At 38.6% G+C, this 115343-nt stretch carries 108 protein-coding genes (1 of these 108 running past the window's edge); 81 read left to right on the forward strand and 27 right to left on the reverse strand.

What is annotated here, in order from left to right; translation table 11 throughout:
* Positions 1-421: 421 nt before the first annotated feature.
* The 7 genes from G7Y57_RS07990 (at position 422) to G7Y57_RS08020 (ending at position 7924) form a co-directional block, all read left to right on the forward strand.
* Positions 422-913, forward strand: a complete 492-nt coding sequence (locus G7Y57_RS07990; protein ID WP_165022034.1) for a BfmA/BtgA family mobilization protein — start codon at positions 422-424, stop codon at positions 911-913.
* Positions 910-1683, forward strand: coding sequence for a DUF5712 family protein (locus G7Y57_RS07995; protein ID WP_165022037.1), 774 nt, complete (start codon positions 910-912; stop codon positions 1681-1683). The genes G7Y57_RS07990 and G7Y57_RS07995 overlap by 4 nt, the downstream gene beginning before the upstream one ends.
* Positions 1684-1832: 149 nt before the next feature.
* Positions 1833-3278, forward strand: a complete 1446-nt coding sequence (locus G7Y57_RS08000) for a type IV secretory system conjugative DNA transfer family protein (protein WP_255491384.1) — start codon at positions 1833-1835, stop codon at positions 3276-3278.
* A gap of 6 nt (positions 3279-3284) precedes the next feature.
* Complete coding sequence (locus G7Y57_RS08005; protein ID WP_165022043.1) at positions 3285-3533, forward strand: hypothetical protein; 249 nt, start codon at positions 3285-3287, stop codon at positions 3531-3533.
* Positions 3530-3847 carry a hypothetical protein gene (locus tag G7Y57_RS08010; protein WP_165022046.1) on the forward strand — a complete coding sequence of 106 codons (318 nt, stop codon included), beginning with the start codon at positions 3530-3532 and terminating at the stop codon, positions 3845-3847. The genes G7Y57_RS08005 and G7Y57_RS08010 overlap by 4 nt, the downstream gene beginning before the upstream one ends.
* Before the next feature lie 173 nt (positions 3848-4020).
* Complete coding sequence (locus tag G7Y57_RS08015; protein WP_165022049.1) at positions 4021-5148, forward strand: Fic family protein; 1128 nt, start codon at positions 4021-4023, stop codon at positions 5146-5148.
* A 175-nt stretch (positions 5149-5323) separates the two neighbouring features.
* A complete protein-coding gene (locus G7Y57_RS08020; protein WP_165022053.1) occupies positions 5324-7924 on the forward strand; it encodes a P-loop NTPase fold protein in 2601 nt (866 codons plus the stop codon).
* 276 nt (positions 7925-8200) lie between these two features.
* Here G7Y57_RS08020 and G7Y57_RS08025 read toward each other — a convergent pair whose 3' ends face one another.
* A complete protein-coding gene (locus tag G7Y57_RS08025) occupies positions 8201-8629 on the reverse strand; it encodes a hypothetical protein (protein WP_165022055.1) in 429 nt (142 codons plus the stop codon).
* Positions 8630-8666: 37 nt separating this feature from the next.
* A complete protein-coding gene (locus tag G7Y57_RS08030) occupies positions 8667-9083 on the reverse strand; it encodes a hypothetical protein (protein ID WP_221412117.1) in 417 nt (138 codons plus the stop codon).
* Between the two features lie 404 nt (positions 9084-9487).
* On the opposite strand from G7Y57_RS08030, the gene G7Y57_RS08035 reads away from it, so the two are divergent.
* The 3 genes from G7Y57_RS08035 (at position 9488) to G7Y57_RS08045 (ending at position 11803) form a co-directional block, all read left to right on the forward strand.
* A complete protein-coding gene (locus G7Y57_RS08035) occupies positions 9488-10084 on the forward strand; it encodes a LemA family protein (RefSeq protein WP_165022060.1) in 597 nt (198 codons plus the stop codon).
* A gap of 8 nt (positions 10085-10092) precedes the next feature.
* Entirely contained in the window at positions 10093-10863 is a 771-nt protein-coding gene (locus tag G7Y57_RS08040) for a TPM domain-containing protein (protein ID WP_165022063.1), read from the forward strand.
* A gap of 535 nt (positions 10864-11398) precedes the next feature.
* Positions 11399-11803, forward strand: a complete 405-nt coding sequence (locus G7Y57_RS08045) for a GNAT family N-acetyltransferase (protein WP_165022066.1) — start codon at positions 11399-11401, stop codon at positions 11801-11803.
* A 13-nt stretch (positions 11804-11816) separates the two neighbouring features.
* On the opposite strand, the gene G7Y57_RS08050 is transcribed toward G7Y57_RS08045, so the two are convergent.
* Entirely contained in the window at positions 11817-12602 is a 786-nt protein-coding gene (locus tag G7Y57_RS08050) for a PhzF family phenazine biosynthesis protein (RefSeq protein ID WP_165022069.1), read from the reverse strand.
* 312 nt (positions 12603-12914) lie between these two features.
* On the opposite strand from G7Y57_RS08050, the gene G7Y57_RS08055 reads away from it, so the two are divergent.
* The 3 genes from G7Y57_RS08055 to G7Y57_RS08065 all read left to right on the forward strand — a co-directional run bounded on the left by G7Y57_RS08055 (position 12915) and on the right by G7Y57_RS08065 (position 15025).
* Positions 12915-13241 (forward strand): Bor family protein, encoded by a 327-nt coding sequence (locus G7Y57_RS08055; protein ID WP_165022072.1) that lies wholly within the window; start codon positions 12915-12917, stop codon positions 13239-13241.
* 515 nt (positions 13242-13756) lie between these two features.
* Positions 13757-14113 (forward strand): hypothetical protein, encoded by a 357-nt coding sequence (locus G7Y57_RS08060; protein ID WP_165022075.1) that lies wholly within the window; start codon positions 13757-13759, stop codon positions 14111-14113.
* A gap of 450 nt (positions 14114-14563) precedes the next feature.
* Complete coding sequence (locus tag G7Y57_RS08065) at positions 14564-15025, forward strand: hypothetical protein (protein WP_165022079.1); 462 nt, start codon at positions 14564-14566, stop codon at positions 15023-15025.
* Between the two features lie 37 nt (positions 15026-15062).
* Here G7Y57_RS08065 and G7Y57_RS08070 read toward each other — a convergent pair whose 3' ends face one another.
* The 3 genes from G7Y57_RS08070 to G7Y57_RS08080 form a co-directional block, all read right to left on the reverse strand.
* Positions 15063-17786 (reverse strand): hypothetical protein, encoded by a 2724-nt coding sequence (locus G7Y57_RS08070; protein ID WP_165022082.1) that lies wholly within the window; start codon positions 17784-17786, stop codon positions 15063-15065.
* Between the two features lie 234 nt (positions 17787-18020).
* Entirely contained in the window at positions 18021-19208 is a 1188-nt protein-coding gene (locus G7Y57_RS08075; protein ID WP_165022085.1) for a DUF5009 domain-containing protein, read from the reverse strand.
* A gap of 482 nt (positions 19209-19690) precedes the next feature.
* Positions 19691-20860 (reverse strand): PBSX family phage terminase large subunit, encoded by a 1170-nt coding sequence (locus G7Y57_RS08080; RefSeq protein ID WP_165022088.1) that lies wholly within the window; start codon positions 20858-20860, stop codon positions 19691-19693.
* A 171-nt stretch (positions 20861-21031) separates the two neighbouring features.
* Here G7Y57_RS08080 and G7Y57_RS08085 point away from each other — a divergent pair, with 171 nt between their 5' ends.
* Together G7Y57_RS08085 and G7Y57_RS08090 are read left to right on the forward strand one after the other, a co-directional pair.
* Positions 21032-21805: a LytR/AlgR family response regulator transcription factor gene (locus G7Y57_RS08085; RefSeq protein ID WP_165022091.1), complete on the forward strand. Its 774-nt coding sequence runs from the start codon at positions 21032-21034 to the stop codon at positions 21803-21805.
* A 9-nt stretch (positions 21806-21814) separates the two neighbouring features.
* Entirely contained in the window at positions 21815-22816 is a 1002-nt protein-coding gene (locus G7Y57_RS08090; protein ID WP_165022094.1) for a sensor histidine kinase, read from the forward strand.
* Positions 22817-22989: 173 nt separating this feature from the next.
* On the opposite strand, the gene G7Y57_RS08095 is transcribed toward G7Y57_RS08090, so the two are convergent.
* Positions 22990-23703 (reverse strand): LuxR C-terminal-related transcriptional regulator, encoded by a 714-nt coding sequence (locus tag G7Y57_RS08095; protein WP_165022097.1) that lies wholly within the window; start codon positions 23701-23703, stop codon positions 22990-22992.
* A gap of 114 nt (positions 23704-23817) precedes the next feature.
* Here G7Y57_RS08095 and G7Y57_RS08100 point away from each other — a divergent pair, with 114 nt between their 5' ends.
* Positions 23818-26169, forward strand: a complete 2352-nt coding sequence (locus tag G7Y57_RS08100; protein WP_165022100.1) for a TonB-dependent receptor — start codon at positions 23818-23820, stop codon at positions 26167-26169.
* Between the two features lie 294 nt (positions 26170-26463).
* Positions 26464-27162: an outer membrane beta-barrel protein gene (locus tag G7Y57_RS08105; RefSeq protein ID WP_165022103.1), complete on the forward strand. Its 699-nt coding sequence runs from the start codon at positions 26464-26466 to the stop codon at positions 27160-27162.
* Between the two features lie 260 nt (positions 27163-27422).
* Here the strand turns inward: G7Y57_RS08105 and G7Y57_RS08110 are convergent, their stop codons facing one another.
* The 4 genes from G7Y57_RS08110 to G7Y57_RS08125 form a co-directional block, all read right to left on the reverse strand.
* Entirely contained in the window at positions 27423-28610 is a 1188-nt protein-coding gene (locus G7Y57_RS08110) for a DUF418 domain-containing protein (RefSeq protein ID WP_165022106.1), read from the reverse strand.
* A 529-nt stretch (positions 28611-29139) separates the two neighbouring features.
* The gene (locus G7Y57_RS08115) at positions 29140-30786 is read right to left on the reverse strand and encodes a hypothetical protein (RefSeq protein WP_165022109.1); all 1647 of its coding nucleotides are present in this window, start codon (positions 30784-30786) and stop codon (positions 29140-29142) included.
* An 86-nt stretch (positions 30787-30872) separates the two neighbouring features.
* Positions 30873-31328 (reverse strand): hypothetical protein, encoded by a 456-nt coding sequence (locus tag G7Y57_RS08120; RefSeq protein WP_255491377.1) that lies wholly within the window; start codon positions 31326-31328, stop codon positions 30873-30875.
* The gene (locus G7Y57_RS08125) at positions 31325-31873 is read right to left on the reverse strand and encodes a hypothetical protein (protein ID WP_165022112.1); all 549 of its coding nucleotides are present in this window, start codon (positions 31871-31873) and stop codon (positions 31325-31327) included. Before G7Y57_RS08125 ends, G7Y57_RS08120 begins: the two co-directional genes overlap by 4 nt.
* A gap of 852 nt (positions 31874-32725) precedes the next feature.
* On the opposite strand from G7Y57_RS08125, the gene G7Y57_RS08130 reads away from it, so the two are divergent.
* The 4 genes from G7Y57_RS08130 to G7Y57_RS08145 all read left to right on the forward strand — a co-directional run bounded on the left by G7Y57_RS08130 (position 32726) and on the right by G7Y57_RS08145 (position 36642).
* Positions 32726-33385, forward strand: coding sequence for a hypothetical protein (locus G7Y57_RS08130; protein ID WP_165022115.1), 660 nt, complete (start codon positions 32726-32728; stop codon positions 33383-33385).
* Between the two features lie 179 nt (positions 33386-33564).
* A complete protein-coding gene (locus tag G7Y57_RS08135; protein WP_165022118.1) occupies positions 33565-34032 on the forward strand; it encodes a BON domain-containing protein in 468 nt (155 codons plus the stop codon).
* Between the two features lie 555 nt (positions 34033-34587).
* On the forward strand, positions 34588-36045 hold the full coding sequence (locus tag G7Y57_RS08140; protein WP_165022122.1) for a hypothetical protein: 1458 nt from the start codon (positions 34588-34590) through the stop codon (positions 36043-36045).
* Between the two features lie 120 nt (positions 36046-36165).
* Positions 36166-36642 carry an energy transducer TonB gene (locus G7Y57_RS08145; protein ID WP_165022126.1) on the forward strand — a complete coding sequence of 159 codons (477 nt, stop codon included), beginning with the start codon at positions 36166-36168 and terminating at the stop codon, positions 36640-36642.
* Between the two features lie 402 nt (positions 36643-37044).
* Here the strand turns inward: G7Y57_RS08145 and G7Y57_RS08150 are convergent, their stop codons facing one another.
* The gene (locus G7Y57_RS08150; RefSeq protein WP_165022129.1) at positions 37045-37737 is read right to left on the reverse strand and encodes a hypothetical protein; all 693 of its coding nucleotides are present in this window, start codon (positions 37735-37737) and stop codon (positions 37045-37047) included.
* A 292-nt stretch (positions 37738-38029) separates the two neighbouring features.
* Between G7Y57_RS08150 and G7Y57_RS08155 the strand changes: the two genes are divergently transcribed.
* From G7Y57_RS08155 to G7Y57_RS08170, 4 genes are all read left to right on the forward strand, one after another.
* Positions 38030-39934: a hypothetical protein gene (locus G7Y57_RS08155; RefSeq protein ID WP_165022132.1), complete on the forward strand. Its 1905-nt coding sequence runs from the start codon at positions 38030-38032 to the stop codon at positions 39932-39934.
* 275 nt (positions 39935-40209) lie between these two features.
* Positions 40210-40860: a hypothetical protein gene (locus G7Y57_RS08160; protein ID WP_165022134.1), complete on the forward strand. Its 651-nt coding sequence runs from the start codon at positions 40210-40212 to the stop codon at positions 40858-40860.
* A 630-nt stretch (positions 40861-41490) separates the two neighbouring features.
* Complete coding sequence (locus tag G7Y57_RS08165; protein ID WP_165022137.1) at positions 41491-42594, forward strand: hypothetical protein; 1104 nt, start codon at positions 41491-41493, stop codon at positions 42592-42594.
* 453 nt (positions 42595-43047) lie between these two features.
* Entirely contained in the window at positions 43048-43569 is a 522-nt protein-coding gene (locus G7Y57_RS08170) for a DUF6712 family protein (protein ID WP_165022140.1), read from the forward strand.
* 162 nt (positions 43570-43731) lie between these two features.
* Here G7Y57_RS08170 and G7Y57_RS08175 read toward each other — a convergent pair whose 3' ends face one another.
* Positions 43732-44442 carry a hypothetical protein gene (locus tag G7Y57_RS08175; protein ID WP_165022143.1) on the reverse strand — a complete coding sequence of 237 codons (711 nt, stop codon included), beginning with the start codon at positions 44440-44442 and terminating at the stop codon, positions 43732-43734.
* Positions 44443-44679: 237 nt separating this feature from the next.
* On the opposite strand from G7Y57_RS08175, the gene G7Y57_RS08180 reads away from it, so the two are divergent.
* The 10 genes from G7Y57_RS08180 to G7Y57_RS08225 all read left to right on the forward strand — a co-directional run bounded on the left by G7Y57_RS08180 (position 44680) and on the right by G7Y57_RS08225 (position 60664).
* Entirely contained in the window at positions 44680-45462 is a 783-nt protein-coding gene (locus G7Y57_RS08180; RefSeq protein ID WP_165022146.1) for a glycoside hydrolase family 16 protein, read from the forward strand.
* A 144-nt stretch (positions 45463-45606) separates the two neighbouring features.
* Positions 45607-46593 (forward strand): hypothetical protein, encoded by a 987-nt coding sequence (locus G7Y57_RS08185; RefSeq protein ID WP_165022148.1) that lies wholly within the window; start codon positions 45607-45609, stop codon positions 46591-46593.
* A 115-nt stretch (positions 46594-46708) separates the two neighbouring features.
* Entirely contained in the window at positions 46709-48904 is a 2196-nt protein-coding gene (locus G7Y57_RS08190; protein ID WP_165022151.1) for a hypothetical protein, read from the forward strand.
* 564 nt (positions 48905-49468) lie between these two features.
* On the forward strand, positions 49469-51745 hold the full coding sequence (locus G7Y57_RS08195; RefSeq protein ID WP_165022154.1) for a tetratricopeptide repeat protein: 2277 nt from the start codon (positions 49469-49471) through the stop codon (positions 51743-51745).
* Between the two features lie 1059 nt (positions 51746-52804).
* Complete coding sequence (locus G7Y57_RS08200; protein WP_165022156.1) at positions 52805-53974, forward strand: FISUMP domain-containing protein; 1170 nt, start codon at positions 52805-52807, stop codon at positions 53972-53974.
* Between the two features lie 207 nt (positions 53975-54181).
* Positions 54182-55387, forward strand: a complete 1206-nt coding sequence (locus G7Y57_RS08205) for a fibrobacter succinogenes major paralogous domain-containing protein (protein ID WP_221412118.1) — start codon at positions 54182-54184, stop codon at positions 55385-55387.
* Positions 55388-55569: 182 nt separating this feature from the next.
* Positions 55570-56766, forward strand: a complete 1197-nt coding sequence (locus G7Y57_RS08210; RefSeq protein ID WP_165022160.1) for an FISUMP domain-containing protein — start codon at positions 55570-55572, stop codon at positions 56764-56766.
* A 246-nt stretch (positions 56767-57012) separates the two neighbouring features.
* Positions 57013-58218, forward strand: a complete 1206-nt coding sequence (locus tag G7Y57_RS08215; protein WP_165022162.1) for an FISUMP domain-containing protein — start codon at positions 57013-57015, stop codon at positions 58216-58218.
* A gap of 479 nt (positions 58219-58697) precedes the next feature.
* Positions 58698-59429, forward strand: a complete 732-nt coding sequence (locus G7Y57_RS08220; RefSeq protein WP_165022164.1) for a lysophospholipid acyltransferase family protein — start codon at positions 58698-58700, stop codon at positions 59427-59429.
* A 314-nt stretch (positions 59430-59743) separates the two neighbouring features.
* A complete protein-coding gene (locus G7Y57_RS08225) occupies positions 59744-60664 on the forward strand; it encodes a hypothetical protein (protein ID WP_165022165.1) in 921 nt (306 codons plus the stop codon).
* Positions 60665-61059: 395 nt separating this feature from the next.
* On the opposite strand, the gene G7Y57_RS08230 is transcribed toward G7Y57_RS08225, so the two are convergent.
* Both G7Y57_RS08230 and G7Y57_RS08235 read right to left on the reverse strand, forming a co-directional pair.
* On the reverse strand, positions 61060-61599 hold the full coding sequence (locus tag G7Y57_RS08230) for a hypothetical protein (protein ID WP_165022167.1): 540 nt from the start codon (positions 61597-61599) through the stop codon (positions 61060-61062).
* Positions 61596-62180, reverse strand: a complete 585-nt coding sequence (locus tag G7Y57_RS08235) for a hypothetical protein (protein WP_165022169.1) — start codon at positions 62178-62180, stop codon at positions 61596-61598. Before G7Y57_RS08235 ends, G7Y57_RS08230 begins: the two co-directional genes overlap by 4 nt.
* 203 nt (positions 62181-62383) lie before the next feature.
* Here G7Y57_RS08235 and G7Y57_RS08240 point away from each other — a divergent pair, with 203 nt between their 5' ends.
* From G7Y57_RS08240 to G7Y57_RS08305, 14 genes are all read left to right on the forward strand, one after another.
* Positions 62384-63688 carry an AAA family ATPase gene (locus G7Y57_RS08240; protein ID WP_165022171.1) on the forward strand — a complete coding sequence of 435 codons (1305 nt, stop codon included), beginning with the start codon at positions 62384-62386 and terminating at the stop codon, positions 63686-63688.
* Between the two features lie 5 nt (positions 63689-63693).
* Complete coding sequence (locus tag G7Y57_RS08245) at positions 63694-64299, forward strand: hypothetical protein (RefSeq protein ID WP_165022175.1); 606 nt, start codon at positions 63694-63696, stop codon at positions 64297-64299.
* Positions 64300-64454: 155 nt separating this feature from the next.
* Complete coding sequence (locus G7Y57_RS08250) at positions 64455-65630, forward strand: XkdF-like putative serine protease domain-containing protein (RefSeq protein WP_165022178.1); 1176 nt, start codon at positions 64455-64457, stop codon at positions 65628-65630.
* Between the two features lie 157 nt (positions 65631-65787).
* The gene (locus G7Y57_RS08255; RefSeq protein WP_165022181.1) at positions 65788-66735 is read left to right on the forward strand and encodes a hypothetical protein; all 948 of its coding nucleotides are present in this window, start codon (positions 65788-65790) and stop codon (positions 66733-66735) included.
* A 122-nt stretch (positions 66736-66857) separates the two neighbouring features.
* Positions 66858-67844: a hypothetical protein gene (locus G7Y57_RS08260; RefSeq protein ID WP_165022184.1), complete on the forward strand. Its 987-nt coding sequence runs from the start codon at positions 66858-66860 to the stop codon at positions 67842-67844.
* Between the two features lie 47 nt (positions 67845-67891).
* Positions 67892-68431 (forward strand): hypothetical protein, encoded by a 540-nt coding sequence (locus G7Y57_RS08265; protein ID WP_165022187.1) that lies wholly within the window; start codon positions 67892-67894, stop codon positions 68429-68431.
* Between the two features lie 91 nt (positions 68432-68522).
* Positions 68523-69095: a hypothetical protein gene (locus G7Y57_RS08270; RefSeq protein ID WP_165022190.1), complete on the forward strand. Its 573-nt coding sequence runs from the start codon at positions 68523-68525 to the stop codon at positions 69093-69095.
* Between the two features lie 177 nt (positions 69096-69272).
* The gene (locus tag G7Y57_RS08275; protein ID WP_165022192.1) at positions 69273-69653 is read left to right on the forward strand and encodes a hypothetical protein; all 381 of its coding nucleotides are present in this window, start codon (positions 69273-69275) and stop codon (positions 69651-69653) included.
* Positions 69650-69877, forward strand: a complete 228-nt coding sequence (locus G7Y57_RS08280) for a hypothetical protein (protein ID WP_165022197.1) — start codon at positions 69650-69652, stop codon at positions 69875-69877. Before G7Y57_RS08275 ends, G7Y57_RS08280 begins: the two co-directional genes overlap by 4 nt.
* Positions 69867-71600: a hypothetical protein gene (locus tag G7Y57_RS08285; RefSeq protein WP_165022200.1), complete on the forward strand. Its 1734-nt coding sequence runs from the start codon at positions 69867-69869 to the stop codon at positions 71598-71600. The genes G7Y57_RS08280 and G7Y57_RS08285 overlap by 11 nt, the downstream gene beginning before the upstream one ends.
* A gap of 8 nt (positions 71601-71608) precedes the next feature.
* Positions 71609-71974 (forward strand): hypothetical protein, encoded by a 366-nt coding sequence (locus tag G7Y57_RS08290; protein ID WP_165022203.1) that lies wholly within the window; start codon positions 71609-71611, stop codon positions 71972-71974.
* Positions 71975-72005: 31 nt separating this feature from the next.
* Positions 72006-72512: a phage holin family protein gene (locus tag G7Y57_RS08295; RefSeq protein WP_165022206.1), complete on the forward strand. Its 507-nt coding sequence runs from the start codon at positions 72006-72008 to the stop codon at positions 72510-72512.
* On the forward strand, positions 72493-72894 hold the full coding sequence (locus tag G7Y57_RS08300; protein WP_255491379.1) for an N-acetylmuramoyl-L-alanine amidase: 402 nt from the start codon (positions 72493-72495) through the stop codon (positions 72892-72894). The genes G7Y57_RS08295 and G7Y57_RS08300 overlap by 20 nt, the downstream gene beginning before the upstream one ends.
* 232 nt (positions 72895-73126) lie before the next feature.
* Positions 73127-73498, forward strand: coding sequence for a hypothetical protein (locus G7Y57_RS08305; protein WP_165022209.1), 372 nt, complete (start codon positions 73127-73129; stop codon positions 73496-73498).
* 74 nt (positions 73499-73572) lie between these two features.
* On the opposite strand, the gene G7Y57_RS08310 is transcribed toward G7Y57_RS08305, so the two are convergent.
* From G7Y57_RS08310 to G7Y57_RS08320, 3 genes are all read right to left on the reverse strand, one after another.
* Entirely contained in the window at positions 73573-74319 is a 747-nt protein-coding gene (locus G7Y57_RS08310) for an SGNH/GDSL hydrolase family protein (RefSeq protein ID WP_165022213.1), read from the reverse strand.
* A gap of 114 nt (positions 74320-74433) precedes the next feature.
* On the reverse strand, positions 74434-75468 hold the full coding sequence (locus tag G7Y57_RS08315; RefSeq protein ID WP_165022216.1) for a threonine aldolase family protein: 1035 nt from the start codon (positions 75466-75468) through the stop codon (positions 74434-74436).
* A gap of 73 nt (positions 75469-75541) precedes the next feature.
* Positions 75542-76780, reverse strand: coding sequence for a hypothetical protein (locus G7Y57_RS08320; RefSeq protein ID WP_165022219.1), 1239 nt, complete (start codon positions 76778-76780; stop codon positions 75542-75544).
* Positions 76781-77673: 893 nt separating this feature from the next.
* Between G7Y57_RS08320 and G7Y57_RS08325 the strand changes: the two genes are divergently transcribed.
* From G7Y57_RS08325 to G7Y57_RS08370, 11 genes are all read left to right on the forward strand, one after another.
* Entirely contained in the window at positions 77674-78021 is a 348-nt protein-coding gene (locus G7Y57_RS08325) for a hypothetical protein (RefSeq protein ID WP_165022222.1), read from the forward strand.
* A 19-nt stretch (positions 78022-78040) separates the two neighbouring features.
* Positions 78041-78355: a hypothetical protein gene (locus G7Y57_RS08330; RefSeq protein WP_165022225.1), complete on the forward strand. Its 315-nt coding sequence runs from the start codon at positions 78041-78043 to the stop codon at positions 78353-78355.
* Positions 78356-78384: 29 nt separating this feature from the next.
* Positions 78385-78945 carry a hypothetical protein gene (locus G7Y57_RS08335; RefSeq protein WP_165022228.1) on the forward strand — a complete coding sequence of 187 codons (561 nt, stop codon included), beginning with the start codon at positions 78385-78387 and terminating at the stop codon, positions 78943-78945.
* Positions 78932-79519 (forward strand): hypothetical protein, encoded by a 588-nt coding sequence (locus G7Y57_RS08340; RefSeq protein ID WP_165022231.1) that lies wholly within the window; start codon positions 78932-78934, stop codon positions 79517-79519. The genes G7Y57_RS08335 and G7Y57_RS08340 overlap by 14 nt, the downstream gene beginning before the upstream one ends.
* A gap of 281 nt (positions 79520-79800) precedes the next feature.
* A complete protein-coding gene (locus G7Y57_RS08345; protein ID WP_165022234.1) occupies positions 79801-80418 on the forward strand; it encodes a hypothetical protein in 618 nt (205 codons plus the stop codon).
* A 282-nt stretch (positions 80419-80700) separates the two neighbouring features.
* A complete protein-coding gene (locus G7Y57_RS17890; RefSeq protein WP_221412119.1) occupies positions 80701-80850 on the forward strand; it encodes a hypothetical protein in 150 nt (49 codons plus the stop codon).
* Positions 80851-81154: 304 nt separating this feature from the next.
* A complete protein-coding gene (locus G7Y57_RS08350; protein WP_221412120.1) occupies positions 81155-82312 on the forward strand; it encodes a T9SS type A sorting domain-containing protein in 1158 nt (385 codons plus the stop codon).
* A gap of 148 nt (positions 82313-82460) precedes the next feature.
* On the forward strand, positions 82461-84122 hold the full coding sequence (locus tag G7Y57_RS08355; protein ID WP_165022239.1) for a mechanosensitive ion channel family protein: 1662 nt from the start codon (positions 82461-82463) through the stop codon (positions 84120-84122).
* Positions 84123-84411: 289 nt separating this feature from the next.
* Positions 84412-84690, forward strand: coding sequence for a hypothetical protein (locus G7Y57_RS08360; RefSeq protein ID WP_165022242.1), 279 nt, complete (start codon positions 84412-84414; stop codon positions 84688-84690).
* Positions 84687-84947, forward strand: coding sequence for a hypothetical protein (locus G7Y57_RS08365; protein WP_165022245.1), 261 nt, complete (start codon positions 84687-84689; stop codon positions 84945-84947). Before G7Y57_RS08360 ends, G7Y57_RS08365 begins: the two co-directional genes overlap by 4 nt.
* A gap of 5 nt (positions 84948-84952) precedes the next feature.
* Positions 84953-85447, forward strand: coding sequence for a terminase small subunit (locus tag G7Y57_RS08370; RefSeq protein ID WP_165022248.1), 495 nt, complete (start codon positions 84953-84955; stop codon positions 85445-85447).
* A gap of 86 nt (positions 85448-85533) precedes the next feature.
* Here the strand turns inward: G7Y57_RS08370 and G7Y57_RS08375 are convergent, their stop codons facing one another.
* The 3 genes from G7Y57_RS08375 to G7Y57_RS08385 all read right to left on the reverse strand — a co-directional run bounded on the left by G7Y57_RS08375 (position 85534) and on the right by G7Y57_RS08385 (position 89211).
* Complete coding sequence (locus G7Y57_RS08375) at positions 85534-86835, reverse strand: retropepsin-like aspartic protease (RefSeq protein ID WP_165022252.1); 1302 nt, start codon at positions 86833-86835, stop codon at positions 85534-85536.
* 305 nt (positions 86836-87140) lie between these two features.
* The gene (locus G7Y57_RS08380) at positions 87141-87515 is read right to left on the reverse strand and encodes a hypothetical protein (protein ID WP_165022255.1); all 375 of its coding nucleotides are present in this window, start codon (positions 87513-87515) and stop codon (positions 87141-87143) included.
* Positions 87516-87720: 205 nt separating this feature from the next.
* On the reverse strand, positions 87721-89211 hold the full coding sequence (locus tag G7Y57_RS08385) for a hypothetical protein (RefSeq protein ID WP_165022259.1): 1491 nt from the start codon (positions 89209-89211) through the stop codon (positions 87721-87723).
* Between the two features lie 411 nt (positions 89212-89622).
* Here G7Y57_RS08385 and G7Y57_RS08390 point away from each other — a divergent pair, with 411 nt between their 5' ends.
* A complete protein-coding gene (locus G7Y57_RS08390) occupies positions 89623-90633 on the forward strand; it encodes an LLM class flavin-dependent oxidoreductase (RefSeq protein WP_165022261.1) in 1011 nt (336 codons plus the stop codon).
* Between the two features lie 19 nt (positions 90634-90652).
* Positions 90653-91081 carry an energy transducer TonB gene (locus G7Y57_RS08395; protein ID WP_165022264.1) on the forward strand — a complete coding sequence of 143 codons (429 nt, stop codon included), beginning with the start codon at positions 90653-90655 and terminating at the stop codon, positions 91079-91081.
* A 26-nt stretch (positions 91082-91107) separates the two neighbouring features.
* Here G7Y57_RS08395 and lipB read toward each other — a convergent pair whose 3' ends face one another.
* From lipB to G7Y57_RS08410, 3 genes are read right to left on the reverse strand one after another with little or no spacing between them, the layout of a single operon-like run.
* Positions 91108-91770, reverse strand: a complete 663-nt coding sequence (gene lipB / locus G7Y57_RS08400) for a lipoyl(octanoyl) transferase LipB (protein ID WP_165022267.1) — start codon at positions 91768-91770, stop codon at positions 91108-91110.
* A 12-nt stretch (positions 91771-91782) separates the two neighbouring features.
* Positions 91783-92346 (reverse strand): crossover junction endodeoxyribonuclease RuvC, encoded by a 564-nt coding sequence (gene ruvC, locus G7Y57_RS08405; RefSeq protein ID WP_165022270.1) that lies wholly within the window; start codon positions 92344-92346, stop codon positions 91783-91785.
* Between the two features lie 4 nt (positions 92347-92350).
* Entirely contained in the window at positions 92351-92659 is a 309-nt protein-coding gene (locus G7Y57_RS08410; RefSeq protein ID WP_165022273.1) for a DUF4286 family protein, read from the reverse strand.
* Positions 92660-93307: 648 nt separating this feature from the next.
* Here G7Y57_RS08410 and G7Y57_RS08415 point away from each other — a divergent pair.
* Entirely contained in the window at positions 93308-93898 is a 591-nt protein-coding gene (locus tag G7Y57_RS08415; protein WP_165022276.1) for a TMEM175 family protein, read from the forward strand.
* A gap of 85 nt (positions 93899-93983) precedes the next feature.
* On the opposite strand, the gene G7Y57_RS08420 is transcribed toward G7Y57_RS08415, so the two are convergent.
* From G7Y57_RS08420 to G7Y57_RS08430, 3 genes are all read right to left on the reverse strand, one after another.
* On the reverse strand, positions 93984-95039 hold the full coding sequence (locus G7Y57_RS08420; RefSeq protein WP_165022278.1) for an MAC/perforin domain-containing protein: 1056 nt from the start codon (positions 95037-95039) through the stop codon (positions 93984-93986).
* Positions 95040-95220: 181 nt separating this feature from the next.
* Positions 95221-96180 (reverse strand): hypothetical protein, encoded by a 960-nt coding sequence (locus G7Y57_RS08425; RefSeq protein ID WP_165022281.1) that lies wholly within the window; start codon positions 96178-96180, stop codon positions 95221-95223.
* A gap of 176 nt (positions 96181-96356) precedes the next feature.
* On the reverse strand, positions 96357-97619 hold the full coding sequence (locus G7Y57_RS08430) for a phosphoglycerate kinase (RefSeq protein ID WP_165022284.1): 1263 nt from the start codon (positions 97617-97619) through the stop codon (positions 96357-96359).
* 366 nt (positions 97620-97985) lie between these two features.
* Here G7Y57_RS08430 and G7Y57_RS08435 point away from each other — a divergent pair, with 366 nt between their 5' ends.
* The 18 genes from G7Y57_RS08435 to tssD form a co-directional block, all read left to right on the forward strand.
* Positions 97986-98750, forward strand: coding sequence for a hypothetical protein (locus G7Y57_RS08435; protein WP_165022287.1), 765 nt, complete (start codon positions 97986-97988; stop codon positions 98748-98750).
* 10 nt (positions 98751-98760) lie between these two features.
* Entirely contained in the window at positions 98761-99258 is a 498-nt protein-coding gene (locus G7Y57_RS08440) for a hypothetical protein (RefSeq protein WP_165022290.1), read from the forward strand.
* 132 nt (positions 99259-99390) lie between these two features.
* Positions 99391-100383 carry an AAA family ATPase gene (locus G7Y57_RS08445; RefSeq protein ID WP_165022292.1) on the forward strand — a complete coding sequence of 331 codons (993 nt, stop codon included), beginning with the start codon at positions 99391-99393 and terminating at the stop codon, positions 100381-100383.
* A 135-nt stretch (positions 100384-100518) separates the two neighbouring features.
* Positions 100519-101388 carry a DUF58 domain-containing protein gene (locus G7Y57_RS08450; RefSeq protein WP_165022295.1) on the forward strand — a complete coding sequence of 290 codons (870 nt, stop codon included), beginning with the start codon at positions 100519-100521 and terminating at the stop codon, positions 101386-101388.
* 66 nt (positions 101389-101454) lie between these two features.
* Entirely contained in the window at positions 101455-102513 is a 1059-nt protein-coding gene (locus G7Y57_RS08455; protein WP_255491381.1) for a hypothetical protein, read from the forward strand.
* An 11-nt stretch (positions 102514-102524) separates the two neighbouring features.
* Entirely contained in the window at positions 102525-103502 is a 978-nt protein-coding gene (locus G7Y57_RS08460) for a vWA domain-containing protein (protein WP_165022298.1), read from the forward strand.
* 215 nt (positions 103503-103717) lie between these two features.
* Positions 103718-104740, forward strand: coding sequence for a vWA domain-containing protein (locus tag G7Y57_RS08465; protein WP_185153930.1), 1023 nt, complete (start codon positions 103718-103720; stop codon positions 104738-104740).
* Between the two features lie 14 nt (positions 104741-104754).
* Positions 104755-105573, forward strand: coding sequence for a tetratricopeptide repeat protein (locus G7Y57_RS08470; RefSeq protein ID WP_165022304.1), 819 nt, complete (start codon positions 104755-104757; stop codon positions 105571-105573).
* Positions 105574-106113: a BatD family protein gene (locus G7Y57_RS08475; RefSeq protein WP_165022307.1), complete on the forward strand. Its 540-nt coding sequence runs from the start codon at positions 105574-105576 to the stop codon at positions 106111-106113.
* Positions 106114-106348: 235 nt separating this feature from the next.
* The gene (locus tag G7Y57_RS08480; RefSeq protein ID WP_165022310.1) at positions 106349-108178 is read left to right on the forward strand and encodes a BatD family protein; all 1830 of its coding nucleotides are present in this window, start codon (positions 106349-106351) and stop codon (positions 108176-108178) included.
* 87 nt (positions 108179-108265) lie between these two features.
* Entirely contained in the window at positions 108266-109027 is a 762-nt protein-coding gene (locus G7Y57_RS08485) for a tetratricopeptide repeat protein (RefSeq protein WP_165022313.1), read from the forward strand.
* A gap of 27 nt (positions 109028-109054) precedes the next feature.
* Positions 109055-109744, forward strand: coding sequence for a phosphatase PAP2 family protein (locus tag G7Y57_RS08490; protein ID WP_165022316.1), 690 nt, complete (start codon positions 109055-109057; stop codon positions 109742-109744).
* Between the two features lie 682 nt (positions 109745-110426).
* Complete coding sequence (locus G7Y57_RS08495; protein WP_165022319.1) at positions 110427-111062, forward strand: PASTA domain-containing protein; 636 nt, start codon at positions 110427-110429, stop codon at positions 111060-111062.
* On the forward strand, positions 111062-112141 hold the full coding sequence (locus G7Y57_RS08500) for an RluA family pseudouridine synthase (RefSeq protein WP_165022322.1): 1080 nt from the start codon (positions 111062-111064) through the stop codon (positions 112139-112141). The genes G7Y57_RS08495 and G7Y57_RS08500 overlap by 1 nt, the downstream gene beginning before the upstream one ends.
* Before the next feature lie 29 nt (positions 112142-112170).
* Positions 112171-113148: a D-alanine--D-alanine ligase gene (locus tag G7Y57_RS08505; protein WP_165022325.1), complete on the forward strand. Its 978-nt coding sequence runs from the start codon at positions 112171-112173 to the stop codon at positions 113146-113148.
* 18 nt (positions 113149-113166) lie between these two features.
* On the forward strand, positions 113167-114312 hold the full coding sequence (locus G7Y57_RS08510) for a hypothetical protein (RefSeq protein ID WP_165022328.1): 1146 nt from the start codon (positions 113167-113169) through the stop codon (positions 114310-114312).
* A gap of 95 nt (positions 114313-114407) precedes the next feature.
* Entirely contained in the window at positions 114408-114983 is a 576-nt protein-coding gene (locus tag G7Y57_RS08515) for a DUF4468 domain-containing protein (protein ID WP_165022331.1), read from the forward strand.
* Positions 114984-115137: 154 nt separating this feature from the next.
* Positions 115138-115343: the 5' end (the start) of a type VI secretion system tube protein TssD gene (tssD, locus tag G7Y57_RS08520; protein ID WP_165022335.1), read on the forward strand. Its footprint extends 220 nt past the window's final position; 206 of the gene's 426 nt are visible here — the first part of the coding sequence; the start codon lies at positions 115138-115140; its stop codon lies beyond the right edge, outside the window.

Here is a 115343-nt window from a genome sequence, read left to right on the forward strand (position 1 = left end):
AATGAGTTCTCAGAAATCAGATTTATATTCTTTTCCTAAAGTTATTATTGATAGAAAGGAGCTTGTTATACCAGATAAGGTTGGTCTAAAAACAAATCGTTTCCAAGGATTATTAACTGTGGGATATCGCTTTTGAGAGTAATTCTATCGCTACACTTTCATCAAAACGAACCTCCTTATTGTCTCATTTTATTCGACAGTCGGTACGCTTTTATGATCGTTAGGCGATAGGCAAGAGGGGGCCGGATTCCACTGCGTTTCACCCTGCCTCCCCTCTTGACCTGCGGTGCTTATCACTGTTTTACAGTGATTTAAAGAATTGCATAATTACGTTACAACTATAACTTAGTTATAACTAAAAAGCTAAACCTTCTGCTAATGAAAGTATTATGCTAAAAAATATTATAACATTTGGTATAACATGAATGAAAAAAGAACTATTTCAATAGATGTAAAACATGATACAATTTTGAACAAATTAGCAAAAGCTAATTCGGTTTCTAAGAAAAAGTTCATTTGTGAATCTATTGCCTATTTTGAGAAATATGGTATCTCTCCAATTACACATGAAAGTCCCAGTCAGGAAATGCAAAAACTTATTAAAAGAGTAGACCAGGTCATTGGATTTATCCGCCAAAATGAGAAGGATATTTTGCGCCCGACATGTGAAGCTCTCTTCTCAACCAATGAAAGAATAAAATTGCAACTTGACAGTCTTGTTACAAAGCAGGATATAAAACCTATTTCAGAAAGATTCCAATTTCTGATATCGGGACAGAAAGATTGTCAAAGCCTTCTCTCACAAACTAAGGTAGCACAAGAGCAAGGATTCAAATTATTGGCTCGACTCATAGATGCAAAAGAAAAGACAGGTGTATTTCTTGATATCACTAAAGCATACAATCAAAAATGAATGTAAAAATAAAATCAGGTGGTTCAGGATCATCAGAACATTTAGCCAATTACCTCGAACATGAAGACCTCAATAGAGCCGTTGAAAATAAGGAGATTGAATGCTTCTTTAATAAGGAAGAAGATCGAGTGCCGAAAAAAGAGGTAGTAAGGGATATAGACAATAATAAAGCAAGGTTATCAAAGTCTGAAACCAAACATTTTCATTTGATTCTTTCTCCCTCTAAATCTGAGATTAAAGCAATGGGAAATACACCTCAAGAACAAAGTGCTAATTTCAAAAAACATATCCGTCAAGATGTTATGCAGAAGTATGCGGAGGGATTTAACAAGGGCTTAGAAAGCTCTGATATAAAATTCTATGGGAAGATACATTTTGATCGTAAAAAGTCCGATAATGAACTAAATATGCACTGTCATATCATTATCAGTAGGAAAGACCAATCGAACAAAATGAAAATAAGTCCTCAAACTAATCATACAGGAGATAAGAAAACAGGCACAGCTAAAGGCGGTTTTAACAGAAATGAATTCTACACGAATGTAGAAAAAGACTTTGATAAAAGATTCGATTATAAGCGAAGTAAAGAAGAAACATTTGAATATTGTAATACAATGAAAAAAGGAAAAATACTTGAAATTGAAAAAATGGCAGAAAAGAATGTACGCCAAGAGTTGGATAAAAAACTTGATAAATCACAAGGTAAAGAGCTTGATAAGATGTTACATAGAGAATTAAACAAATCAAAAGGGAAAGGGCTTGGATTATGAATACTCTAATATATCTAATATTTAAACTAGTATTATGGGTTTTCAAAATGTCAGTTTATTTAGCAGTTTATTGGCTAATTATCTTTGGTCCTTTCTACCTGGTGTATTATTTCGTTCCTCCACCAATCAAATCACCTCTAGCCATCTGTATGCCTGTATTTGGTATTGGTGCGATTATCTATTATTACATCAGGAAAAAAAGAAAACGCAAACCAAAGGCTCCTAAGTTTAAATCACTGCCTCATGCTGTACAATTGGAAACAAAAACAGGACCTATCATTTTGAATAATTGTTTTCGAGGTATATTCGTACTCGGAGCCGCAGGAAGTGGCAAATCTGAATCAATTGCAATTTCATTACTTAATCAGTTTATTATTAAAGAATTTGCAGGCGTTGTATATGATTTTAAATTTCCAACTTTAGCCAATGACGTTCAAAGCTTCATTGAACTAAATAGAAGTAATGTGAGGCACTTTTATTTAAACTTCAACAATCCACTTCAGTCACATAGGGTAAATGCTATTCATCCCAAGTATTTGCCTAATACAAGCTATGCGCGTGAGTATGCTCAGGCAATAATAAGTAATCTCATGAAAGAGAGTATCCGTAAGCCTGACTACTGGAGCCGATCAGCAACTGATTTATTGACAGCATGTATTTGGTATCTAAAAGAGGAACACCCCGAAATATGTGACTTACCGCATGTCTTAGCAATGATAACGAGTAATGACGAAAAGCTATTAGAAATATTGCAGAAGAATACGACTACTGCTCAAATGACAATTAGTATCTACAATGCCATGCAAAGAGGTGCTGATAATCAGGTGTCAGGAGTTATCGGCACGTTGCAAGGTGTAGTAGCACAAATCAATACACCAGAACTAATGTATATTTTTGGTGCTGATGATTTTTCTCTAGATGTGAATGATCCTCACAATCCAATAGTTTTAACGGTAGGGAGCTATCCGACACTTGCAACTACATTAGCCCCTCTTTGCTCTCTTGTTATTACTGTTACAACTAAGCTAATGAATCAGCCAAATAAAAAAGAATCATTTGTATTGCTTGATGAAGCACCAACTGTGTATATTCCAAATATCGAAGTTTTGCCCAATACAGGGCGCAGTAATAAAATTGCAACCGTCATTATGTGTCAGGATCTCTCACAGCTTCGTGATGGCTACGGTAAGGAAAAAGCCGATGTTCTATTTTCAGCATGTAATAATCATTTCTATGGAAGGGTAGCCAGTAGCTACACAAGCGAAGTGTTAAGTAAGCAGTTTGGCAAAGAGGACAAAACATTTATTTCAACCTCTAAAGGCTCATCGCAAGGTGCTTCGTTTAGCAAATCAAGCTCTCAAAGTGAAAGTGTACAGGAGCGGGACGCTATAAAGCCAGCAGAGTTTCTTAACCTTGAAGTAGGTCAATTTGCCGGTATAGCAGTGGAGAGCAATGTCAATATGTTTATGAAAAGGTTTCTCCCTATAAATCGTAAGAGCGTATCTTCTTTGCCGTTTTTGAATAATGGTCATCAGGATGACATTTATACTTATTACCGGAACGTTAGGGCAGATATAGATCATCTATTGATGTGATGTATTATGAATGGAATAACACTAAAATGTGAATGCGGTAGCCGGAATATAACAATTGTTCATGGCTACTTTAGCTATTATTTGTGTGAGGATTGTAGTAAATGCTATGAAGAACATACAATGAAGCGATTGACAGAAGTTAAAGCTACTTTCAATATACAAGGAAATGAATATACTCAGGTCTTTACTATTGATGAAATAAGGAGTATCAGAGAATATAAAGATTTGGAAAAGATTATAAAAAGTAAACTATGAAAGAGATAAAAATTATTATTAAAGAGAAGAAAAACAAGGATGGAGACATTATTTATATTGCTTCACTAGCACTTTATCCTGACATTAAATCAGAAGCTTATGATTTAGCAGATGCTAGAATGTGGCTTGAGGAATCGGTATCTATGAGAATCGGATTTAAAACGATTGAATTAGATTCTTTTCCGGATTATATTCCTGATAAATTGGAAAAAGAGTTTGACTTAGTAAATGAAAGTGAGTTGAAAGATGGAGATTTATTTAGGTTTGTAGTTGAAGGAGTTCGATGTGAAATAATTAAAAATCTGATTTTATAAATAAAACCCCGATCTATAGGGGAATTTGGGACGTAAATGGTTAATGAGATATTTTGCTTAAAATGCTATCGTTTAATAACAAATAGTTAATTTTGAAAACAAATAGAAAATAAGCTAAATCAATAAATGAATTGAATCTTGAGTTTTGAAAATGAAATTAATATAATTGAGGAATGGGTTACATTATTACTAAATTACCACTTGATATTGATATTGAGACAAAGGTGGTCTTAAAACAATTAAATGCAGCTAACAGAAAATTAGCAGAATTAAAAGGTGTTGCCCTTACAATTCCAAATGAGAATATTCTCATTAATACACTTTCGCTTCAGGAAGCAAAAGATAGCTCGGCCGTAGAAAATATTGTTACAACTAATGATGAGCTTTTTAAGGGTGAATTAGATATCGAAATGAAAGCTTATATGGTCTCAGGCGCAACCAAAGAAGTATTAAATTATGCACATGCCTTAAAATCGGGATTTAATCTGGTTCGGAGGAACCGTTTATTAACAAATTCTTATATCAAACAAATACAGGAATTACTGGAAGAAAACAAAGCTGGCTTTCGTGCAGCACCTGGAACCACTCTTAAAAATCAATTTAAAGAAATAATATATACACCTCCGCAAGATAAGAACCAAATTGAGGAGTATATGGCTAATTTGGAAGCATATATTAATGATGATAGACTATCGGACGTAGACCCTCTTATCAAAATGGCAATCATACATCATCAGTTTGAAAGTATTCATCCATTTTATGATGGGAATGGACGTACGGGGCGTATTATTAATATATTGTATTTAGTAATCAAAGGTTTATTAGACTTGCCTATACTCTACCTGAGTCGCTATTTTATTCGTAACAAAACGGAGTATTATACTTTATTGCAAAAAGTTAGAGATAATAATCAATGGGAAGAATGGATACTTTATGTTCTTAAAGGTGTTGAGCAAACAGCTACACAAACGATAGAATTAGTAAAAGGTATTTCTTTACTAATGAATCAATATAAACAAGATATGAGACCATTGTTAGGAAAAGCCTATAACCATGAGCTTTTAAATAACCTGTTTAATCATCCCTATACTAAAATTGAATTTGTAGTCAGAGATTTAAATGTTACTCGGATTACAGCAACAGGATATTTAGACAAGCTGGTAAAAGCGAGATTGCTGACTAAAGTAAAACAAGGAAAATACAATTACTATCTAAACATGCCATTGATAGATTTATTAATGAGTGTTAGCGGAGAAATATCAGTCAAACAATCAGAACAAATAGAATCAGTCAATGATTGAATATTTCTATACATGTTATCATTGATATGTATAGAAATGTGCAAAAAACTATACATGTTATTTTGATATGTATAAAAAATAGCTGAATCCTTTACATATCTCTAAATAATATCACATTGCAGCATTTAGGGCTGGGCTATTGAGCTGGTTAGTGAATAATATAAGAACACTATTTATGGAGAACACAAGTAAAATTCCCAATTTTAAGGAGAGAATAAAGCAAAATAAGAATCATATTGCTGCTACTATAATAAGTATATCTGCCATATTCTTCTTCTTAGAGTTTTGCAAAAATCAGATTTTGAAATATATTATTCCTTTTACTGAAAGTTTTAATTATGAATCTGATTCTGTAAAGGTATTTGTAGTAATTCTTGTTGTCTTATTTGTTTACTATTTATATAGATATAGGCTGTATTTGATTCATCCCAATTTTTTCAAATCTGTTTTAATCATAACTATCGTTTATTCTATTTATCGGATTGGTATTATCAACCATCCCGAATGGGATTTTATACCTTTTTATGGCGTTTTTGTATACCTTGATATTATATATATGGTTTCTTTAACTTACCTATTAGTATGGCTATACTTGAAGGTCGATGATAAACTCCATGATACACATGGTTTGCTTGAAGATTCCCAAACAAAAAAGGAGGACACCTTTAAGTACAATGACGGTTACCCAATAAATGAATCAGGTGAGGAAAAATTTCAACGGGGTCCTTTCGCGAAACGAATTGCTCAAACAATTTATAATTATAATAATGATAAATCTTTAGTTATAGGCTTATATGGAGAATGGGGGACTGGTAAATCATCGGTATTAAATCTTATCCAGTCACGCATAAACGAGATTGATACCAATAAAGATGTGATTATTATAAAATTCAATCCGTGGCGTTTTTCGGATGATAAAAGTTTACTTTTATCTTTTTTTGATACTCTAGCGAAAACAATTGATATAGAAATTAAGAATAAAAGTGAAAAGATTGGTGAAGTTATAGTAAAATATGCGGGGTTATTGGCTCCTCTTTCGGGAGCCGACGATATGGCAAAGACTATTGGTCTTAGTTTATCCCAAGGGGAGAGTATAGAAGTACTGAAACAACGCTTAGATAATGCAATCAGAGAGACAAAGAAAAAGATTTTAATAGTTATTGATGATATTGATAGACTCGATAAAGAGGAAATATACACACTTCTTCGCCTTGTTAAACTAAATGCCGATTTTCCCAATAGCATCTATCTATTATCTTTCGATGAAGAGATGGTTGCGGGAGCTATAGGAGAACGTTTTGGTGAAAAAGGTAAAAAATCTGGTCGTAATTTCTTGGAGAAAATTGTTCAGGTTCCTTTATATTTACCTAAACTTATACAAGCAGATTTGATTACCTACAGCTTTGAGAAAATCACAAATACGATTAATTCTTTAAATTTAAAAATATCAACGAAGGACTTAGAACCTTTTCCTTTTTATTTTGAGGATTGTATAATACCAAGAATAACTACCCCTAGATTAATTATCGAATATATTAACTTGATAGGCTTTTCTTTACCATTATTGAACAAAGAAGTCAATATTTCCGACTTACTGTTAATTGAATCTGTGAAGATTTTCTATCCTAATTATTATCAGTTTATAAAGGGAAATGTATCTTATTTTTTGAAACTATATAATCCACAGAACGGTCACCATGGAGAAGATAAAAAGTTTTTGAAAAATAAACTTGAAGAACTTGCTGCTGAATTATCCATCGAAGAGAAAAAAGCAATACTTACTCTCTTAAAATATCTTTTTCCATATTTAGAAAGCCTATATGCAAATAATGATAACTCTTCAATGTATAGGGATTGGGTTAAAAATAAACGTATTTGTACAGGTGAATACCATGAAAGATATTTTGTTTATACTGTGCTGAAAGGGGATTTGTCCGATGCCGAATTTCATAATTATATAGATGGAATTCTAGATATGGAAGAAAGTATATGTAATAAAGAAACATATCGTTTAATTGAAAACAGTTCCAAGTCAGCCTTTTTAAATAGACTTAACGTTCATTTCGAGGATTTTTCAGATATAACAGTTAATAAAATATGTACTGCAATTTGTTCTTTTGGAAGTAAGTTATCTCCTAATGATCATATCCTTTCATCTTTCCTCTCATCGCAACGTCAATATGCAAGAACTATAGTAGGCTTGGCTTCAAGAGATAAGGATAAAACATTTGAATGCTTAAAGGAACTGTTAAGTAAAACCGATTCTATAGTTTTTATGCAAGTAATATGGGATATTTTAGAAGCTCAAAATAAAGAACTTTTTTTAACCAAAGGCGAGAGGGATGAATTGGCTTGGATATTAATTAATAGAGCTAAACACGAATCTAAACTTAAGCCAATGTTTGAAATCGGGCAAATCAATACATCTGTAATATTTAAACTTTGGTATGGCTTAGATAAAGAAGGTTTTACGAAATATATTCGCGACTCTTTAGAAAAGAAGCCTAGTCGGGTTCTTTCTATTTTAAAAGACAGCGCGGATCGAATTTCACAATTGGGGCAGGATCACTATGTTAATGTATCTTTGAATAAGAACAATTATGAACATATGCGATCTATTTATGATTTAGATTATTTATATGATTGTATTGCAAAATGTTTTCCTTCAGAAGTCGGTAAAGGCGTTATTTGGATGGAGGAGATGGAAGAAGTTAAGGCAGACAATATATACATAGGACAATTTTTACATTTTTATAAGGAAGATAAAATTAAATAGTTAATCGGAAATAGTATCGTTTTATTATGAGTGTAAAAATGAGTGTTTTAATTTTTTTAATATCATAATATATTGATATACATGTATTTGTTTATTTGTGTGTGACTTCGCCAGAGTCACGAAAAATACGCTGAACAGTCAATCCTTAAAAGGATATCCTTTTAAAGCAGTAATTGACGAGTTTGTATGATACAAGAAAAGGGGTTGTCTTTATGATAACACCTTTTGATATTTTAGCTTGTATGTTGTGAAAGTGAAAACTAGCCTCTCTTTTTCTTATTTTCTCTTATCCTCATTAATTAATTTACCTAATACGAAGTAAAATTTACGATCACTTTTATAAACATAGATTGTATCTGTATTGGCTTTCTTCGATATTGAGTCACCGACTTCCAATAGAGATTCCATACTCGGTTCATCATACAGAAAGTTCCAAGGGCCTCCAAATAAATTCAGCTTGATACCACTTGATAGGTCAACATAACATGAACCTCTGTCGAACATCCCTATAGATGCCTCTTTCTTAGAAACGATTCCTTCTATTGGTAAATTTATATATTCTCTTATTAACGTATAGTTCTCCTCTCTTTCTATCGCATCTTTCTTATTATACCATATAAACAATATGATCAGCGTAAATAATATGAAATAAGCAAGCACCATAAGGTACTTACGACTAAAAAAGAAATTAATAATGTCGTTCATGTACTGCTCTTTTCGTTATTTTCTCCATGTTTAGCTATCACCTGCCCATAATAGAATCTATCCGCTCTTTACTGGCATAATCAAAAGAATATTTTTCTCCATGCTTAATAACGAATAGCGAATCTTTTCCGGCAGGTTTATAAATAGAATCTCCTGTTTGTAAGAAATTAATTAAGGCGTAATGATTTATATTATCGGGATTAATAACTACCTCTTTGGGATAAGCATTGACTGTCGCTGTAAACTTCTTTCCGTCGGCAAGAGATATAAGGAGTGCTCCCCTAGGATTACTATTAGTATATGCATAATAGTGACTAACAATACCCATTATAGCAGAATCTTTTGCTAATGCGGGGTATTCTTCATCTATAGCATCCAACTTCTGTTGCTCTCCTTCTTGGATTAATAAGAAGAGCATAATGCTTATGCATAAGCCGATTAGCAACACAATCATAGTTGCCTTTTTATTGTTTTTCACTAAGGTTATTAAGATTACAATTTATTTCTAATAAGGAGTAAATTTATTATTGTGTAAAGATATTATAAAAATAAAAGAGCCAATGAAAATCATTAACTCTTTTTTAATTGTCATCATTGTCATGTTTCATGTTTCTTCTTCCTACTGTATATCTTGATGATAGTCCTCACAATAAAAATATATAATGTGATGGCTAGAAATAAAATCTGGACAATTCCGACCGCAAAAAGAAATAATAGAACATCTTTCTACCCGCTGTTTCGATTGCTGGAAAAATGACATTCTGCGACTTATGTCAAAAGATAAACTTTTCCATATCATATATTGTTTTATATATCTATACAGAAGTAAATAGAGTATAATACAAAAATTAGATATCAATGAAATCGAAAAGTACTTTAGTCACAGTAGCCGTAATTATCGGTATAATCGTTATCGGACTACTTATAGGAAGTTCCAGCTATAACGGAATGGTGCAAAAAGAAGAAAGTGTCACATCGCAATGGGCACAAGTAGAAAATGCCTATCAGCGTCGCGCTGACCTCATCCCCAATCTTGTATCGACAGTAAAAGGATATGCAGCACACGAACAAGGAACATTGGAGGCTGTAGTCGAAGCCCGTGCAAAAGCGACCCAATTGCAGATAAATGCCGATCAGCTTACCGAAGAGAATCTGAAAAAATATCAGGAAGCACAAGGACAACTAGGTTCGGCATTGGGTAGATTATTAGCCGTGCAGGAAAATTATCCTGACCTGAAAGCAAACACGAATTTCCTAGCATTGCAAGATGAACTCGCAGGAACTGAAAACCGTATTTCTACAGAACGAAAAAGATTTAATGATACGGTACAGGAATATAACCAATCGATCCGTAAATTTCCTCGTAATATTATTGCATCTATACTAGGTTTCGAGAAGAAGGCATACTTTGCGGCAGATGCAGCAAGTCAGTCAGCACCTAAAGTTGAGTTTTAATATTAAAAATGAAACTGAAAAATAAAATAGTATTTCTGCTGTTCCTTATAATCTTTCCGTTATATGGGCAGAACATACCCGACCCGATGTCGCCGCCTCGCTTAGTCAACGACTTTGCAGGCATATTCGATAGTGCGCAACAATCCGAGTTGGAGAGCATGTTACATGCCTACAACGATACTACCTCTACCCAGATTTATGTAGTAACAGTCAACGATCTGCAAGGCTACGCCCCTTCCGATTACGCTACTACGCTGGGGCAAAAGTGGGGTGTCGGTCAGAAAGGTAAAGACAATGGTCTCGTAATTCTTATTAAACCACGTATCGGTAACGAGCGTGGTCAGGTTCAGATTGCCACCGGCTATGGAGTAGAACACATTCTGAATGATGCCCGCTGCGGAAGGATTATCGACATCTATATGCTCCCATATTTTCAGCGTGGAGACTATTACACCGGTACTAAAGATGCTGTAAATGCAATAATGAAATACCTCTCAGGCGAGTTTAATGCCGAGGAACTGGATGATTCCATTCCTGCGGGTGTTATAATTTCGCTCGTGGTGATGATCGGATTCCTTATATATGCCTACTACCTTTCGCATAAGAATAAAGGCAATAACGGAGGTCGTAATTCGTCCGGTGGAACCGGTGGCGGTATGTTCTTTCCTCCACTATTCGGTGGCGGCGGAAGAGGTCGTTCCGGTGGCTGGGGTGGAGGAGGCTTCGGCGGTGGTGGCGGCGGAGGCTTTGGCGGCGGCGGAGCCGGTCGGGGTTTCTGATGTCAGATAGAAATTATTAAGAAAACATATATTAAAGCACAAGGTCTATAGCTTGTGCTTTTTTCGTTTAATATAGAATGTGGTTTTTAAATCTTCGATGAGTCTATATCCTTATTTAAAAATCAATAGCTATTTTTGTTTTGAAGCCGGATATCACTTTCTGTTATCCTTATGCATACTTGTCATTCCCAACTGAGAGCCCCTCCTCACCTCCCCAAAGGGGAGGAATACACAGAGGGTTTGGAATAATTATGAGTTATGAATGATAAGTTATGATATGAGTTAATCACACTTTGTCATCCCGATACGCAGTGGGGGATCTGTTCAGCCTCCCCAACCCCTCCCAAGGAGGGGTTCTTGTATACTCTCTTTGTATTCCTCCCCTTTGGGGAGGTGAGGAGGGGCTTTCAGTTGGGGATGACAGAGACGGATAATAAAGTCCCCCTTGGAGGATTAAAGAACTATTGAGGATGAGGATGCAAAAGAATATTATAAAAATAAAAGTATAGACAGCTGCATAAATAATAAATATACTATGAATATTGAATACAAAGCGCAAAAAGAATTTACAGAAAAAGAGTTGCAAGACCTGTTTCTCTCTGTTGAGTGGTATCTTGGGCAGTATCCCGATAAACTAGTGATTGCAATGCAAAATTCGTCTGCTGTATTTACGGCATGGGACGGAGATAAGCTCGTCGGACTGATAAGTGCCATCGCCGATGGAGCAACTACGGCTTATCTGCCTAATCTGCTTGTAGATCCTCGCTATCAGCATCTGGGTATCGGACAGAAATTGCTGAACATGATGATCGATCAATACAAAGAATATCTCGGTATTGTACTTATTGCCGACAAGGGTAAAGCCTCATTTTATGAGTGTTGCGGATTTGAAGTTGAAAAAACTCAGGTTCCGATATTCAGAATATCACGTTGGGGCTGATAGGATTTATCTCCTAAACGAATATTTCTCCAATCAGGTATAATCTGCCTTGTCCGCTGATTTCGACTCTGTCGTTGAGGTATTTACATTGTAAATAACCCTTTCGTTCAGATAGCTGAATCGCTGTCATATCATCTTTGCCTAGTACTTTTGCCCAATAGGGAGTCAGCGTGGTATGCGCAGAACCAGTTACAGGGTCTTCGTCAATCCCTACTTGTGGAGCGAAAAAGCGGGAAACAAAATCGACCTCATCTCCCTTAGCTGTTACAATAACACCTCTGGCATCCAGCTTAGCAAGGGTTGCAAGATTGGGATTCATATTTCGTATATCTTCCTCCTTCTCAAAAACAAGCATATAATCTGTTTTTCCTTTATAAGCGTGCTTAGCCTTAGCTTCGAATGGAGCAGTTATATCTTCGGTTAAATCTATTTCGTTGAATACATCAGTCGGGAAATTCAGTGTAAGCAGATCACCTTTTTTTGTTATAGTCAGTTTCCCGCTTCTTGGCGAATAGAAATTAATTGTATCCCCGTTATGATTTTCTAGATTAAACAGAACATAAGCCGCTGCAAGGGTTGCATGTCCGCACAGATCGACCTCTGTTTTTGGTGTGAACCATCGTAGCTCGTAGCCATCGCCTTGTTTCACATAGAATGCTGTCTCAGCAAGGTTATTTTCCATCGCTATTTTCTGCATCAGATCATCTTCGGGCCATTCAGTGAGTGGGCAAACAGCCGCAGGATTCCCCGAAAAAACTTTATCTGCAAACGCATCTATCTGGTATATTTTCTGTCTCATATTTTTTTATTTTAATACACTTCAAATTTACAATATTTTTATGTGTTTTGTAATATCTTGTAAAAAAGTAAATAGAATATTCATTATATTTCTGACTGTGATGGTTGTTTATCTTAATGCTTATTAAATGGCTAAAAATAGAAGTAAAAGGAAAGGATTTGGAAGATGAAGTGTGTAAATGAGAGTAAATGTATTATTATTACACAATTGTGATTAAATTAAATACAAAAGATAGCATAATTAATATTTATATATATAGATTTGCAGCTGATTTAATTAACTCAAAATTTAAACTACTATTAAACATCATTTATGAAATTAAAAAACATTCAACTTTGCTTAATTGCAATGGCATGTATGCTAATGACATCATGTTACACAGCTAAAGTGGCTAACGGTAATATTGGTATAACTGAACCTACTGTAAAAGTAAATTCTAAAAAGAATCATTTCTTACTATGGGGATTAGTTCCACTAGGCGAAACTCAAGTAGCTAAAGATTATGTAGGAGACAGAACAGACTATACGACCGAAAATACTTGGACTTTCGTTGACGGATTGCTTAATTGCGTAACATTCGGTATTTACTCACCGACTACTACATCATATTATGTACCACTAGGTGACGTGAAGAAATAATATAGCTGTAAAAAAAGACTAGGGGCTGTTCGAGAAATCGGGCAGCCTTTTTTTATTGGATGGTATTATTTTTTTGATGAATCTCTCCATGCAGCCCCTCACTCCTCATTAGGAGGACTTTAGTAGAAGCCTCCCCAACCCCTCCCAAGGAGGGGCTCTTGTATACCCTCTTTGTATTCCTCCCCTAAGGGGAGGTTAGGAGGGGCTTCCAGTTCGGGATGACAGAGAGTGATTAACTCATATCATAACTTGTCATTCATAACTCATAATTATTCCAAACCCTCTTTGTATTCCTCCCCTTGGGGGAGGTTAGGACGGGCCACCAGTTCGGAATGACAGAGAGTGGTTTTTCTTTAATCGTTAAAATTAAATTATTATTTATATCTATATCATTTGTATATTATTTATTTATATCTAATAATTATTAAAAACATTTACATATATTGCTAATGTCTGTTTTTGGGAAATATTTATTTCTGATAATTAAGTTTTTTAACCTTTAAATATTATTTTATATGAAAAAGATTGCATTATTATCTCTTCTATTTTGTTTTTCAGTGATTATGTCTTTCGGTCAAAGTAATTGGATAAGGATAGACAAGCATATACCTTACCCAACTTCGAGTCAGATAACATTTACAGTAACAATCGATGAAGGCTATACTATCGATACGATAGGTGGCGAAGCAGAGTTATTTTGGACATGGTCGGGAAATAAAGTTACATGTACTACAACGGCTGAGGGTTTTAAGAAATTTGTACAGCGACAAGGTGGTGCAGTTCCTCGCTTTGGGTTCACTGCTGATGGAAAGGGTTCTTATCGTACCTATGTTATTTACTTCACATACGATCCTTGGTTTGCGAGTAAATAGATTGATCTGAAAGGGTATGTAAGGCCTCTTGTTTAATTAAAAGCAGTAGACATGTCAGTGTTTATATATCTTGAAGGGTTGTTGATCAGAGGGATCAGCAGCCCTTTTTTTTTAGAACTTTTGCTTTCATGAAAATTTGTATAGCTAAAAAATATCTATGAGTGCTAATTCTGGCTGTTTTAAGCAGGGATTAACCGACTACATATTTAAAAATAGTTAAAGTTGCTAGATGGGCAAAAAAAAATACATCTCGATTAAACATTTTCAGATGCGACGTGTTTATAGTATGTAGTTTTGTAAAGTTTGTGTTAAGGTTTGGATAGTCTACGATGTGATATTGTGGACTTTCTTTTTTTTATACCCTTCCTATATTAGTATAACAATCAACTCTTTCATTTGTTAAGTATTTCCTAATATATTATCTTTACGCATTCTTATAAACAGAAAAAGATGAAGAAAATATTTTACTTTACACTACTATTCACACTATGTCTTGGCTTTACTGCTTGTGGCGATGATAAAGAGGATGAACCTATCATCGAGCCTGAAAAACCTTTCGTATGGAACGGAGATTGGAACGATCCGAATGACCCTAATTATAAAAAAGATGGTTATAATCCGATAGTAGGGGATTGGCACTCACAGGATGATTTGGAAATAAGACTCATTTTCACAGAAGATTTTGTAATTAATTGGGCTATTTATGATAAAATTTATAAGAAATGGGATATCAGTCAGTTTTCAACTGATAAATATTTAATCAATAATGATGGTATCCGATATATCAGAAATGTCTCTCAACATACAAGAGAGTATAAAATTATAATTGAAAATGGGGAAGAGGTATTGCTAATGCGTTATCAATTTCCTGCTGATAAAGAATGGAAGATATATAAACGCTATAAAGGATAATAAATAATAAAGACCGAGTTTTTCTCGGTCTTTATTGTTATACAGATTTTCGGATTAGTTTGAGGCTTGCTTTTTTTCTATTCATTGGGTCGTACCCATCTATTTCTGCGACATAGTACAGATCGTTGTTGAATTGTACCCAGCTATTATCAACACGACTATATTCTTTGGGTGTCAGATAGCATTCTACTGTTGTGTATTGATTGTCGGCATCCGCCATTAGTGCAAAATAATTATCCAGAATCGAATGTTCCTCATTCTTATAATGAAGTTTTATCGGATTGCTTCCGTTATATTCGTTCGATACTAATCCTGCTTCAATTTTCACACCACCATCTATTGACGTTGGGTAGATCTCGTTGTCTTTCTTATACCAGAAACGTTGTGCTAGATTTGAATATTTCTTGTTTAACATATCCGCATAATCCCCACTATTTGTCCGTTCCCAAGGTTCTTTTTCCGAGATAATGGGTAGATTGTAGTTTTCTTCTGTACTATTATCTTTTATCGTTTTAAACCAGTTGTACGAGAAGTTGGATGCCTGATTGACCCTTTTGTTTTCCGGGCTACCTGTTTCGTACAATCCACCGCCAGTATCACCGTTTTCAGTGTCTCCACTTTTGCTTTTTATAAACCCCTCCTCATTTGTATTGATGCTAAATCCTAGTTCGTATGAAGCGGGTAAGCCTAAAGAGGTATTGCGGCGGTTGCTATTGACATCGGTTTTATTGTCGAGGTTAATAATTGAAGATGTGTTTAATATCCGTTTTTGTTTGGTATTCAACTCGAATGTATCTCCTGTGGTTTGTATCAAATCTAGATTGAACGCCTTACAAAAGTTATCGATCCAATCGTTTATTTTTACATTCGATGGCAGGAAGCGTATCAGATTTAGTTTGTTAACTATCGTATCGTTGCTTTCGCTGTAGTCCATCACTGTACCCTCTATGCTTTTGCCTTCGTTGTCTATTTTGAGCCAATCGTCGTTGTACTGAAAAGCCTCTATGTACAAATTATAATCGATGGAGTGGTGAAGCCATCCATGATTGTATGCTTCGGGTTTGCTTCTGCCATCCCATCTGTAATGAACACCTTCGTCGGAATTGCTGATTACAGTTATTTTCTCCCCTTTTTCCAGTTTCACGACTTGCATTACTTCTCCCCAGCTCCATGTTTTAGGTTTCATCATCCATTCCATAGTTACAACTTCATTGCGGCTATTAATCATGTTTACATAAAACATATCTTTATGAGTTGTATATTCCCACTTATTGTTTACATATTTAGCTTCCATATAAGGAGGACTGGCCACAGCAGAGTATGAGCGCACTTTAGTATCACTCCATGATTGACCTCCTGATGTAGCCATTATATTACAGTATCTGCCGTTTTCCTCAGTAGGATTATAATTTTCGTAATTGCTGCCAAACGAAAAACCGCACAACAGGTTTGCATTTTGGGCGGGATCTATAAAGTTTACAGACTGTGGTCCGGGTTGAGGAAAATACTGTATTTTGCTTGCCTCCCACTTGTCTTGCTCTAGATTGTTTCTGTAAAATACATTATCGTACTGTACTTTTTCAAGATTGAATGCATCATCGTCAAATCTGTCTCTCATCACTTTTATTTCGAAGCGCCTTTCTTCAAGATTCTCATAATGGTAAATCGTTTCATTATTCTTTTGATAGTTCGAACCGATATCAATGATTCTTGGATTTTCATTTAAGACTCCATTTATTGCCTGATGATGAAGTGTAAACGATGAGGTAAAATGAATCTTATACAATCCTGTGTAAGGTATCGTAATTGTCGTTTTCCCATTCTCAGTCGTTATATTGTTCCCCGTATTTGCATATATCTGAGGAGTCGTATTTGTAGAATTGAGCATGTCGACGGCATAAAGAGCATGTCCGTCTTCGGGTTCATTCCTTTTGAATTTTCGTTCGACAAATGTACCTAGCAAAGGCGATGGTCGTTTCACATAATTACTCCAATCGCCCCTTATACCCATTTGCCCCAGTGTTCCATAGTTCCATGGCATTTCATATTCGGTCGGGTTCTTATACGACATATAGAGATTGGTCAGCCTTTCGTCGTTGAATGCCGATCCACCCAGATTTAACCCTTCGTTTTTAAATATTGTCTCCAACATTTTCAGGCAGTTGACCGATGGAGGGAAATTATCCCGCTTAAAATCTACGTACTCGTCCAGTAGTTCTTTGTCTGTGTATATGCCTTTTTCAGCATCTAGTGGCTTCTTGGGGAGTAGTCCGTAGAGTACCAATGGGAATATGCATGGTGAAATATCGCCGTATTTATTTTTGTCGTATTCGCCCGTATTATATTTTGTTATCCATGTCTGATCCTCAAAGTCGATTTCCCAGTTTCCTGCTTCGTTCATCATTTTCTCAGCAAATATATCCTTCACAGTTTTCTGTGCCGGTATACCTAAGTTTCCTTTGTAATAAGTCTTGGCTATCTCGCTCAATTTGAATTTGCCATCGAATATTTTCACACCACCGACTAATAAATGGGCATCGTACAACCGGGCGAATTTGCCCCGTACCTCTTCTGTATTGATATACCCGAAAATAGCGTTGTTAGTAGCCGAAGCAGGCAACGTAATGTCGTACGAACGTTGTGCATCTTTTGTGCTCAACTCCGAAGGATTGAGTAACTGACGTTTGAGATATACAGAGAATTCTTTCGGATTTTCGATGTCGCACAACTGCTGATTGATGTAGAGTTCTATTCCTGTCATAACCGTTTTATCTTATAGATAAAGATATGAGGAAATGGTGAAAAGGAGTCTTTTCACAGCCTCCCTAACTCCTCTTAAGGAGGGGCGTAATGCTCCTCTCTGTCATCCCGAAACGCAGTGAGGGATCTACTTCTTTTATGACAAGACAATAACAATAGATCCCTCACTGCGTTTCGGGATGACAGAGACGGGAAAAAGGGATAACATTCGGGTGGCAATGAAAAAGATATAGGTTTATATTTTCAGTTTCACACCCGCCTTACCCAATAAGGCAGTGATACCTATTGTCACAAATGAAAAGATTACGCATTTGACCAGTCCCATAGGTGAAGTCAGAATCTCGGCAGGCAGACTGAAAGCTGTCAGCGTGAAAATAGAATAAAGCAGATAAGGTACCAGATAACAAGTCAGTGTGGCAGTACCAGCAGGTTTGATTATATTGAACCAATTGGCTTTACCTTGCATGTCGGTCAGCCAGTAGATAAATATGTAGAATAATATAGAGATACCCGAACATAGAAACAGCCATGTAGGAGTAGCTTGTAGTTTCGAAATAATCCACCACGAATGTGATAACCAGCCTAAAAGGAGTATTGCTACACCTGCTCCGAATGCAATCAAGAGCTTTTTGCGTAAGGGAATTTCAGTCTCGGACTTATTGAATAAAAGAGTGAGCAGCACACCGCTCATCGTGAAAGCATGAAAGCAACCATCGCCCGGGATGATACCACTAAATCCGCCCAGCCAACCGTTAGCACCGGCTATGCAAAGCACAACGAAGGCGATACATGAAAGCATAAGGTAAATCCAGTTGCGACGGAGAAAAAGATAAATAATCGCACATAGCAGATATGTCCACCCGATAAGACCTAATATACCCCACCAATGTTTTTGAAACGGTTCGCCGCTTGCATCCCTGAATATAATCAGTAAAAAAAGGAGAACGGCAACACCTGCAATTTTTAGTCCGTTATAAACATATTTTGCAGTCTTATTTTCTGTTCGTGGGTACACATTCCATATCAGAAAGAATCCGAGCAACATGAGAAGGATAAAGACAGATCGGCTCATCCCTGTGTCGGGCGAAACACCCGATTCGGTATTCACCGTAAAAAGTCCCATTACCAAGAGGGCAATAGCACGTATAACAATGTGCTTAATTATCTCGAACTTAGAATCTTTCTTCTGCAATCGTTTTTCGATAGCCAAAGGGATAGACATGCCCAGTATGAAGAGGAAAGATGGAAATACAATATCCGAGAAACCCAACATATCCTCATTGCCTGCAGCATGTTCTAACCAATGAGGAACGTTAGTGATAGACCATAGATCATTTACAAAAATCATAAAGAACATTGTGATCGCCCTGAAAATGTCTATGGACGCGATTCGCGGTGTTGAAATGCTATGGGAAAGAGTCATGGCTTGATCATTTGGTTCTTTAATGCTGCAAGTATAACAAGAGATAAACGATTAGCCAAATGTTTTTAAAAATATTTACTTCGAGGGGTTTAACCTTAACATTTTGTCTGAAATTAACAATTGAGGGTTCAGTTTCTGTCATTTTTTGTATCTCATCCCTCTTTCTTCTCTGTCATCCCGATACGAAAGCCCTACCTAACCTCCCCCAAGGGGAGGAATGCAAAGAAGGTGTTTGGAATAATTATGAGTTATGAATGATAAGTTATGAGTTAATCACACTTTGTCATCCCGAACTGAGAGCCCCTCCTAACCTCCCCCAAGGGGAGGAATGCAGAGAGGGTATACAAGAGCCCCTCCTTGGGAGGGGTTGGGGAGGCTAAGATCCCTCACTGCGTATCGGGATGACAGAGACGGATACTAAAGTCCCCCTTGGGGGGATTAGGGGGCTACTCTTGGGAGGGGTTGGGGAGACTGCTGGGTGTCTACTTTCCCCTTATCACCGAGTAACTTAATGATGTGTTTCGCTCCAGTAATTTATTCAGGCAAACATAACGCTGCGCATCTATCGAGTGGTTATAGCGGTCGATAGGTATATTCCTTGCATTGCCGAATTCGTCGGTCTGCCAGCGATAATTCCGATATTCATTTATAATATTTGTGCTGCGACCTGTTATATGCTTCGTGTATCGGTTGAGAATCGATATACCTGTATTTATACTATCCTTTCCTTTTTGTGCAGGCTCTATACGCCAGCCTCTCGACGCTATTTCACGTATCGATTTAGGTTCGGCACTATCGGCTATAATAGGAGTGTCGCGGGGGATATTCTGCCGATTCAGAAAGTCGGCTATCATCATATTATCATATCCACGTTCGTAAAGCAGTTCATCTATCCATAGCTCACCATCCGAAAGGCGAATGTCTACTATTGCCGTCGGGTCGTTGGTAAACCCGAAGTCGATACCCAGCCAGCGTTTCTTATAAGTCGAAGGCAAGGCAGAGACGATATCCCAATTGTGGATAACTGCTCCACGCAGCGAACCTGTTAGCCCTTCGCCATAAACCTGCCACCAGTCTCGGTCGTTGCGGTTCGATTCTATTTCCTTTATTTGTGCATCGGTCAGAAACTGATTGTCACGATACGTAGAATGGATAAGGGTCGAGGTGTCTTGTGTCAGTACCTTCTCGTCGAGCCAGAACTCGAAGTAGGGGTTACAGTCCAGAAAGATTGTTTCGGTAGTACGGATAGCCAATTGGCGATAGGTTTCGAAGTCGATATTGATACACTCGTTTACATAAAGAATGTTTCGTGACGGGCCATGCACCTTACTCGGATTGTCAGCCGAAAAGAATTCTATGATGGAATTTCTCATCTTGTAAATCTTGTCGGTAGCATTCCAATCGTTTTCGTTCCAGTAACCTTTAGCCGAAAGTATTTCCTTAAAATCTCTTATGCACCCTTTCTTGAGATGGGGCATCGATTCGGAAACAATAGAAATAACAAGAGGCTTTGCCGAATAGTCGGCTATAAAGACCAACAATTGCAGAACGCTGTAAGTTTTGGACGAACGGGTCGATCCCTTATTTACAATATACCTGACACGGGCATTGTAGGCTTCGATATTTTTTTGGAATACGGAAGTAAGATTCATAGTCTTTTTAGGTATAGATAAAAATGGGGAGAAGGGATGAATATTGAATCGGCAAAGAGGCTATACACTCCATACCTCAAATTCTAAGGTTGGTCAGAAAAATAGCTGTTCATACAAAAACAAAGTTGATAATACCATATCTTTGAATCTGAACTGAATCATTAGTAGAGTATGTCCCAAATCAATCGAAATATAAAATACCTGATCGTAGAAGACGAGCAATTGGCGTATAAAGAATTAAAGCGGATGATAAGCCTCTTACGACCCGAATACGTACTATCGGGGCAGACCAAGACGGTTGAAGAAACGATCTTATTCCTTCGGAACAATACCGTAGATCTTATCATGCTGGATATACATCTGGCTGATGGAGACTCGTTCGAGATATTCAACCAGATAAGGGTCGCTACACCCATTATTTTCACGACGGCATACGACGAACATGCGATAAAAGCCTTTAAGCTGAACAGCATCGATTATCTGATGAAGCCGATAGAGGAGGCCGATTTGGCAGCAGCCCTGACCAAGTACGAAGAACTATATCAATCGCAGCAAGCCGCTTTCGATTATAAGCAGTTGGAGAACTTAATGCCCCAAAAGGTAAAAAACAGATTTCTCATTCAGAAAGGTGATTCATTCCTTTATATCGAAGTGAGTAACATTGCCTTTTTCTATAGCGAAGACAAAGTGTGTTTTCTGCATACATCCGACAACAAGCGGTATATAATAGACTACACGCTCGATCAGTTGGAGAAACATCTTGATAAGACTGTTTTCTTCAGAGTCTCACGCAATTGTATCACGAATATAAAGGCGATAAGAAATATTTCCAAGTACTTCAATAGCCGCCTTAAGCTGTCTTTTCAGCCCGAATGCCCTCACAAGGTGCTGGTTAGCCGTGTGCGTGTCAACGATTTTTTGAAGTGGGTGGATGGTATTATCTAAAACAGAAGAATGAGTATGGAAGATCGTAAGAGTCCTTTAATTATTTTTACAGTCATTATTTTTGTAATGTCATTCCTGTTTCAATGGATATACAATGTTATGACAGACTACAAAGAAGGCGATTTTTTAATACAACTTCTTGTGGATTTGCCTTTCGTTATCATTATGGCATTTGTGAGTTTTTCGATGGTACACACTACCAATAAATATTTTAAATATAAAGACAATATATATATACGTGTTGCTTTCGAATTATTTTTGGCAGTTATTTTTGCATCAGTATACTCGCTATCAGTTAACTACTTGCTTGGGGTAGTTATTATAGGCGAGAAAAATCCTACTTACCTCGAGTCTGCCATTGTGCTGGTGATGGGTAATGTCTTTATGGTCATGTTACTCGAATTGTTTTTCTACAACAGGCGTCAATTGAAATCGGAAAAACTTATTGCAGTTATAGAGAAAGAAAAAATAGAATACCTATACTCCACCTTAAAAGCACAGGTACATCCACATTTCTTATTCAACAGCCTGAATGTATTATCATCGTTAATATACGAAGACCCGCAGCGGGCAAATATTTACACCAAAAAACTATCGAATATATACCGCTACTTCTTATCGACCAATACACAGAAAAGCGTAATGGTAAAAGACGAAATATCTTTTCTCGAATCTTATATCTATTTACTTCTGATACGTTTCGAAAATGCTTTAAAAATCAATATAAACGGAGATACCGATATACCAAAACAGGTGATTCCCGTTAGCATTCAGTTATTGATAGAAAATGCAATAAAGCATAACGTTGTATCTGCCGGCAACCCACTTATCGTAGATGTAAATATAACCGCCGAATATATAGAAGTGGTCAACAACCTGCAACCACGGCTAAATGTGGAAGAAAGCGGTCATGGATTAAACAACCTTCAAACACAGTATGCGCTGTATGATAAGACCGTTGAGGTCGTTAAAACCAACGATCGTTTTATCGTTCGTGTTTCCTACCTGTGAAATCTTATCCTTTTAATTAGTCAGTTTGTCGGGTTAATTATGCGGTTCGTCATTTATGGCTTTTCGCTTTTCATCATTTGTCATTCTTTTGTAGAAAAACAGAAGAATAATGAAAATACTGTTTACATTAAAATCAGTCAGAGACATTTTTATCGATTCGGGATAAAGATACATCAGCTCATTAATCCGAGCTTGCGGGCATAATTCACAGCCTCGAAAGCATTGGCGACTTCCATTTTCTGTAATATATTTTGACGATGAACATTTACTGTATGAATACTTATCGATAACTTATCCGAAATCTCTTTACTAAGCATGCCATTATTCACCAGCTTTAGTATTTCGATTTCACGCTTAGTTATATTTTTCGGTGAGTTTTCGACAATCGGAAATGGGACTACCTCTCCCGTCTTAATGTTCATCAGCCTGAATCGCACATCTTCGAAGTCTGATTGGTTTGGCGAATAATCTACGATACCTAACATGATAAGAGGATCTTTCCTTTCGCCGATTTCCAATATCTGATGCTGGCTGATAACACGGATGTACTGCTGCTCTTTGTTCAGTGCTCTGAATTCAAAAATATGCTTGTAGTCGGTTCGTTGCTCAAGAGGTAGACCGAAAATAAAATCGATCAGCCTTTTCTGGATATTGCCGAGAACCAGCAGATCATCGGGATGAATACGTGTTTCCAAATAATCCGCTCCTGACTCTTCCGGTGCTTCTAATTTAGAAGAATCGTATCCGAAGAATTCTTTAAAATTTGGAGAAAGAAATAAATACCTGACACCGTATTCGGCAACGAGCACACAACTATTATGTACCTGTGCTAATAGCTCTATATAGGGCTTGTGCTTCTCCCAGTTGTGGGGTTCCCGATCACTCATGTTCTATAAAATACTGGTTACAAATGCAGTTGAAATTAGTGATAATTCACTATTGTGTCCACTTTGCCATTCGTCTACTTTTGTCTCAAAGATAAAACAAAAACAAATTACTAAATGAAAACATTACTATTATTCTTAACTACACTTTTTCTAAGCACATCTATTGCAGCTCAGACAGGAAAACCAATAAGAGGCGTTGTCGTAGACAATGCTTCGGGAGAGTCTTTAGTCTCGGTAACCGTACAGGTACTCAACAGCAGTTTGCCCAAAGGAGCATTGAGCGATGCCGACGGAAATTTCAGTATCGATGGACTGCCCGTAGGGCGCTACGATATACAGGCATCTTTTATCGGATACGAACCTATGGTGTTTCGCGAAATTGTAGTTTCGTCGGGAAAAGAAGCCTTTATAACAATCTCGCTTAAAGAAAATATCAACGAACTGAAAGAGGTTGTTATAGAACCTCAGGTCAATAAACAATTACCGCAGAATATTACAGCTACTACAAGCGCACGAATGCTTAGTGTAGAAGAAGCGAGCCGCTATGCAGGAGGTATGGACGACCCCGCACGTCTGGTTTCAGCTTTTGCCGGAGTGGCAGGAAGCATGAACAGCAACGGTATTGCCATACGTGGAAATTCACCCCAATTCTTACAATGGCGATTAGAAGGTGCAGAAATACCGAATCCTACCCACTTTTCGGATATTACAGGAGTGGGTGGAGGTATCTTTACCGCCCTTAGTTCGCAGGTGTTAGGCAATTCGGACTTCTTCACGGGAGCTTTTCCTGCCGAATATGGCAATGCCCTTTCGGGAGTATTCGATATGCAGTTGCGCAATGGTAACCGATGGGACTATGAGCATACCGTGCAAGTAGGTACACTGGGTGTGGATGTAAGTTCCGAAGGGCCTTTCAAAAAAGGAGGGCAATCTTCTTATCTGTTCAACTACCGTTATGCAACAATGGCTCTGGCAGACGATCTGTTTCCCGGCTTATTGGGCGATGCAGCAGGTATGCGCTATCAGGACTTATCATTCAAACTAAACTTTCCGACCAAAAGCGCAGGTACATTCTCGGTGTGGGGAATAGGTCTTATAGACCGTTTCTCGCAAAACGCCGAATCGGATACTACCAAATGGGAGAGTGTGACGGATAACAGCAAAGCCGATTTCAGACAGACTATGGCATCGGGTGGGATAGGCCACAAATATTTCTTCAACAACAGCACTTTTATCAAAACGGCATTAGTAGGCACATACACCAAAAATCATCTTTTGCTCGATGTACTCGACACGCAAAAGAACGCGACACGGGTAAACGATATGAAAGGTACTAACTGGGATATGTCGATCAACTCGTATATCAACAAGAAATTCAGTTCCAAGCACACCAGCCGTACAGGGTTTAATATAACCCGATTGAGTTACGATCTGGATTATAATATCAGTCCAAGCTTTCCCAATCCGTTTTTACCGATGGAGAACTTTGCCAAAAGCGATGGCAGCACCATGTTATTCTCGGCATTCAGCAATTCGACAATACGATTGAATAATGAGATTACGGCCAATATAGGTATAAACAGCCAGTACTTCGTTCTGAATGAGAAATGGACGCTCGAACCACGTGTCGGTATTAAATGGCAGATGCAGCCTAAACATTCCATCGGGTTGGCTTATGGATTGCATAGCCGACACGAGAAACTCGATTACTATTTTGTAAGAACACCCGAAACAGGGAACGAGATGGTAAATAAAAAACTCGATTTTGCTAAAGCCCATCATATCGTCTTCTCTTACGATTGGTCGTTGTCCGAAAATACGCATCTGAAAATAGAGCCTTATTTCCAATACCTATATGATATTCCTGTGGCAAGAGACAGTTCGTTTTCGATAATCAACCAACAGGATTGGTATCTGAATACAGCCCTTGTCAGCGAAGGAAAAGGTATCAACTATGGTATAGATGTTACATTAGAACGTTATCTGGCCGATGGTTATTACTATTTGCTTACAGGATCTATATTCCAGTCACGATACACAGGTGGCGACGGTGTTTGGCGAAACACACGATTGAACCGTAATTATGTATTCAATGCACTTGGCGGTAAAGAATGGAAAATGGGTAGACAAAAACAGAATATATTCAATGTCAATCTTCGTGCTTCGTTTCAGGGTGGCGACCGTTTTTCTCCGATCGACACAGAGGCTTCACTACTGGCACAAGATGCTGTTTACGATACGTCGAGAGCCTACGAAAAGCAATTCGATCCGGCATTGATAACGAGCTTTACAGTAAGTTATAAAATGAATAAGAAGAAATTAGCACACGAGTTTGCCGTGAAAATTATAAATGCTAATGGTTATCAGGAGCCAAGCGGTCATTTTTATAACTATCGCAGGAGCGAAGTCGAGTTGTATAAATCGGCAGTCGTGATTCCTAATATCAGTTATAAGGTCGAATTCTAAATAGATGCAGACTACTCTGTCTAGCCTCCCCAACCCCTCCCAAGGAGGGGCTCTTGTATACCCTCTTTGTATTCCTCCCCTTAGGGGAGGTTAGGAGGGGCTCTCAGTTCGGGATGACAGAGAGGAATATAATACTCCTCTGGCAGATCCCTCCTATCGGGAAGGCTATCAGAAGCTTAGGTACAGGTTTGCAGCCTGTGCCTATTTTTTATATCATCGCATTAAACTTTCATCATCCAATAACGTCTCATATTTAACACTATTTCTAATCTTAGACTTTAATACAATACTATTATGAAAACTGCAAACATCTTTAAAACAATTTTCCTTATTATATTAATATCGCCTTTTACCTTGAATGCTTATAGCCAACAATCAGGGTCGAGCGTAGAGTATATTGCTTACGGATTGCGTTTTGGTATTGGAGCTTCCAAATTCAAGGGCTTGGAGGATTATCGTTATTTGGGTCGATTACCCGGAACTGATATTCCGGCACAAGACTATTCATCAACATTTCGTTTGGCGTTCGATGCTGGGGTAAGTGCACAAATCATGTTTTATAATAAGCTGCTGATTCAGGGCGATTTGTATTTTTCGTATGCAGGGGCAGGACTCAAAGGGGCTAATGCAATTACGTACGACGATAGGAGGAATACTCGTATAAGTGCTTATTACACCGTACTATCGATTCATGTAGGGAGAAAGATGCCTGTAAATGATAAATTCAGATTTATTGTCGGTGCAGGTCCTTATGGCGGTCTGGAATCTACCTCTTGGCTGTACGATGAGGATGCCCATACTCCCGAAGAAGATTTGTCGATAGGGTATGGTGATTTTAAAAAGTATGATTTCGGTCTGTCGCTTATGGGTGGAGTGGAAGTTGGTAATGTACAATTTACGATCGATTATAATCATGGTCTGGTGAATATTGTGAACGATGACTATCCTCTGTATAATAGAGTAATTAAGTTGAGTACGATTTATTTCTTTTAGTCTTAGTCTGTCATTCCGAAACGCAGTGAGGAATCTGTCTCGCTTCCCCAACCCCTCCCAAGGAGGGGCTCTGTATACCCTCTTTGCATTCCTCCCCTTGGGGGAGGTTAGGAGGGGCTATCAGTTCGGAATCACAAATTCGGATGAAGTATTTATTACTCCTTCCCTTATATCGAACTCACGCTAAACATATAAATTTATTCGTTCACTCGGTTGTTTGAATGAAAATAGTCGTCTGCAATGTAAAATGAATCAGTAGGTTACCCTTTTCCTGTTTTAATCCAAGTTGCTTTTTTCCATAACCATTCTAATGGCCCTTGACGATGCGAACGAAGCCACCAGCGACTAAAGAATAACTGAATAAGAAACATTCCGATACCCATCAGGAAACATACCGTAATGCCTGTATGCAGGTAAAGCCCCAGCCCCCAGTTGTAGAACAAGAATCCCCCGATCAAAGACTGCGACAGGTAGTTTGTAAGACTCATACGTCCGTAAGGAGCTAATTGATGAAGAACACGTCCAAGCCTTGTCAGGTAATAAACAAGTATTACCCCTGCAAACAGTATTCCTGTAAATGCAAGATTTGCAAGCGATTTAAGTAGAAGAGTAGAAGGTACAAGTAGTGCCTCTCTGCTTATAAAGTCGGGAAGCAGAGCTACCAAGCCATAAATCGGGAAAAAGGATATAGTGACTATGATGAACACTTTAACCCAAAGTTTTATATTTTTCTCTGAATAGGGTAATACATTGCTGCGCCCTATTATCATACCTAGCATAAACAGTCCTGCGGTTTGAGTAACCCTTCCATGTAATAGCATCCAGCCCATATTAGCAACATTGCCCGTCCAGATGGTAGTTTTGCACAGTTCGAGGAAAGAACCTTCTTTCTGAGCTGTATTGACTATTTCCCAGTATGGAGCATCGAAGTCAGCAATAGGAACGTATTCGGGGTTGATGAGTGCATAAATTATTTGTCCCCATTCGAGAGGCTGTAATAAAAGAATAACTGCTATAATAGCGATTGTGCGGGTCGAAAAACGACAAACTGCAATCATTACATAACCAAGCAATGCATAGAGTATCAGTATTTCGCCGGGAAACAAAGTCGAATTGACGCATGCTATTACAAAAAGTAACACCAATCGCCAGGCAAACCGTCCACTAAAATCTTTTCCTTTTTCTTTTTGTGAGTTGTCCTGAATGAAGAAACTGAATCCGAAAAGCAATGCGAAAATGCAGTAGGCTTTACCGGAAAAGGTGAAAAATATACTGTCCCAGATTACCCTGTCCGTAAATAACAGAAAGTTGCTGGTTTCTTCGGGGAAGCTGTTGAGGCTGAACCGTTCGATAAAATGAATAAGGGTAATTCCCATTACAGCAAAACCACGTAATACATCCGCTATTTCTATGCGATTATTACTGGTCAGCGTAGTTGATGAGTGCATGTCTTCTTAGAATTTAAAAGGTTAACATATTTATTTGAGGTGTAAATTTATTATAAACCTTTTATGATTCCTAAAAATACTGTTCAATAAATAATAAAATGTGGCTGATACAATTGATTAGCAAAGTAAACAGCAAGAATATGAACAACTTAAAAAACTTATATTGCCCAAAAGCATCACGGATTCTTTTAATAATATTCGGGGTAGTATAAACAAAAAAAGTACAGACATCACTATCCGTACTTCTCTCTATTTATAGAGACTATCCTTTTTCTTCGCAAACGTTATACTCGCATGGAGTATACGCAGCGCGATAATCTGGCTACTATGTTTTGTGAAATAAAAGAAAGTGAGTTGAGTTTTGGTGTAATCTTGTAGCCTTTGTATTAAACTTGGAAGTCTAATTTCGAGTTTACAATAGTTAAGTATAAAGATATACAAAAGAATCTAAATGGCGTCTATATAACGCCTCAAAATCTGTTTTTTAACTATTTGTTGTTCAGTCTTTTCCTGTTCATCGGCGTTTTATTTATCCTTTCACGCTCCCATTATACGAATCGGAGTAATGATATTTCATCTGTAACGTGAAAAGGTCGTCTTTGCTGTTTGGCTTTATATTCAGTTCGTCCACAATTACGTATCGCTTGGTCGACAGTTCATATACGGCAGGCGAAGCACTCAACTCTTTGAGCCACTCGGCTATATGTGCTTTTATTGGCATGGTTTGTACAATAAATTGTTCGCTTACCTCTTTCGTGTAAACCGATTCTATATCGCTGCTGATAGAATAAGCAGGTGTCTGTGTCTTGTACAGCGTGTTGGTACTTGTTCTGAAATCGGTTTCCTCTGTTCCCGAAAAATTGAACGAGCTCCATCCGCCCATCGAATTGAGGAATGCAAAGTCATTTACCTTATACAGCGATTCGGGTAATATATTGAATGTAAGCGGTTCGCTGCTCTTATTGCCGTCTTTAGATAAATAGACTTCTACAATGCCTATCTTCTCGCGTTGGGCATGCGTTTCCAGTAGATTGTCTATATCGAGTCTGATGGTATTCACTATACTAAACTTCTTTCTGTTCTGCATATTCGATACAAGATATCCCAGATTGCTGCCCGATTGGGTTTTCAGTTCGTAGCGAATACCCATATTGTATTCATTCGTAATATTGTTGCGATCGGGGTCGGACAGTACGAAGTTGAAATACTGGCTTTGCCCTTTCACATGGGGCAGAATCGGCTGACGGGTAAGTGACTTTACGTTGTTTTTCTTTGTTGTATCATATACATAATCGGTTAAATCGGCATTGTCGAGGTTTCTGTTGTATCCCGATAGGGTATAAAGCACATCCGATATGTAAAAGGATTCTCGGTTTTTGCCATCGCTACGCTTTGCTACGAACCTATAATCGGTAGCTGTGCCTGCATCGCACCAAGTGTCGGTATGAAGAAATGAATTGCTGTATTTTTGCTGATTCCCCCAGATGCTATTGATATCAAACCAGATAGGATTGTTAAAATAGGCTTTTGCCAAACTGACCACAGGCGTGCCCAATGTAGTTTTGTCGGCTACACCCAAAAATACATTCGTATCCTGATAGATATCGATTTCTATTTCGCAATTGCTCGGATCGTCCAAACTACCGCTAATGCTATCGTTGGCAGGAGGTGTGGTAGAATTGTCGGTAAAGCGAATAAAAAGGTTATTCAAATCAGTTAACCTTATGCCTGATGTTGAGCCGATTCGTTTCGATACGATTCGTATTGTAGAGCCGTTTATAACATTTGAACCCGCAGCAATAGGCGGAACTGTAATATCGAAATTGCCATTGAAAAATGAATCTTTCATCAGGCAGTATCTTATGTTTTCGGCTGTGGTGGAAGCAGAACTATCGAGAAAAAATGTATTGTTATTTACTTCGTTCCTGTTTCTGGTCGCTTTTATCGAGTGATCTGTCTCTGTCGCTTCTTCTGTGATCGGTATAAAACATTTATCCGCATCCAGCGATGTAGACAGAATAGTCAGGCTAATATCGATCAGCTTATTTTTATTTCCAATCGGAAGATTCGATACTTCGCCCGTACTTTCGAATTGTACGTAATTCGGATTATTAGCCAATGAAACTTTAGTCGGCGATTTGCTTTCTTTCGCTATATTTTGTGTGAAAATACCCATGTCTTTTATTTATTAAAATATTAATTGAGTAGAAGAACGTATTTAATGTTACATCTTAAAGTTATAACTATCGATAATTGTTATACTCAGACGGACAATAAAAAGGTCTGTGACCTCAGCTCTTCGATTGTTGCCTCAAATAGTTGATCGAACCATTCATCTTCAAATTTCTTGTTCAGTTCTTCTTCGAGCGTGGCAAGGATGGGGCGTCCTTCGTAACCATCGCGCCATATTGCCCTGCTGATGAGGAATAGGGTGCTGTTGTCGGTGGGTATTCCTCGCGACAAAGCCCAGTTGTGCAACTCGTCTGTCGGAGGCTGCTTGCCTTGGTGCGGACGTCGCCCCTGCTCCAGATAGCCGATGTAGTTTGCAAAGAGGGCTTCAATTACTACCGGCTCACCCATACTTTTTATCTCCACTTTTATACTTTCGCTCAAAGAACTGTCTTTTAAGTCAATCGTATTATCTTCGAGAACAAGTCGAGCGAGGTTCACTATTTCGCCGGCAATAGCTTCTATTACTTTTACTATTTCGTTGTTCATTTCTTAGACGTTCTGATATTAAATTCGGGGAATTTATTGGCGAATACCTCGCAGTTGTCGGGCAACTTCATACTTGAATTATTAAGAGCCGCTTCCTTTTCAATACCTTTATTCTCATCAAACTGATCTTCAATCAGACAAAGGTTTTGCATATTTACCTGTACAAAATTCACCGAGAAACGACATCCGCAAGCATTGTCGTCGTAATAGTTGCGCAGGGTGGTATATGTCCAGTCGGGCTTGATGCCGATTGCAGATGTTTCGTCTTGTTTTATGCGTTCGATAATATTCAGCCCTGTCGAAAATGCCAGATTCTGAAGTTCTGTGATCGTTCTCTCTTGGTCGGGAATAAAAAGTACAGCGAAATTGACCGAATTGGTAAAAGTGTTATTCTGGTTACGACCACCGATAGGATCTTCGAGCCAGAAAAGCGGATGCTGTTCTTTTCCGCTGCCTAATTCGTAATTCCGATTGTAATAAAAAGCCTTGATGCTACGATGCTGACTAGCCTGTTTGCGAAAAATGTCTACGATATTGTTTATCATATCTTTTTGATTATAAGTTTTATTAGATAGATAAATAAGTGGAAAAGGCATTGTAAATTCGGGATGCCTCATCTATTATAAGGTGCTGGAATGGGGTGAATATCTTATTATACTTATACATTTATATACTCCCAACAACCTCTCTTTTCCCTCCCTGTCATTCCGAACTGAAAGCCCCTCCTAACCTCCCCCAAGGGGAGGAATACAAAGAGAGTTTGGAATAATTATAAATTATGAATGATATGTTATGAGTTAATCACTCTCTGTCATCCCGAAACGTAGTGAGGGATCTACTGTCTCTTGATGTTAAGCCAGTAGCTATTAGCTTATTTCAGAACAGATCCCTCACTGCGTATCGGGATGACAGCAGCGAGCATTTAGTCCCCCTAGGGGGATTAGGGGGCTGCCTTGGGAGGGGTTGGGGAGGCTGAGCAGATTCCTCACTACGTTTCGGGATGACAGAGAGAAAAATAGGGATGATAGAGCGAATCAATATGTCATAAAGCCTTTTCTTGTTTCAAGCTTATGTTAGGTTAGAAGCTAAATCGAATAAATCAAGATTGAGTAGTACAAATATTTTTAACAAAAATATCAAAAAATTAAGTATAATGCCACTGATATTATATATCTTAGAGAGGAATTCATTTGGATTTTTGAAGTTTTGAATGAACAACCAGAAGGCTTTAAATTTATGCTAGACATCAAACAAAAGGAATATGTTTCATACCACGCTTGTACGATGAAATAATGAAGGGAATAAAGGTTTGCCAAGCGGAAAATAATATCCTTAATTTGTTCCTTGTGATTAACCTTTTTTATATTTGTAGAATTAATTTAAAATATTTTAATACTATGAAGGTTTTTTTTATAATTCTATTTTTTGTGTTGTGCACAATTAGCTCTTATGCGCAGTGGAATGCTACAGGGAATAACAGTACTACGGGTGATTTAAGTGTAGGAGGCGATATAAATGTGAGTGGACACAAATTAATAGGAGCGGCTCCTAGTCATTATTTTACATACGATAATCAGAAAATGGGACACTACGCTCTAAGATGGGGCGAAGATTCATGGAGTAATGTTGGTAGTGGGTACACATTTTGGTTAAGTTCCTATAGAGGTATGAAGTTCTTCACAGCAGGTAAACCCCAATTTGTTATCCTTAATGATGGAAATATAGGAATGGGAACAGAGAAACCTACTTCAAAACTGGAGGTGAACGGCACTATTCGGGCAAAAGAAATTAAAATAGAAGCCACAGGATGGCCGGATTTTGTGTTTGATAGAGAATACAAATTACCTAGTTTGAGAGAAGTTGAGAACCATATAAACGAGCATAAACATCTTTCCGGTGTTCCATCCGAAAAAGAAGTAATAGAAAACGGAATCAGTGTAGGAGAGATGCAAGCAAAACTTTTACAAAAAATAGAAGAACTGACTTTGTATACCATCCAATTGGAAAAAAAATATGATGAATTGAGAGAAGAACTAAAGGAATTGAAAAAAGAGTGATTCAAAGAAGATAGTTAATCAAATAAAACTTATTTCTAAACACGTCCAATTTTCTTGGAAGTATATTAATGACAACGAATTACGAGAAATTGTTTTATTGTTTTAAAACATGTAAACAAATACTAATCACTATATGTTATACAACTAGACGATAAAGTCTTACCTAAATTTCAGAAGCTATGAAGAAGTTCTTATTTATTTGTGCAGTTTTAATGTTTACAGGTCTTACATTTAACTCTTGTAGTCCCGACGATGCGGTGACACAAGGTCAAGTAAGAAATGCGTTGTTGTCCCGTTACCCAGGTGTTTCATGCTCGGTTCGTAACAGTATTGTAGCCCTATCGGGTACTGTAGACTCGGAAGAAGCAAGAGTTGGCGCCGAAGAATTGGCAAAAGGAGTGAAAAATGTGAAATCGGTGGTTAACGAGATCGAGGTAGTAGAGCCTGTGGCAGCAGTGAGTCCCGACGAGTCGCTTAAAACAGCTATTTCAGTAGCACTTGGCGATGCCGGATTTAAAGATGTGTGGGTGGAGGTGAAAGACGAAGAAGTAACCCTTTCGGGAAAAGTTTCGAAAGCCGATCAGAAAAAAGTTTTGGACGTAGTAAAAGGTATCAAAACTAAGAAAGTAATAAACGATATGAAGTAGACTGTCCAACTTTGTACACATTCTTTTATTATATGTATGTAAAAGCGAATCTAAGGGTTCGCTTTTCTTGTTTTTAATCAGTTTGCTTTCAGATATATAGTGTGTGTTGCACGCAAAGCAATTTATAGTGAATCATGCTGAATCACTTATTGTTATAAGCTTACGTTGTATTTTAAATAAATCATATAGTATTGAAAAAAAACTTAAATTATTTTATATTTTTATTATTAATGCATAGATTATGCTCTGTTAATGAAAATAATTTAAAATGTTCATCTTGAAATCCATATGACATATGCATTCTAGTTCGCACATAGTAAATTTAATCGCCAACTCATCGGGCGAGAATTTGGATGTTGACCCTCCTTTTTATTAGAAGAATAGGCTGAATATATTTTATTATATACAGGAATGATTTTATAGAGATAAAAGATCATTACGTATTAATATATACAAATGCTGTATATATAACCCTCCTTTTTCAAGACGGAATGTCTTGGAACTAGTATTTAATTGCCACATTTTCACATGTTAACTATTCAATGAATTGTAATTATGAATATAAATTATCTAACCAAACTATTAACGAATATCCTCTTTTTCCATGCAATCGGGCTTAGTGCTCAGGTAACAATCGGTTCTGCCATTGCGCCTGTCGAAGGTGCTTTACTGGAACTCAAACAAGATGGAGAAACCACCAAAGGCTTGGGGTTGCCACGAGTGAATCTGGTCGCCGTCGATGATCTTGCCCCTTGTGTAACAAATGCCTCGCCAATAGCTAAAGAAGCACATGCTGGTCTGGTTGTGTACAATCAGACCGAAGATAATGGACTGTCTAAAGGTATATATGTATGGGATGGCGCTATATGGGAACGGTTGCTATTTACAGAGTCGTCGACCAATCCCGTGACAACACCATCGGATGCCAATTCGAATGCATTTATACTACCATTGGGAAAAAGCCTTGAAATTCCGGTAACTAAAGCATACGACATGTGGGAAAAATATAGCATGTTGGGTAATCAGACTTTGACAGGGCAGGTAACAGCCGAAGTCTATTGGTCTGATGCTTCGGGCTTAGTAGATATATCCCTTCCGAATGGCGATAATGGGCGCACTTCGGTAATCAGAATTACTCATAACAAGACGAACGACCAATTGGGCGGTAATGCAGTTGTTGCTGTACGCGTCGGAGGTATTGTCCGTTGGAGCTGGCATATCTGGGTTACAGGCTACGATCCCGATAATGAAGGTCAGGTATATACTTACAGCAATGGAACGGATACAAATATATTTATGGATCGCAATCTGGGAGCTTTGAGCAACAATCCTGCCGATGGCTTTTTAACCTTGGGTAACACTTACGAGTGGGGGAGGAAAGACCCTTTTCCCCGTTCGTCGGGATTAGACAATCCGTCGACTTCCACCTCTGCGCCCGAAACTATTTTATATGGAGTGAAAACCGATATTACTCGTACCACGACAAACGAAAATCCTGACGAAAACTTACAGAACTCGATTACCGACCCTTTGCAATATATAGGATATAACAGTTGGTTTATCGGAAATAATTATCTCTACAACAATGAGGATGCCGATTTCTGGGGGCAAATGTCGCAAAGTAAAGGCGATTTCGATCCATGCCCTGCGGGGTGGCGTATTCCTTTTGTTTCGGCCGACGGTCGAAGCCCTTGGGAAGGTTTGCAAGAATCGGATGTTACATTAGTGGTAGTCGAAGGTAAGGCGGGAAGTGCTTTCGACTTTTCCGACAAGCTGGGCTTGTATCCTCTGTCGGGAGGGCGTTCTAATGATGCAAATCTCGTCGGCAGACAATTTGATGGGACGGTACCTATTGGCGAGAAGGGTTTTTATTGGACAGCCTCTCACTCATACAAAGATGCGTCTTGCTATTTTGGTATAGTTAATCACGGTACTTACCTTCAGATTATTAATACAGGAATAGATGTTAACAGGAAAGCACTTGGATCGAGTGTGAGATGCGTTAAAGCATAGATTGTTTATAAAAAGGCATAAAGGCGCAACTGTACAAGTTTCGCCTTTTTGTTTTGTCATACTTGCCCAATCTTATCTTAATACTTACTTTTGGAGTCTTAATACATAATAATTAACCGAATGAGAATATTCAAAACTACACTGTTGATCCTACTTACAACACTCGCTATTAATCTGAATGCACAAAATGAAATAATAATAAATAAAGCGCTAGAAATACAGTGCGAAGAAGATAGTAACGAAGAAAGTAAGGAAGAAAAACCTTTTGTATTTGTAGAGCAAATGCCCTCCTTCGTGGGTGCAGAAATGGCTATGGTAGAATTTATTCACACGAATCTCGTTTATCCCGAAGAAGCATTAAAGGAAGGTGTGCAAGGTCGTATAGTAATACGTTTTGTTGTAACCAGAGATGGAGATCTGACAGATATTACGGTGCTTAGAGGTATTGGCCACGGTTGCGACGAAGAGGCTGTTCGCATTGTAGAATCGATGCCTCGGTGGACACCCGGCTCGCAAAACGGAGTGGCGGTTCCTGTGTATTATACGCTCATAGTTCCTTTTCGTCTTCCTGCAAAAGACACCGGTGTCGCTGACTGAAAACACGGTTATATAGATAAGCTAAATGAGGGTGTGACATAAGCGATTTTTCGTGTCATTCTGTCATCCTGAACGAAGTGAAGAATCTCCAAATCAAGAGTTTGGATTCTTCACTTCGTTCAGAATGACAAAGAGACTAACCAGTTGACGGTATTATTTTACTTACGACACCGCCTCTTTTTTCACTCAATGTATCAATATCAGAATTGTGATATGTGTGTTAGTAGTGTTTAGATATATAGTGTGTTTAATACTCATAAAGATAATACTTAGTTCTCAATAAAAAAAACTTAGCAAGACCTAGTTCTGCTACACTTTTATAAGTAATTGATAACAAGTGATAAATTTATCTTCTTATTTGTTTTTCAAATTTGTATTGATCATCTTCGGCACGAGCTTTGTCTATCCGATAGAGTAAAAATCCGAAAACTTCGACAACTGTTTTTCGAGTGATTTCGTCAAATAAGTATATCTTATCCTCTGCCAGATCGGCAATCGTTTTATACCATCCCCATTTTGAACAAAAGTTCTGGAATCCTTTAGAAACTGGTCTGCTTGAGCCAGAACCATTGAATAATGGTTCGAAATCGCTTCTGATTCTTGCTTTTTGCGCAAAAAAAAAGCGATCAGTGGCAGAACTTTTTCGCAGGTCAGATTTCTGAACAACTCCTTTCTCCGATCTATTGTCTGAGCATCATAGCTTTCGCCGGCAGGTCGGCACACAATAGCCAGTATCTCCGATATTTTGGTCATGCTGTCACTCTCCAGCGTGCTTTCTATATCTACCCATTCGGCTAAGGTAAGTTTGTCTGAAAGCGTAACGAAATAATTTGTTCCGTTTATAATTGTTTTACCCGATGGGTTTACGTCGGTATCGAATACAAAGTCTATGGTGTTAGCTACCATATCGAAAAGCTGAGTTGGCGAATGCAGTAACAGCTCTTTGTCTATCTTGCAAATGTCGCTTACAAACTGAATATACTCCATTTTATTTTCCGGCTTACTATTGAACCATTGCTCATAGTCTGCCAGTTTAATATCACTCCATGCATTTGGAATATGCATTGTTATATCACCCAATTCGAACTTTACCATATTTTCTTTGTTTTATTAATATAGATAAAGAAGTATTTATTTCGTTAAAATAGAGTTAATGTGTGAATCATACTCTTTAATAGAGGAATTTTCTATACATTTACTCGCTGAAACAGTGGATATTTGCCTGTGTATGAAGCGGAAAGTTAATTGTATTCTTTATTTTGGCCGCCCGATTAAATAGACTTGACATAAATAAAAGTGTACAAACATGTGTGGAATCTCAACTAGATCATTCTTTAAACAGCTAATCTGTTTACTAATTTTTACAATAATCATTTCGACAGTTAGTATGTATGGGCAAGTAACTATCGGCTCACCTCTTAAACCAAGAGCAGGTGCCTTGCTCGAACTGAAAGAAAATGATAATCTTCAGGCTAATTCTACAAAAGGTCTTAATTTACCCAGAGTCTCATTAGAAAATGCAAGTATGCTTAAACCGATGTTGACCGATTCGGAGTCGGCAGATGTCGATATGCGTAAAAGCCATATCGGACTTATGGTTTTTAATGTAAATGAGAATAATGGGTTTTGCAAAGGACCTTATGTTTGGAGTGGTGAAGTCTGGTTGTCTCTCAAGAACTGTCTGGAGTTGACTGTCGATGCAAACACTATTCAATTTCCGAGCAATGCTGCGTCGGGTGTAGCACCGTCGCGTGTACTAAATATAAACTGGAAGCCTCTATCGGCATCGCCCGTAATGACTTTATCCAGCGTTGCCGGATATAGTCCGGTGCAGGGTTATACACCTACTGCATCGCCTACGGGAGGCAGTCTGGCCGAAAATATACAGATAACGGCTATGTCGCAAGCCGAGGTAGCAGTGAATCCATTTTTAGAAAAAGCATCCCGCCTCGATATTTCGTTGACCGGAAGTAATAAAACCGTTACCGAAAGCGTTTTGCTTCGTCAGATTAATTATGCCCTGACTTATACCAAAGAGCCATACTATCTTATGGATGGCAGTACTTATTCGTTCAAAGTGAAATCGAATGCCAAGTGGAAAGCCGAATTGACTGATACCGGCGGAGGCGTGGTTACTAGCTTGTTGACTACCGCAGGCGGAACAGGTGAGGGCGCAGTGGAAACCAATGTCAGCTTTACGGTTCCGAATGACATGACCAATCCCACTAAATTTTTGGGTACGGCAAAAATAAGATTTTATAGCGAAGAAAGTCAATTTGCCGATGTGGTGGTCGATCTGCTTTGTGCTTCGGGCAGCATTGTCGGTAAAGCCAATGCATATATAGTGAAACCATCTACGGCTATTTTGATTCCTGTTAGTCAAGCAAATGCCGATGGAACTACACGTATTACCGCTGCCGAAACTTATACAGCCGGTTTGGTCTGGACAGATAATGTGAATCGTGTAGCAGCTAATTCTAATATCAGGATGATACTTCCGGCAGGTACCGGCTCGGCAGGCTATTTGTTTGTTGCCGCAGGTACAGCAGAGGGTAACGCTATGGTATCTGCCGTCAAAACTGGTGGTGCGATAGCTTGGAGCTGGCATATATGGATACTCAATGAAGACCCAACAGCTAATACGATTACAAATAACGGACTCGTGTTTATGGATCGCAACTTGGGTGCAACAACAGCAGTCGGAGCTAATGTAAACTCCTTCGGGTTGTATTATCAATGGGGACGAAAAGATCCGCTCCCGGGAACAGCCAACATTGCATCTCTCAATCCGGCGCAGAGAGCCATTTATAATTCTGTCGGATCTACAACAATGGCTCGAAATAGTACTGCCAGTGGTAGTCTGAACATCAGCACACTTGTGGCTAACCCGCTGACTTTTTATATGAATCTTCATATGGATGATACTTCTTGGGGATATGGCACAACTAAAAGTGCTTACGACCCATGTCCCGAAAACTGGCGTGTTGCTACTTTCGTCGGCACTACATCGCCATGGAATGGATTAACAGCACTTAATACGACATGGAACGAAACCAATAAAGGACGCACTATAAATGGTAATTTCTGGCCTGCGGGTGGACGCATGCAACTCTTGACAGCTGGCGATATATTTTATTATGTAGCTCAGTATGGTGGTTACTGGACAGACCGACCATATTTATCCAATACTATTTATAGTTATAGTCTGAATTTTTATTCGGCAGCTTTTGATCCTGCTCAGGCTTACGACAAGGCTCACGGTTTGTCTGTGCGTTGTGTTCGCATACCGTAATAGTAAAAAAGATCAAAGATAAAAGCAGAGCAGGGGCGTCAGCGTCCTTGCTCCTTTTAACTAAAATAGAATATTGTTAATGTTAAATAAATGAAAATGAATTAAATGGCAGACTAATGTAATGAAAAATTGTTTTTTTTTACGAACTTTGTATTTAACAAAACTTTCACTTCTAATATTACATCATAGTAGAACTTTATAAACGTATGAGACTAATAAATTATATATTAATACTGTTTTTTATCTCAACTTTAAGTGTAGTTTCACAAACAACAATGGCTAGTAGTGTAGCAATAATTACGGATGAAAATACATCTATCGCAGACACAGATATTATTTCACATTCGGAATTTTATAACAAAGGTTTATTTACGACCGGTATACAATTGAGTCATCAGATGTTTGGTAACAGTGCACCCGGAGGTGTTCAGCTTTATGGAGGCTGGGAGCGTAGTTGGATAAAATCGGGGAGCCTATATTTAGGTTTGGAGCCACGTATCAAAATCGGATATACAAATGCCAGTGTCGATGATTATTCGATAGGTGATGCTATAATAAAAGAGATCAATTATAATGCTTTTTCGTGGGGAGCTTTGGCGCTCGGTCGTGTAGGTTATTTGTTGAGAGACCGTACTACGGCTCTGTTCTTAGAGGGTCAGATGGGTTTGGTCAATTTTCATTCCAAAGCTGATATACGACAAACAGATGTTGCAAAATGGCACGTGACCCAAGATAGCTATGCTAATCTATATGTAGGTGGTCATGTGGGTATTACAGGCAAGTTGCCGACAAATACACGTGCTTCTCTTTGGGTTGGTATATCGACCGTCAATACAAATATGTTTATGGACAAAATGGGACTCAATGAGAGCGATATTGTCAATAAAAAGATAAATGGCGAATTGGGGGTTGCTTTCTTCTTCTAAAAGAATAAGTTATACGGCGAAAAGCAGCTGATTTCACCATATCTTTCGAAATACAGACATCAGGCGCACTATGATACACATCGTAGTGCGCTTTTTTGTACAGTCTCTAATGCACACTTCTATACCATATATATAATATACTATATCTAGTATATTAATATAATTTATTCTAGTATTTATATTTAATAATATATACTAAGTAATAATATAAATAATACATAATACAAAAAGAAAACCTACAAAGAAAAAACAATAAGATCTTTCTTTCATTTTCTGTTATGCTACGTTCTCTGTCATTCCGAACTGAGGGCCCCTCCTAACCTCCCCCAAGGGGAGGAATACAAAGAGAGTATACGAGAGCCCCTCCTTGGGAGGGGTTGGGGAGGCTGGGCAGATCCCTCTTTGCAGTTCGGAATGACAAAGAGTGATTACACATAACTCATAATCATTCGAAACACTCTCTCTACATTCCTCCCCTTGGGAGAGGTTAGGAGGGGCTTTCGTTTCGAAATGACAAAACAACGAAATAATTAATTCTGCCTTTATCTCGGCCACAGTAAATTTAAATGTTAAAAAACTCCATGAGAAAATATCGGATTTATCTATCAGTAAAAATCCAATCATAAGCACATGGAAAAAGCAGTCAATTACTCAGTTATCAAACTATCGGAAACCATAAAAAGTTATCCAACCTTCACCAAAAACACGAAAGGCTGGATCAGCTACGATCGCGACAATCTTCTGCCGCAACGTATTATCGAACTCAACAACGAGTCGGCTATCAACAAGGCTGTGATAGAAAATAAAGTAACTTATATCTGTGGAAGAGGAGTCAAAGATTCTGCGTATTACGGACAACCCAATCCATCGGACGACTGGGATGCGTTAATAGAAAAAACAGCAAAAGATTATGTCACCTTTGGTGGATTTTGTTTTCAGGTAATCCTCAACGAGAATGGTAAAACGGTAAGCATTTATCATACCGATTTCAGTAAAATACGGGTCGGACAAGTCAACGAATATGGAGCGAGCCTGAGTTTCTTCTTGTCTAACGACTGGCGAAAGACCACAGGCAAGTATGCTCCCGTCGAAATAAGAGCATACGGTGCAGAAGAGATGGGCAAGGGTGTTCCTTATCTCTATTACTACAAAGACTATGAGCCGAGTCTCGATTATTATCCCATTCCACAATACTATTCGGCATTGAGCTATATAGAAGCAGATGGGTTGCTGGGCAAATTCTATCGTAACTCTATCAATAATGGTTTTGTACCCTCAACTATTATTACCATGCCGAGTAATCCGGCTGATAGCGAAAAAGAACAGTTTCAGCACGATATAGAAAGTTCGTATGCCGGAACTAACGGGGCAAGCAGCATCGTTGTCTTATGGGGCGAAAGTCAGGAGATAAAACCTGTTGTGACATCGTATGCAGCAAGTAATAATGCCGATCTGTATAATAATGTAGATGAAATTATCTTCCAGAAAATTATATCGGCTCATCGCCTCACTTCGCCTACATTGGCAGGTCTGTCGGGATCGGGCAATCTGAGCGGGAATGCCAGCGAAATTGTCAATGCTTATATGTTATATAACAGTACTGTGATTCATAAACTACGACGTAAGATACTCGATACACTAAGCCAGTTCGTTATCAACAACGGATATGCGAAGTTAGAGATAGACGATCTGGATATAGTCGCTTCCCCAACTGCTCCCAAGGCAGCTCCCTAATCTCCCAAAGGGGGGACTTAATTCCTCTCTCTGTCATTCCGACCAGTTAGCCCCACCTAACCTCCCCCAAGGGGAGGAATGCAAAGAGGGTGTTTAGAATAATTATGAGTTGCAGCTACCTGCCGTCGCCCCTGTCATCCCGATCTGAAAGCCCCTCCTAACCTCCCCTAAGGGGAGGAATACACAGAGGGTATACAAGAGCCCCTCCTAGGGAGGGGTTGGGGAGGCTAAGATCCCTCACTACGTATCGGGATGACAGAGACAAAGAATAAAGTCCCCCCTTTGGGGGATTAGGGGGCTCCTTGGGAGAGGGTGGCGAGGCTCCTGTGTTTCGGAATGACAATGAGAACGACAGATAGTGCAAAATTCAGAACTTATCTTTCATGATTAATCCATAATACTCTCTCTGATTCCTCCCTTGGGGGAGGTAAGGAGGGGCTCAAATTCAACAATATGAATACACCATTAATAAATGAAACGCTTTTCAAGCAACATTCTCCGGTGACGTACAATACCGATATCACCGAATTTGTACCATATATCAGCATCGCACAAGAGCTACATATCGAACATGTGTTGGGCGAACCGCTGATGAATGAACTTCAAGCACAGATTACGGGCAACATACTCACGCCTCACAACAGCGACCTTATCTTGAAAATAGCTCCTGCACTATCGTTCTATGCCGTCTATCAGGCATTGCCCTTTCATTGGGCGGCAATAGTAAACAAAGGGGTGACCGTTCGCGAGAGCGAAAATAGCAAGAGTGTAGATATTACCGATATAGCACAGCTTCGCCGATGGATAAAAGACGATGCCGATGTGCTTAAAAACCAATTGATCGATTTCCTTTCGCGCAACAGTAGCGATTACCCATTGTGGCGACCAATAGACAGTGCTTGTGATACCTCGGCCAACAGCGGTTCGGCTAAAAAAGGTTTCGATAGTGGGTTTTATTTCGGAAAGAGGACTTGATCTCTTGTATTAGTTAAACGATTTCTTATTTTGAAAAAACACAAGCCGTGATGGTTTGTGTTTTTTTGTTATAGTAGCCACTCCTCACGACCTACTAGAAATAAGAAAGACACAGACTATCATAGCCTGTGTCTTTTATACCTAGCAATCTAACCTAATATCTTATTTGTTTTGCAATGTAGTAAGTACGGTATAGTTGATCAGATTGTTTTTGTTGTCACGAGTTTCCGAACGTACTATTCCTGCACCATCGGCAAACCATTCAGCACCACTGTAAGTTGTAGTCTTCTTATCTTTATAGACATCGAATGTGAATGTTATTTTGGATGCATCGAAAGTTCCTGCCGGAGTTGTTATCTTTTCGTTTTTCTCATATTGGCGATTATAAACCGTTACTTTCATAAACTCACTTTTGTCTGTTTTTGAACGAACAGTAAATTCACCACCATCCATAGCAAAATTTCCATCGAAAGGCGAATCGGGATTAATGTTAGGATAATCCAAAAAATCACCGACCAGTTCGGTGTCTTCACCTAAAAGATCCATCACATCGGGTGTCATATTTCTGTTTACCATACTCAAAAAGAAACTTTCACCATTACAGCGTGCTTCCAGATTTCCCAAGTCGATAACATTGTCTTTTGCATCAGTCATTACGAAGCCGATTTGCAGATCTTCTCCTGCAATGTATTCATGAGACGATTTAAGAATTCGATAAGTCATAGTGCTTAGCAGATTGTCTTTTGCATCATAACTTTTGCTGATAAGAATAGCTCCTTTGTTGGTAGGAAAGAACGACATACAATCATTTTGTGCTTTCACTAGAGCAGTAAATGCGAATACAGAGATAAAAAATAATAATAACTTCTTCATTATATTAAACTAATTTAATTAAACCTGTTATTATAACAAAATATTATAGTAAATGTTTCGGTGCATTTCTTTGATATGTTGTATATAACTCTTTTTATATTAATTGTTTATGTGTTATTTTCCTCAACTGCTTTTCACTCTATAAGGAAGAATAGGAATGAGCCTATGTTTCTTTTTGTTTCTTAAATACCTTATCTTTGTTTATATCCTTAAATATTTTCATTAAAATCGATACCTATGAAAAAGTCATTACAGATTGTACTTCCATTGATTTGTGTGTTAATTACCTCATCCTTTAGCCCTGTTTCTAAAAAAGACAAATGGCAACTGGTTTGGGAAGAAGATTTTGATGGTGCTAATCTCGATACTTCCCGATGGAGCAGAATACCGAGAGGTACGGCAGACTGGCAAAACTATATGTCTTTTTCCGATTCGTGTTACGAAATGAGGGATGGCAATTTAGTTCTGAAAGGGATTGTTAACCCCGACCGACAATCGGATACAGTTCCTTACCTTACAGGTGGTGTGTGGACAAAAGACAAAGTAGGGTTTCGTTATGGGAGAATAGAGATCAAGGCTAAACTCGATGAGGCGACAGGTGCATGGCCCGCTATCTGGCTGTTGTCGCAAAATGTGCCATGGCCCAAAGGTGGAGAGATAGATGTTATGGAACATCTTAATTTCGACAGTATTGCTTATCAGACAGTGCATACGCATTTTACCTATACCCTTGGTATAAAAGATCCTGTAAACGGTGGCACTAACAAACTGAATAGGAATGATTATAATGTATATGCCCTCGAAATGCACCCTGACAGCCTTGTGTTTTTTGTGAACGATAACCGCACGTTTGCTTATCCGCGTATCGAAACCGAGAAGGAAGGGCAGTTTCCTTTCGACGACGAATTTTATTTGCTCATCGATATGCAATTGGGTGGAAGTTGGGTAGGAAAGGTAGACCCGAATCATTTGCCTGTAGAGATGAAAATAGATTGGGTAAAGTATTATGCGAAGGAGTGATTTGATTTCGAGTTATATGTCTATAAGACAGTGTGTTGAATATCGGGTGCGTCAGAGATGAGTTAAAAGATTACTATTAACATTGTTATCAAATAAAAATCGCTTGTTTTGTATATATTTGCAGAAATAACCTAAAACTAAGAAATGGCAACAAAACTATGTCCTTATTGTAGAGAAACTATACAGGAAACGGCTCTTAAATGTCGTTTTTGTCACGAGTGGTTGAGCGAAAACACCTTACCAGCTCAGCCAATTATAGAACCTGTTATACAAAATTTAGAACCTACTGTGCAGGAGTTGGAACCTGTTACGGAGGATATCAAACCTATTGTACAAGAAGCAGAGCCTGCTGTGCAAGATGTAGAACCTACTGTGCAGAATATCGAAACTGTTGCGCAGGATGCAGAGCCTGCTGTACGGAATGTGGAGCCTGAGCCTGTAATAGAAGGAGCGCCCGTGGCCGAAAAAATCATTACTGTTCCCCCGCCAATAGCATCTCAGGTTGAAGAAGCTGTATCAAGAAAGCGTATGCCTGTGTTTGTTGAAGAAGAGCATCTTCCTTTAGTAGTAAGACAGAATTATAAATTAGCAAAATTGGTATCACTATCGATTCCTTTTGCTATGTTATTAATTACAATTGGAGTTTACTCGTTGGATGCAGATAATTATTCCACGTTTGAAGGCTGGTCTATGTTATTCTTGGTTAGTCTTACTGTCGGTCTTACCGTTTGGTTGTTATACATGCTGAATAAACACTTGTTGAATTTTGATTTATACAATAATATAAGAGGTAATATATCGTGTTTAATATATGGTATGCCAACCTGTTTTCTGATATTTATGTTTATACTCGGTGAGTTAGTGAGTATAGATTCTACAATTCTGATCATAATTGTGCTCATTTTATATGCCGTACTATTAGTTACTCATGTTTTAACAGGATGGCGACTAGCACGGTTCGAGGGTGATTATGTAGGCGGAATTTCGGCCTTCGGCTACGCCCTGTTCTTATTGATGATTTTGTCTCCATTTTTTATTCCATTTGTAGTTCCGTTTTTTGCTTACAACATTTTTAAGAAAGCAGAAATATATGCCGAAACTTATGGGTATGAGGAAGGGGAAGATTATTAATTAGTTGCCTTTGAATATAATTATATAAGATAAAGAAGATCAATTAGCGCCGGGCGAAAGTCTGGTGCTTTTTTTATTGAAAACAGAATAGTTTATCTGTACAATAAAAAGGTGTATGAAGAAGTTTGAACTTAAAATCGATGGAGTGCTTAAAGCGAATAGCGAAACTGCAATACTTAAAGACACTATAAAGGAGCTGGATAATAATACAAAGAATACAATAGCTAATCAGAAAATATTGTTTCTTTCGGCCAGAGAATTAGAGACTACGATGGGGAAGATGGCTAGTGGAATAGAGAAAACATCTGTTAATACCGATAAAGTAAATAAGTTATTTAGTTCTAGCGCCAATATTATGGAGTCCTTTGGACTTAAAACCCGATTCTCGCAAAAACAACTTGGCGAGTTGGGGGTGATGATGGGTAACATTAACACTTTACACAAGGATAACAATAAAATTACAGAAAAGGCAATAAAAACTCAATCAGATTTATGGTCATTGCAATCAGATCAAAGTAAAGAGAGACGGAAAGGAGAGGCCGAAACTAATTTGTGGTATGATGTTTTCAAAAACAGAGTAATTGCAGCAGTAAAATCGATAGATGTAGTAAATCTTGCTATAGAAACGTATAAAGATTTTACACTTGTTTCGAAAGCGGCATTTAAAGAAGTAGATGAGTATGTTTCGCAATTTGATAAAACAATTCATTATTCGGTAGAAGCTATGAATGCTCATAACAAAGAGTATATAAAACTTAAAGAGCGTGAGATTCTGACAGCAGAAAAAAATAAATCAAAGTTGATGCAGATAATGTTGGACGAATCTATTGCATTAGACATAATTTATAAAGAAAGATTAAAATCCTTAGCTCAAAATAAACTAATTAATGATGAAACAATTTTTACTAGCCCTGTAATAAAAGATAATAAATTAAGAGAAGAAAATGCGCAGACAAATAAAAATTCTGATCAGCAAATTGCTAGGATTAAAGAACAAACTCGTGAAAAAATAGCAGCTGTGGGCGGAGTGGCTTCATCAGATATAGACGATACCACTTATGTTGCTAAAGGCAATGATGTAATAGTGGAAGGTTATGGCAGACGAGTTGCTATAACTAAGAAATATCAGGAGGCAAATAAAAAGCTGACTAAGCAACAGCAGGAGGATATGAAAAATAGTATCAGGCAGTCCGTTGCTGATGAGGTAGATAGTGAAAATGCTAAGTCGGAAGAATTAGCGCAACTACGAGTAAAAGACGTTGAGTCGGTCAAAGCCGTTGCAGAAGAGAAGATCGAGATTGTTGCAGATGTAGTGGAAGCTACATCTGCCGGTAATGCTGCGATGGTTGAAAATACCAAGCAGAGTACTGAAAAACAAATTGACTCGTGGAAAGAGTTTCAAGCTAAAATGCAAGAGTACGTCAATAATATAATGACGGGAGTAAATGCGATATTTTCCGCAACAAATGCAATACTCGGCGATCAGTTGAATGAAGCGAAAGAGAAATATAACCAAATATCTGTACAATATAGTAAGGTTGTAGATGAGCGAAAGCAGAGTGACGAGAAAATTAAAGAACTGGAAGGGAATGCTCAAAATGCACGTGGCGAACAGAGTCTTGTTTTTCAAGAGCAAATCAATCAGGAGATGGCCAAAAATCAGCAATTGGCTCAACAAGAGAACGATTTAAGTAAAGCAAAAGAGAAGCAAGAGAAAGAGATCGCAAAGAAAGAAAAGCAAAAGAAAAAAACCGAATTATCTCAAAATATTATTCAGGGTGTTGCGAACACAGCATTAGGAGTAACAAAAGCATGGGGGCTAGGGCCAATTCTAGGTCCGATTCTCGCAGCGATAGTGGGGGCTGCGGGTGCAGTACAAATAGGTATTATGACCAAGCAGCTTGCCAAGCTTGAAGATGGTGGTCTTCTACGAGGTAAGCGTCATTCGCAAGGCGGAATGCGTATAGAAGGTACAAATATCGAAGTAGAAGGTGGCGAGTATGTAGTGAATCGCGAATCTACAAATAAGAATCTCGGATTAGTTCGCTATATTAATTCGCAACGCAAGGAATTGACTCCCACGGATATTAATTCGTATTTCACAAAAGCCACACAAGCGTATGAGCCGCCATTTCGTCGTATGTTTGAGGCTGGCGGCGAATTGCCTGCAATAAATAATACGGTAAATGTGGATAATGATGCCTTAGTAGATGCTATTAAATCTATCAAAATTTCTCCACGAGTTGCAGTATCAGATATTTTGCGTGTGCAGGACGAAATGACAAGTGTAGACGGCTGGGCTGGAGTGTGAAGTTGTTCGTAGGTTCATCGGGCGAATTTCCGTGTGTTAATCTGTATATATAAAGATGGACTTCAATTTCTATCGGCAATTGTTAACGTTTGTTGAGATTTCGTGCCAATCACATATATAGTCTCGCACTGTCATTCTCACTGCCATTCTGAAACGGAAGCCTCTCCTAACCTCCCCAAGGGGAGGAATGCAAAGAAGGTGTTTGGAATAATTATGAGTTATTAATGATAAGTCATGAGTTAATCACACTTTGTCATCCCGATACGCAGTGAGGGATCTGCCTAGCCTCCCCAACCCCTCCCAAGGAGGGGCTTCCGTTTCGGAATGACAGAGAAGATTTTAAAACGCTCCTTAACATCAGCAGTACTTGCCGTATAAGATACGCTGTATCTGGTATTAGATGGGTGTATGTGTCTAATTATTAACAGGTTTAAACAACAATATTTCACCCAAAAAATCATAAATTCCTACAAAATAGATTATGAACTATTTTTATTCAATTATAAATCACTACTTTTGCACTCTCATTTATTAAATGACTACGCAAACTTCTTATTTATTATAATGAAAAGATATATTAAACACTATTTCTCATTGAAAACAGTATTGAGTACATTTACGATGGTGCTGGTCGCCATGATGTTAGTTTCGTCTTGTTCCTCATCCCGTTCTCGTTCGGTACGCCAAATGCGCGAAGCCAAAGGAATGAACACCCCTTACAAAATATCAAAATCGGATAAAGATGCCCTGACCAAAGAATTGTTCATGCAGTCTAAACGTGCCAATATCGAATTGCCACGCCAAGAAGGTATTAAGTTCGATCCTACCACAGGTGCAGCTATCGTTTCGGAAGAGGTTACTTATGTAAACCCTGACAATCATCTTGATGAAGATTATAATCCTACAAAAGTAGGCACCGATACAGTCTATAAATTGACGGAAGTGGTTGTAACTGCCCGTTCGCGATTCACACCCGAACGTGACGGAAAAGTAAGCGTCGATTTTATGGTACGTGTACCCAAAGAACTTATTTCGAGCAAATGGCGTGTGACTCTTTCACCCAAATTGTTGCACAACGATTCTATCGTTTCATTGCAAGAAGTGGTGTTGAAAGGACAAGAATTTGCCGACAAGCAAAAGGCTGATCATGCAGCTTACGACAGTTATGTGAAATCGATTGTTGGCAAATCGGCTTACGATAGTGTATTTCTCGATCGTGCGAATATTACAAAAGATATTGCCAATCGTCAGTCGTTTTACTACGATAAATACCATACCGAGTGGAGTCGCCAAATGGCCTACGAAAAATGGATGAGAGATCACGAAAAGCGTAACGAAACTTATATTATAAAAGAAGTGGGTGCGCGCGACAATCTTTATCATCAACATGCACGTGAGGCAAATGAGCAAGCTATGCGCGATCTTGCATTAGGCAAAGATACAACAGGCATATTTGCTAGCTATATGAGCAAATATAACAAGAAGACAAAAGATCTTCCTGAAATATGGAAGTACAAAACAGAATTGAGATCTATTCCACGCGAATTTGAAGATATATACGAAAATGATCGTACACTGGCTGATATCACAAACGATATAATGACAGAAAACGATTCGGTACAGATTGCCAAACACCGTTATTTCTTCGACAAGATAGCCGAGAACGAAATAAAAGGTGCCCGTAAGGAAGATAAATACCTCGAACTTGTACCGTTTCCATACGAACAAGGTGTACGTGTCGATAGTGTTGTAGTAGCAGGAAGAGATTTCCTATATTACTATTCGCAAGACTATCCTGTAACAGTGGGCTTGAAACAGGTTCGTATCACTATGAGTGGGAAGGTGGATGCAATAGACCGCAGTTCGTATCATTTAGCTAAAAGCGATACGCTTGCCTATTTCGTGTCATCACTCTCTCAATTGGTCGATACCACACTTACACATAAAGAGACTAAGCTATACCGTGATGTGTTTAACCGCATGACAGCTTATCTTAGATTTGCCGATAAGAAAACAACTTTCGATATCAACTATAAAGATAATAAAGCCGAGTTGGCAAAAGTGATGGATACTTACCGCACATTTACCACCGAGGGCAAACTTGTTGTAGACAGTATCGAAATGACAGTATCTAACTCGCTGGACGGTACGTTCGACGATAATGCTGAGCAGACGATGAAACGTTCGCAGTCGTTGAAAGAATACTTTGTTAAGACTTATCCTGAGATGAATGCAGAGACGATTATCAAAACTTACAATATGGGCGAAGACTGGAACACATTGGCCGCCAATATTCGTAAGAGAATTGATATTGTCAATAAAGACCGCATTTTGGAAATGCTGACTACAGCCGTTAATCCGGATGCAACCGAAGCCGATATAAAGAAAGAATTCCCTGCCGATTTCAAAATCATACGCGATTCCATCTATCCGTTACTGAATAAAGTAGACTTTGTATTCAATATGCATCGCCCGGGTATGGAAGATGCAATGACTGTCAATCGCGAAGAACGTTCGGGATATGCAGAAGGGCTTCAGTTGTTAGTCGACAGAGAATATTGGAAAGCAATCGAAATACTTGCAGACTATCCCGACTATAATACAGCACTTTGTCTGGCTGCAATGGGATATAATGCCAAATCGTACGATATTTTAAAAGGTCTTGCCCCGAATGGTAATACAGAATATATACTTGCACTGGTTTCGATGCGTTTAGGCAAAGACGAAGAGGCAATGCAACATTTACAACGCGCTGTCCAGCTCGATCCGTCGAAGGCATACCGCGTGGCACTCGATCCCGAGATAGCCGATTTTGTGAGGAAGAACAATCTGAAGTTGTAATCATACTTCTATAATACCTTTGAGAATTTGAGAGAACGAGTAATTCAATTACTCGTTCTCTTTAGTTATAAGCATAAATAAGCGTGTGTATGATATGAAGAGTGGGATAATAATCAGTGAAATTTTTAGAAAGGCTTATGCCGATCTCGTTTTCCTTCTGTTCCAAACCCAAAGAGTGGCTCTAGCATCGAAATGGCGGAGGCAAATACCTTAAGATATTAGGATGATCTCATTGTAATTATCTTTAAATATTCACTAAGTTTACTCTGAATTATTATGCTATGTATGTTTATAGATTTTATTTATATCTATATAGTTTAACTTGTTTTTGTTAATATAAAAGTGCATTGTGCGTATAAATATTGGTTATTTTGTGTAATTGATTAAATAATTATATTATTTGCTTGTATTATTAAAAGTAAAGCTTATATTTGCTCTTGATAAGGAGATGAAACGAGGAAGTTGGCAAATATTGATATTTTGGATGCTGATATTTTGAAATTTACTTGTTTTAGATTTGGTTGTTTTTTACGTAATAAAAATGCCAAACATTCGACTTCCCAACCTGACTAACTTAAGTAACACTAACACTTAGAAAAACTTACTCTAAACACTACTCGACATTAATTTCCAAAAGCAGATGTTTATTTGCTTTTGGGAATTGTCATATATTTATCTTTCGTAATTCTAGCTGGTGTTATTAAAATATTTACAAATAAAAAAGGTGTATTGGCTCGCAGTCTCATTTGTGAGCCTTTTTTGCCTCCTTAATCGTTGTATTCTGCTTTGTGCTGCTGTTTGTCCCTATTGAGTGGGTTTAACGCTATTTAAACTCTCTTTTTTTGTGGAGTCATGTTTTTTTATGATATTTGTATTTGTTTGATATTAATAGGATCACTCAACACAATTCAATAAAACTTCAGTTTTATCCATTATTATCTGCCTTATTTTGGGGGCTATAATAATGTATTCTGTTTGTCTTCCTTTCTTGTAGTCAAATAGGTCATTTTGTATATTTAGGATAAACAACACACTATGCGTCTTACAAAACTGTTTTTTATGGCATTATTGCTGTTGCCGGTAGCACTCAGTGCTCAGGTAACAATTGGTATTGATCGCGCTCCTCAAAAAGGCGCTTTGCTACAACTTCAAAACCTACCCGATGGAAATTCTACCAAGGGCTTGCTTATGCCGCGTGTAACAATAACAGATCTTACTAGCTTAGCCGATATAAATAAAGGTCAAGCGGTGCGCCCCGATCCTGCCGAGCATGTGGGGCTTGTGGTTTATAACCCTATCGAGGGTAGGGGGATATGCTCCGGCTTATTTGCTTGGACGGGTACTCAATGGCAATATTTGCAACCTGAAATCGAATATTTTGAAGATGTGCGTACCTTTGCCGATGGTGTAACTAAAGAGCGCATAAAATATCCTATCCGTACATTTGGGTCGGCAGGTACATGGATGTTGGCGAATCTTCGGGCTACTACCTATGCCGATAATCTGGGGGTGAATAAGCCTGCTGACGATTTAGTAACGCCTGGAACCGGTGGCGCTATCCCTAAATCTTATTACTATCCTGCACTCGATCCTAGTTTGTTGAATGCGGATAAATACCCTGAACTCGGATTAGTCTATACTTGGGCGGCAGCTACTAACGGTAAAGGAGGATTTGATGGCAAGCAAAATGCCCAGAATGAAGGAGAATCCGCAGAGACGACTAGTGGGCCTAATCCCATTCCCGCCAATGTGGAGCAAGTGGGCAAGCAAGGTGTCTGCCCCGAAGGCTGGCATTTGCCCAGCGACAAGGAATGGAACGATCTGGAAGAAGCCATAGCAAATGAACAAACAGGGCTCTATACGCGCAATGAATTTAAACCTACAGCTTGGGATGTTAGCTGGAGGCTGGTGCCTGACGTGGCTAGGAATACTGTTGACGGACACGGAAAAAGCATGAAGAATTATGATGTTAAATTGGGTTCTTACGCAGCATCAGGCGCTAGTAAGACTTTTTGTAACGGTGGCGGATTTAATCTTATGCTCTCGGGTTATGTGTCTGATACAGGCTCGTATGGTGGGAGTCTTGGTCGCGAAGGACGGATATGGTCGCATAGCGCGAGCTCTGGATCTTCTGTGTGGACGCGTATTTTAACATCCACTTCATCAGGAGTAAGTCGAGGACGGGTGACCCGTGGTTATCATAGTGCTGTTCGCTGCAAAAGAAATTGATCTGTTTTCTTTTGAATTTTATTGTTGATAGTTAGTGGTGTCTGTTGCTTTTTAAGTATTTAAAATTCAGGTATTAATAGCTGTTGATCTCTATTAACAGAATTTGTATTGCGTCTTATTGTAACTTTGGTATTAAATTGATATTTTTGTAAAATATTTTATTATATAACGATATTTACAACAACGCACATCAGATAAACTACACGTATGATTTTGAAACATATTCGAAATATTTTCCTTCCAGTAGCAATTTTTGCTTTGGGCGTTTCATGCCTTAATGCCCAAATAACTATAGGCTCTACTTTGCCCCCTAATACGGGAGCTCTGCTCGATCTGAAAGAGTTTGCTCCCAATGCTCAGAATGCTACCTCTACCAAAGGTTTGCAATTACCTCGTGTTTTTCTAACCAGTCCCACTAGCCTCATGGATGTTCTCAAAGGAGAAAGTGAAATTGTCGATCCGCTTTTAGCTACCGGTTTATGGATATATAATGTGAATGAAACAAGTGCTATATGCCCTGGTGTATATCTCTGGGACGGTAGTCGATGGAATTCGATGATGCATACAGTGCTCGAGTCTTTCGACGATATTCGTACAAAGGCAGATGGCAGTATAGAACATATTGTCTATCCGGCACGCACTTTTGGCACAGCCGGCACATGGATGCTTGAGAATCTTCGGGCAACTACTTACGCCGATAATCTGGGTATAGATAAAACCATAAATGATATTCAGGTAACTAAACCGACTTCATCTCTAACTCTCAAAGCAGCATATTATCCTAACGCAGATAAAACGCTATTTGACCAGAATCCCGGATATGGAATGTTATACACCTTTGCAGGTGCAACCAATGGTAAAACAAAAACAATTAATGAGGGAGAGTCAGGTGCAACTTCGGGCACACCCAATCCTATACCCGGCAATGTAGAGCAAGTGGGTGCGCAGGGGATTTGTCCCGATGGCTGGCATTTGCCCAGCGATAAGGAGTGGAACGATCTGGAGGAAGTTATAGCTAACGAACAAACGGGGCTATATACGATAGATAACTATAAATCGAATCCGTGGAATTCTGATGGTCAGGATTGGCGGTTGTTGAAAATGGTAAACAGGAATAGTGTTATGGGTCATGGAACGAGTATGAAAACTGCTTTTGTAAAAGTAAATAATGATGCAACAACCGGAAAGAGTGCTTCGTATTGCAACGGGGGCTTTAATATTCTAGTGATAGGTGTAGTTAATAATGCGGGCATTGGCGTGAGTTATGGGTCGATAGCTATTTTTTGGAGCAATAGCGCTAATGGTGATTCCGGTAATGCTATTGTACGTACTTTATCTCGTACGAGCTCTGGTGTTACCCGCACAAGTGGTAGTCGGGATTTTGGATATTCTGTCCGCTGTAAAAAAAATTGATTAATGTCTCTTGTTTTTAGTTCAAATTCCCCCTGTTTGTTTTTAATCATTATGTGTTTCCTCGTTAAATATAAATTCTTAGTAACCATTCTTAACTAATTGAACATTGATACGTGTCTGTGGCTAAATACTTGATAAAGTATTTTTATAGCACAAACATGTATCAGATAATAAATTTTTATATGACCTTGACTAATATTCATATCTTTTTTCTTACAGTGGTATTAGCTGTTTTGACTGTCACGAGCCTCAACGCTCAGGTAACCATCGGATCTACTTTGGCTCCTAGTGGGGGAGCTATTCTCGATCTGAAAGAGTTTGCTCCCAATGCTCAGAATGCTACCTCTACCAAAGGTTTGCAATTGCCTCGTGTTTTTCTAACCAGCCCATCGACTCTTGCAGATGTTACCACAGGAGAAGATGTACCTTCCTCGCCGGCTTCAGCTACCGGTTTGTGGATATACAATGTGAATGAAACAAATGCTATATGTCCCGGTGTATATGTCTGGAATGGTAGTCGATGGAGTTCGATGACGCATACGGCACTCGAATCTTTCGACGATATTCGTACGAAGGCAGACGGCAGTATAGAGCATATTGTCTATCCGGCACGCACTTTTGGCACAGCAGGCACATGGATGCTCGAAAACTTAAGGGCAACTACCTATGCCGATAATCTGGGTGTGAATAAAGCTGTAAATGATATAAAGTTAGCTATGTTCAGTTCAAATAATTATACTAAGAGTGTATATTACCCTAATGCAGATAAGGCGATATTTGATGAGAATCCCAGCTTTGGGCTACTATATTCATTTGTCGGGGCAACTAATGGTAAAACAAAAACAATTAATGAGTCAGAATCAGATATTAATACGGGTCTTGCCAATCCTATACCCGGTAATGTGGAGCAAGTTGGTGTGCAAGGTATCTGCCCCGACGGCTGGCATTTGCCCAGCGATAAAGAGTGGAACGATCTGGAAGAAGTTATAGCCAACGAACAAACGGGGCTATATACGATAGATAACTTCAAACCGAACAAGTGGAATTCGGATGGTAAGGATTGGCGGTTAATAATGTCGTTTGATAGGAATGCTACCAACGGGCACGGTAAAAGTATGAAATCGGCTTTTGTAAAAGTAAATAATCTACCAATAAGCGGAATGAGCGCTTCGTATTGCGATGGAGGTTTTAATATTTTATTAGTAGGTGTCATTAGTTCTTCGGGTGCATCAAGTTTTGGTACATCTGCAGTTTATTGGTCTAGCAGTAACTCCGATGCAGCTTATGCAATGGTACGCACCATAAGGAGCTCCGATGGTGTTAATCGTACTCAAGGTCTCAGAAGCTATGGATATTCTGTTCGCTGCAAAAAAAACTGATTTGTTTGTTTTTTTGAGCTACTATATTTGTGATAAATTTGGTAACTCGGCTGTTTTGTTAAGTTCTTAAGTCATTCTCAATCAGACACTGATAGCTGTTGAGTTTTTTTGCCGATATTTTTTTAATTTTATTTGCATTTGTGAATAAATATTAAAAATATTTATATCTTTACCGAGAATTTTTTGATAAAAATGCTCAGTATTTAACGCAGAACTACAAACTAACTTTACTAAACACAGCTAATTATGATGCAGAAGCATATTCGTGTCTTTTCGTTTATGGTAGTATTGTCTACTTTTACGAATGTGAGCCTTAGTGCTCAGGTAACTATCGGATCTAATTTACCTCCTAAAGCAGGTACTCTCCTCGACCTGAATGAATTTTCTTCCGATGCCCAGAATGCCAACTCAACTAGAGGTTTGCAATTACCTCGTGTTTCGCTTACAGATCTTAATAGTCTGACCGACATAGCCGGTGGCGGAAGTGCCCTTCTCGACGCGGAATCTCTTACCGGTTTGTGGGTGTACAATGCTAAAGAATCTTCTGATATATGCCCCGGGTTACATGTCTGGAGTGGTAGTCAATGGACTTCGTTGATGCCGAGTGTTGTAGAATATTTCGAAGATGTTCGTACAAAGGCAAATGGCAGTACAGAGCGTATTGTTTATCCGGCACGCACATTTGGCAAGGCTGGAACATGGATGCTCGAAAACCTTCGGGCAACTACTTACGCCGACAATCTGGGTGTAAATAAAGCGACAAATGATATTCAGATAACTGTGCCGACTTCATCTACTACCCTCAAGGCAGCGTATTACCCTAATATAGACAAGGCAGCATTCGATCAGAATCCCAGATATGGTATGCTATATACATTTGCTGCAGCAACTAATGGTAAGACAACAGTGGTAAATGAGGGAGAATCGAGTGGTGTTTCGGGTACAGCCAATCCTATACCCGGCAATGTGGAGCAGGTAGGAGCGCAGGGTATCTGTCCCGAGGGTTGGCATGTACCTAGTGATAAAGAGTGGAGCGATCTGGAAGAAGTTATGGCTAACGAGCAGACCGGACTCTATACTGTAGAAAAATATAAGCCGACTATGTGGAATTCGGATGGTCAAAACTGGCGTTTGGTGTTAGGAGACACCCGTAATACCACTAATGGCCATGGGGCAAGTATGAAAACTGCTTTTGTAAAAGTGAATAATGAGGCAACGACCGGAAAGAGTGCTTCATATTGCCGCGGAGGTTTAAATCTTTTGGTGGTTGGTGTAATTAACGATTCGGGAAAAGCCATTGCTTATGGCGGATCGACTAATCTTTGGACTAATAGTGCTTTTGGCGATTCGGGTAATGCCTATGTACGTGGCTTTGCTCGCACAACCTCTGGCGTTACTCGTATACAAGGTTCCAGAAGCTATGGATATGCTGTCCGCTGCAAAAAGAACTGATTGAAAGCCTTTATGGAAAAAGATTAACTTGATAATAGTTGTCTAAATAAGAGGTGTGTATATTTCTCTTAGTTATTAAATAAATATTATTATGTGTTTTGTTATTTTAAAAATATATTTTATATTTGTATCCGTTTAAGAGTATTTGGTGATTTTAAAGCTGTTGATTCCTCTTTATTTGTGGATAAACGTGTTTCTTTACCGATTACTTTTAAGAGTGTTTTTATTCGATCGTTTTATGCATAGAGATTGGTAATTATACTCAGGACTTCCGACCTTGTTATTTAACAACACATTCTGAAAAATTCAACAATAATAATATTCAGAAGCAAGTATTTCTTTGTTTTTGGATATTATTATGTGTTTTCCTTTCCTTTTTTATTTGAAATAAAATTCTTGTAAACACATATTAATGTGTCTGCCGGTCTGGGTTTTCAAAATAAAAAAGTTATATTTGGAACTAATTTTGACCGGTAATTATGAAAAAGTTTCTTTACCTTATCTATCAATGGGTTGTCTTCGTACCCCTGTTGATACTATCTACTACATGGTGTACACTTACTATTATAATAGGTTCTACACTGGGTAATAATAAATTCTGGGGATATTATCCCGGAGTGATTTGGGGGCGCTTTGTGTGTATAAGTGCTTTGCTAAGAATCAAAGTAAAAAGAAATCCGTTACTCGACAGAAATCAATCGTATGTCTTCGTAGCCAATCACCAAGGGGCTTTCGATATATTTCTCGTATATGGCTATTTAGGACATAATTTTAAATGGCTGATGAAACAAAGTTTGCGCAAAATGCCTTTAGTTGGTCTGGCCTCGAAAAAAGCAGGGCACGTATTTGTAGATCAATCCAGCCGCAAAGGTATTGTCGAAACAATGCGTAATACGCGCGATACACTTCGTGATGGTATATCGACAGTTGTATTCCCCGAAGGACACCGCTCGCCCGACGGAAAGATGGCTGAGTTTAAAAAAGGTGCATTCCAGACCGCATTGAGTCTCAAACTACCCATTGTTCCTGTCACTATCGATGGCGCATATAAAGTATTACCTATTCATTCGTGGAAAATGAATCCCACAGCTATATCTTTAACTTTTCACGATCCTATCGAAACGAAGGGATTGACGAACGACGATCTGCCTGAACTTATAAAAAATGTATATACCATAATAGAGTCTGCGCTTCCCGAAGAAAACAGATAATATTATCACCAGAGATGCTGTTCGCATTCATCGACCTGAAACCAAATTTTACAACCAAGCTTAATTTATTTTGAAAAGACTACTTCTTACGGGCTTACTTTGCCTTGTTACATTACTTGTGTCGGCTCAAGAACAGACTCATTATGAGTCAATATCTCTCCCTCATCTTTGGCTCACATCGAATTGACTAACGTTATTTATAGGGGTTTTACAATCGGCATAACACTCTCGATAGGTACCTCGAAATACTATGTTGGTATATTTAACTAAGACTTATACACAAATTTATTTATAATAGAATTCACTAAATTTTTATGAGAAATTATTATTTTATTCTTTGCATTTTATTCTTAACCGCATGCGACCAACCAGTGCCGGAGGCTTCTAAAGTATTCTGGGTCGATAATCCTACTAATGCAGCGATCGATATTACTATCGATGATCAGCTATATACTATTCCTGCCAATTCGGGTATAAATGCCGATTTGCTTGCCGGACAGCATCAGTTGACATACAACAATCAGTCGATCAGGTTTTTTGTTAAGCCTAACGAACAGGCTTGTGTTATCAACCCTACATTGAATAATTATATATTTTATACAGAAATATATAGAGAAATAGGTAAAGCCGAGGAAGCGAATGCTGAATATGAAAAGCTAAAGACGGCCTATCTTCACGAATTTGTGTTGCAGACTGGCGATACAATACTGGTTCCCTTTCGTGTGACCAACGATTTGTTTATAGAACAATACGAATACTATTGGCATCTGAATGTAGTGGAGTCTTATAAGGAGCATGTAACAATAAGAACAGACAAGAATTATAATCTGACTACTGCACCACAATCTAAGCTATTCAGAGAGAACGATTTCTTCGAATATATCGGTCGTGAAAATCTGCCTGAAGGTTTTGTGTTTACTCCAAGTAATCAGAAACTTAGTGATCTGTCTCCTTATGTATTTATCTCGGACAATACCGTTTGCGATTGCCAACCGGTCAATGGGGCGATAGAGGCTTATCGTGCCCGATTCGATTCGTTGTTGATGACCGATGCTGCCAATTATAGAATGGCATTTGACGATTTTCGACGGGTTGATTTTTTGAGTAATCTGGAAAAAGAGTGTAGTCCTCGCTATAATAAAACGATCGAAAATAATAATTTTGATAGCCTGATGGTTGCAATAGGTAAGCGGAAAGAAGAATTGGGTATGAAAAACGCAATTATAATTAAGTAACTATTATAATAGTTTAAACTACTTCCGTAAAATTCATTAAGAACACTTTGGTTCTTTAATCATATAAAAAAGGAAATTTCCGCCGAGGGGATTTCCTTTTTTTAGATACTTATTTTTTATAGTTGAGCCTTTTCATGGCTTAATTGTCCACTTCGTAGTTTAAACCGATGAGATAAAAGATAATTGTTTCATTAAACTTGTCATCCCGAAACGTAGTGAGGGATCAATTCCCTCTACAGCAAAGTCTATCCAAGATCCCTCACTACGTTTCGGGATGACAAAGACGATTTTTTTAAATCTCTCCCCAAGGGTGGAGGCTGGTTGGTGATTTTATCCCTAAGTATGCTAAGCAGATGAATAAATAGTATATGATACTTATGCCGAACTCCTATTATTCAATAATTCTCCTCAAACAATTTTTTCATATCCCTTTTCATCATCCAATGGAAGAAGGCGACAGGCAAATCGCCCTTTACCCCATCCTGAATAACAGTATAATATACAGCATTGTCTTCTATCAGGAATATCATCGTGGTTTCACATCCCGGATGGAAACGTCTCGGACGATTTACTATGACATGATTGTAAGCATGTGTGCAAGAGGTAAAAGATTTGCTATCAGCATATTTCAGAAGAATATCCATGCAGTCCTCCTTCTTATACTTGGTTCTTATTTTCCATAAGTTTTCTTCGATTAGCAGCCTGTATATCATATAAATTGATAGAATGATAACACATACAGATAATACTTTCATCGCTTTCTCCGCATTCGGATATAGATTTTCTGTCTGCGGGAAAACCAGAATGATCATCAGAATCAGAAAGCTAAAGAGCCAGAGATTGGAGTATTTCTCCTTCTTAGAACGCTTTTTGCTGAAAGTCAGTTTGCGGTTCTTCATGCTTTCATAGATTTCCAATCTATCCAAGTCTCTCATTTGTTCGGATTCTTTTGGTATAATTCAGTATCGATTGTCGTCGAATTTCTGCGAAATAGTTTTCTCATATCCCATCTCATCATCCAATAGAAAATCATCGAAGGAGCATTGATCCTCGTTCCATCCTGTATCACTGTATAGTACACTATATTATCTTCAATGAAGAATATCATTGTTTTCATATATGCGCTTTGAAATGTTCTGTATCTGTTTACTATTAGCTTATTATGTGTTTTAGAATGTACGAAAAAACCTTCATTCTCGGCATATTCGAGCAGTATCTCAATGATTTCGGCTTTTTTGTATTCTGTTTGTCTGACACAGAGATGCTCATCTGCTATAACACGATAGATAATGTAGATATTGCATAAAATAATAATAGGAATAATTACTGATATGACAAACAGGTCATTAGGCGATTTAGGATCGAGCGATTTAAATAGTATGATTGTGAAGTAAGTCCATGCTGAGCAGAAAAGCAATAAAGTAAATGCGTCCGCATAATCGTACCATCTTTTACTGTAAACAAGCTTCCGCTCTCTGATACTCTCCTTTATATTTAATCCTTTTAAGTTTCTCATATTCAAGGCAAATATAATCATTACCAAAATACGTTTATTATTTCACAAAAATAAATCTTAAAAATCCCCATTTTATTTCTTTAGCGTGATCTATAATAAATAACTTCGTTTATTCAATTTTGAATTCTTAAATAGTATATTCTAAATTACTATATTTGTATGAGAATTGACAGCATTCTGAATGTTATATAATAAAGCAAGTTATGAGTGTACAGAAACAACATCTAGTAATAAAAAATATAGGTCCGATAAGAGACGTTGATATCCATCTTACAAAAATTAACGTAATTATAGGACCGCAAAGTAGTGGGAAAAGTACAATCGATAAGATTGCTTGCTATTGTTCGTGGGTAGAAAAACGTGTTTGTAGATTGCAATCTTTCGACTTTTTTTTAGAGGATGGGGCATTTGCAAAAGAGTTGGTTCGTTTTCATAAACTCGATGGATACCTGAGAGAAGATAGCCGTATAGAATACGAAAGTGATTTTATTAAGATTGCTTATCTACATTCAACCGGAAAACCGACAATGGAATGGGGAGTGAAAAGATATGAATTTAAGCGACCTAAAATCTCTTACATTCCATCAGAACGTAATATGGTAGCAGCAATTTCTAATTGGTTTGAAGTGAAATTTGACGATAATAATATTTTGAGTTTTATGGCCGATTGGGATAATGCTCGTAAAATATATAGTAAGGAAAGCCCAATTGAAATTTTAAATTTAGATGCAAAATATTACTATGATGCTTCTTCTAAATCTGATTGGGTAATTGTTGGTAATTGTGTTTCCTCTATTGAAAAAGAAAATAGAGAGGAAATTATATTAGAGTTAACAAATACATCCAGTGGTTTGCAGTCATTGATACCATTGTATGTACTTATTGATTTTTGTATAAATGGAATATATAAGTATGAGAAAAGTAGTGTGGAAACTCTAAGTGAGGATGATAAACTTAATTTAGAATTACTCAAGTATAAATTGAATGTAAATACCGCAGAAGAAATTCTATCGACTATTAATCATATTCGAAAAGCTTTGGAAAATGAAGATGTTAATGATGAGTCAGTTAAAAAGATCTTAGAATATTCAAGTTTGAAAAATAATTTCATTTCAAATAATTTTACAAAAATCTATCTCGAAGAACCCGAAGCCAATCTATTCCCATCTACTCAACGAGATTTGATATACTCGTTATTACAGACTATTAAAAAGAGGGAAGCGGATAGTATAATGATAACAACTCATAGCCCATATATACTATATGCATTGAATAACTGTATGAAGGGTTATAGTGTTAAAGATAAGGTCCCTAAGGAGGAGATCGGTAATTTTAAGAGCTATAATGCATGGACCGATCCGAAAGATATCTCGGTATGGGAAATAGATTATAATAATGGGACTTTGAAATCGATAAAGAATGAAGAGAGGGGAACTATTGGAGCTCACTATTTCAATAGAGTAATGAAAGAAACGATGGATGAATATTATGATCTGCTAAATTATTAATCTGAATGAAGGAGAAAATAGAGGGATTAAGGTCTTCTGATAAGCATGTTTTTAAAACTCTGTCGAGTGAATGTATATATGTTGCAGATTACGCAGATCAACCAGAAAAAAGGAAAGGAGTAGAGTTTTCAGATAAAGCTTTTACTGATATAAACTTTGTTCAAATAGCTAATAAGAATAAGATTGAAGTATACTGTGATGCTTTTCGCGAACATGCTTTTCAGAAAAAGAAAGGATCACATTGGAAGCAATGTGAATGTGCTTTATTTTCGACCACCTGCGAAGAGAGTGATTGGAGGCTTTTTATAGAAACAAAATATGCAAAAAGTAAGCATGCTGCCTTCCGAGAAGGTAACCCCAGCCATCCCCAAAAAGCAATAGCACAAATAAATGAAACAGTTCAGTTTTTTAGGGATAAAAAACTTCTTTCGACTGATAAGAAAATACATGCTATAATTGCTTTTCCGAATATATTGGAAGATTTTAGTGCTGCTTTTGAACAAGATGATGAATTGAGAGAGAAGTTAGAGGAAGCTAATGATAATAACATAGTTATACGTCCTAGCAACTACGCAACAATAGATTCGAATGCAATAATTCATCTTAGATAGATAATTAATAATATAACAAACGAATTATAAACATTTTAAGAAGCTTGCTCCCAGCAAGCTTCTTTTTTTATTGCCATTTTCACAAAAATAAATCTTAAAAATCCCCATTTTATTTCTTCCCGATTATCTATAAGTACAAATCAAGAAGAAACAAGATGAATATACCAGTTTACAACTGCCTGATAGAAGATGCAGACGATATTACAGGCGTTTATGCAATCTCTTTTGTAGATTGTCCAGCTAACGAAGTAGATTTCGTTGCACTCAATAAGCCTGCGAACGAGATTCTGCTCAATCGCGACAATCACAAACAAATACTAACAGGAGCAGTTCTCAAACCCGAACAACTCATCTTTCGCAATTCGCCCCAACTGGGTGATTATTACATCCGCTTCTCGGCAGATCAAATAGAAAAAATTGCCCACAAAATGATGCGTACAGGTATCGCATTGCATAATACCACACATCAGCATCAGACACCTTTAGATGGTAACTATCTCACAGAATTGTGGATTGTAGAAGACCCCGATACAGATAAATCGAAAGCATTAGGATTTGAGAACCTTCCCAAAGGGGCATTGATGTGTAGCTACAAGGTCGAAGACAAAGAATACTGGACACGGGAGGTGATGACCGGCAATGTCAAAGGATTCTCTTTGGAAGGTTTTTTCAATCAGCAAATAGAAATACATAAACCAGAAAAACAATTAAATCAAAAGTGTGTAAAAATGAATGACAGAAGAAAAAAACAGACACTTCTAGGTAAAATTGCACGTATGCTGCTCGATATTCAGACTGTGCAGAAAGCTGATGCGACAACCAGTGGTGCGCCGTTTGTAGTCTTTGTACTCGCAGATGCAAAGGAAGTCTATATCGATCAGGACGGATTTGCTACGCTCGACGAAGAGCAGATGCCTGCCGGCGAACACAATCTGGCGGATGGTAATATACTCGTGATAGATGAGCAGGGTCAGTTTGTAGAAACCCGCGAGCCGTCGGAGAAAAACACAAACCCAGAGCAAGCCACACCTCCACAAACTTTGGGAAAACGTGCAGGGCACAAGTTAGAAGATTTCGATCCGAAAACAGTAGAGGCTCTCAAGGCTAAGATTGCCGAAATGCAATCGACTATCGATCAGTTGAGCAAGGCACTTACGGATGCACAGGGAATACTCGAAAATACGAAAGGACAAGTAGAAGAGATGCGCCGTAAAACGCCCTCCGCACAACCATTGGTACAACGCATGTCTTTTGCCTGCAATGTCGAAAGCATGACCACCGCCGAGCGTATGGCTGTGGCTCTGAATCAAACAATAAGCAGAAAAAAATAACAGCCCCTCCTAACCTCCCCAAGGGGAGGAATGCAAAGGAGGTACAGCTTTTAGTCGATAACTTATTTACAATTTAATTTACAAATCATAATTATATAATACTCTCTCTCTGAATACCTCCCCTTGGGGAGGACAGGAGGGGCTAAATTTAAAAAATATGGCAAATATCTACGACATCTCATCACTGACTTACCAACCTTCGTCTAACATGGACTGGTTTACAAAAGCCATCTTTGGTGGGAAACTCATCGAAAAAGGGAAAATAACTCCTATCGTAGGAGTGAAAGACAGCACTCGACTCAATCTTATCGATCTGGCAGGAAATATCCTTCAGGCTGATGCCCGCGACTGTGCATGGACACCGCAGCAAATAGCCAAACTGAGCGAGAAAGAATTGAAAGTAAAAACATATAAAATCAATCTGGAACAATGTATTGACGACCTTGAGCGCAAACGCACTATCTGGATGCTAAGCCCCGGAGCCAAGAATCAGGAATTGCCCGATACGCTGGAAGATGCCACAATGCAACTTTTGGCCAACGAACTAAGTAGCGAAATCGAAACAAAAATCTTCAAGGGTGATAGCTCTGCGGATGCAAATGATTTTGATGGCGTTATCAAAGTGTTGACCGACAGTACTCAGGCTGTTAAACTGACAGGCGTTGCCCTGACAAAGGAAAACGTGCTGGACGAAATAGCTAAAGTATTTGCTGCACTGCCCGAAGACGTATTGGCTATCGGTATGCAGGAGGGAACATTGAACATCTATGTGTCGTATGCAACAATCCTTAAAGTCAAAATGGCTCTGGGTGGCATCTATGGCAGCAATGTGATGGTGAGTCCGAACTTTACGGTAGAAGGCGATGTGGTTCGTTATATGGGTGTCGAAATCGTTCCTGTGAAAGGGTTAGACGAAACAGACATGGTAGCGGCTGATGCCAAGAATTTCCTTATCGGAACCGATTTGGTTCGCGACCTGGAAGAAATCCGTCTCGGACAATTCCCTGCCCCTAACGACAATAAGATCTTTATAGATGGTCGTTTGCGCCTTGGTTTCGTCATTCCTTTCGAAGATGAAGTGGTGTACTATTCAGTTAACAATTAATAGTTAACATATATTCTCTCTGTCATTTCGAACGTGTGTGAGCAATCCCGTTCCGATTCGGAATGACAAATGAGAGATATTTAATTCAGTATCAATTATTCGTTTAATAAAAAACAAAGATTATGGAAGCAAACTGTTCAGGAGTATCAAAATCAACAAATTGCAGAGGAACAAATGTGTATGTTAATTGCTGTTGCCCCGATGATGGAGATGGAGGCGGTCAAAGTGGATTCAAAGGGACAAATGTATATGTAGATTCAAAGAATGAAAGCGCAACAGCCGATGGAACGATAAACAACCCGTTCAAAACAGTTCTGGATGCATTTAAGTATGTCGACTCGAGTGATGAGAATTATATTATCCATATAATAAGTATGGAGTGGGAGGAACGTGTAATTGACTATGAATTAAAAAGTAAAGGTCATTTAGGTATCGTTGGTTCAGGTCCTTATTGTATAAATCAGAATATCTATAGCTTCGAATCACTATCCCTGAGAGTAAGTGGCGAAAGTTATTTATTTCTAGGAGACATGTCGGTAGATACCTTAAATATATATGGTGCAGAAGGGGCGATGTTAGATAACTTACTATCTGCAAGTGTCAATATGTATGATATCCGTAACCGAATTTTTATAAATAATTGTAGGTCTTATTTTAATACATGCTCTCTTGCGTTGCGTTTCGAGAAAGAAATAAGTTTATTGGCTAATTTACATATTACAAATTCATCAATAAGTCTTCTTCTCAATAATGCTGTTTATTATGGACGAATGCATCATTGTTATGTTTCTTCGATATCTACAACTTTACCCGAAGGAGCAAATAATTCTTATCCGTTAATCCAGTTAGAGACGCATGGCTGTACTATTGGATACATAGACAACGGGCAAGCTATGGAAAGCTCATATTTTAATTTGGGAGCTACCTCTGTGAATTTCATTACTGAAATATCTGAAGATATGCCGAAAGTGAATATTCATAGTAGCGGTTTTTATACCGAGACTGCGTTTGCTCCGATCAACTATTCTCCCGAAAGCAGATCGTTGACAGCCAATCTCGAAGCAATAGACAAAAAACTGGGCGAACTCCAGGTAGGTCTGGGCGCATAATTATCAAAACATTTTTTTAAACTTATCATTTATAATTCATAGTTACTATGGCAGGGTGTAAATTGACCTCTAATATAACAAAAACGAATTGTCAGTATTCGATAGCCGGTGTAAAAGCCGTCTATCTTTTCAACTACGATTCCAAGCATACATATACTATCGGTGCCGATGGGGTAATCAGTGCAATAACCTTATCAGGAAGCGATAAAGCTTACAAAATCGACTTTATCAACAACACAGCTTCATTCTCCGACGAGTTGGCACAGAATGGCAATGGCGGCAAATATCGCACGCATACATTGAACTTCTCGTTGAGCGAATACGACTACAATATGCTTAATCAGGGCGATGCACTTAGCTTAGGTACATTCACAGCGGTGGTTGTCGACAAGTCAGGGCGAGTAGTGATGCTTGGCAGAAACAATGGACTGAACGCAACAGCATTCAACTATGCCTCGGGAGCAGCCGACGCCGATGCTAACGGATGGACTGTGACTTTGGCAGGAACAGAAAAAGAAATTGCTCGTCTCTTAGAAAGCGAGAGTGTGATTGCGCCAGTTGCCGACGAAACGGTTGTGACGCCGTAATTTCGGTCGATACATTAACTAATTAGTGAATGAGCAAATGACGGATTTACATCATCGCATTTGCTCATTCCTATATTATCACAATTAACATATGAGTTACAGATTAGTACAAAATATAAAACATACAGATGCTTACAATTCGGGAGGGATCACATCTCTTCATCTGTTGGATATAAAAGGCTTCGAGCATTATATATACAAAGATGACAAGCAGTTCGACGAATGTTTTGTCGATAGTATAGTCGTTTCTCTGCCCTATTCGCGGTTGGATACTGTACACGAAAGCAACTTTGCAGAGACTCACGAGAACGGCGTATATAAGCAAACGCTTACTACATTCGTCCGTACACTCGAAGGGACTAAACTCTCTAATATTCTGCTGGCTAGTGTGAATAAATACCTCGTAGTGTTCAAGACATCGCAGGGCAAAGGATATACTTTCGGTTCGGATGGTGGCGCATCTTTATCGTTTACACAGCAGACAGGACAATTGGGCGAAGCAGCCGGATATACGATCACGATAGGGAAAAACTCTGTTTATCCACTGTTCGAGATAGATGCAGATAAATTCGATAGCGATGTGGAATGGATACTCGAACATGGTTGGTGGAACGACCGTGGTGTATGGATGAGGAATGGTATTTGGCAAACGACAAACAGTTAGCCTTTTCCAACCTTCCCAGTTAGCCCCCTAATCCCCCTAAGGGGGACTTTTGGCTGACGCAAGTTATCATTAAAACAATACAATACTCTTTCTTAATGGCGACGATTCTGTCTCCTCCCCTTGGGGGAGGTCGGGAGGGGCTGCTGGAACTGTTAAGGAGGAACTAACATAACGAATATGCTCTTAAATATAAATCTGAAAGATGTAGAATTAGGCGATTCGGGCGAAGTGGCACGCGATACGATCAACGAGAACTTCGATCTGCTTGCCGGTGAGGTCGGCCGAATCAGCGGCTTCCATTGGGCAATGACAATTTATTCTAAAACATATATTGTCCCACTTTTTCCGGGGATGAAGAAAATTGTCTGGGCAGGCGGTTTCGGTCTGAATAAATTGTATGTCAAATCGGTAAAAGATACTGATACCAATTGGCGCGAAGTGTCTCCCGGCGATGCCAACTTCGATATTTCGACCTACGTCCCCAATCTGGGGATGATGATAAAACCCGATTACACAAATCTTGATAATTGTGCAACAATAAATCTTATAATGACATGAAATATACTGTAAAATATAAAAACGAAAATTATACAATAGACGGCAGCAGGCGATTTAGTGAACAAAGTCCGGACTTCAAAATTCTGTGGGCACAACTCGATAAAATACAGCTCGAAGGTTGCCAGACCGCACAGGTAGACAATGCCTCTGTAATAGTTTACGATATGGGAGGTGTAATTGTAAGTATGAACGAAAATGAAATGGAGGTGATATATGGCGAATAACTGGAGAGATATTTATGATGTAGTAACTAATGATTTAATACCAACTCCTCACTATTTCTCAGTTTATGGAAAAAAGGGAGAAGCTTCGTTCTCAAAGAACAATCCGGGAGCAGCCAGAGAGTGGGAAGGTAATAGTAAAATATCGGATTGTGCTCTGAGTGCGGGTACATTTGTCGGTCTGGGCAGTACGGGAAGCCTTAAATTCTATGGAATGGGAATGTACTTAACCACAATAAGAGTTGGTGGAAATAATCATTTTAGGAATTTGACTTTAAAACCCGTCGATCCGAATGCAACCAGTATGTCAATATCCGGTGGTGGATATTATCGGAATGTATTATTTGGTGCAGGCATTAGTGTAAATTATAGCAATGGCTTAATAGCTAACTGTGTATTCACAGGTAGTGTATCAGGTACATACAGAGCGAATAATAATACATTTTTAGGAATCTCCTCATTTGCGACATTGCCACCCTATTCGCCCAGTTCTTTATTTCACCGATGTAATATTCCGATCACCAATTTAGACTCATCTAATATCTACCTTGCTTTTAGTAATTGTTCTTATAAGATAGGTAATGAGAGCAGTTATACACCTTTAGCTACATCCTTGGGAACAGTAGACGAACTTAAAACTGAATTTGCAAGACGATGTAATGCTGCGGGATTAAGTACAAATACGAGCAAATTGGCGCAATGGGTGTTCTCAAATACTTCCTGTAATAACAACGGAGAAGTATTGGCAGAAAGTGAAATCCATTTATTCGGACAGTCTAAAGGGATTTACATAGGTCATTCCCAGCCGATAGAAACAGTGGCTATAAAAGGACTGTTAAGTGCAGAATCGTTTAATGACAAGCAGGGAGAAACAACAAACGGAATAACTGTAATAGATGATCTTATATATACCGATGAAAGTACAGTAGGGCGGAAAGGACTCTATACAAAAGAATCTTCTTTGATATTCTTAAACGATGAACTATCTATTACAAGTTTTGATATCGCCCATAACTTACCCACCGAGAATGGGGTGATGCCAAGTGTAAGCGACTTGCTGGTTGCTGCAACCACATCTGGGATTAAAGCCGGTTTTAATTATGTTGTCAGATCGGCTGTAGACGGTGTAGAGGCAATAATACAATACGATGGCAGCCTTTATTCGTCTATGCTGGATAATAATAGTGTACTTATTAAAGGTAATATTTTCAGAGGAGTAGATGGTGTTTCGTCACTGACGATAACAAGCGGAACACCTCAGATATACAGGGTTGTCGATCTGGCTTGTGCTCCTGTTCTGGCAGTTCGCTTTCGTAAAAACTTTATACGATCAGGTATTACCAGCGGAAATCTGACTCCTAATTACTGGTATGTTGTACAGGCAACAGATGCCAATAAAAGCGGCACAGTTACTTATAATGGTGTAACATACCGACATCGAATGTCGTTTCTGGCTACTAGCAGTACATCATTTACGGCAACTAATGCCAATCTGGCTCAGGCTATCGATGCCAATCAGAAATATGTTAAGGTAGTATCTGTAAATCCTCTCATTGTTTTGAAAGATTTCAATACTTACGAAATCCTGACAGGGAGCGATGGCGAATTGGTTGGTTCTGCTCATCCCGATTTTGATGCCATAACCAGTGGTATTTCGGGCGTTCGTCCTCCTGTTGTTCCTCCGTTTGGTACATTCTTTCAAATGAAAGTCGGTATAAACAAATAATAGTGAATATGACAAATGAGGGTTTAAAAGGTATAGGCTATGATTTAGGTTCCCCAGAACCTTTAAGGGGCGTGGACTCTCTGTCTCATACAGTCGGGGATGCCGAACCATTGAGGGGGATTGAATCTCTGTCACATAAATCGGGTGAGGCAGAGCCGATGAGAGGCGTACAGTCGTCGGCTTACATGACAGGTGAGCCCGAACCATTAAGAGGGATCGACTCCACATCCTATCAGATGGGAGATACAGAACCGTTGAGAGGTGTAAGAGGCACGTCTTATCAAGCTATATTCAGAAATAATTTGGTGGGTATATTGGGTATATCACTAACCGCAGAAAAGGTAAACACAGATCATGGTCAGTATTACAGATAAGGAATATAAGTAACATAAACTATAAATCAATATGATATTATTTATTCAATCATTCTTAACGGGCGACTTTGTGTCGCTCCGTTTCAAATTGGCTATCGTAGGCATTATGTGGCTCATAGTAGCGATTGCAATTATTATCGATCTGTTTAGCGGAGTGCGCAAAGCTAAAGAACGGGGCGAGGTGCGTACCTCGGTTGGTTTCAGGCAGACGGTCACGAAAGTGGTGCAGTATTATGCATTTCTTGCGTTCGCCTTTTTATTCGATTGCATGCTGATGCTTATTCTTTCGGCTTTTGGTCTGGAAGAGGCGAGAGTGTTGCCATTTTCGTCGATAGCTGCGTGCTGCTTCCTTGTTTTTATCGAATGGAAATCGTTTATGGAAAAAGCGAATGATAAGTATAAAAAGCAGTTTAACCGCAGTGTTTCCGATTTGGCTACCCTGTTAGAGAATAGAGAGGATTTGTTGCATGGCCTTGTCGAGATAATAAAGAAACAAACTGAAAAACAAAAAGAAAACAATGATGAGGAAGATAGATAAAATAATACTTCACTGCTCGGCTACAAGAGAGGGGCAGAGCTTCACTGTGAAAGATATAGATGGCTGGCATAAGCAGCGAGGCTTTAATAAGATCGGTTATCATTATGTCATCTATCTCGATGGCACTATACACGAAGGGCGTAAAGAAGAAGAGGTTGGAGCGCACTGTTTGAAGCAGAATGCCAATTCGATTGGTATCTGTTACATCGGAGGCTTGGATGCAAAGGGAAATCCTAAAGACACACGTACCGCTGTCCAGAAAACAGCTTTGCAAGAGCTCGTCAATATCCTAAAGAAGAAATATCCGGGTGCAACTGTTCATGGACACAATGAGTTTGCGGCAAAGGCTTGCCCTTGTTTCGATGTGAAGAAAGAATTCTAGTCTTTCCTTCATCTTCTCTCTTCGTCTCTGTCATCCCGAAACGTAGTGAGGGATCTCTCTAGCCTCCCCAACCCCTCCCAAGGAGGGGCTCTTGTATACCCTCTTTGCATTCCTCCCCTTGAGGGAGGTTAGGAGGGGCTATTGTATCGGGATGACAAAGAGAATACAGGGATGACCAAGCGAATCAAATTATAAATGAAATATTTTCTATCTATTTAAATCAACTATCAGAATGAAAAATATATTAATCCTGTCGATACTTATCAGCTTTTTGTTAATCAGTTGCAAATCCAAAACGATCTATGTACCCGTAGAATCTGTAAAAACAGAATATAAAGACCGCTTGTATCGCGATTCGGTTTACTTACACGATTCTATTATGATAAAGATGAAAGGTGATACAGTCTGGTACGAAAAGTATAAGACTGTTTATAAGGACAAGTTGGTGCGTGATTCTGTTTTTATAACCGATTCCGTTCAAGTACCTTATCCCGTTATCGAACAGCAGGAAGTAAACAGGCTATCGTCCTTCCAGTCGTTTCAGATATGGTGCGGACGGATATTGTTGATTTTGCTAATATTATATTTTGGTTTGAAGAGATAATTGTCTTGTCGGCATATTATGATGTTTCGATCGTTTTAAAAACCGCAAGGCAATATTATATAATGTGATTTCTATTAAATAATGGCATCAAAAATTAATTCAGCTATCCTTTTCATACCTTTATCTCCAGGGTGATTAATTACTTCTATAGCTTGATCTCCACCTTCACTAATTTTATGTAAAGAGCCTTCGTCGTCATATACTTGAGTATCTAATGTGGGTTTGTATTCGGGGAAGTCGAGCTGGCTGAGAGCAACCCACGTACATCCCTCGGACTTTGCAACATTATATTGAATTAGATCTCTTTTTGAACTTTTCCAAAAGTTACCAGTTAAGACTATATGTGCATTCGGGGCTTGTTTTTTTATGTGTTTAACTAGAGTTGTTAGGTTTTTTTCGTAGGTATTTAAATCTGGAAATGGAACATTTTCTCCAATCCTCAATATTACTAAATTTTCATCATGGTCAAAATAACTATTGAGCTTACTGTTATCAAAAGTATTTGTGTTTTTTTCCCATTCTGCAATATTAATTGCTTTATATGGTATTTTATGGCTGAATTTGTTTTCAAGTAAGCTGTTGAATACGTGCACATAGTCTGAACTAGCTTTTGTAGCAGCCATTCCCCATTCTCCCCACCAGTAAGAACTTTTTTGAACAACAGTTATAGAGTTTCCTAATATTAAGTATTTAGATACGTCTCGAAGTTTGACTGTGTTTTCTTTTTCAGGCAATAGTTCATCTTTGCTACAAGATTGATTAAATAATGCAGTAAAGCAAAATACGACTTGACAGATTATAAGAGAAATTCTTTTCATCATTCGATAATTAATTATGAGTTACAAATATAGGTGTTAATTCTTTTTGTGCAAAAAAGGAAATGAAAATATTCATTGTTTAATATATAAGCAATACTTGTTGTTTAGTGATCGTAGTTATCGCATTTTAATTCTCATCAGTGTCTCTATAAACTCGTCCACCGCTTTTTCTTCTGTAGCCCACGATGTTATAAACCGTGCTGCCGAGTATTCCGCATCTATCTCCTTCCATATCAGAAATGCATATTTTTCTTGTAGCTTTTCGATCGTTGTGTTTGGTAGGATTGGGAAAATCTGGTTTGTGTCCGATTCTATTAGCATATTATAACCCAGATCGATAAATGCTTCTCCTATCTTGGCTGCCATTGCATTGGCGTGACGAGCTAAATCAAATATCAGATTGTTTTGTAGCAATTGATCGAACTGAACACCCATTGTTCGGCCTTTAGCCATGAGTGCTCCCCTTTGCTTGAGGTGGTATTTGAATTCTACTTTCAGTTTGTCGTTTGTTATAACTACCGCTTCGCCGAGTAATGCACCACACTTTGTTCCACCGATGTAGAATACATCCGTAAGAGCAGCTATATCTGCCAGAGTGAGGTCGTTCGACAGGGCAACAAGTGCCATCGGAAGGCGTGCGCCATCCATAAACAAAAGTAGATCGTTAGCTTTGCAGAAATCAGATAGGTCGGTCAGTTCCTGTTTCGTATAGACAGTTCCCAATTCCGTAGAATTAGAAATATATACCACCTTCGATTTCACAACATGATGCCCGCGCGCCTTGTTCAGAAATTGGACGATATCTTCGGGGCGAAGTTTACCATCGGCTGTTGCAGCAGCTTCTACCTTATGCCCGGTAGCCTCTATGGCTCCCGTTTCGTTTACATATATGTGTCCTGTATCGGCAGCTATAACCGATTCGTATGGCTTGAGCATAGCGCCTAATACGGTTAGATTGGCGAGTGTTCCTCCGGCTATCATGTGTACATCCAGATGGGGGTTGTTGGTCATCTGCCTGATCGCCTTTACTGCATTCAGTGTGTAACTATCATCGCCATATCCGGCTTGTTGTACGAGGTTGCTCTCAGTAAGCGCTCTCAATATAGAGGGGTGGCAACCTTCGCTGTAATCATTTGCAAAACTGTATTTCATATTGTATTATTAAGTTTATACCCAATCTTATATCTTGAAACGCAAAATTAGGTATTTTGTTTATTATCAGAGTCTACCATATCCAGTCTATTTCGACGAATAAATCATTTTTATGTATTGCCGTTCCGGCTATGTAATAAGTCACTCCATCGGTAAGGCATTCCGGATGAAGTATGTCTAGCTTATTTAAATCGATATCAGACGCAACTAGCTCCTCTTTATAAAAAAGATTCTGCCCATCGTAAATATAGTGTGTCGGTTTGCCGGATGTATTTCTTACTATTTGCAGATTATTTCTATCTATATTGTCTTTAACTCCGTAATTATTCCGTCTCAATATTCGCAGATATTCTTTATTATCTGTCTCGATATTATTACTAATTTCTTCTTTTTTTATGGCATTGTAATCGATATTGTAGACAGAATATGCGTCATTTAGATTAATAGGGATAATAGCAGTTTTTTGTTTTTGTATAATATAAATCTTGTCCTTATTTGCATACACTCCGTCAGTTATATACTTTAGAGTGTCGGTATAATTATATGCTAAAAGGAAAAGACCTTCTTTATCTTTATAAAAAGATCTTTGCTGATACATATATATTTTGGGTGCAGTATTTTTCAGAACAACCCGTTCTCCGTGCCAATAAGTAATTATGCTGTCGCTTGTATCTGACTGAGACATACTTTGTACCGATTCGGGATTTTGTAATAAATTACTTAATGCTTGTGAATCGAACTTTTTATTTACTAAAAAATTTCTCTGTCCTACAACCACTACTTTTGTTTTAGTATGGTCAACCCCCAATCTAGCAAAGCCACCTCCTGTACCTACCGTACCAACAGGAAATAGAATACGTTGCCCTATTTGTTTTTCCTTGCAATCGAAAAGCATCCTATTTAAAATAAAAGCCTTTGAGTATTTTACCGAGTCATCTTTATTCTTAATATTAATACGGCTCATTAAATTTTTAGGTAAATAAAAGTCTTCAGTTTTATCATAATCTTCAGAGTCGTCCTTCTCTTGCATTATTACATTCAGAAATTTGTTGCGTTTTACAGCTATTTCCTGACGGATATACGAAGAATGTCCGTCAAATATAAGGTTGGTCTTGGGTTTGATCTGAATGGAGAAATATCCTTTATCATCGCCTTTAGTATAATTCATGGGGTTGCCTTTTTCGTAAACATATAAAGCAAAAGCCGGTTTTCCTTCGTTGTCCAATACACGACCCTTGACCGTTATCAGCTCTTGGGCAAAAGAAAGCTGTGCTATATTTAGAATAAGAATAAGCGTAAGAAATTGTTTCATTGTGTATTTGTTTTTTTCTTCTGTACTATTTGGTGTCGTCTTCCGGAACAGTACTATTCTCATTTTCTAGTTTGAAATTCGGTTCGCCAAAGGTATAAATTTCGTCTAATTATTATGAGTGAGAGATATTATTTATTGAAGTCGTCTTGACTTTTTGTTTTTCGTATTATTTTGTCATCCTGAGGAATTAAGGATCTCGGTTAAGAGATGCTTAACTATCGTTCAGCATGACAAAGAGAGTAAAAAAACAAACAAACAAAACTTTTGAAAAGTCAAGACGGCTTCATTGAGTTTACTTTATTTTAAAAAATTGTCTCTGTCATTCTACATCTCAGCCTTTGGCATCGTTTTTTTTCGCTGCTGTCATCCCGATACGCAGTGAGGGATCTATTCTGAAATAAGCCGGTAGCTAATAGCTATTGGCTGATAAACCCAAGAGACAGGAGATCCCTCACTGCGTATCGGGATGACAGGGGCGACGGCAGGTAGCTGCAACTCATAATTGTTCCAAATACCCTCTTTGCATTCCTCCCCTTAGGGGAGGTTAGGAGGGGCTAACGTATCGGGATGACAGAAGGAACGGCAGATAACTGTCTCATAACTTATCATTCATAACTCATAATTATTCCAAACACTCTCTTTGTATTCCTCCCCTTGGGGAGGTTAGGAGGGGCTCTCATTTCAGAATGGCAGCAGTATTACCCCTTAATCTATGACTATCCAATGATTTGCCGTAAATGCTATTTAGATCAATTCTAAATGATGTTTGTGTGGTAAAATACATAGTTCAATATTTTACCAATTGATGTGATTGGTGTATATTTGTACTATGTAATTCAATTTAATACTAACTGATGATTGAAGATAAATAATAACAAAGAAAGGAGAGATGAATGGGGGCATTAAAAATCGAATGTTATTGCGATGAAAAGAAGATGAGCGATATTCTTTCAATGGTTGAGAATCATTTGCAGGAATCGGATATAAGAGAATTGTCCGACTTGGACAAAGAGATTGGGGGTATACGCATTTGTGTCGATTTCAATACATATATGGATGAGGTGAAGCTGAAAGGAGCGGAGATTCTCGATAGCGATTGGGATTTGCTTTACGAAGATACAGCAGTGTTAAACTCACGACTCAAAAAAGTAATAAGTGACTTTAATATCAATTGGCATAAGGTTGTAGCACAAGCTTACGATGTGAAGTCCGACAGGTTAAAAGAAATAGGTATTTATTAATTCAAAATTGAACTAGATTATGAGTAGGGATGCATTTTATAAACAGTTACAGAATATCTCTGAATCAGGAAGAGGACTAGCAAACGTATTGGAGTCGTATTTCTTCACAGGCAACTTCGAGCATCAGATTGGGCTTATCAGCAATGCTATTCAGGAGATTGTAAATAAAGGGTCGGACGATACGGATCAGAGTCTCGACAATCAGTTTGGTTACACCAATCGCTATATACGCGAATCGATATATGATCTTACCGAATTGCAAAAGTTTCTTACACGTCTGCATATTGTTTATGCCGATTACAAAAAGCAAACGGAATTGTTGGATAAATGTTGAAAAATGAATGTGTATAAAGAACGAGGAATATGGACAATATGGAATTGATTGATAAGGCATGGAAATTGAGAGAGCAAGGCGTAATATCTTTACATGAGCACGATTTGTATAGCTATCTCCTTCACAGGTGCGGAGAGATCGGGCAGAATCCTTTCTGCCAATCTACCGGTGTGCTGTGTGCGGTATTGGGTATCAATAGGAATGCATTAGCCGATCGTCGGAACAAATTGTCTGCTCTTGGTTTTATTACATTTAGAGAAGGGGTCTCTAAGCTAAAACCTGCACAGTATTATGTCTGTAAGGCTCGGGAAAACCAAGTTGCTAACCAATCAAAAAGAATAGTTACAGATCATCCATCTACGTCTTTTGCAATACCGACATTGGCAGATGTTACTGCTTACTGCACCGAAAGAAATAATGGAATAAACCCTCAGGCATTCTTCGATTTTTATCAGTCGAAAGATTGGTTTGTAGGTAAGAATAAAATGAAAGACTGGCAGGCAGCAGTCAGAACATGGGAGATGAACAGGAAAGAAGAAAAACGAATTGCGCCAAAACACGATAATAGTATCACTTATGTACAATTTTGATCAGGTATACCATGAGATGGAACGCCATGGGATGAAGCTCCCACAATCTAAAATAAAGGTGAAAATAAAAAATGCGCAGCAGGTTCTCGAAAGTGCACTGATTTATTTCCTGAAGCGCGAAGATAAGGATATGATCTGGTTGCCCGAATACGATGAGGTGGTCGATTGGCTAAGCGATAACCAAGGACGAGGCCTGTTTCTTTACGGACAATGTGGGCGAGGAAAAAGCCTTTTAGGCAGAATGGTATTGCCTGCAATCCTTCTGAAATTCAGCCAGAAAGTGGTGTCGGTTTTCGATATGCAGGATATGAATAGGGATGTGGATTATGCCTTGTCGAAACACCTTATCAGTCTCGATGATGTGGGCACCGAAGAGCAAAGTGTGAAGTATGGGCAGCGCCGGTGGGCATTCGACGAAATAGTGGATGCTGCCGAAAAATACAATAAATTGATTCTGATTAGCAGTAATCAATCGGTAGACAATCTTCGTGAGCGCTATGGTGACAGAACTTTAGATAGAATAAAATCGACAACAAAACGAATCATGTTTCGCGGAGAAAGTCTGAGAAGCTAAGACGGGTCGTCAGTCGGTAACAATCAGTTTAACATTATATAAACCCTTTTTTTAAGGCTCTTAATTGCGAGGGCTTAGGGTGCTTATTGCGAAGTCGTCTCGACTTTCTTTTAACCACAGAGTAAAAGGAGTTTCACGGAGTTGTTTAGGTTTCAGTACTAAGATAAAACATATTCTGATGATGAAACAGTCTGTTTTACAGCAATTATTTACTCCGTGATACTCTGTGCGACTCCGTGGTTAAAAGTCAAAATGAACTTTACTTTAAAAATAATAAAATTATGCGATTAGGAAACAGTTTTAGAGGTAATACAGGTAAAAAGTATATGATTCGCGGTAAGCATGATAAAACTCCTGCGAAAGATGGAATTGTTAAAGTTCAGCGGTTTAATGAATGGTTTGCAGAAAGTCATTCGTCGCTTGTGTGTGAATTGAAAACTAAAGACATATTTAATGAGGACACCTTGAGCGAAACCTATTTGAGGATGTACGAAAGTATACTTTATTCGGGGTTGGATATAGATAACTATCGTTCTTATTTCTTTCGCTCGTTTTTCACAAACTATGTACAGGGCAATATGAAAGCCAGTCGTTATTGTGCACTTTCGCCCAATTACGATAAGCCTGATATGGGAGGTTATAACATGGAGCAAGAGATTCAGCAAAAAAGGCTCGAGGAGGATATTTTCGATTATGTATATGACCGCTATAAGATTCGAGAGTTTGAGCTGTTTAAAATGTATGTAAGCCTTAAACCTGCTATTAATTACGACGTACTGGCTGATATAACCCATCTCAAAGCGCATCAGATTCAAGCCATTGTATCTAAGATAAAGAAGGATGTTTGCCGCAATCACGAATTTCTACAAAGGCGTAGGGAGGTGCTGATGGTTTGCTAAGCCTGTCCAATCCGGCTTTGTGTACTCGCCTCTGTCATCTCGAAACGCAGTGAGGGATCTCTTATCTTTTGATGTTATCAGCCAATAGCTGTTAGCTACCGGCTTATTTCAGAACAGATCCCTCACTGCGTTTCGGGATGACAGGGCCGACGGTAGGTAGCTGCAACTCATAATTATTCTAAATACCCTCTTTGCATTCCTCCCCTTGGGGGAGGTTAGGTGGGGCTATCAGTTCGGGATGACAAAGAGGGAAGATATTGATTCATAACTAATAATTACCATATGTATAAAATAAGAAGGATAAAAATAATAGGGGTAACTCGGCTAAGCGTCAATCTGGTTACTGATAATATTGAAAAGATAAGGCGCGAATATGCTGATATTTATAATGTAAAACTGTGTGATGTGAAATTTGTATATGGTGAGGTTTAATTTTGAATTATATTGATTGTTTATTAAGTTAATTTAAATAAAATTTATATATTGGTGCTCGTATTGTGTTTTAAATCTAAAATTAATGCTTATGAAAAAATTATTACTCTTATTGTCTTTTATTTTTATTTACTCATTAGGTGTCTTTTCTCAAGTTAAAGTTACCGAAATTATCGGGCTATTTAAAGTTTGTGATGGTGGTAGGGTTTCTTATACTGTAAAATACAATAATACAACAGGGGCGACAGCTGCGGTTGCTGTTGAGGTTAGTACGCATGGACGGTTTGATGATTCAAAACAGACTATGACTAAATATGTATCGAAAGGACAAGGCCAGTTCGATTTTTATGTTCATTGGAATAATGTAGCAACAAAAGATGCTTATATCAAAGCAGCAGGTGCTGGTGGAACTCCCACGACATTAAAGATTGAAATTACAAATGTATTAAATGAACTTACATTAAATGGACCTGATAAATTGTCTCGGTTAGAAATAGGAACATATAGTATCAATTCTTCTTGTGGTACGGTTAATAACGTTGCATGGAGTATCAATTCTGATAAAGCTAAAATAGCAGAGGCTAAAGAAAATGTGGCAAAAGTGCAAGCATTAGCTGGTGGAATAGATGTTGTATTGACAGCTCAAATAAAAAATCAAAATAATAATGTTTTACGTACACTTACTAAAACAATAGTACTAGAATCAACATTTAATATTGTTGGACCAGATATTATTTGCTCAAATATTTCAAACGTATTCTCTATATCACATATTGAGGAAGCTCCAGATGCGAAAATAACATGGACAGCAACTAGTAATGCAACTCTCCAAAGTGGGCAAGGAACCCCGAATGCTACCTTTAAGGGTGTTGGAAATGGAAATGCTGAGATTCGGGCAGTGATCGTGTACAAGGGAAAGACTTTTACTATACAAAAGACCTTTTGGGTAGGTCCTCCTGCACTATTTAGGCCTCCAACTGCTAATGGGCCGTTATGTTTAAATATTAGAGATGATGTTAAAGCGACAATAAAATTAGAAATGAAAGGCTTAAATCGAACGTATGATTATAAATGGGAAAAAGGATCAGGGAAAAGGTTTGAGTTCCTAACTAAAACTAGTAATTATGCAATTGTACAACCATTAGAGATAGGACAAATAGCAATTCTGTATAGTGCTAATAACCAGTGCGGATGGTCTGGCCCGGTAATAATACTAAGGGATGTTGCTATGTGTAATTCAAATGAATGGGTGATGAAATCAGCTCTTGATGACGTAGCAGATTCAGAACCATCCACCGCTTCCATCCGTATCTACTCCCTCACAACAGGGTCGGTAGTATATACGGAGAAGAATATAATGAATTTCAATATAGAAAACACAGGACTAAAGAAAGGTATCTATGTATTGGAGAAGACAGACGGAGAAGGAAATGTGACACGTATCAAGGTCGCTAAGCAATAAACTATCTCTCATTATATTACTTAAAAGCCCTGCTAGTCAGGGCTTTTTTGTTTTCTGGATATTAAAAATAGACCTTGCAGATAGATGGTGTATTGTAATGTAGAAATTTAAATTTATATTTGCTGCCAATAAACGAACTTGCACAGTTATGATCAAAAATACACATACTTACTCCATTCGCGTCCTGTATATACTCACGCTATTCCTTTTGTGTACAACATTTGTTCAGGCACAAAAGAAAAGTTCATCGAAGAAAAAAGCCGAAGTTATAGTAGAGAAGATAGATACCATAGAGGCTAAAAAAAAGCCACTAAGTAAAGCCCCGGTTGCCCCGTTTCGCGATACGATATTCTATGTTTATGGCAATATAGGTTCATTTACTTCCGACCAACGTGCAGAAGCTATCTCGAAGCGAATTGTGGAACTGGAGGAAGATCATAAATATACCGAAGATTCTCTTAAACTGGTAGAGCATAACGGTACAATCAATATCCTGTACAACAATCAGATAATAGCCAGTATAGATACCATACAGGCCGAGCAGCAGTCCAGATCTAAAATAGATGTTGCCCAAGAGTATAGGGCGCAGATTATCAGTGCGATAGATAATCATCGGGAAGAGACGAGCTGGCAGCGCATTGCCATTCAGGTGGTGGGCGTTATGCTGATTCTCGTTGCCGAATATTTCCTAGTCAAACTCATCTACTATGCCATCAGGCGATTGAAGATATTTGTACGCATGCAACGCGATAAGAGAATCAAAGGATTATTTGGTATCATAGATGCGCAGCGTGAGGTACAAGTGCTTGTGATAGTGTGTAATATATTGCGGTCGTTGCTTATTTTGGTGTCGCTCTATTTGTGTGTATTACTTCTGTTCAAATTGTTTCCCGACACCAAGGATATTTCAGACCGTTTGCTCGACTATGTTGTATCGCCATTCAAGTCGATAATAAAGAGCGTGATAGATTACATGCCTAAACTGTTCACTATAATTGTTATAGTTGTTATTTTCAAGTATCTGCAAAAGTTTTTGCGTTCTATTGCCGATAAAATAGCAGAAGGGAAAATTACCCTAAAAAGTTTCTATCCCGATTGGGCACGTCCGACCTACAACATAATCAAAGTTATACTCTTTGTATTTATGTTTATTCTTATTTTCCCTTATCTGCCGAAATCCGATTCCAATATTTTTCAAGGAGTATCGGTTTTTGCAGGGATTATTATATCGCTAGGGTCTACATCCATTATCGGTAATCTTGTCGCAGGTCTGGTTATTACCTATATGCGTCCGTTCAAATTGGGAGACCGTATCAAAATGGGTGATTGTGTAGGTAATGTGATTGAAAAAACGGCTTTAGTGACCCGCATAAAAACACCAAAGAATGAGGTGATAACAATACCTAACTCTACAGTGATGTCTTCGCAAACAGTAAATTATAGTTTCTCGGCTAAAGAATATGGTCTTATATTATACACCCCTGTAACTATCGGTTACGATGTCCCTTGGCAAAAAGTACATGAGTTGCTGCTGGAGGTAGCACAGCGAACCGATAACCTCTCGAAAAAACAAAAGCCATTTATTCTGCAAACTGCATTGAATGATTTCTATGTAGAATATCAATTAAATGTGTATATCAAAGAAGCGAATATGATGCCTAAAGTTTATTCCGATATCAGACAAAATGTTCAGAATGTGTTTGCAGAAGCTGGTGTAGAAGTAATGTCTCCGCATTATATAATCAATCGTGCAGTAGATGGTACGGATAGTACAATTCCTCCTGTGAAAGGGAGAGATATTCACGAATAATTCATCAGAAAGATAATCATCTCTAATCAATATTTATCAAATGCCTCGATCCTGTATCGGGGCATTTTTTTGTTCGTTTATATTTTTAACCACAGAGTTGTACTCTGTCATCCCGAACTGAAAGGAGGGATCTTGTAGCTATTGAGGCTATTGGTCAATAGCTAGCAACTAGCAGCTTATTTCGGAGCAGATCCCTCCTTTCAGTTCGGGATGACAAAGGGAACAGCAGGTAGCTGTAACTCATGACTTATCATTTTTTGTCGAGTTTATCTATATAGTAAAAGACTATATGGATGCAATAATTATACTGATAGGCTTTGTGTTAATTCTTACCGCAAGCCTTTATTGGAGTTCAATTCTTTCCTTACGCTTGCCCGAGATCAGCCGGTTTTTCGATAGGAAACCCTTCAACTGCCGACCCTGTTTAATCTTCCATTTCACATGGTTCTTATCTCTTCTTTTTGCTCTGGTTGCTTGGTCGATCGAAATATTTGTAGTCGGGCTGATTGCTGCATTTATAATATTCTTTACAGTTAAATATATTGATAATAAAAAAGTAGTAAAATGAATCAAGACATCAAACTAGAAAACGAAGTAAAGCAACTTATCTCAGAAGTAGAGAAAACACACCGTTACTCAATGAGTCGTATTTATAAATTATACAATCAGGTTTTTGGTACAACAGAACAACCTCAATCGTGTGCCAGTTGTTTGATACGCAAAGTGAAGCAACTGCGAATATGGCTTGCAGCACAACCTGAAAATAAAACAGGGATAGAAGAGACTAAACCTAGAAAGCGTACTAAAAAGACCAGTAATGATTAAGTAGTATGGCAAAAATAAAGAAAAAATATTATATGAATCGTGGCAAGGAAGGGCAGGAGCAGGCCTATGATTCGCCCGATAAGCTCATGCTCAAAGCCTATGAATACTTTGCATGGTGCGACGAGCATCCGTTGAATAAAAGTGAGTTGATGAAGTCGGGCGATCGTAAAGGTGACGTGATCGATGTCCCCATTGGTCGTCCATACACCCTAGTCGGATTATGTGTCTATTGTGGGATAAGCGAAGGATCGTTCAAAACTCTCGGTGCAGAAGATGATTTTGCGACCGTAGTGAAGCATATTTGTGATATTATCAGGCAAGAACAGATAGAGGGTGCAAGTCTGGGTATTTATAATGCAACCATCATATCACGCATGCAAGGGCTTAACGATAAGCAAGAACAGTCTGCTAATGGCAAGCAAATGCTGACAGTGAACATTGCCAGCCAAAAAACAAAAGATGAAATAGAATATCTTAAGAACTGGTTGTCCGACGAATGATTATGTAAATTATATAATAGAAAATGCAGATTGTTAGATAAACAGTCTGCATTTTTATTGTATGGATTGGAGATTTAGCTAGATTTCTATTCAACTTCTACAAACATCTTATCGAAGTTAATTGTCACTTTGTCGAATAATGTGACAAAGCTCATCCCTAAAGAACCATCTTCTTTCCCCTGTTTTATAAATACGGGATCGATGTTTACTCTTATATCGTTCAATCGGAAATCTTTATTCCCTACGCGTAGAGGAATGCTTGGTAATCTGTATATATCGATTGTTTTAACACCTCCGAAGCCACCTGATATTTTCGATTCTTTATGACCCGTTCTTTCCACTTCGTCCTTGTGTTTTTGATAATAAGTATAATGTAGATCCGATTCGATGTTTCCTGTGTCGAACTGCATTATCATTCGTTCGGCATTCGAATAGGTTTTTAGCAATACCTGATTCGAAAGAAACAGTATATTCCGCCCACTTTCGGGTAAAGATGTTTGCCTGATGGGGAAAATTATTTTCTTCTCTTTAGGTAATATTCGGACTTCGCCCGCAGCCGTCATTATCCCCAATCCTAGTACTGCATCAACTTTATAAATACTATCTACTGCCGAAACCGCAGGAGCGATGATTGCCGTCAGGTTTTTGTATGTCATATTTCCAATGCTTATACTATCTATTAACCCCATTTTGCCCAATCGTGTGCCTGTTCCCGAAATCTGAAGCGAATCATATATTATTTTCACATGATGCCTGTTCGCAAAATCTTCTGATATAAATGCACCTCCGGGACAGCCCGTATCGAAAATAAATCGTTCATTTTCACCATTTATCGCCACCGGAACAAAAAGTGTAGTACCCATTGGTGTGCCTTCGTATTCGAATGGCTCCAGTTCAATATCAATTATGCAATCGCTATCGGGACGGATCAGTTCACTTTTGGGAATATTGCGCATCGCTTTGTTTATCCGGTCTAATTGCCGATAGTTATTCAATGTTACAGAATCGATATAAGGTTCTATACTTGCTATGAAGTTGCTTAACTCATCGTCTGCTTTAATATATTCTCCCTGACCTGATAATAGTTGATTTTTCCACGATAGCATAGTCTGTACATTGTCGAAGCCAATATCTTGTTGATGATATTGTATGAGCGAATCGATGGATGCGAAGGCCTTCTGCGGACGATTAAAAACGGCATTCAAAAGCGACTCGGAAAAGGTCTTGAGCACCGGACTCTGTACGCTGTCCTTCAATAAAGTATATTGTTCGTCGAGCGTGAAAAAATCGCTGTTGTTGAGGCATGCGGCAATTTTTTCGTCAGGGCTTTGAGCATGCAGAGCAATACTCGAAAGGAAAAGGATAAATAGCGGCAGAATCTTTTTCATATTAGCTGTGTATTAGAAGCAGATAAGTCAATTTTATTAGGGCGTAAGTTAAAAAATAAATATGGGATATGTAAAATAAATTTATTTTTATTTGTGAGTGTAGTTTTACATATAATTTAGCTTAACATGAAAAAAAGGATGTATTGTAAGTGATTTTTCGTATCATTCTGTCATTCTGAACGGAGTGAAGAATCTCTCTATCAAGAGTCGGGATTCTTCACTCCGTTCAGAATGACAAAAGAGAATAACAATTTGACGGTATTGTTTTACTTACGACACACTATTTTAAGATAAAATATGTCCCATTATTTATATGCCGGATAGTAGATTCTTACCCATTTGGTTTCGCCATTGCTTAGATAAAATGCTAATTCTACATATGTAGTAGATGTATGAGTTCTTGCCCAGTCTCTCATCTCTTCGGCATAAATCGAAATCCTTATATCTTTCGATGTGGTTCCTGAAATAGATACATTGCATAAAGGAGGTGCACTGACATTGGCCACTGTTGTAGGGAAGGTAACATTAAATTGGCCGGCCGCAGAACTGTTGTAATCGAACGTGAAAGATGCATAATAAGGATTGATAACTTGTTGGGTTTCTTTTACCTCTGTGGTATGTGCACTGTTACCTAAAGATACGGCAACGAATAGAGTAAGCAAAAAAAAGATTTTCTTCATGATTATTAAAATTATTGGTTATTGATTGGTGTGATATCTATAAATTTTAACAATGATGTGTGTGTGAAAGTTTCTTGAAGGTAGCGTCTTTTTATATGTTATAAAACACAACAGTGCCGGATGCCTTTCGCTAAGCGAAACAGCACCTCTCGAAGCTTTTGGAAAATATCAATTAGTCGTAGTTTTTTTTATCCGCTACAATTACTTATTTTTCTATATCTAAATACTCCCTTCCGTCTTCTGCATTGAGCCACCCTTTTTGCCCCGATGGTAGTGTGAAGCGAATAAAATTACCTGTTTTATGTTTGTCAAGTTTCAGGTAGCGGGCATCGGTTGTTTTGGGATAGAACCCGATTAAATTGTCTTTATATAATAAGTGTTCACCGCCTTCGTGACTGGGATAAGTCTCTATATTGTCGAAAATAACAGGCACTCGTTCTTTTAGGCTGAAGGTCTTATTATCCTTGTTTACTATAATAGTTGATAAGCCATATTTGCCATCTTTTTCGACAATGAGTCCTTCGGTAATTAATTCCGAATAATCTTCGAAGTCGGCACCTCCCCAAATTGAATCTTTACCTATAAAATATAGTTTATCTATCGAGACATTTTTGATGGTGAGTTTAGTTATATCTTGATTTGCAAATCTTATCAGTTGATAATCGCCTTTATCTCTTGTTAGTTGGTAGCCTGAAAGTGAAAGTCCGGGAGGTATTAAATCACGCTCCCAAGGTATTATAGTTGCATCTTTTTTCAGATTTTGTCCCACAATCCATATATGTTCATTATTTGCTATTCCTTCTACAATATTGGGCGAAAAAGTGTGAATATTTAAATAGGCTGCTTGCAGATTGTTTACAACAATTGTATCAAAAAATGTAGTGAATACTGTGGCTCTTCCGTTTTTCTCCGTAATTATATGCTGTGTGCCGATTTGTATACTATCGTAGGTTTGCGGTAAGACGCGGGCATTAAATTTATTTAGGAGGGTATATCCTTCATCTGTTCGTTTTATTTTATAATTCAGTTTTTCTCTGATATTTATATTAGCCAGAAGCGTTTCTTTATCTTTATCCGTGAGTTTTTCGGGTTTTAAATTGCTTGTTTTTCGGGAGTAATAGTCTGCTCCTGTTAGGGCGACAAGTTCATTGCCCTGAGGCACTATATAATTGGGATCCTCGTCCAAAAGTTCTATAATATATTTATCACCTACCTTCATGTAATAGTAAGCCGAATGGCTTACATCAGATAATTTCCAAATGCGCTTAGGTCTGTCAGACTCGTTTCTTAGGTCTTCCTCGAATTGGTATTTGCAAATGGCAAAATAATCTTTATTGAATTTCATCAATTCGATTCGTGTATCTTTGTCTTTGTAAACAATATACTTCTTAGTATCAAACAATTTTTCGAACTCTTTCGGTTCGATTTTTTTTATGTTTCTAGTGTATATGGGAAAAGTCGTTTCGGGATTTTCTTCCCATTCGTATCCTTCGGCTTTCTCGTCATTCAATTTGAATGTTATTTCGAGCAGATCGTATGTATCGTCACTCTTATAATAGAATTTGCCATTATCTAGGTCAAATAAATCGACAGGACCGGCATCTACTACTATTTGAGCCATAGCAGGACGCACAGATATAATAAGAAAGAAGAGAAGAATTGCGTTAAGGTTAATCTTCATTGTTTTGTTTTTCATTTGAGACAATAAATATACTTATTTATGCTTGTTTGTAGGATAATTATGGAGAGTAAAGATTTAATCAGATTTTCAATTACAGAGTAACATGGACTATAAACTAGCCTCCCCAACCCCTCCCAAGGAGGGGCTCTGTATGCCCTCTCTGCATTCCTCCCCTTGGGGGAGGTTAGGAGGGGCTATCGTTTCGGGATGACAGAGGGAATGGCAGGTAGCTGTAACTCATAACTTATTATTCATAACTCATAATTATTCTAAACACCTTCTTTGCATTCCTCCCTTTGGGGGAGGTTAGGTAGGGCTTTCGTTTCGAGATGACAAAGTATTATATCAGATATTATAAAATAATATAAATCTAAAATAGTCTCCTTTACTTTTCATAACTTAGTACTTTACACAAAAATAGAGATAATGAAAACAAACACAATAAAGCTTAGCGTACTCGATCAGTCACCCATCCGAAAAGGAGGTACTGCCACAGAAGCATTACAGGAAACAACCCAATTGGCACAATTGACAGATAAACTGGGTTACACCCGTTTCTGGGTATCTGAGCATCACAATACACGTGCCCTTGCAGGCTCTGCGCCCGAAATACTGATAGCGCATCTTGCCAACCATACAACTAATATCCGTGTAGGATCAGGTGGTGTCATGCTGCCCAACCATAGCGCGCTGAAGATGGCTGAAAATTTCAAACTGCTCGAAGCTCTGTTTCCCAACAGAATAGATATGGGCATTGGTCGTGCTCCGGGAACAGACCGATTGACAGCTTCGTTACTCAACCCAAGCAACCAATTCAATCCGCAGGATTTTATAAATCAGCTTTACGATCTCGAAAACTTCTTTCACGATGCCGATGGAGCGGGTACGGTTTATCAGAAAGTAAAAGCCGAACCGCACATATCTACCGTGCCGTCTCAATGGTTGCTGACCTCTAGCGGCGAAAGTGCTATGTTTGCAGCTCATTTCGGTATGGCAGTATCGTTTGCTCATTTCATCAATCCGGTAGGAGGGCGCGATGCAGTTGAAGAATACAGGGCTGAGTTCGAACCATCTGCCGATCTGAAACATCCGAAGGCGAATGTGGCAGTATTTGCTTTTTGCAACGAAGACGAAGAAAAGGCATACCGTCAGCAAGCACTTATGGACTATCGTTTCGTGCAACTGGAAACGGGAGGTAGTTTAGCACCCATAACCTATGACGAGATAAAAAATATATCATATTCCAATTACGAAAAGCAGCGTATAGAAGTAAATCGTCGCCGTACCATTAGTGGAACGCCCGAACAAGTGAAGCCTAAAATAGAAGCATTAGCTGCTCACTACGGTGTAGATGAGATGATGCTTGTTACCTATACCGAAACGATAGAGGATAAGATGCACTCTTACGAATTGTTTGCCGAAATGTTTGGTTTATAATGTTGTTAACTAATCTATTATGAAGAATGTCAATCGTGTAATTATTTTATTGATAACAGCCTTCATAGGCTTTTCCTCTACTGTTTATAGCCAGAAAAAAGTAGAGGGCGAGAATACGTTAAATAAAGACCGTGTTTACGTTGTAGTAGAGCAGATGCCTGTTTTTCCCGGAGGAGATATGGAGATGCATAAGTTTATAAGTGAGAATTTAAAATACCCTGTTGTTTCCATAGAAGAAGCAATAATCAGTTCGGCTTCGGTACGTTTTGTTGTAAGTAAGACAGGCGAAGTGAAGGATGTAAAAGGTCTCCGTCATGCCGATTCTGCATTGGCAAAAGAATTGGCTAGAGTAATAAAGCTAATGCCACGTTGGATACCCGGAAAACAAAAAGGAGAGAATGTCGATGTCTATTTTACGCTTCCTATACATATCAATCTGAAAAAATAGAAAGAGATTAGGTTTTCTTTTTAGGTTTATTGTTCAACGAATATCTCCTCAAACAAAGCCTTCATTCTCATCTTTACTTCTTCCATATCTACTTTATATCCCAGTTCTTTTTCCATCGAAGTAACCCCTTTATCTACAAATCCGCATGGATTGATAAGATTAAAGTAGCTCAGGTCGGTATTTACATTGAGCGCAAGTCCGTGCATGGTAACGTATCGGCTACTGCGCACACCGATTGCCGCAATTTTTCGCGTGCGTTGAGGTTCGCTTACATCAAGCCATACACCGGCTGCACCGGGAAGTCGTTCGGCTTGGATATTATACGAATCAAGAAGCTTGATTATAATTCCCTCTATGTTGCATATATATTGCCTTAGTCCGATTTTGTAAGATTCGAGATCAAAGATCGGATAAGCTACCAATTGTCCCGGACCATGATAGGTGATATCACCTCCGCGATCTATTTGGAAAAGTGCTACACCTTTTTCTTTTAGAAAACGTTCGTTGAAAAGTAAATTCTCTTCCTTGCCATGTTTCCCAATTGTGATGGTATGAGGGTGTTCGCAGAATAGGAGTGTGTTGATGGTAGATAAATTGTTGTTTTTCAATTCTATATCCTTTGCGAATAATATTTGTTGATATTCCCATGCACTGCCGTATTCGATGTCTTTCAGATCCTCGTAAATCATATTGAATTATCTTTATAGTTTAACTTTTCCCGGATTTTTATTGATGAAGTCTTTCCAACTGGTAAACTTCTTATCGAGAGCCGGGTTGTTTGTTTGGAAGAAATGGCAAACCGCAGCAGCTAATCCATCAGTCGCGTCCATCTCTTTGAGCATGTTCTCATCGGGTATTTTCAGAAAGTTTTGTAGCATATAGGCAACCTGCTCTTTAGCAGCCTTTCCATTTCCGGTAATCGACATCTTAATTTTCAATGGAGCATATTCAAAAATAGGAATATCGCGCGACAGTGCAGCAGCCATAGCTACCCCTTGTGCACGACCTAGCTTGAGCATACTTTGTACATTCTTTCCGAAAAAGGGAGCTTCGATAGCCAGTTCGTCGGGTAGAAATTCATCGATTAGTGTAATTATACGCTCAAAGATGCGGCGAAGCTTCAAATAATGGTCGTCGTTCTTGTTCAGTTTCAAGATACCCATTGCCAGCATTTCGGGCTTGTTGTTCACCACACGTAAGACACCGTACCCCATCACCTGTGTGCCGGGGTCGATACCTAATATTATGCGTTCCTTTTGTATCATTCTTTCATAATTCTATTTCTTCGAGCAAGGTCATAAAGCCTAATGCCTTATTGCCAAACTTTGCAGTCAGCTCTTTCTGTAATTCTTGTCCGTCGGCAGAGAGCCAATGGTTGAGGGTTTCTACATTCTTTATTTTGAATTGTAACGAAAAACTTGTGCCACCCTCTTCGTGTTGGTGATGTATACGCGAAAAACATGGTGCATGTAAGAATCCGCTAGTTTGGGCACGGGGTACGTATATTTCTTTCATGAAGCGAAGATAAGCGTCTTTTATATCGTCGTCCACATGAAATGTTGTATTGAAAATAATCATGAGTAAGTCTTTATTGTATTTGTAGCAAAAGTACGAAAAGTTTAGCAGAGCTTTTGTGTAGGTTGAGTTATTTAAATGAAAAATAGATACGACCAGTTGACAGAAATAATTTTTAAAACATAGAGTGCCAAAAGGTGTAATGATACCCGTCTTGGTCATTACTCTTTTCCATCCTTTCATTCCGAAACGAAAGTCCCACCTAACCCTCCCCCTAAAGGGAGGAATGCAAAAGGGTGTTTGGAATAATTATGAGTTATGAATGATAAGTTATGAGTTACAGCTACCTGCCATTCCCTCTGTCATCCCGATACGCAGTGAGGGATCTACTCTGAAATAAGCTACTAGCTATTGTCTTAACATCAAGAGACAATAGATCCCTCACTGCGTATCGGGATGACAGCGGCGAGTATTTAGTAGGGGGCTGCCTTGGCCAGGGGTTGGGGAGGCTAGACAGATTCTTCACTACGTTTCGGAATGACAAAAGATCAATAGAGAATATCTGGCGGGCTGGGTCGAGACAATTTTTATGTATTAATTATTATAGAGTGAAACTACTGAACAACATGAGTGTTTCGTTGTTTTTATTTTATCACATTATTACTTTGATCCACAGGTTTGTATAATGTGTAAACGATATAATATTTCTATATGAACAAAAATAGGTTAGAAGCCTTTAGTGATGGTGTGATGGCAATTATCATAACCATTATGGTCTTGGAATTAAAAGTTCCGCATGGTACAGAATTAAAAGATATACAGCCCCTTGTCCCCACATTCTTTGCTTATGTTTTGAGCTTTATTTATGTGGGTATTTATTGGAATAACCATCATCATTTGTTTCAATCGGTAAGCCATGTAAATGGCGCTATTCTCTGGGCAAATCTCTTTCTACTGTTTTGCCTTTCTCTGTTACCTTTTGCTACGGGTTGGATGGGCGAAAATCATTTAGACGAATTACCTGTATTCCTATATGGTTTGGTCTTATTTATGGCATGTATCGCGTGGTGGATACTGGTCGAAATCATCATTAGAGAAAAAAGCAATAGCAAAACTGCCGAAAAACTGAAATGCGATCCGAAGATAAGAGAGTCGGCAGCTATATATTTAGTAGCTACCATAGTGGCTTTGTTCTTTCCTATTGTCAGTTGTGTGATTTATGCTCTGGTTGCTTTGCTCTGGTTTATTCCCGATAAGAGGATGGAGAAAGCGGTGAAGGAAGTGAGCGGTGAGGAAGAATAAGATAGATATAACAATATGAAAAAAGTGGGCATACATTTAAGTATGCTCACTTTGTCATTTTGCGATCAGCATTTTTATTGTCTTGTTATTTGATTTGACGATCTTCTATATATTTTTCAACAGCAGTTTTTATTTCTGCTTGTTTCTTAGAGTCGGCTACAAGTTCATAGATTGGTATCATTCTGTCTAGTCGCATATCAACAAGTGAAGCATTTTCGCTTGTTAAAGATTTAAACCATTCGTAGTAATTGAGCTTCGTAAATTCTTTTTGTAGGTTATATGTTCCGCAAGCTATACTGTTATCTCCTCCTTGGCTCACAACATGTGCTATCGGTAGCTTATTCTGGTTGACAAGTTCCTTAATGCCGCTGTCACTATCGCTATGAGAAAGACCTATGCCCAATTGGCTTGCAGCGTAAAAAGACCCTGCTCTAACTATTCTTTCTTTATCACCCGAATTATCATTGATTTTCGATCTGTATATCATGTCAAAACGTCCACCCACAGAATATTCATTTATGACATGTGTACCATATTTTTCGACAATCTTATTTGCGGAGAGTGATGATATATCCTTAGCAAATGACTCTGTTATATATGAAATCAATAGCAGAGGATTGTGATATAGATAAAAACTTTCCGTAATGACGTATGTGTGAGTACTCGCATAAGAATATGTAGAGAGGGTTTCATCATCTCTTAAATCAAAATTTTTATTATCCAGAATGGTTCCACTAAAAGCTGCAACATTACCGTTTATTTCATTCCAGTAGCTATTGCTCGAAATACTAGTCAAGTGTTTTATATATTCCGACGACGTAGTCCCTATTGCAGAATGGCTGTAGCTGGCTGGGCTTGTAGCATGGCCATATCCGTCCGGATTTTCATTTATGTACTTATCAAAATCAATAACAGCTTCTCTTGTCGATTCCTCACTGATATATGTACCTGTTATATCATAACCTTTTCCAAGTAATATTTCATTTGTAGCAACTTTTCTTTCTAGGGGTGTATAAGCCGCCATAGGGTTTATTTCCTCTATTTCTTCCAGCTCAGTTTGCGGATTTGGATCATCGTCGTCCGAACAACTGAATAAGCCGAAGCTGAGTAGTAGTGAAAGTAATAGTAGTGTTTTTTTCATAATCCGTAAGTATATTTTTAATTAGTATATTGTATCATATTCTATGACGATAGATTTTGAAGAAAGTTTAAATTGCGTTTCAAAAAATAAGCTCATATAGTTTAGAAACAATCACGATTCATGACTTTGATTTCTTTCTCAGCCATGTGTTTTTAGCACAATCTATGCTTATATTCTATCTCTATAGTCGTGGCTCTGCTATAACGTTGTACCAACTCTGAGACGCTGATGCAAACATGCATATATAAGACGAAGGTGTTTCCCAAATTTCAACAGGACAGGCATCGGAAAATCTAGGATATACTTTGTCGATTGGGTTTTTAAATCTTTTGTTATATTCGTCGAACAATATTGTTTTCTCTATATCATTTCCTTCATATATTAAGATGCTCTTGCCATAGATAAGGGTTATATATTCATGAAAAAATGACCGTGTCATCAAATGGGCTTCTTTACGCCTTTCTTCGTCATAGCTCTCTATGGCTCCAAAAAAATCATAATTTTCTATATCAGGTAAAACGGAACTGCTTTTCATCGTTTTTTGTACTTTTTCTGATTTGTGGATAGTTGTGCTATATGGCATGAAATCTAATATAGCATATTGATACTGTTCGCCTTCAGAAAAATGATGAAGAGCGAGTTGTATTCCTTCCCATCTTAAAGAACCGTCGTTTGTTTTTACCGGTCTGTCTGTCATGTAGTGATTAGTAGTGTTTTGGTGAGGTCCACTCCATTTTATTGTGAAAAAATCTACTGTTGGTTTTGTAACCTCATATTCCACTGAGGTTTCACTTATTATTGCTCCGTCTTTATATCCCAATGCACTGACTTTATTTTTTCCTAGTCTGTAATCTGTAATGTTAACATCTCTTTCGTCGCTGGTGTCAGGTATAGTAATAATGCCATTCCACCATATACCATTCGTTTTCCATACAACACTATCATAATTATTTATCAGCAAATCCATATCGAGATCAATACTGACAGTCAATTTATCAAATGGAGCAATTGTGGTTTTGTCTGCTTTCAATTTTAACTGTATATCCTTTTTCGGATTATCATCATTATTATCATCGTCGTCCGAACAACTGAATAAGCCGAAGCTGAGTAGTAGTGAAAGTAGTAATAGTGTTTTCTTCATAATGTGTTTATCTGTATTAATAGTCTTGATTCAATGGTTGGTCTTCAATGTACTCTAAAAGTTCAACCTTAAACAAATATAATATAAAATGTAATTGTATAGTGTCTTTTCTACAAAATAAAATAGCCTGCACTCATCGAATGCAGGCTATTTTTATAATTAAAGATCAGATATAATTAATATCCTCTGATTGCTTTTACTCCAGGAAGTACTTTTCCTTCGATGAACTCAAGTAGAGCACCACCACCGGTAGATACATAAGATACTTGGTCAGCCAATCCGAACTTGTTAACACAAGCCACAGAGTCGCCACCACCTACTAATGAGAACGCACCTGCTTTAGTCGAAGCTGCAATAGCTTTAGCTACTACTTCAGAACCGTGAGCGAAGTTGTCGAATTCGAATACGCCTACAGGACCATTCCAAAGAATAGTTTTAGATGCCATGATAACATCAGAAAATTCTTTTTCGCCTTTAGGACCAACATCGAAACCAGCCCATCCGTCAGGAATTGCATTAGCTTCTGCAAATTGAGTATTAGCATCGTTGCTGAATTTGTCGCCAAGTTTAGCATCGCTCGCTAAAACAAGGTTCACGCCATTTTTTTCAGCTTTTGCCATAATTTCTTTAGCCAGTTCTAGCTTGTCGTCTTCACAAAGTGAATTACCGATTTTACCGCCTTTAGCTTTTTCGAATGTAAATGCCATACCACCACCGATGATAAGGTTGTCTACTTTATCTAACAGGTTTTCGATAATATCGATTTTAGACGATACTTTCGATCCGCCGATGATCGCTGTAAACGGACGAGCAGGATCTTTCATGATTTTCTCTACTGCGTCTACTTCTTGTTGAAGCAAGTATCCGAACATTTTATGATTTGCATCAAATTCGTCAGCAATAAGAGCTGTAGAAGCATGTGCACGGTGAGCAGTTCCGAAAGCGTCGTTTACATAAACATCAGCATAAGAAGCTAAAGTTTTAGTAAATTCTTTTTGGCTTTCTTTGATTGCTTTTTTAGCAGTAGCTTTAACCTCGTCGCTTGCATCTTCTGCCAATCCGCGTGGTTTGCCTTCTTCTTCAGCATAGAAACGAAGATTTTCAAGCAATAGAGCTTCTCCCGGTTGAAGAGCAGCAGCTTTCATAGCAGCTTCTTCGCTCGCGCAGTCGCTTGCAAATTGTACATCAACACCCAACAATTTAGATACGTGAGCAAGGATGTGTTTCAATGAATATTTATCTTCCACACCTTTAGGACGACCAAGGTGAGATGCAATGATCGGGCTACCGCCATCAGCGATAATCTTTTTAAGTGTGGGCATTGCTGCACGGATACGAGTGTCGTCAGTGATGTTGAATTGTGCATCTAAAGGCACATTGAAGTCAACTCTTACGAATGCTTTCTTTCCAGAAAAGTCGAATTTGTCAATTGTAATCATAATTTTTTATAATTAAATATTATAATGAATGTTTCTTATTGTCAAAGCTTTAGGTGCTCGCTGCCTCTTTTTGTAAAGAGAGGTACAAATATACAAAATTATGTGTTAGATAATTGAAGCGAAAATTAATTTTAATGAATTTAAGAGCTATAACGGATTATAAGCTTGTTAAGCAGGCATATAATTACTCTTTTCGACTGTTTTACAGTCTGTAATTTTGACAAGACTATTCAGTTTTAAAGAAATTTATGTTACTTCGCAACTATATATTTACGGAGAGTGGCATTCTCCGAATACAGAAGCACAAACACAGAGATGGTAAATAGCCATTTTAATTACACAATACATAAATTATAACATAGAGAAATGAAGCGAATTATTCTAACAATCTGTCTCTTATCTGTCATTTGTTCTTGTTCTTCACAAAATGCAAATAAAGATAATGGGCTCTTGGAATTTTATACAATAAATATGGATTCTGAAAAAGAATTTATGCAGGAGTCTCTGGCTCAGATGGAGCGGAGAGGTGTGATCGATAAAGCTCAATCCGAACTCGTTCTTAATTGTCTGGTTGCTGATTGGCAAAGTATCGCCGAAAATAAAATAGCTCTGACTTGCGAAGAACTGGATTTGAAGGCGGCTAATACATTAGAAAAGTTGCAGGGAGTAAGAGCCACTGTTGATTTCTATGAGTTGATGACAACGGAATATGCGGGCATCACAACCGAAAACAGCATGAAAGATGGAGATGATTCGTGCAACCCGAATATCGTTATTTGGGAGTGGTGGCAAGCCAATCAGACGTTCGACGATAGGATATATGAAATGCGCAGGCGGTTGGAAGATATGCAGACACGTGCGACAGGCTCGAGATCGCAAGATGCTGCAAAGCAGTCTAAAGAAATTGCAGCAGAGGTGAATAAAGATATAGACATACTGCAACGTAGCGAATCGTCGGATACAACCGGAATAGTTGAAATAGTGGAAGCTGCCAGAGCAAAGTATCGCGGAAGACAGGATATTGATGAATCTATATTACTTGATGTCGGCTATGTTTACAATCTTATGGCTAGTTCCAAAGGGTTGGATATGAGTTCTGAAACAATGGATTGGGCAAGTGGATTGAAATAAATATAAATTTATGATAAAGGAAATTTTATCTCGGATTATGATATTAAGGGCGGTAATACAATTGCTGCTTGTAGTTGGCTTCTTGTCTTGCACTTCAAGTCCTAATAAGGATGCTCAGCTAAATACAACTGAAACAGATACCAAACTCGTAGAAGATACCCTCTCATTCGATGAGTTGAGGTCGGCAGTAACAGAGCGTTTCGATGTAATGCTTAAGCTAAGAGTATTACCAAGCCGAAATATTGAGACTCTGAAAACGATTATACTCAACGATATAGAGATTTATTCTAATAGTTCGCAAAGCAAGGCACAATTGATCGAACTTACCCGATACAGTCTCAATCAGATGAATGCCGTTCCCCTGAATGCCGGAGACCGTGAATTTATAGTAGATGTCTATTATCATCTTTCACTGCATGCCGGTATAGATATTGCTGATATACTCGATGAATGGTTGGGTGGAGATGGATTGGCAGAAATTGAGAAAGATAGGAAAAATATTAAATGATGAATACTTCCTTATCCTTAAACATTTTTAACGCCCAAATATACCATTTCAAATTTAACATTTCTATTTTTGTGTTGCTTATAGAAAAAAGGAATAATAACAAAATAATAATAACTAAATAGAACAAATAGTATGGCGCAAGTTGATATTCGCGAATTGACTGAGAGAATACAAAGTAAAAGCACTTTCGTTGGAGCCCTCACAATGGGTATGGATAAGGTGATTGTAGGTCAGAAACACCTTGTAGAATCTCTATTGATAGGACTATTAGCCGACGGACATATCCTTCTCGAAGGGGTACCCGGATTGGCGAAGACATTGGCTATAAAAAGCTTGGCATCACTTATCGATGCAAAATACAGCCGTATACAGTTTACTCCCGACTTGTTACCAGCCGATGTGGTGGGAACAATGATTTACAGCCAGAAGAACGAGGAGTTCATCGTAAAACACGGTCCTGTGTTCTCTAACTTCGTATTGGCGGATGAAATAAACCGTGCTCCGGCAAAGGTACAAAGTGCCTTGCTCGAAGCCATGCAAGAGCGTCAGGTTACTATTGGCGAAAAAACATACAAACTTCCTGCTCCATTCCTTGTAATGGCAACTCAGAATCCTATCGAACAAGAAGGTACATATCCTTTACCCGAAGCACAGGTAGACCGTTTTATGTTGAAGGTTGTAATTAATTACCCTAAGAAAGCCGAAGAGCAATTAATTCTTCGTCAAAATCTGATGGGTGCTTACGAAACACTAAGACCGGTAATGACTGCCGACGAAATTATCGAAGCTCGTAAAGTAGTGCATGATGTGTACTTAGACGAGAAAATCGAAAAATATATTGTAGATATCGTATTTGCAACACGTTTCCCTGAAGATAACGGATTAACATCGTTGAAAGGTATGATCGGATTCGGAGCATCGCCACGTGCATCTATCAGTTTGGCATTGGCGTCGCGTGCATATGCGTTCATCAAAGGTCGCGGATATGTTATCCCTGAAGATATACGTGCAGTATGTCACGATGTAATGCGTCACCGTATCGGTCTTACTTACGAAGCTGAAGCGAATAATACCACTTCGGACGAAATCATTAGCGAAATATTGAACAAGATAGAAGTACCTTGATACAGTAGCCCCTCCTGACCTCCCCCAAGGGGAGGAATACAAAGAGGGTATAATTGATATAGACGAAGTAATTATTTTTGCGCTAGCAAAGCCCCTCCTAGGGAGGGGTTGGGGAGGCTCTAACTGATTTAAAGAATGGAAACAAGCGAACTATTAAAGAAAGTACGCCGTATAGAAATAAAGACCCGTGGATTGTCGGCAAATATATTTGCAGGACAGTATCACTCAGCCTTCAAAGGTAGGGGGATGGCTTTCTCCGAGGTACGCGAATACCAGTATGGAGACGATATTCGCGATATCGACTGGAATGTAACCGCTCGCTACAATCGCCCTTATATAAAGGTGTTTGAAGAAGAGCGCGAACTGACCGTTATGCTCTTGGTCGATGTGTCAGCCAGTCAGGATTTTGGTACACGCAATACTATCAAACGCGATATAGTAACCGAAATGGCTGCGACGCTGGCATTTTCGGCTATTCAAAATAACGATAAGATAGGTGTGATCTTCTTTTCGGATATGATAGAGAAATTTATTCCGCCTAAGAAAGGTAAGAAACACATACTCTATATCATCCGCGAGCTGATCAATTTCGAGGCACGGAGTACAAAGACCGATCTGAATATGGCATTGAAATATCTGACTAATGTCATCAAGAAACGTTGTACGACCTTTATGATCTCCGACTTTGTCGATAATGGAAACTATGATAATGCACTTACCATTGCCAACCGTAAACACGATATAGTAGCATTGCAGGTATACGATCATTTCGAGTCGGAATTGCCGAATGTAGGTCTGATGAAAGTGCTCGATGCCGAAACCGGTGCCGAAGAATGGATAGATACCTCGTCGAAAAAAGTAAGACAGACGTATAAAGACTGGTGGATGAAACGACAAGATTCGATGCAGAATATATTCAATCGCAGTCGTGTCGATAGTGTATCGGTGCGTACCGACGAAGATTATGTGAAAGCTATGCTTGCACTATTTAAAAAGAGAAGTTGATAATTAGCCAATGAGAAAATTTGCCAATTTGCTAATTTACCAATCTACTAATTTACTAATTAGATTATGTTGAAAATAAAGAATTACATACTGTTTGGTGTACTATGTTTTCTGAGCATTTCTGTTTCCGCACAGAAGTCGACCGTCAGGGTGACCGTCGAGCCGTCAGATATATTGATAGGCGATCAGGCAGTTATTAATTTAGAGGTAATCTCACCCAAAGGGCGTAACATTATATTCCCTGTTTATGCCGATACACTGATCAAAGGTATTGAGGTGTTGAAGATGGAAAAGGTCGATACGACCATGACTGAGGTGATGACTCTCAGCCAGAAGTACATCATTACATCGTTCGACTCTACGCTCTATCACGTTCCCTATATGGAAGTTATAGACGGTGTAGATACACTTCGTTCAAACGACTTCGGATTGAAGGTGACCTCTCCCCAGCTATCCGATTCTACGATGGCATATCTGGAGATGCTGAAAAACCACGAAACAGATTCGATAGACTTTGTTAAACTTCAGATATCGGATATCAAAGATGTACAAAGTCCTAAATTTGTTTGGCAAGATTATCTGTCCGATTTCCTTATTCCGTTTCTTATATTGATTGCAATAGGCGCAATAGGATTGGCGATTTATTTCTTCACAAGGAAAAAGAAAAAAGGATACTTCTTCACACCTAAAGTGGTGCTTCCGCCTCATGTGGTAGCATTGCAGGGTCTCGATAAGTTGAAGGCGAAAAAGCTAAGTCAGAAAGGCATGGAGAAAGAATACTATACCGAACTTACGGATATTGTACGTCTCTATATCGATCAGCGATTTGGTATCAATGCACCTGAGATGATAACCGAAGATATTATAGAAGCAGTGCACAGATCGACAGATGCAAGTTCACCCGAAAATAGCTTAAGCCAGATTCTAAGACTTGCCGATCTTGTGAAGTTCGCTAAATATAATCCGCTACCCGACGAAAATGATTTGAGTTTGGTAAATGCTTATCTGTTTGTTAATCAGACTAAGATAGAAGAAGTGACACCTGTCGGTCAGCAACCCGCAAAAGGTGATGCAGCCGTAGCGCCGACTTTGCCTGTCGATAACAACAATACACCAAATAGCTAAAAGAAAAAGAAATGGAATTTGCAAACCCTAAATATTTACTGTTACTCTTTCTGCTTATACCGCTAATTGTATGGTATATTGTCAAATTGAGAAAAGTACAGGCAACATTCAAAATGTCGTCGACCTTGCCTCTCAAAAACATAAAGCCGACAGTCAGAGTATATCTGCGCCATTTCCCGTTTTTGTTGCGGGTAATAGCTCTTGGGCTGATAGTGATTGTGTTGGCACGCCCTCAAAGCGTCAACTCTTCCGATATATCCAATTCGGAAGGTATCGATATTGTGATGGCGCTCGATGTATCGGGAACGATGATGGCACAAGATTTTTCGCCCAATCGTCTCGAAGCAGCAAAGAAAGTAGCGGCCGAATTTATTAACGACCGTAAGAATGATAAGATAGGATTGGTTGTTTTTGCAGGCGAGAGTTTCACTCAATGCCCCTTAACGACTGATCACCGCATATTATTGAATCTGCTCAACGAGGTAAAGTATGGAATGATAGAAGACGGAACAGCTATCGGTCTTGGTCTGGCCAATGCGGTAAACCGATTGAAAGACAGTAAATCTAAATCGCGTGTCGTAATACTTCTTACCGATGGATCTAACAATGCAGGACAGATAGCACCCATGACGGCAGCCGATCTTGCAGCATCGTACGGCATACGTGTATATACTATCGGTATAGGCTCGCGTGGTTCGTCGATGGTGACCGATCCCCGTACCGGACAGCAATATCGTATAGATGCTGATATCGATGAGCGTGTGTTGACGGAAATAGCTTCCATCACAGGTGGAGAATATTATCGTGCTACCGACAATACAAGTCTGAAAGCGATATACGATCAGATCGATAGTATGGAAAAATATCATATAAGTGTCAATACTGTGACTAAGCGAAAAGAATTGTATATACCGTTTGCTCTGCTGGCTTTATGCTTGGTAGGATTCGAGTTGATTCTTCGCCGTACATTGTTGAGAAGTATACCATAAAGCTCGAGCCCTCCTAGCCTCCCCCAAGGCGAGGAATTAGCGAAGCCACGAAATGGTATAGAAAAGTAAATGGATGATGAAAAATTATAAATATAAAACAGATACTCTCTCTGATCCCTCCCCTTGGGGGAGGCTAGGAGGGGCTTAATAAAAACTCTCTCTGATTCCTCTCTTTAGGGGAGGCTAGGAGGGGCCAATAGATATAAAATATGCACATGTTTAAGTTTGCAAACCCCGAATTTCTATATTTATTTATCCTGATACCTGTATTCATTATAGGCTTCATATTACTGAATATAATGAAGCGTAAAGATGTACAGAAGATTGGCGATCTGAGGCTGGTAAAGCGTATGATGCCCGAGCTGTCGCTCAAACGTTCGTACCTTAAATTCTGGCTGGTGCTGGTTGCTATCGGTTTCGGAATAGTAATTCTGGCACGTCCGCAGTTCGGAACAAAAGTAGAGAAAGTTGACAAAAAAGGTATCGAACTCGTTATCGCTATCGACGTATCTAATTCGATGATGGCTGAGGATATCAAACCCAATCGTTTAGCCAAAGCGAAGCAGATCCTTACACGTATCATAGACGAACGGAAGGACGATAAGGTAGCCATAGTTGTATTTGCAGGAGAAGCATTTATCCAGTTGCCGATGACTGCTGATAACCAGTCTGCAAAAATATTCCTCGAAACTATCGACCCGAGCATTGTGCCCGTACAGGGAACTGTGATCGGTAGCGCCATAGATATAAGTATGAGCTGCTTCTCTAACGAGCAGGATATAGATAAAGCAATCGTATTGATTACCGACGGTGAAAGCCACGAAGGCAATGCCGAAGAGGCTGCTGCCAGAGCTGCTGATGCAGGAGTTCATGTAAATGTGGTGGGTATCGGCTCACTCGAAGGTGCCCCTATTCCTGTGGCAGAAGGGTCGAGCAATCAGAAACGCGATAATACGGGACAGGTTGTAATGACCAGACTAAACGAAGAAATGTGTAAGAGCATAGCTAAAGCCGGTAAGGGACTTTATGTGCATGCCGACAACTCGAACAACGCACTGAAAAGCCTTCAGGCCGAATTGGAAAAATTACAGAAAAAAGATATAGACGGAGTAGCATACTCGGAGTATGACGAAAAATTCCAGATATTTGCATGGGGAATGTTTATCCTTTTATTGTTAGAAATATGTGTATTCGATAAGAAAAACAGATTGTTTAGAAATATCAGACTCTTTAAGTAAGATAGCAGATGATTATGAAACGAAGTATATTTATACTATTATTTATATCCCTTACAGTTACTCTCTTTGCCCAAAAAGAAGAGCGAAAAGCTGTACGTGCAGGAAACAAGGCTTATAAAGATCAGCTTTACGGTACGGCCGAAGCTGAATACGATAAGGCGATAAAAGTAAATCCCAGTTCGAAAGAAGCATCTTTCAACTTGGCTAACTCGTATTACAAACAGCAAAAATGGGATGATGCCCTCGCCGAATATCAGCATTATCTGACGCTCGAAAACGAAGATCCTACTAAAATGAGTTCAGCATGGAGCAATGTCGGTAATACGTATCTTAAGAAAAAAGCGAACGAGAAAGAAGGTCAGCAGCCTGTTATGCCGGGTCAGATGCCGGGAGCGCAGCAAAAACAAGGACCCGATAACCTCAAGTTGTCGATGGAAGCCTACAAAAATGCACTTCGCCTCAATCCCAAAGATGAGGAAACCCGCTATAACCTTGCTGTGGTTCAGAAAATGATCAAAGATAAGGAAGAAGAAGGCGGCGGTGGCGGCAAAGACGATCAGCAGCAAAATAAAGATCAGGATAAGGACAAAGATAAAGACCAAAATAAGGATCAGAACCAAGATCAGAATAAGGATCAAAATAAAGACCAAAAGCCTGACCAGAATAAAGATCAGGAACAAAAAGAAAATCAAATGTCGCAGGATAATATCCAGCAGATACTGCAAGCGATAGAACAAGATGAGAAAGAAACTCAAGAGCGCGTGAAACAAACGAAAGCTCAAGACCGTAAGAAACAAAACGAAAATAACAGAAGACAGAATAAAGACTGGTAAATGGTGCATACAGGAGATATACGGAGATCGTGCTTTCTTGCAATTTTACTCTTACAGTGTTTTGCATTGAGTTTTGCTCAGCAAAAGCAAGAGAGAAAGCAGCAAAAAAAGTCTGCTGTAGAGATCGATGCATTTATAAAAACGGTAGTATCTAAATCGAGTGTTCATCTTTCAGATACATTGACCATTACTTACCGTTTATACACCACCGTGGATATAAATAGAGTAGTTGAGGTAGATTTTCCATATATACGCGATTTTTATACTGCGAATATGACTCCGTCGCGTCAGAAAGTGGAAGAAGAAAAGATAAACAACATTAAATATAGGGTGATAGATCTTCGCACATTAGTATTGCAACCTCGGTCGATAGGAGAAAAAACTATTCCCGAAGGGGAAATAACACTTGAGTACGCAATCCCTACAGGCCGTAAGATACGCAATGCATGGGGCGAAATATACGACGAAGCTGAACGAAAACTGGAAACATTGACTATCGATCCTGTAATCATAAATGTACATGATATGATAGCACTATAAAATTATTAACTTTGCGCGTCTTGCTGATTTAATACAACGAAGTGGTCTATGCTTTTTGTTTTTCGTATTATATTGTCGTCCGGAAGAACTAAAGATCTCGATTGTGAGATGCTTTACTACCGTTCAGTATGACAGCGAGAGTAAACTTATTCGGTTTTTTGAATAAACATTGATGATTATATTATTAACCTAAGAAATAAAAGGTCACAGACCTTTAAAAAGTGAAATTTAAACGATGAGGAAATATTGGTTTTTATTAATATTACTGCTCATAGGCATAACCAAGATACACGCACAGGATGTGAGTTTTGTTATCAATGCTCCAGCTTCGGTAGTAAAGGGAGCACAGTTCCAGTTGCAATATATACTTAAAGGCGGTTCGGGTAAAGATATAGATGTTCCCGAAAATATTAAAGGCTTCGATGTCTTGTTCGGCCCATCCATATCGCAGGTGTATAGCTCATCCAATATCAACGGTAAAGTAACATCCGAAAGCAATGTTACCTATACCTATGTTGTAATGGCAAAAGAGGAAGGAACGTTTACGCTTCCTGCTGCATCTATCAAGGTAGGTGGCAGTAACTACACGTCGAATACGAAACAAATAAGGGTACTGCCTGTCGATAAAAACGCCCAACCTACACGACCCGGTCAGCAGCCGCAGGCAATAACATCATCGTCGGTAGGAGAAGTTAATCCTAAAGATGCTTTTGTTCGTGCTATTTTCTCCAAAACCAAGGTAAACGAACAGGAAGCCGTAATGGTTACTTTCAAGTTTTACACGACTTTGAATATCAGAAGTGTAGGTAAGATTGAGTTTCCCGAGTTTGAAGGTTTTATGACAGAAGAGTTCGATCTTCCTGCCAATCGTCAATGGATAATGGAGCATTACAACGGACGTAACTATATGACTATCGATGTGAAAAAAACACTGTTGTTTCCGCAACGTTCGGGTAAGATAACTATTCCTTCGGGAGCAATGGAGATCGTATTCGAGGTAAGTTCGGGACAGCGTGTCGATACATTCTTTGGCCCTCAGGATGTAATGACCGAGACTCGTAAGGTGTTGAAAACAACACCTGTGACAGTAGATATATCCCCACTACCGGCAGGTAAACCGGCCAACTTCTCGGGTGGCTTAGGAACTTTCGCACTGAAACCGACTATCTCGGCTCAAAAGATAAAAGCGAATGATGCTGTAACTATTAAACTTGATATAGTAGGTACAGGTAACCTGAAACTGATCAAAACACCGGAGATCGCTTTCCCTAAAGACTTCGAGACTTACGATCCTAAGATAAACAACGATTTCAAAATAACAGAGAAAGGTTTGTCGGGAACCAAATCGATAGAATACCTCTTTATTCCACGTTATCCGGGTAAATTTACTATTCCTCCTATCGAATTTTCGTATTACGATACCGATAGTAAATCGTATAAAACTCTTTCATCTCCTGCTTATGATCTCGAAGTAGAGAAAGACCCCAATGCCGGAAAGAACAACTCTGCAACGAGTTATATGAATCAGCGCGAAGTGGAAGTAGAACAAGATATCCGTTATCTGAAAACAGGCGAAATGTCTTTTTCCAACCCTAACGACTTTACTGTCGATACGGTAGCCTATCTGTTGTGGTACATAATTCCCGTAGTGCTGTTCTCTACATTCCTTATCGTATACCGCAAGCAAATAAAAGCGAATTCGGATATAGCGATGATGCGTACCAAGAAGGCAAATAAGGTGGCGACCAAGCGTCTCAAACTGGCTAAGAAATATCTTGCTACTCACAATAAAGATGGTTTCTACGAAGAAGTACTGCGTGCCGTGTGGGGATATCTGAGCGATAAACTGACAATTCCTGTGGCTGATCTTAGCCGCGAGAATATCGAATTTGAGTTGTTGAGATATGGAGCAGACGAAAATCTGGTGAGCCAATATATATCGATACTCGATACCTGCGAATTTGCGCGCTATGCTCCGGCAGAATCAGATAAGGCAATGGACAATCTCTATGCCGAAACAGTAGATGCTATCGGTAAGATGGAAAGTACGAAACGCCCCTCCTAACCTCTCCTAAGGGGAGGTACGAGCCCCTCTCTTGGAGGGGTTGGGGAGGCTTAATTTATATTTAATTACAATTATTCATACAAGTCTATGAAACGAATCATATTATCATTTTTACTTCTGTCTGCTATATCTTGGGCTGTAAGTGCCCAATCGGTAGCCGAGCAGGCACGGGAAACCTATGATAACGGCGACTACCGCCAAACAATCGAACTTCTTGAAAAAGAAATGTTGACAGAAAAAGAACAGGGACGCGAATCGGCAGACCTTTATTACAATCTTGGCAATGCTTATTTCCGAATCAACGAAGTAGCTAAAGCACGGTTGTACTACGAAAAAGCATTGTTGCTCGATCCGGGCGACAGAGATATTCGCCATAATATAGATTATGTTTCTACCAAAATAGAGGACAAAATATTGGTGGCTGACACATTCTTTCTCAGCACGTGGTTTACAGCCGTTCAGAATCTGCTTAGTTCTAATCGCTGGGCTACATTCGGCATTGTATCCTTTGTCCTTTTCATTTTATGTTTAGCTCTGTTTTTCTTTACTAAACTTATTGTAGTGAAGAAAGGATCATTTTATGCAGGTATAATTTTAATTCTATTTACTATATTTGCCAACATATTCTCGTTCAATCAGAAACGACGGATAGAAAACCGCGACACAGCTATCATTATGGCAGGCTCGGCTTCGGTAGTCAGTTCGCCCGATATAAACAGTAAAGAACTGTTTATCCTGCATGCAGGAACAAAGGTGACGATAACAAAAGAAGACCGTAGCTGGCTCGAAATAGAAATAGACAACGGTAGTATCGGTTGGATTCAGCGCGAGAAAATAGAAATAATTTAGAACGATAACTAATATTATGAAAAACGGATGAGCTTAGTCGAGAAGCTACTGCCAATAGAGAGAAACTACTTTTTGTGGTTGAACGAACATCATTCCCCGTACTGGGACAATTTCATGGAACTTTACAGTGGCAAAATTGTTTGGCTACCTCTCGTAATTGTTGTTCTCATAGTATATATATATAAAATAAAATGGAAAGAGGCACTGGTTCTCATTCTGTGCGGTGCATTGGTTGGTGTATTGTGTGATCAGATATCTTCAAGCTTAATCAAACCTTTTTTCGAGCGTTACCGACCCACACATCATCCCGACTTTAAAGATTTGGTAAGTATCGTTCGTGGCTATCGCGGAGGGCGTTTGGGCTTTATTTCATCGCATGCTGCCAATGGTTTCGGCATAGTTACCTTTACATCTTTATTGTTCAAATACCGCCCTTATACAATTTTTGCTATTGTGTGGGCATCTATAACCTGTTACTCACGTATCTACCTCGGTGTTCATTTTATAACCGATATACTTGGCGGAATTGTACTTGGTGTTTTGGCGGGTTTCTTTTGCCACTTCATCTATTTGTCGGCACGCCATTATATTCTTAAAGTGCCTAAAGAAGAACTTTGTGTTCCCGTTCTTTCCCACAATAGAGCCAGAATTCTCATGGCTACTATTTTCCTTACAGTTGTATATATATCTGTTTATAGCGTTTTTGCTAATGGTTAATGAGGTGATGTGCTGATTAGTTTCTTTAGCTACTTGTGCAAATCAATCGTTATATTTATTCTTTTTCTTTCAACTAACGCGCCTATGGGCTTGTTTTTCATTTTGCCTTGATGCAAAACGAAACAAAAAATCAAGGCTTCATCCCTCGGCGACCCACTAACGGTTTGCCGTTTGAAAGGGACAAATGGGCTATCGCCCAATCCCTTTCTACAATGGCTGCACCGAGTGGGTAACCCCGCCTGCGTGACGGATGCCGGAGTCGCAATGTGAACGAGACAGGCGCTAGACGTGCGTCAGCATCTGCACCTAGGTTGTGCAGCCGTTATGCGAACGGTGAAATTGCCGTTAAAAACCAAATGTCGACCAGAGGGAGAGTGTATTTGGTTTAGGCAATAAGTCGATTCGCATAGGCGAGCAACCAGTGCTAGCCTTTTGGTTCGTTTTGGGCAATGCCAAAATGAACAGAGAAAAAGTTGAAAGAAAAAGAATAAATATAACGGCTGATTAACATTACCTATATTTATCTGGCAGTTACTTATTTTTGACCTTTCGGTAAGAAAATATTGCTATTCCTCTGCTATTAATCCCTTTATCATATAATAACTTAAATATGTAGGATAAATAAGGGAGTTAAACGCTTTTTTTAATATTTTTGCATTTATATTCGTATTGAATAAAGCGCATGGAAAAGAAAAAAAGCATTCTACTTAAAATTCTATCAAACGTTTACGTTAAGAATCTACTTCTGATGGCTCTTGTATTGGTTGTATTGATAACCATAATTCTTGTAGCACTTAGTTATTATACCAAACACAACGAGACAATTGCAGTGCCGACAATCAAAGGACTGCAAGTAGACGAAGCTGCAAGCATATTGCGGGCTTCGGATCTGAAATATGAAATAATCGATTCGGTTTTTCTGGCAGGAGGTGTACCGGGTGCTATTATAGATCAGGTGCCGAAAGAGATGGCAAACGTAAAAAGAGGGCGTACGGTTTTCCTTATTGTACAAGCCAAATCTGTACAGATGGTGGCAATACCCGAACTTAGAGACTACTCGCAACGTCAGGCCGAAGCGCAATTGAACTCGCTCGGTTTTAACAATATTATTATCGACCATGTACCATCAGCCTATGTCGGTCTGGTTATGTCCCTTTCGTATAAAGGACAACAACTGACAGCCGGACAGAAAATACCTAAAGGCTCTACACTCAGAATGGCAGTAGGTGGTGGCGGTGAAGACACAGGCGTCGATAGCTTAGAACAGGAAAATCCTGCGACTAACAACAACACTATAGAAAAATCTTTTTTTAAGTAATGATAGAAGATTCATTTGATGAAATAGAAGATTTTTTGGAAGAAGATCTTATCGAGGAACTAGCTGAAGAACAAAGTCCCGAAATGCATGAACACTATCGGTTTGTAGCCGATAAAGGGCAGGGTGCGATGCGTGTGGATAAATATTTATCTATGCACATTGTAAATGTTTCTCGTAACAGAATACAACAAGCCGCCGAAGCCAATTGTATATTGGTAAACGACGTGCCTGTAAAATCGAATTACAAAATAAAACCAAACGATATCATTTCGCTGGTTATGGATCGCCCGCCCCGTGTGCTGGAGATTCTGCCCGAAGATATTCCACTGGATGTAGTGTACGAAGACAAAGACGTAATGGTGATCAATAAACCTCCGGGTTTGGTTGTGCATCCCGGCTTTGGTAACTATCAGGGAACAATGGTAAATGCTATCGCATGGCGTTTGAAAGATACACCCGAATACGATGCTAAAGACCCTCGTCTGGGCGTTGTGCATCGTATAGACAAAGATACATCGGGGCTTATAGTAGCCGCTAAGAATCCGAATGCAAAGGCTAATCTGTCGGCTCAATTTTTCAATAAGACAACTAAAAGACAATACCTTGCACTTGTGTGGGGGAATGTTGTTGAAGATGAGGGACGTATAGAAGGCAATATCGGTCGTCATCCTAAAGACCGCCTGCAAATGACTGTTTTCGAAGATGGAGAGCATGGCAAACCTGCCGTTACTCACTACAAAGTATTGGAGCGATTGGGCTATGTAACCCTCGTGCAGTGCCGATTGGAAACAGGGCGTACTCATCAGATACGTGTGCATATGAAGCAGATTGGTCATACACTCTTCAATGATGCCCGCTATGGTGGAAATGAAGTACTGAAAGGAACCAATTTTTCGAAATACAAGCAGTTTGTACAAAATTGCTTCACTCTGTGCCCACGTCAGGCACTGCATGCACAAACACTGGGCTTTGTGCAGCCGACTACCGGCGAAGAACTTATGTTCGAAGCACCTGTTCCTGCCGATATGCACCTGTTGCTCGAAAAGTGGCGCGGATACATATCGAGTCGTGATATCTAATAAAAACTAAAATATAGTCAGTAAGTTATATGAAAAAGAACGTTGCTATAGTGTGGGGGGGCTATTCCTCAGAAGCAATCGTGTCGGCAAAAAGCATGGCCGGCATCTATTCTTTCTTAGATAAAGAAAAATACAATGTTTACAAAGTTGAGATAACACGCAAGGGCTGGACTGTCGATATAGATGGTGAAAAATGCCTTGTGGACAAAAATGATTTTAGTTTTGTAGACAAAAGACAGAATAAAAAAGTACCTTTCGACTTTGCTTATATAACAATACATGGCACTCCGGGAGAGGATGGCCGTTTGCAGGGATATTTCGATATGCTGCAAATACCTTATTCATCTGCAGGAATGATGGCTGCGGCGCTCACTTTCAATAAATACATCTGCAATAATTATCTGAAAAACTTTGGATTAGTGGTTGCCGATTCGGTTCATTTAAGCGAAAGACAAAGCTATGATACAGAAGCTATCGTTGTCCGATTGGGTTTGCCTGTGTTTGTGAAGCCAAGTATCGGCGGATCGAGCTTTGCAACTACGAAAGTAAAGGTTAAAGAAGAACTGAAAAATGCTATCGACATAGCATTCAAAGAAGCAAATGAGGTTATAATCGAGAGCTTTATAAAGGGAACAGAAGTGACCTGCGGTTGTTATAAAGTAAAAGACAAAGAAGTTGTTTTTCCCATTACGGAGGTAGTGACAACAAACGAGTTTTTTGATTATGATGCCAAATACGAGGGGCAAGTTGAAGAGATTACTCCTGCCCGCATTTCGGATGAAATGACAAATCTGATTCAGGCATTGACACTCAAAGTATACGATCTGGTAGGAGCAAAGGGCATTGCCAGAACCGATTATATAATATCAGACAATATACCATACCTACTGGAAGTTAACACGACTCCAGGTATGACAGCCACAAGTTTTATACCACAGCAGGTAGCTGCAGCAGGTTTAAATATTACGGATGTCTTAACAGAAATAATAGAAAACGAATTTAATTGACACTTTAGTTAATATACCATGAATAAAGAGTTTGATGACATAGCGCCTCTGGCCGATGATGAGGTTAGACAAGCAATACAGGATATATTAGTAGATCCCGGCTTCCAACATGCCGTAAGATACATTATGCCCGATATTGACTGGGAGGGCTTCTCTGCTGCCATGTCGAGCTACAATACGAAACACGATTTTCAGTTCGACATGATATACAATACTGTATGGATGTTGGCTCGTAAATCGACAACTTTGCTTAAAGGTGAATGCTGGGACAATATAGATGGAAGTGTAGAACATTTGTTTATATCCAATCACCGTGATATCGTTCTCGATGCAGGGTTTCTGAATATACTTCGATGCGAACAGAATTTAGATACTACCGAGATAGCTATTGGCGATAATCTGCTGATACATTCATGGATAGAAAAGCTGGTTCGCCTTAATAAAAGTTTTATTGTAAGACGCGGCTTAGGTGTTCGCGAACAGTTGACGGCTTCTAAGCACATGTCTGATTATATTCACTACTGTATCACTACCAAAGGTGAATCGGTATGGTTGGCACAACGTGAAGGACGTGCAAAAGACTCGAACGACAGAACACAGATCAGCTTGCTGAAAATGTTGGCATTGAGTCCCGAAAAAACACCGTTTATCGATAGCATAAGAGAACTTAACATTATACCGATAGCTATATCTTACGAATATGATCCTTGCGATTATTTGAAGGCAAAGGAGTTTCAACTGAAAAGGGATAATCCCGAATTTAAGAAAAGTCAGCGTGACGACCTTTTGAATATGGAAATAGGAATCTTAGGTCAGAAAGGAAATGTTATATTCCGGTTTGGTACATGTATCAATGCCGAAATAGATAAGATTACCGAGCCTGACAAACGTGTGCAGGTCGAAATCATAGCTAATATAATCGATAAGGAAATACATAGAAATTACGAGATATTTGCAGGCAATTATATCGCTCACGATCTGTTGCATAACGAGCAACGATTTGCCGATAAATATACGGGCGAAGATGTGGATAAGTTTAAAAACTATCTTCACAAGCAAATAGAAAAGATCGATATAGAGAATAAGGATATAGATTATTTATGGTCTAAACTCCTCGAAATGTATTCGAATATACTTAAAAATCACTTGATAGCAAGAGCATAAGCTAGCATACAAAGGGAATCTATTCGGAGCGTTTTGTAAAATATTTCTTATATTTGTAATAACATAGGGTCAGCGACCTTAAAAAACTCAACCTAATGAATAGATACTTACTAACTATTGTATGCTTCATGTTTTGCTCTATGAGCTTTGCACAAGTTGTGAAGCAAGGCGAAAAATTCATGGAAGTGTCGGAGGTCGAAGGAAAGGTTGTGTTTCTAAAGGAAATACAGCTTAAAGAAGGTACGTCCGAAAGAGATAACTATCAAATACTGAGAGAATGGGCTAAGGTCAACTACGACAAGGACCCTTTCAGATCGAGTGTGAGATACGACAACAGGAACCGTGAGATTATTGCCAAATCGAGAGTGGAATTGGTGCTTCCTATCGATACGAAGGGGGTACGTGAGAAAATGATCATGAGATACAGGATAAATGCATTCTTGTTTCAAGGAAAATGTGTACTTGAGGTAACCGATATAATTTATCTTTACGAAAATACAAAAAGTGACAAGCAGCCTTTTCCAAGGCTTATTCGTGCCGAGGACTTTATAACTGATAAGCAGCTCGAAGAAATAGGCGGTCATCTCGAATTTAAACAAAATACCAGAAAAAGTACATTCTATTTTCTTAATGAATTATCACAGGATTTAGAAAGTAAATTTGGATATTAATGTCATGTATTATGCTTTTGAGAATTTATTATTAGATCAATTGTATTGATTTTTATTACACGAAAGTATTTCATACTAAATTGTTTTATTTGTAATTTGTGGGGTTTTAATAAAAATATTAACTTAACCGAATATTTTTATTAAAACCTTATTTATGTTTACACACAAAAGTTACTTAAAACTAGGGGATGTCTTAGGAACAGACATTCTTTCTCTCCTTGATGGCGGTTATGAATTGGCTAACTGCGAATTCTCATTTCAGCAAGGAATAGATGACACAGGCAAAGCCTCTACACAAGTGTTTGGAGGGACATTGTCCTTAACATTACCCATGCTCCCACCCAAACCCATCATAGAATG

The organism is Dysgonomonas sp. ZJ279 (genome assembly GCF_011039205.1).
Lineage (GTDB): Bacteria > Bacteroidota > Bacteroidia > Bacteroidales > Dysgonomonadaceae > Dysgonomonas.

Excerpts from the sequence above, each read along its gene's own strand:
- G7Y57_RS07990 (WP_165022034.1), top strand. The coding sequence starts at position 422 with ATGAATGAAAAAAGAACTATTTCAATAGATGTAAAACATGATACAATT.
- G7Y57_RS07995 (WP_165022037.1), top strand. The coding sequence starts at position 910 with ATGAATGTAAAAATAAAATCAGGTGGTTCAGGATCATCAGAACATTTA.
- G7Y57_RS08000 (WP_255491384.1), top strand. The coding sequence starts at position 1,833 with ATGCCTGTATTTGGTATTGGTGCGATTATCTATTATTACATCAGGAAA.
- G7Y57_RS08005 (WP_165022043.1), top strand. The coding sequence starts at position 3,285 with ATGAATGGAATAACACTAAAATGTGAATGCGGTAGCCGGAATATAACA.
- G7Y57_RS08010 (WP_165022046.1), top strand. The coding sequence starts at position 3,530 with ATGAAAGAGATAAAAATTATTATTAAAGAGAAGAAAAACAAGGATGGA.
- G7Y57_RS08015 (WP_165022049.1), top strand. The coding sequence starts at position 4,021 with ATGGGTTACATTATTACTAAATTACCACTTGATATTGATATTGAGACA.
- G7Y57_RS08020 (WP_165022053.1), top strand. The coding sequence starts at position 5,324 with ATGGAGAACACAAGTAAAATTCCCAATTTTAAGGAGAGAATAAAGCAA.
- G7Y57_RS08025 (WP_165022055.1), bottom strand. The coding sequence starts at position 8,629 with ATGAACGACATTATTAATTTCTTTTTTAGTCGTAAGTACCTTATGGTG.
- G7Y57_RS08030 (WP_221412117.1), bottom strand. The coding sequence starts at position 9,083 with ATGATTGTGTTGCTAATCGGCTTATGCATAAGCATTATGCTCTTCTTA.
- G7Y57_RS08035 (WP_165022060.1), top strand. The coding sequence starts at position 9,488 with ATGAAATCGAAAAGTACTTTAGTCACAGTAGCCGTAATTATCGGTATA.
- G7Y57_RS08040 (WP_165022063.1), top strand. The coding sequence starts at position 10,093 with ATGAAACTGAAAAATAAAATAGTATTTCTGCTGTTCCTTATAATCTTT.
- G7Y57_RS08045 (WP_165022066.1), top strand. The coding sequence starts at position 11,399 with ATGAATATTGAATACAAAGCGCAAAAAGAATTTACAGAAAAAGAGTTG.
- G7Y57_RS08050 (WP_165022069.1), bottom strand. The coding sequence starts at position 12,602 with ATGAGACAGAAAATATACCAGATAGATGCGTTTGCAGATAAAGTTTTT.
- G7Y57_RS08055 (WP_165022072.1), top strand. The coding sequence starts at position 12,915 with ATGAAATTAAAAAACATTCAACTTTGCTTAATTGCAATGGCATGTATG.
- G7Y57_RS08060 (WP_165022075.1), top strand. The coding sequence starts at position 13,757 with ATGAAAAAGATTGCATTATTATCTCTTCTATTTTGTTTTTCAGTGATT.
- G7Y57_RS08065 (WP_165022079.1), top strand. The coding sequence starts at position 14,564 with ATGAAGAAAATATTTTACTTTACACTACTATTCACACTATGTCTTGGC.
- G7Y57_RS08070 (WP_165022082.1), bottom strand. The coding sequence starts at position 17,786 with ATGACAGGAATAGAACTCTACATCAATCAGCAGTTGTGCGACATCGAA.
- G7Y57_RS08075 (WP_165022085.1), bottom strand. The coding sequence starts at position 19,208 with ATGACTCTTTCCCATAGCATTTCAACACCGCGAATCGCGTCCATAGAC.
- G7Y57_RS08080 (WP_165022088.1), bottom strand. The coding sequence starts at position 20,860 with ATGAATCTTACTTCCGTATTCCAAAAAAATATCGAAGCCTACAATGCC.
- G7Y57_RS08085 (WP_165022091.1), top strand. The coding sequence starts at position 21,032 with ATGTCCCAAATCAATCGAAATATAAAATACCTGATCGTAGAAGACGAG.
- G7Y57_RS08090 (WP_165022094.1), top strand. The coding sequence starts at position 21,815 with ATGAGTATGGAAGATCGTAAGAGTCCTTTAATTATTTTTACAGTCATT.
- G7Y57_RS08095 (WP_165022097.1), bottom strand. The coding sequence starts at position 23,703 with ATGAGTGATCGGGAACCCCACAACTGGGAGAAGCACAAGCCCTATATA.
- G7Y57_RS08100 (WP_165022100.1), top strand. The coding sequence starts at position 23,818 with ATGAAAACATTACTATTATTCTTAACTACACTTTTTCTAAGCACATCT.
- G7Y57_RS08105 (WP_165022103.1), top strand. The coding sequence starts at position 26,464 with ATGAAAACTGCAAACATCTTTAAAACAATTTTCCTTATTATATTAATA.
- G7Y57_RS08110 (WP_165022106.1), bottom strand. The coding sequence starts at position 28,610 with ATGCACTCATCAACTACGCTGACCAGTAATAATCGCATAGAAATAGCG.
- G7Y57_RS08115 (WP_165022109.1), bottom strand. The coding sequence starts at position 30,786 with ATGGGTATTTTCACACAAAATATAGCGAAAGAAAGCAAATCGCCGACT.
- G7Y57_RS08120 (WP_255491377.1), bottom strand. The coding sequence starts at position 31,328 with ATGAACAACGAAATAGTAAAAGTAATAGAAGCTATTGCCGGCGAAATA.
- G7Y57_RS08125 (WP_165022112.1), bottom strand. The coding sequence starts at position 31,873 with ATGATAAACAATATCGTAGACATTTTTCGCAAACAGGCTAGTCAGCAT.
- G7Y57_RS08130 (WP_165022115.1), top strand. The coding sequence starts at position 32,726 with ATGAAGGTTTTTTTTATAATTCTATTTTTTGTGTTGTGCACAATTAGC.
- G7Y57_RS08135 (WP_165022118.1), top strand. The coding sequence starts at position 33,565 with ATGAAGAAGTTCTTATTTATTTGTGCAGTTTTAATGTTTACAGGTCTT.
- G7Y57_RS08140 (WP_165022122.1), top strand. The coding sequence starts at position 34,588 with ATGAATATAAATTATCTAACCAAACTATTAACGAATATCCTCTTTTTC.
- G7Y57_RS08145 (WP_165022126.1), top strand. The coding sequence starts at position 36,166 with ATGAGAATATTCAAAACTACACTGTTGATCCTACTTACAACACTCGCT.
- G7Y57_RS08150 (WP_165022129.1), bottom strand. The coding sequence starts at position 37,737 with ATGGTAAAGTTCGAATTGGGTGATATAACAATGCATATTCCAAATGCA.
- G7Y57_RS08155 (WP_165022132.1), top strand. The coding sequence starts at position 38,030 with ATGTATGGGCAAGTAACTATCGGCTCACCTCTTAAACCAAGAGCAGGT.
- G7Y57_RS08160 (WP_165022134.1), top strand. The coding sequence starts at position 40,210 with ATGGCTAGTAGTGTAGCAATAATTACGGATGAAAATACATCTATCGCA.
- G7Y57_RS08165 (WP_165022137.1), top strand. The coding sequence starts at position 41,491 with ATGGAAAAAGCAGTCAATTACTCAGTTATCAAACTATCGGAAACCATA.
- G7Y57_RS08170 (WP_165022140.1), top strand. The coding sequence starts at position 43,048 with ATGAATACACCATTAATAAATGAAACGCTTTTCAAGCAACATTCTCCG.
- G7Y57_RS08175 (WP_165022143.1), bottom strand. The coding sequence starts at position 44,442 with ATGAAGAAGTTATTATTATTTTTTATCTCTGTATTCGCATTTACTGCT.
- G7Y57_RS08180 (WP_165022146.1), top strand. The coding sequence starts at position 44,680 with ATGAAAAAGTCATTACAGATTGTACTTCCATTGATTTGTGTGTTAATT.
- G7Y57_RS08185 (WP_165022148.1), top strand. The coding sequence starts at position 45,607 with ATGGCAACAAAACTATGTCCTTATTGTAGAGAAACTATACAGGAAACG.
- G7Y57_RS08190 (WP_165022151.1), top strand. The coding sequence starts at position 46,709 with ATGAAGAAGTTTGAACTTAAAATCGATGGAGTGCTTAAAGCGAATAGC.
- G7Y57_RS08195 (WP_165022154.1), top strand. The coding sequence starts at position 49,469 with ATGAAAAGATATATTAAACACTATTTCTCATTGAAAACAGTATTGAGT.
- G7Y57_RS08200 (WP_165022156.1), top strand. The coding sequence starts at position 52,805 with ATGGCATTATTGCTGTTGCCGGTAGCACTCAGTGCTCAGGTAACAATT.
- G7Y57_RS08205 (WP_221412118.1), top strand. The coding sequence starts at position 54,182 with ATGATTTTGAAACATATTCGAAATATTTTCCTTCCAGTAGCAATTTTT.
- G7Y57_RS08210 (WP_165022160.1), top strand. The coding sequence starts at position 55,570 with ATGACCTTGACTAATATTCATATCTTTTTTCTTACAGTGGTATTAGCT.
- G7Y57_RS08215 (WP_165022162.1), top strand. The coding sequence starts at position 57,013 with ATGATGCAGAAGCATATTCGTGTCTTTTCGTTTATGGTAGTATTGTCT.
- G7Y57_RS08220 (WP_165022164.1), top strand. The coding sequence starts at position 58,698 with ATGAAAAAGTTTCTTTACCTTATCTATCAATGGGTTGTCTTCGTACCC.
- G7Y57_RS08225 (WP_165022165.1), top strand. The coding sequence starts at position 59,744 with ATGAGAAATTATTATTTTATTCTTTGCATTTTATTCTTAACCGCATGC.
- G7Y57_RS08230 (WP_165022167.1), bottom strand. The coding sequence starts at position 61,599 with ATGAGAGACTTGGATAGATTGGAAATCTATGAAAGCATGAAGAACCGC.
- G7Y57_RS08235 (WP_165022169.1), bottom strand. The coding sequence starts at position 62,180 with ATGAGAAACTTAAAAGGATTAAATATAAAGGAGAGTATCAGAGAGCGG.
- G7Y57_RS08240 (WP_165022171.1), top strand. The coding sequence starts at position 62,384 with ATGAGTGTACAGAAACAACATCTAGTAATAAAAAATATAGGTCCGATA.
- G7Y57_RS08245 (WP_165022175.1), top strand. The coding sequence starts at position 63,694 with ATGAAGGAGAAAATAGAGGGATTAAGGTCTTCTGATAAGCATGTTTTT.
- G7Y57_RS08250 (WP_165022178.1), top strand. The coding sequence starts at position 64,455 with ATGAATATACCAGTTTACAACTGCCTGATAGAAGATGCAGACGATATT.
- G7Y57_RS08255 (WP_165022181.1), top strand. The coding sequence starts at position 65,788 with ATGGCAAATATCTACGACATCTCATCACTGACTTACCAACCTTCGTCT.
- G7Y57_RS08260 (WP_165022184.1), top strand. The coding sequence starts at position 66,858 with ATGGAAGCAAACTGTTCAGGAGTATCAAAATCAACAAATTGCAGAGGA.
- G7Y57_RS08265 (WP_165022187.1), top strand. The coding sequence starts at position 67,892 with ATGGCAGGGTGTAAATTGACCTCTAATATAACAAAAACGAATTGTCAG.
- G7Y57_RS08270 (WP_165022190.1), top strand. The coding sequence starts at position 68,523 with ATGAGTTACAGATTAGTACAAAATATAAAACATACAGATGCTTACAAT.
- G7Y57_RS08275 (WP_165022192.1), top strand. The coding sequence starts at position 69,273 with ATGCTCTTAAATATAAATCTGAAAGATGTAGAATTAGGCGATTCGGGC.
- G7Y57_RS08280 (WP_165022197.1), top strand. The coding sequence starts at position 69,650 with ATGAAATATACTGTAAAATATAAAAACGAAAATTATACAATAGACGGC.
- G7Y57_RS08285 (WP_165022200.1), top strand. The coding sequence starts at position 69,867 with ATGGCGAATAACTGGAGAGATATTTATGATGTAGTAACTAATGATTTA.
- G7Y57_RS08290 (WP_165022203.1), top strand. The coding sequence starts at position 71,609 with ATGACAAATGAGGGTTTAAAAGGTATAGGCTATGATTTAGGTTCCCCA.
- G7Y57_RS08295 (WP_165022206.1), top strand. The coding sequence starts at position 72,006 with ATGATATTATTTATTCAATCATTCTTAACGGGCGACTTTGTGTCGCTC.
- G7Y57_RS08300 (WP_255491379.1), top strand. The coding sequence starts at position 72,493 with ATGATGAGGAAGATAGATAAAATAATACTTCACTGCTCGGCTACAAGA.
- G7Y57_RS08305 (WP_165022209.1), top strand. The coding sequence starts at position 73,127 with ATGAAAAATATATTAATCCTGTCGATACTTATCAGCTTTTTGTTAATC.
- G7Y57_RS08310 (WP_165022213.1), bottom strand. The coding sequence starts at position 74,319 with ATGATGAAAAGAATTTCTCTTATAATCTGTCAAGTCGTATTTTGCTTT.
- G7Y57_RS08315 (WP_165022216.1), bottom strand. The coding sequence starts at position 75,468 with ATGAAATACAGTTTTGCAAATGATTACAGCGAAGGTTGCCACCCCTCT.
- G7Y57_RS08320 (WP_165022219.1), bottom strand. The coding sequence starts at position 76,780 with ATGAAACAATTTCTTACGCTTATTCTTATTCTAAATATAGCACAGCTT.
- G7Y57_RS08325 (WP_165022222.1), top strand. The coding sequence starts at position 77,674 with ATGGGGGCATTAAAAATCGAATGTTATTGCGATGAAAAGAAGATGAGC.
- G7Y57_RS08330 (WP_165022225.1), top strand. The coding sequence starts at position 78,041 with ATGAGTAGGGATGCATTTTATAAACAGTTACAGAATATCTCTGAATCA.
- G7Y57_RS08335 (WP_165022228.1), top strand. The coding sequence starts at position 78,385 with ATGGACAATATGGAATTGATTGATAAGGCATGGAAATTGAGAGAGCAA.
- G7Y57_RS08340 (WP_165022231.1), top strand. The coding sequence starts at position 78,932 with ATGTACAATTTTGATCAGGTATACCATGAGATGGAACGCCATGGGATG.
- G7Y57_RS08345 (WP_165022234.1), top strand. The coding sequence starts at position 79,801 with ATGCGATTAGGAAACAGTTTTAGAGGTAATACAGGTAAAAAGTATATG.
- G7Y57_RS17890 (WP_221412119.1), top strand. The coding sequence starts at position 80,701 with ATGTATAAAATAAGAAGGATAAAAATAATAGGGGTAACTCGGCTAAGC.
- G7Y57_RS08350 (WP_221412120.1), top strand. The coding sequence starts at position 81,155 with ATGACTAAATATGTATCGAAAGGACAAGGCCAGTTCGATTTTTATGTT.
- G7Y57_RS08355 (WP_165022239.1), top strand. The coding sequence starts at position 82,461 with ATGATCAAAAATACACATACTTACTCCATTCGCGTCCTGTATATACTC.
- G7Y57_RS08360 (WP_165022242.1), top strand. The coding sequence starts at position 84,412 with ATGGATGCAATAATTATACTGATAGGCTTTGTGTTAATTCTTACCGCA.
- G7Y57_RS08365 (WP_165022245.1), top strand. The coding sequence starts at position 84,687 with ATGAATCAAGACATCAAACTAGAAAACGAAGTAAAGCAACTTATCTCA.
- G7Y57_RS08370 (WP_165022248.1), top strand. The coding sequence starts at position 84,953 with ATGGCAAAAATAAAGAAAAAATATTATATGAATCGTGGCAAGGAAGGG.
- G7Y57_RS08375 (WP_165022252.1), bottom strand. The coding sequence starts at position 86,835 with ATGAAAAAGATTCTGCCGCTATTTATCCTTTTCCTTTCGAGTATTGCT.
- G7Y57_RS08380 (WP_165022255.1), bottom strand. The coding sequence starts at position 87,515 with ATGAAGAAAATCTTTTTTTTGCTTACTCTATTCGTTGCCGTATCTTTA.
- G7Y57_RS08385 (WP_165022259.1), bottom strand. The coding sequence starts at position 89,211 with ATGAAAAACAAAACAATGAAGATTAACCTTAACGCAATTCTTCTCTTC.
- G7Y57_RS08390 (WP_165022261.1), top strand. The coding sequence starts at position 89,623 with ATGAAAACAAACACAATAAAGCTTAGCGTACTCGATCAGTCACCCATC.
- G7Y57_RS08395 (WP_165022264.1), top strand. The coding sequence starts at position 90,653 with ATGAAGAATGTCAATCGTGTAATTATTTTATTGATAACAGCCTTCATA.
- lipB (WP_165022267.1), bottom strand. The coding sequence starts at position 91,770 with ATGATTTACGAGGATCTGAAAGACATCGAATACGGCAGTGCATGGGAA.
- ruvC (WP_165022270.1), bottom strand. The coding sequence starts at position 92,346 with ATGATACAAAAGGAACGCATAATATTAGGTATCGACCCCGGCACACAG.
- G7Y57_RS08410 (WP_165022273.1), bottom strand. The coding sequence starts at position 92,659 with ATGATTATTTTCAATACAACATTTCATGTGGACGACGATATAAAAGAC.
- G7Y57_RS08415 (WP_165022276.1), top strand. The coding sequence starts at position 93,308 with ATGAACAAAAATAGGTTAGAAGCCTTTAGTGATGGTGTGATGGCAATT.
- G7Y57_RS08420 (WP_165022278.1), bottom strand. The coding sequence starts at position 95,039 with ATGAAAAAAACACTACTATTACTTTCACTACTACTCAGCTTCGGCTTA.
- G7Y57_RS08425 (WP_165022281.1), bottom strand. The coding sequence starts at position 96,180 with ATGAAGAAAACACTATTACTACTTTCACTACTACTCAGCTTCGGCTTA.
- G7Y57_RS08430 (WP_165022284.1), bottom strand. The coding sequence starts at position 97,619 with ATGATTACAATTGACAAATTCGACTTTTCTGGAAAGAAAGCATTCGTA.
- G7Y57_RS08435 (WP_165022287.1), top strand. The coding sequence starts at position 97,986 with ATGAAGCGAATTATTCTAACAATCTGTCTCTTATCTGTCATTTGTTCT.
- G7Y57_RS08440 (WP_165022290.1), top strand. The coding sequence starts at position 98,761 with ATGATAAAGGAAATTTTATCTCGGATTATGATATTAAGGGCGGTAATA.
- G7Y57_RS08445 (WP_165022292.1), top strand. The coding sequence starts at position 99,391 with ATGGCGCAAGTTGATATTCGCGAATTGACTGAGAGAATACAAAGTAAA.
- G7Y57_RS08450 (WP_165022295.1), top strand. The coding sequence starts at position 100,519 with ATGGAAACAAGCGAACTATTAAAGAAAGTACGCCGTATAGAAATAAAG.
- G7Y57_RS08455 (WP_255491381.1), top strand. The coding sequence starts at position 101,455 with ATGTTGAAAATAAAGAATTACATACTGTTTGGTGTACTATGTTTTCTG.
- G7Y57_RS08460 (WP_165022298.1), top strand. The coding sequence starts at position 102,525 with ATGGAATTTGCAAACCCTAAATATTTACTGTTACTCTTTCTGCTTATA.
- G7Y57_RS08465 (WP_185153930.1), top strand. The coding sequence starts at position 103,718 with ATGTTTAAGTTTGCAAACCCCGAATTTCTATATTTATTTATCCTGATA.
- G7Y57_RS08470 (WP_165022304.1), top strand. The coding sequence starts at position 104,755 with ATGAAACGAAGTATATTTATACTATTATTTATATCCCTTACAGTTACT.
- G7Y57_RS08475 (WP_165022307.1), top strand. The coding sequence starts at position 105,574 with ATGGTGCATACAGGAGATATACGGAGATCGTGCTTTCTTGCAATTTTA.
- G7Y57_RS08480 (WP_165022310.1), top strand. The coding sequence starts at position 106,349 with ATGAGGAAATATTGGTTTTTATTAATATTACTGCTCATAGGCATAACC.
- G7Y57_RS08485 (WP_165022313.1), top strand. The coding sequence starts at position 108,266 with ATGAAACGAATCATATTATCATTTTTACTTCTGTCTGCTATATCTTGG.
- G7Y57_RS08490 (WP_165022316.1), top strand. The coding sequence starts at position 109,055 with ATGAGCTTAGTCGAGAAGCTACTGCCAATAGAGAGAAACTACTTTTTG.
- G7Y57_RS08495 (WP_165022319.1), top strand. The coding sequence starts at position 110,427 with ATGGAAAAGAAAAAAAGCATTCTACTTAAAATTCTATCAAACGTTTAC.
- G7Y57_RS08500 (WP_165022322.1), top strand. The coding sequence starts at position 111,062 with ATGATAGAAGATTCATTTGATGAAATAGAAGATTTTTTGGAAGAAGAT.
- G7Y57_RS08505 (WP_165022325.1), top strand. The coding sequence starts at position 112,171 with ATGAAAAAGAACGTTGCTATAGTGTGGGGGGGCTATTCCTCAGAAGCA.
- G7Y57_RS08510 (WP_165022328.1), top strand. The coding sequence starts at position 113,167 with ATGAATAAAGAGTTTGATGACATAGCGCCTCTGGCCGATGATGAGGTT.
- G7Y57_RS08515 (WP_165022331.1), top strand. The coding sequence starts at position 114,408 with ATGAATAGATACTTACTAACTATTGTATGCTTCATGTTTTGCTCTATG.